Below are 114,144 nucleotides of genomic sequence, written 5' to 3'. Positions count from 1 at the left end.
GTCGACGGCCCATGGTTCGACGCCGTCGACGTCTCTGGTACCGGCCCACAGATCGACGACCTTGCGCCCGTCCCGGTAGACCGCGACGGCCGCACCGCGTTCGCCGCGCTGCTCGAAGTTACGGACGAAAGCATCCCGGACCGGTTCGAATCCGGCCGCCACCGTGCCCCGTACGTCCACGCCTGCTCCTGCGCTCCCGCTCATCCCCCCATGGTGCATCCCGCCGCAGGCCGGACGCGGGGCGGGTCACCCCATGTTCACCGTCACGGAACGCGGGTCGAAGCCGAAGGGCAGCTCCAGACGGTGGGTGCGCATCAGTTCCTCGTCGCAGAGCAGAGCCTGGGTACGGTCGTCGGCGGCGATGACGCCCTCGCTCAGGACGACCGCGCGCGGGCAGAGCTCCAGGGCGTACGGCAGGTCGTGCGTGACCATGAGCACGGTGACGTCCAGGGACCGCAGGATGTCGGCGAGTTCGCGCCGCGAGGCCGGGTCCAGGTTGGAGGACGGCTCGTCGAGCACCAGGATCTCCGGCCGCATGGCGAGGACGGTGGCGACGGCGACGCGGCGGCGCTGGCCGAAGGAAAGGTGGTGCGGCGGCCGGTTCGCGTACTCCTCCATGCCGACCTGCCGCAGGGCTTCGGTGACGCGTTCCTCCAGTTCGGCGCCGCGCAGCCCGGAGGCGGCGGGACCGAAGGCGACGTCCTCGCGGACGGTGGGCATGAAGAGCTGGTCGTCGGGGTCCTGGAAGACGATGCCGACGCGGCGGCGGATCTCGGCGAGGTTGCGCTTCTCGACCGGGAGACCGGCGACCCGGACGGTGCCCGCCCCGGCGTCGAGGATGCCGTTGAGGTGGAGGACGAGCGTGGTCTTGCCGGCTCCGTTCGGGCCGAGCAGGGCGACGCGTTCGCCTCGGGCTACCGTCAGGTTCACCCCGAAGAGCGCCTGGTGACCGTCGGGGTAGGCGTAGGCGAGGCCACTGACTTCCAGGGACTGCGCGGGGGCGGTGGGCATGCTCATACGGTCCATCCCAGCAGACAGATGATGAGGGCGAGTACGGGGAGTGCCGAGGCGTACGCCCACTGGGTCCTGGAGGCCGTCACCTCGTCGATGACCGGCATGGAACCGGCGTAGCCGCGGCTGACCATCGCGAGGTGGACGCGTTCGCCGCGCTCGTACGACCTGATGAAGAGCGCGCCCGCCGATTTGGCCAGGACACCCCACTGCCGTACCCCGCGGGCCTCGAAGCCGCGGGAGCGGCGGGCGATCGACATCCGGCGCATCTCGTCGGTGATCACATCGCCGTACCGGATCATGAAGGAGGCGATCTGGACGAGCAGCGGCGGCAGCCTGAGCCGTTGGAGGCCGAGCAGCAGCGAGCGCAGTTCGGTGGTGGAGGCGAGGAGCACGGACGCGGAGACGCCGAGGGTGCCCTTGGCGAGGACGTTCCAGGCGCCCCAGAGGCCGGGGACACTGACGGAGAGGCCGAGGACATGGGTCTGCTCGCCGGGCACCACGAACGGCATGAGCAGCGCGAACGCGACGAACGGCACCTCGATGAGCAACCGCCCCAGCAGGAAGCCTGCGGGAATGCGGGCCAGGGCGGTGACGGCGCCGATCAGTGCCGCGTACAGCGCGAACGCCCACACCGCCTCGCGCGGCGTCGAGACGACGACCACGACGAAGCAGAAGGCGGCGGCGAGCTTGCAGTGCGGCGGCAGGTCGTGGACGGGCGAGTGCCCGTGCCGATAGAGCCTGTGTGCATGTCCGGCGCCCATGTCAGACGGTCTCCTCGGTGCGCGGGGCACCGACGGGCGCGTCCGGTGTGCGACGGCGGCGGACCACGTAGAAGACTCCACTGCCGACCACGATCGTGGCACCGACGCCGATCACTCCGGCGAGGCCGCCCGAGATCCGGGCGTCGGAGACGTCCTTGACGCCGTAGTCGGCGAGCGGGGAGTCCTTGGCGGCGTGCTCCTCGGTCTTCTTGTCGATGCCCTGGTCGGCGGCGACCCTCTCCAGGCCGTCGGGGCTGGCGGAGGCGTAGAAGGAGACGAAGCCCGCCAGGACGAGGGCGGTGACCAGGCCGGCGGCCCGGATTCCCCGGGTGGAGCGGGCGGCGACGGGGGCGACGGACTGCCGGGCGGGGGCGTCGATGAGCTCGCCGTCGACCCGGAGCTTGAGCGGGGCGGTGAGTCCGCGGGCGCCGTGGACCAGATCGGGCCGTACGGCGACGACGGCGCCGACGGTCAGGGCGGTGATCACGGCTTCGCCGATCCCGATCAGTACGTGGACCCCGGCCATGGCGGTGAAGACCTTGCCGATCGGTATGTCGGTGGTGCCGCCGATCCAGTAGATCAGCGTGAAGACGCAGGCCGCGGCCGGCACGGAGACCAGGGCGGCGACGAAGGACGCGGCCGTCACGGAGCGACGGGTGCGCGGCAGCACGCCGACCAGCCCGCGGAAGAGGGCATACGCGACGACGGTGGTCGTGATGCCCATGTCGAGCACGTTCACGCCGAGCGCGGTGAGGCCGCCGTCGGCGAAGAGGATGCCCTGCATGAGCAGGACGACGGAGATGCAGAGCACCCCTGTGCAGGGCCCGACCAGGATCGCGGCGAGCGCACCGCCCAGCAGATGTCCGCTGGTGCCCGCCGCGACCGGGAAGTTCAGCATCTGTACGGCGAAGATGAACGCGGCGACCAGGCCGGCGAGCGGCGCGGTGCGTTCGTCGAGTTCACGGCGGGCGCCCCGCAGGCTGACGGCGACGGCACCCGCGGCGACGACGCCGGCGGCGGCGGAGACGGGTGCGTTGATGAATCCGTCGGGTACATGCATGGAGGAGGCTCCGCTTCCTGCGTTACTGCCTAGCTGCGCGGGGTCATGAACCTCTCAATGATAGGTCCTTGTTGCGAACCATTCGCAAGAGCGCATACAGCTGTGCGACCTCGGCCACCCCGGCGCCCTCACCGCGTCAACCGGCCAAAATGTGGGACATTAGAGGGCAAGAACGGGCAAACAGAAGGAGTCGGCCATGTCCCTCGTGATCGAAGAGCACACCGAGGCCCGGCTCATCACCGAGGCCACCGACACCTTCGCAGTCCCCGTCGACCTGCGGTACGACGCCACCTCCGACCCGCGAACCGTCCATGTCGCCTTCCCCGGGGGCACCGACTGGGCCTTCGGCCGCGACCTGCTGGAGGGCGGGATGCGCTCCCCCGCCGGGCGCGGCCCCATCCGGATATGGCCGTGCGGCCGGGCGCAGCTGGTCGTGGAGAAGCACTCGGCAGACGGCGTCGAGGTGGTGCAGTTCGACAATGCGTCGATGAACCGCTTCCTGCACCGCATCCACGACGAGACCAGGCCCGAGGCCGTGCGGACGGTGACCCCCCGGGCGTGACCGCATGGATGAGCCCCCGTGCCGCTCGCACGGGGGCTCATCGTCGCCCCGGCTCCCCGTCCCCACAGGCAACCGGCGCAGTCCGGGGCCGCGCTCCGCTCAGACGCGGGCCCCGGGGACCGTAAGGAATCAGACCTGGGCCAGCTCGCGCTCGCCCTGGGCGTCACCGCGGCCTTCGCCGTCGGACGGCGTCCCGCCGAGCTCCTTGCGCAGCCCCTCACCCTCCACGTCCACGTTCGGCAGGAGCCGGTCCAGCCAGCGCGGCAGCCACCAGGCGCGCTTGCCGAGCAGGGCGAGGACCGCGGGCACGATCGCCATCCGGACGACGAACGCGTCGAAGAAGACAGCGATGGCGAGCGAGAAGCCGATCATCTTGATCATCTGCTCGCTGGAGCCGATGAAGCCGGCGAAGACCGCCATCATGATCACGGCCGCGGCCGTGACGACCCGGGCGCCGTGCTTGAAGCCGGTGACGATCGCCTGGCCGGGCTTCTCGCCGTGGACGTACGCCTCCCGCATCCGGGTCACGAGGAAGACCTCGTAGTCCATGGCGAGGCCGAAGACCACACCCACCATGAAGATCGGCATCATGGACATGATCGGGCCGGTCTGTTCCACGCCGAAGAGCGAGCCGAGCCAGCCCCACTGGAAGACCGCGACGACTGCGCCCAGGGCCGCGACGACCGAGAGCAGGAAGCCGAGGGCCGCCTTCAGCGGCACCAGCACCGACCGGAAGACCAGCATCAGCAGCAGGAAGGCCAGGCCGACGACGAGCGCCAGGTACGGCAGCAGCGCGTCGTTCATCTTCTGCGAGAAGTCGATGTTCATCGCCGTGGAGCCGGTGACCAGGACCTCGGCGCCCGTGTCGGACTTGATGTCCTTGCCCGTGTCACGGATCGCATGGACCACGTTCTCGGTCTCGGTGGAACTCGGCCGGTCCTTCGGGACGACGGTGATCATCGCGGTGTCGCCGGCCTTGTTGAACTGGGCCGGGGTGACGGCGACGACGCCCGGGATGCCGGAGATCTCCTCGGAGACCTGCTTGGCGGCGGTCTTGCCGTCGGAGCTGTTCGCGGTGTCGACGACGACCATCAGCGGCCCGTTGAAGCCGGGGCCGAAGCCGTCGGAGAGCAGGTCGTAGGCGCGCCGCTGGGTGGTGCTGGTGGGCTGGGAGCCCTCGTCGGGCAGGCCCATCTCCAGGGACGCGGCCGGTACGGCGACCGCACCGAGGCCGATGACTCCGACCAGCAGCACCCACACCGGCTTGCGCAGTACGAACCGCGCCCAGCGGGTGCCCATGTTCGGCTTCGCCTCGGGCCGGTTCTCGGCCTCGGCGGCCTTGCGCGCCTTGCGTCCCATGACCCGCCTGCCCGCGAAGCCCATCATCGCCGGGACCAGGGTGAGCGCGATGAGGACGGCGATCGCGACCGTACCGGCCGCGGCGAAGCCCATCTTCGACAGCATCGGGATGTTGACGACGGCGAGGCCGACCAGGGCGATCACGACGGTGAGACCGGCGAAGACGACCGCGGATCCGGCCGTGCCGACGGCCCGTCCGGCGGCTTCCTCACGCTCCCGGCCATCGGCCAGCTCGGCGCGGTATCGGGAGACGATGAACAGCGCGTAGTCGATGCCGACCGCGAGGCCGATCATCATCGCGAGGGTGGAGGTGGTGGAGCCCAGGTCGAGTACGTTCGCCAGTGCCGTGATCGTCGAGACACCGATGCCGACCCCGATCAGGGCGGTGAGCAGCGGCAGCCCGGCGGCGATCAGCGAGCCGAAGGTGATGACCAGCACCACCGCGGCGATCGCGACACCGATGATCTCGGTGACCCCGGTCTCCGGCATCACCAGGAGCGCGTCACCGCCGATCTCCACGGTCATCCCGCTCTTCTGCGCCGCGTGGCCCGCGTCTTCCAGGGCGTCCCGGGTCGCGTCGGTCAGCTCCATCGAGTTGACCTTGTAGGACACGGAGACGTACGCCGTGGAGCCGTCCTTGCTGACTGCGTTGCCGGTGTACGGGTCGGTGACCGAGGCGATCTGGTCCGAGCCGGACTTCAGCTCGCCGGCGATCTTGTTCACCTCGGCCTTGTTCGCCGGGTCGGTCATCTTCTGGCCGTCGGGGGCCTTGAAGACGACACGTGCGGTCGCGCCGTCGGCGCCGGCGCCGGGGAAGCGCTGTTCCAGCAGGTCGAAGGCCTTCTGCGCCTCCGTACCCGGGATCGAGAAGGAGCTGGAGGTGGCGGTGGACGCGGAGGCCGCGCCGAATCCGGCGAGTGCCAGCAGTGCCACCCAGATCAGGGCGACATAGCGGCGGCGCCGGAAGGCGAGCCGTCCGAGCTTGTAGAGGAATGTGGCCACGGAGGCGTACTCCCGGTCAGGTCGTGTGAGTGGAAAAGGGCATGAAAAACCAGCCCGACGACGAGAGCGGCGTGTCAGGTAGGGCTTGGGGAGGGGCCGCGCGAAGGGGACGGGAGGGGTCAGACTCCGAGGGCGGGGAGGATCACGGAGTCGACGTAGTCGGTGAGGAACGCCTGGTCGACGGGGCGGTCCTCGACCAGCTGCCGAGCGGTGAAGGCGCCGATCAGCATGTGCGATACATATTTCAGCGCCGGATGGTCCGGACGCAGTTCTCCCCGGTCCACAGCTCGGCGCAGCAGTGTGTTGAGGCCGGTCATCTCCGGCTCGATCAGCAGATCGCGCAGGGCCTGGAGCAGATCGGGATTGTCATGGACGGCATGGCTCAGACCCCGCATCAGCGCGGAGTTCTTCTCCATCTGGCAGTCGTCGGTACGGCTCAGTGCGGCGTGCAAGTCGCCGCGCAGCGAACCGGTGTCGATCTCCGCGAGGGACACCGGCTTGTTGTGCCGCAGGGCCATGACGACCAGCTCGGGCTTGCTCCCCCACTGGCGGTAGAGGGTGGCCTTGCTGGAACGGGTGCGGGCGGCGATGGCGTCCATGGTCAGGGCGTCGTAGCCGACCTCGCGGAGCAGGTCGAGCACGGCGGAGTACAGCTCGCTCTCACGCTCGGGCGTGAGCCGGGTGCGCGCCATGTGCCGACCTCCTGTTCGCGCTTCTGTTCGTGACTCCCGTACAGCAGTCAATCGAACGAAACTGTTTCGTACACATCGACGATACTCCGCCCGCCCAGCGAAACGAAATCGTTTCGCTTGTGTTCCGCACCACAAGTTGCCGGGGCCCTCCAGCGCGGAAAGCATTGGAGGGTGAGTGACGACGTCGCGTATCTCCGTTTCCCGCACCTCCACGAGGATCTGCTCTGCTTCGCGGCCGAGGACGACCTCTGGGTCGCTCCCCTCGCCGCCGAGGGGCAGCGGCCCGGCCGCGCGTGGCGGGTGACCGTCGACCGGACCAGAATCGGCCACCCGCGGTTCTCCCCCGACGGGAGCCGTATCGCGTACACGACCTGGCGCAGCCTCGACCCCGAGATCCATCTCGCGCCGGTCGGGGGCGGCCCGGCGCGCCGGCTCACCTACTGGGGGTCGACGGACGCCCGGGTCTGCGGCTGGACCCCCGACCCGGGCGACGCCTCCCAGATCCTCGCCGTGTCCTCGCACAACCAGCCGTTCTCGCACGACTCCTGGGCCTACGGCCTCCCCACGGACGGAAGCCCCGGCGGCAAGCTGCCCTGGGGGCCGGTCTCCGACATCGCCGTCGCCGACATCGACGGCGAGCGGCGCACCCTGCTGCTGACCGGCAAACCGCCGCACGAACCGGCCTCCTGGAAGCGGTACCGGGGCGGCGCGATGGGGCGGCTGTGGCTGCACGGCGAGCGGCTGCTCCCGGACATCGGCGGCCACCTCGACTCCCCCATGTTCGTCGGCGGCCGGATCGCGTTCCTCTCCGACCACGAGGGCGTCGGCAATCTGTACTCCTGCCTGCCCGACGGCAGCGATCTGCGCCGCCACACGGATCACGACGCCTTCTACGCCCGGCACGCGTCCAGCGACGGCAGCCGGGTCGTCTACCAGTGCGCGGGCGATGTGTGGCTGGTGGACGACCTGGAGTCGCCGGACGCGATGCCGCGGAAGCTGGAGGTACGGCTCGGCGGGCCGCGTGCCGGACGGCGTACGTACCAGGTGCCGGCCGCCAGCAATGTCGACTCACTGTCCGTGGACGAGACGGGCCGGGCCAGCGCCGTCACCGTACGCGGCAGCCTGTACTGGCTCACCCACCGCGACGGCCCCGCCCGGACGATCGCCGACACCCCGGGGGTCCGGGTCCGGCTGCCCGAGATGCTCGGCAGCGGCGGCCAGGTCGCCTACGTCACGGACGCGGACGGCGAGGACGCGATCGAGATCGCCTACCTGCCGCGCGCCAGCGGCGACCGCGAGCCGCGCCGACTGGCCTCCGGACAGATCGGCAGGGTCCATGAGCTGATCTCCGACCCGGACGGCGAACGGCTGGCGATCGCCACGAACGACGGGCGGCTGCTGCTCCTGGACACGGACGAGGAGTCCACCGGCGAACCCACCGAACTGATCCGGTCCGTCAACGGACCGGTCCGGGACATGGCGTTCTCACCGGACGGCGCCTGGCTGACCTGGTCGCACCCCGGGATCGGCCGTTCGCTGCGGCAGATCAAGCTGGCGCGCATCCTGGGGACCGGCGCCCCCGTGATCGTCGATGTCACCAACGGCCGCTTCGAGGACGAGAATCCCGTCTTCACCGGCGACGGACGCTACCTCGCCTTCCTTTCCTGGCGTGGCTTCGACCCGGTGTACGACGTCCACACCGGGGACCTCTCCTTCCCGCTGGGCTGCCGCCCGTACCTGGTGCCGCTCTCCTCGGCCACGCCCTCCCCGTTCGCCCTGTCCCCGGAGGGGCGTCCGGCGGCGGGCGGTCTCGACCCTGCCGACGACGTCGTCGTCGAGGCCGGTACGGGCGAGGGGCCGTCCACGGTCACGGTCGAGTTCGAGGGCCTGGAGAACCGGGTGACACCGTTCCCGGTCTCCGCGTCGAAGTACTCGGCCCTTCGTCCCGTGAGCGGCGGCGGGCTCGTCTGGCTGCGCTGGCCGATCTCGGGCGCGCTCGGCGAGACGTTCGCCAACCCGGCGGACATGTCGGGCCGCCCCACGCTCGAACACTTCAACATCTCCAAAGCCAGGAAGACCGAACTCGTCGGACACCTGGACTGGTTCGCGGTCAGCGGCGACGCGACGCGGCTGGTCGTCATGGACGAGGGCGAACTGCGCGCCGTCCCCGCCACCGAGATCGGCGACAGCGACTCGACGGTCTATATCGACCTGCGCCGCATCCTGCACGAGGTCGACCCGGGGGCGGAGTGGCGGCAGGCGTACGGCGAGGGCGGCCGCATCATCCGCGCCTACTTCTGGGAACCGGACATGTGCGGCATCGACTGGGACGGCGTGCTCGACCAGTACCGTCCCCTGGTCGAACGGGTCGCCTCCCCCGACGAGTTCGCCGACCTGATGCGCGAGGTCCTGGGCGAACTGGGCACCTCGCACGCGTATGTGGCACCGGCCCGCCGCAACGAGGGCCCGCCGCACTACCAGCGGGCGATCGGGATGCTCGGCGCGAACCTGGTGTGCCGGGACGGCGACTGGACGATCCGGCGCATCCTGCCCGGTGACTCCTCCGACTCCAAGGCCCGTTCCCCGCTGGCCGGTACGGGCATCCGGGAGGGCTCGGTCCTCACCCATGTCGACGGCCGCCCGGTCGACCCGGTGACGGGCCCGTACCCCCTGCTCTCCGCAGCGGGCGGCACCACGGTCGAACTCACTTTCCGGCCACCCGCCAATGAGGGCCACTCCCGCCGGGTCGCGATCGTCCCGCTGGTCGACGAACGGCCGCTGCGCTACCAGGACTGGGTGGCCAAACGCCGTGGTGTCGTACGGGAGTTGAGCGGCGGCAAGTGCGGGTATCTGCACATCCCCGACATGGGCGGCTCGGGCTGGGCCCAGTTCAACCGGGACCTGCGCATGGAGGTCTCCCGCCCGGCCCTGATCATCGACGTACGCGGCAACGCGGGCGGCCACATCAGCGAGTTGGTGGTCGAGAAACTCACCCGCACGATCCTCGGCTGGGACCTGACCCGCAACGCCCAGCCGGTCAGTTACGCCTCCAACGCCCCCCGGGGCCCGGTGGTCGCCCTGGCCGACGAGGCGACGTCCTCCGACGGCGACATGATCACCGCCGTGTTCCGCCTGCTGAAACTGGGCCCGGTGGTGGGCCAGCGGACATGGGGCGGCGTGGTCGGCATGACCGGCCGGCACCGGTTGGGCGACGGCACGGTGATCACGGTGCCGATGAACGCGGCCTGGTTCGACACGTACGGCTGGTCGATCGAGAACCACGGCGTCGAACCGGACCTGGAGGCCCTGCGCACCCCGCTCGACTGGGCCGAGGGCCGGTACGCGGTGCTGGACGACGCGGTACAGGTGGCGCTGGACCTGCTGGCCGCTCACCCGGCGGCGACCCCTCCGACGTACGACTCGGTCCCGGACCGGCGGCGTCCGCCCTTGCCGCCACGGTAGAAGGCCCCCCGCGACGGCACCGCTCGACGCACACCGTTCAGCGCGTCGGCCCGGCTCCGGATCTGCCGAGGCCGAGGCCGACGCCCGTTTCGGGTCTGCCGGGACCGGTCGGCTCATACACCGGCGAGCCGCACGAGGCGGGCGCCCGCAGTTCGCACCAGACCGTCTTCCCGTACGGCCCCTGCTCGACGCCCCACCGCAGCGCCAACGCGTCCACGAGCGACACCCCCCGCCCCGACTCGTCGCCCCCGGCAGCGGTCCGCAGAACCGGCCACGCGGACGGCTCGGGGTCGCTCACCGTCCGCCACTCCAAGCGCCCCGAAGGCCCGGCGCTCATCATCACCGCGTGCGCCTGGACGCCGTTCGTCGAGGCGTCAAGGCGTCCTGGCCCACCGCAACGCCCCGAGGAACCTCCGGGCGGGCAGCCGTAGTTCGTGGGCGTAAGCGGAACGTGAGCAGGACGTCAGCGGTGAGCTGGAGAGTGGGAGCGCCGACAGGCCCGGCCGGTGTCACCGGCCGGGCCTGTCGGCTCACAAGTGTTGCGTTCGAGCGAACAAGGGGATTCAGGATGAAGAGGATCAAGGCTGCCGTCCTCACGGCCGCCGTCGTCGCGGGCATGGCCGTGGCAACCACCCCGGCGCAGGCGGTCAGCTACTGCAACGTGGGGGGCGGCACGATCATCTGCGAGTACGGCGTGAGCACCACGACGCTCCCCGACGGCACGAAGCAGGAATTCGCGATCGGTACCGACCGGGCCGTGTGGACGCGCTGGACGAACTCCTCCGGGGGTTGGACCTCGTGGACGTCCATGGGCGGAGAGTGGTACAGCTCGGTCGGCATCCGCACGCAGCAGGTGCACCCCTACCTCTTCGCCCTCGTCCTCAAGGGATCCGACGGCTGGTTGTGGGCCAACTGGCGTGACTACGGGGGCAACTGGACCGGATGGTCCCACCTCCCCGACCCGACCTGAGCCGAGCGAGCACCGGGCGGCAGATGCGTGGGACGCCGGCCCTTCCCTTTCCCGCCCTCGGCCGCCGCGGTCACACCGTGCGGAGGAAGTCTTCGAGGGCCGCGTTGAAGGCGTCCGGGCGTTCCACGTTGGGGAAGTGGGCGGTGCCCTCGATCGACATCGCGCGGCCGTCGGGGACGGTGCGGATGAGGCGTTCGGCCATACCGATGTGGTCGGGTGAGTCGAGGGCGCCGTTGATGGCCAACACGGGGACGTCGATCCCGGCGGCACGATCCCAGGTGTCAGCCATCGGGACGAGCCAGTTGGGCTCGTCGGGGGTGTGCTTGGACAGCGTGCCCCGCGTCATCCCGCGCAGGCGGCCGACGGCCTCGGGGGCGAGGTCGTCGAGAGTGCGGTGCGGGCCCGCCGCGAAGAGCGTGAACGCCTCGACCGAGGCGTCCAGGTCACCGGCGGCCATCGCGGCCTGCCACGCGGCCCAGGTGCCGGTGGTCCAGGGATCGGTGAAGTACGGCTCACTGGTCCCGGCGCCGCTGACGACCACGGCGCTGACCAGTTCCGGGTGCTCCAGCGCGGTGTCGACCGCGACGCCGGCGCCCATGGAGACGCCCGCCAGGACCGCCGGACCGGTGTCCAGGTGGCGCAGCAGCGCGGCGAGATCGTCGGCGTGCCGGAACGGGGCGGCGGCGTTGGCGGACCGCCCGTGGCCGCGGGCGTCCGGCGCGATGACGCGGTACCGCGGAGCGAAGAACGGAATCTGGTCGTCCCACATCGCGTGGTCCAGGAAGCCGCCGTGCAGCAGGACGAGGGGACGGCCGGTGCCGGTGTCGAGCCAGAACAGATCATTCATGACAACCAAGGTGCCATTGTCGCGACAGAATGGCAACCAAGGTGTCATCATGATGAGGTGAGCGAGACAGACCGGGGCCACGCGCCCGAAGAACAGATCGACCGGCTGACCGAGGTGTTCGACCTGGTGGGGCCGCTGTACCGGCGTACCCAGCGCAAGGTGGAGCAGGACGTGTCCGTCCAGGGGCTGTCGGTGGGGGTGCGGGCCGTGCTGAGCCTGCTCCGCGAGCACGGGCCCATGACTGTTCCCGAGATGGGCCGGGCCCAGGCGTTGAGCCGCCAGTTCGTGCAGCGCATGGTCAACGACGCGACCGCTCTGGGTTACGTCGAGTCCACACCCAATCCGGCCCACAAGCGGTCCTCCCTCAACCGGCTGACCGAACAGGGCCGACTCGTCATCACGGCCGTGACCGACCGCGAACGCGCGATTCTGAGCCAGGTGGGCGGCGACCTCACTGATACCGAGGTCGATGCCTGCCTCCGGGTCCTGACCCGCCTCCTCGATCTCATGGGCGACGACGACGTCGACTGACGAGCCGGGCCGCCCAGCGGTGACCGGGCCGCTTCCGTACGGCCTGCGGCACCCGCACCCGGCGGCCCGTGCGAAGCAGACCCCCGTCCTTCTTCGCACGAGTCGACCGACCCGGGGGGACGCGGCCCACGGTGACGGCCCGGCGGGACCGCTGGACCGGGACGGTGGGACGGCGGCCATGGTGTACTGGCCGGGTCCGGAGGCCCGAACCGTTCCGCCGGCCGGCCCGTCGCCCGGCCGCGATCCTCTCTCGGCAGGAGCTAACGACGTGCACCAGCTCACGTACGACGACATCAAGGCCGCCACCGACCGGATAGCCGGGCACGTCCGCCCGGTCGCCGTCACCCCCGTCGACCCGGGAACGATCCGCACAGCTCAGAGCGGCCCCCTCGACGCCCGGTCCGAGGAACCCTGCGAGGTCTGGTTCGCGCTGGAGTTCATGCAGCACACCGGATCCTTCAAGGCGCGCGGCGCGCAGAACTTCATCCAGGCCCACCGCGAAGCCGGCACCCTGCCGGACACGGGCGTGACCATCGCCTCCGGCGGCAACGCCGGGCTCGCCTGCGCGTGGGCGGCCCGGCAGCAGGGCGTGCGCGCCACGGTGTTCCTGCCGACCGTCGCGCCGGCGGTGAAGGTGGCCCGGCTCCGTGACCTCGGGGCGGACGTGCGGGTGGTCGGCGCGGAGTACGCCGAAGCCCTGGCTACGTGTGAGGAGTTCGCCGCCTCGTCCGGCGCGCTCGCCGCCCACGCCTACGACCACCCGCTGATCGCCGCCGGGGCCGGCACTCTGCTGGAGGAGATCCACGCCCGGATCCCCGGTCTGGACACCGTGGTGGTCTCGGTCGGCGGCGGCGGCCTGTTCGCCGGTGTCGCCACCGCCGCCCAGCACCACGGAATCCGCACGGTCGCCGTGGAGCCGGAGAACTGCCGGGCGCTGAACGCCGCCATCGAGGCCGGTCGCCCGGTCGACGTCCCCGTCGACTCGGTCGCCGTCGACGCCCTCGGCGCCCGCCGTGCCACCGCCTTGGCCCTGCACGCCGCCCGCCAGGACGACGTCCGCTCCGTCCTGGTACCGGACGGCGAAATCGTCCGCGCCCGCCAGGCGTTGTGGGACCACCGCCGCGTCGCCGTCGAGCACGCTGCCGCCACCGCACTGGCCGCGCTCACCGCTCCGGACCTTCCGAACGGGCCGACGTCGCCGAGCTGCGGCTACCGGCCGCGCGACGGCGAGCGAGTCGCCGTGGTGCTGTGCGGGGCGAACACCGACCCGAGCGACCTGGTGCACCCGGCCGAGAACTGATATCCGGTGGCCGGCCCGGCCATAACGACGGCCCCGCCGCAAGCCCCGGTCCGCGCCACGCGTGAAGGGCGTGCCCGGTCACCCGGGCAGGCCTCTCACCCCGAGGAGGCTCTTGCCGGTCATGGGCCCGGCGCAGCGCCGGCCAGGTCTTGCCGACGCCGCCGGTTCCGTAGATCGCCGCGATCAGTACGGTGTTGCCGTTCGGCTCCTCCTGTGGCGTCAATAACTTTCCCGGCTGGGCCAGTTCACTGCCTCGTCCGATGAACAGAGGTGGCGGGGAGGGCAGTTGCCCGAGGGCTGCCGCGACGGTGTGTGCCCGGTCCGGCTCGGCGTCGTCCCGGGCCGGTGGGGCGAGCTGGGGACAGATAGCCGTACAGCGTCCCGTTCGCCCACTGCGGAGCCCGTCCTGTCCGGCGGCCTGTGGGGCGGCAAGGTCCTCGCCGACTGACAAGAGGAAAGCGGCGTCTCGCGCCTGAGGCATGAGGGACCTCAGTAAGAACGAGGCCCTTCTCGGGCCGCAACAGGCCGACGGGGACCGGAAAGGGCGCGCCCGGTATCCGGGCGCGCCCTTGAGCAGACAACGCGCAGCGTCGCGAAACGCGTCAGCGGTCGAAGCGCTCGCGGGTGTCGTCCGCAGCGTCCCGGGCCCTGTCACGGCCCTGCTGGGCCCGGTCGCGGCCCTGCTGCGACGTCTTCGAGGGCCGCCCGGACGCGCCCTGCGTCCGCTCCCGGCCCTCGCGGCTTTCGCGGCCCTCGCCCTGCTTGCGCTTCGCCTGGTCGGCGAGCTCCTGCGCCTTGTCCTTGAACTGGTCTGCGATACCCATGCTGTTCACTCCTAGTGGGTGCGTGGGGGACGGCCTGTAACGGCCTCGACCAGAGTTACACGCCCCGACATTCATCGCATTTCGATCACTTACTCTGCGTACGCACCGTCCGCGCATCCTGGTCCGCCGCGCCCCCCGCGCCCACAAGTCCCTTGCTCACGCCCTCCAGCCGCGCCCCGAACCGCCGCATCTCGCGCTGTCCGACGACACCGATCACCGCGGGGAGGTAGCCCCGCACGGACTGCATCCCGCGCAGCCACCACTGCGCGTACACATGCGCCGCCCGCCGCTCGATACCGGCCACGATCCGGTCGACCGCCGGGCCCAGCGGATACGTACGGTTCGACGGCCAGGGCAGCCGCTGCCGCAGTTCCCGCATCACGTCGTCCTGGTCGGCGCCCCGCACCATGTCCGTATCGGTCCAGGACAGATAGCCGACCCCGACCTTCACCCCGCGGTAGCCGACCTCGGCGCGCAGGCTGTGCGCGAACGCCTCCACGCCCGACTTGGACGCGCAGTACGCGGTCATCATCGGCGCCGGGGTGATCGCCGCGAGCGAGGCGATCTGCAGGAAGTACCCGCGGCTCTCCATGAGCACCGGCAGGAAGGCCCGCCCCGTCACCGCGCCGCCGATCAGATTGACCTCGATGACCCGGCGCCACGCCTCCGGGTCCGAGTCGACGAACGGACCGCCCGACGCGACTCCGGCGTTGGCGACGACGACGTCGACCTTCCCGAACCGCTCCTTGACCTGCTCGGCGACGCGCGCCATCGCCTCGTGGTCGGTGACGTCCGCGAACCAGTGGTCGCTCTCCGAGTGCAGCCGCTCGGAGACCTTCTTCAACTCGTCCGGTTCCAGGCCGACCAGCGCGAGCTTGGCTCCGCGCGCCGAGAGCTTGCGCGCCAGCAGTTCGCCCACGCCACGCGCCGCGCCCGTGACGACGACGACCTGTCCTTCGAGACTCCGCCTGTCGCTCATGCGACATCCTCCTTCTCGGCCGTACCGTCCACACCGTCCGCGCCGCCCGCCGGGACGTACGCGGTGACGAGCTCCCGGATCTTCGCGGTGACCGCCTCCGGCGCCTCCACCGGTGTCATGTGGCCCATGCCCGCCAGCTCGGTGAGCCCCAGGCAGTCGGGCAGCGCCGCCGCGAGGGCACGGGCGTGCACGAGCGGCGTCAGCCGGTCCTCCGTACCCGCGATCACCGCCGTGGGCACCCGCAACTCCCGTACTCCCGCGTCGAGATCGAGCTCCGCGAGGACATTCCCCCAGGCAACCCTGGCCGCCCGCGGGCACGCGTGCACGATCCTGGCGCAGATCTCGACCCGTTCGGGTGCCGAACCCGCCCCCATCGTGCCGTACTTGAGTATCCGCCTGGAGACCGGCGTGACAGGCCCGAGCGGGGCACGCGCCCCGAGAATCGCGCGGGTCATCCGGGTACGGACGGCCCCGGCCCGCAACGGCACCACCAGCGACTCGGCGATCAGCCGCGAACTGCCGGTGCTGCACAGCAGTACGGCGGCCGCGTGCGCACGCAGCCCGGCCCGCCGCGAGGCGGCCATCATCGTCATCCCGCCCATGGAGTGCCCGGCGAGCACGGCCCTCTCGCCCGGTTCGAGGGCGGTGGCCAGCACCACTTCGAGGTCGTCGGCGAGGGCGTCCGTGCTGTACCCGTCGCGGCCGACCGCGGGCGAACGGCCGTGGCCCCGCTGGTCGTAGACGACGACCCGGTGGTCCACCGCGAGGTCCCTGATCTGCGCGGCCCAGAAATGGGTGTTGCAGGTCCAGCCGTGCGACAGGACCACCGCGGGGGCGCCTTCCTGCCCGTGCACCTCGACATGGATCCGGGCGCCGTCGGCGGAGGTCGCGGTCAGTTGGCGCGCGGGTACCGGCGGGGCGTCGTCGCGCCGCAGCAGCCGGCTCATCCCACGATCTCCTCGACGACGGACCGCTCGGGGGCAGCGGCCTGCTTCGGTACCCGGACGACCTCGTACTCCGCGAGATCGACCGACCGCGTCACCTTGCGGAATTCGGAGGTGGTGCCCGGCCAGACCGTCGTGTTGCGACCGTTGGCGTCCAGGTACCAGCTGTTGCAGCCACCGGTGTTCCACACGGTGCGCTTCATCCGCTCCTGCACCCGGCGGTTCCAGGCCCCGACCGCCGAGGCCCGCGCATCGAGTGCGACACGGCCGCCCAGCACGTTCAGCTGGCGCAGATAGTCGGCCATGTAGTTCAGCTGGGACTCGATCACGAGGATCATCGAGGAGTTCCCGAGCCCCGTGTTGGGACCGATGATCGTCATCCAGTTGGGGAAGCCGGACGTGCTCGCACCGCGTAGCGCCTGCATGCCGTCCTTCCAGGATTCTGCGAGCGTGATGCCTTCCGCGCCCACCACCCGGTCGGCGATCGGCATGTCGGTCACATGGAAGCCGGTGCCGAAGATGATCGCGTCGACCTCGGTCTCCGTACCGTCGGAGGCGACGACCGTGGAGCCGCGGACCTCGGCCAGACCGGAGGCGACCACCTCCACATTGGGCTGGGCGAGCGCCGGGTAGTAGGCGCTGGAGAGCAGGATGCGCTTGCAGCCGATGCGGTACGAGGGGGTCAGCTTGGCCCGCAGCGCCGGGTCCTTGATGGACCGCGCCATGTTGGACTTGGCTATCGTCTCGACCAGGCCCAGCTCGTTCGGGTGCTTGGTGAAGGCACCGACCTGCAACTCCCTTATGCCCCAGAGCAGTCCGCGGCGCGCGGTACCGGTGAAGGGGAGCGTGCGGTGCAGCCAGCGCTCGGCGCCGCTGATCCTGCGGTCCATGCGCGGCATGACCCACGGCGGGGTGCGCTGGAAGAGCGTCAGCTCGGCGGCCTTCGGCTGGATCGAGGGCACGATCTGGATGGCGGAGGCTCCGGTGCCGATCACCGCGACACGCTTGCCGGTCAGGTCGTAGTCGTGGTCCCAGCGGGCCGAGTGGAAGACCTTGCCGGGGAAGCCGTCGAGCCCGGGTATGTCCGGCATCTTCGGGTCGGAGAGCGGGCCGGTCGCGGAGACGACGACATCGGCGGTGAACGTGGCCCCGCCCGCGGTCTCGATGACCCAGTGGAGCTCGTCGCGCTCCCAACGCATCATCATCACTTCATGGCCCAGCCTGATGTGCGGGCGCAGCCCGAAGGTGTCCGCGACATGCTCCAGGTAGGCACGGATGTGTTTCTGCCCGGAAAAGGTGCGCGGCCACTCGGGGTTGGGTGCGAACGAGAACGAGTAGAGGTGGGACGGTACGTCGCAGGCGCAGCCCGGATAGCTGTTGTCGCGCCAGGTGCCGCCGACGGAGTCGGCCCGTTCCAGGACGACGAAGTCCGTGATGCCTTCGCGGCGCAGCCGGACCGCGGCCCCGAGGCCCCCGAATCCGGATCCGATCACCGCCACTCGTACGTGCTCGTGCTGGGCCATGCTGCCGCCTCCCGCGGTACGCCACACGACTCCGCCAGCAATCACTGGCATTGTTGGGAGAGTAGAGCAGCTCCGTACCGATGGGTAGGGGTGCGACGAGGGAAAGTTACCGGCGGTAGACCATAGGGTGCGGGTGTGGCTGAAGGACGCGAGCACCGTGAATACCGGATGGAGGAGCTGGCCAGGGAGGCCGGCATCCCCGTGCGGACCGTGCGCTTCTACCGGGAGCGCGGCCTGATCTCGCCGCCCCGCCGCGAGGGGCGCATCGCCTGGTACGACGACCACCACCTGGCCCGGCTGCGCACCATCGCGGGCCTGCTGGAGCGCGGCCACACCCTCACCGGCATCGCCGATCTCGCCCGCACCTTCGAGAGCGGCCGCGATGTCGCCGAGGTGCTGGGCCTGGGCGAACCGACCGAGGAAATCCCGGTCCGCCTCACCCCCGAACAGCTCGCGGACCACTTCGAGGGCGAGGTCACCCCGGAGAATCTGGCCGCCGCCCTCGACCTGGGATATCTGGCCACCGACGGCGACGAGATCGTCCACATCAGCCGACGCCTTCTGGAGGTGTCGGCCGAGCTGGTACGGGAAGGGGTGCCGCTCGCCACGGTGCTCTCGGCCGCACGCCGGGTCCGCGAGCACGCGGACGCGCTCGCCGAACTCTTCGTGAGCGCCCTCGAAGCCCACAGCGACGAAACGGAACCACCCCAACTGCGCCCGCTGGCCCGCGCGGTGGTGGACGCCGAGCTCTCCATGGCCCTGGACCGCCGCCTGCGCCGCGACAACACCGACCGCCCGCCACGGGGACCCGCCTCCTGACAGGACGGACCAAGGGCCCACCGAACACGCCTGGCGGAAGGCCCCACCCCCGCACGCCCTACAGGTCGAAGACCACCGTCACCGGCGCATGGTCGCTCCACCGCTCGCCGTGCGTCGCGGCCCGCTCGACCCAGCCCTTCACCGCTCGCCCGGCCAGCCCCGGCGTCGCCACCTGGTAGTCGATCCGCCAGCCCGTGTCGTTGTCGAAGGCCCGCCCGCGGTAGGACCACCACGAGTACGGCCCCTCCTCCTGCGGATGCAGCGCCCGTACGACATCGACGTACTCGGCCTCGTCGAAGACCCGGGTCAGCCACTCCCGCTCCTCGGGGAGGAAGCCGGAGTTCTTCTTGTTGCCCTTCCAGTTCTTCAGGTCGGCCTCCTGGTGGGCGATGTTCCAGTCACCGCACACCACGACCTCACGGCCGTCGGCCGCCGCCCGCTTCCTGAGGCCCTTCAGATACGGGAGGAACGCGGCCATGAACCGTTCCTTCTCGTCCTGCTTCTCCGTGCCGACCTCACCTGAGGGCAGATACAGGCTCGCGACCGTGACACCGGGCAGGTCGACCTCGATGTAGCGGCCGCTCGCATCGAACTCCTCGCTCCCGGCGACCCCGAAGCCGCCGAACCCGACCTGCACGCGCTCGGGCGCCCGCCGCGCGTAGAGGGAGACACCGGCCCGCCCCTTGGCGGCGGCCGGTGCGTGCACGGTGTGCCAGCCCTCGGGGTCACGCACCTCGTCGGGCAGTTGCTGCGGCTCGGCCCGCACCTCCTGCAGGCAGATCACATCGGCTTCGGTCCGGGCCAGCCACTCGACGAAGCCCTTCTTGGCGGCGGCGCGGAGCCCATTTACATTGACGCTGGTCACAGTGAGCATTACGGCACGATACCGACACCCGCGAACGCATACCTGTACCATGTCTCGCATGAATATCCACCCTCGGCCCTTCGATCACGGCGATGCCGTCAAACTCAACGACCAGGTGCAGCTCGAATACGCCGAGCGATACGGCGACGAGGGCGATGTCACACCGCTCGACGCGTCGATGTTCGAGCCGCCGAACGGTCTGTATCTCCTCGCCTACGATGCGCAGGACCGCCCAATCGCCACCGGCGGCTGGCGCTCCCAGGAGCAGAACGACGAGGGCTACTCCGACGGCGACGCCGAGCTCAAGCGGATGTTCGTGATCCCCGAGGGCCGCGGCAACGGGCTGGCGCGCCGCATCCTGGCCGTCCTGGAGGCCGACGCGCGGGCGGCGGGCCGTAGTCGCATGGTGCTGGAGACCGGGTACAAGCAGCCCGAGGCGATCGCGCTGTACACGTCGAGCGGTTACACCCCGTGCGAGAAGTTCGGCCACTACCGCACGTACGAGAACAGCATCTGTTTCGCGAAGCCGCTGCAGTAGCAGGTCTCACCGCCCCGGGCCTCAGGCCTCGGCCGCGTACCGCCAGAACTCCCGCATCACCGCGGGCGGGGTCGGTCCGGCCATTTCCAGCTGAGTGAGCAGGACGGTGACCGTGCCGGTGGACGGGGTGAGGTGCGCCGCCGTTCCGGTGCCGCCCACCCAGCCGTAGCGTCCCGGTACGTTCCAGGGGTCGATGGCCTCGACATCGACCGAACCGCCGAAGCCCCAGCCCTGCCCCTCCAGGAACAGCGTGCTGTCGTCACGCTGCGCCTGCGTCAGATGGTCGGTGGTCATCTGCCGCACCGACTCGGCCGACAGCAGCCGGCGCCCGTCGGCACCGCCCTCGGCGAGCAGCATCCGGGCGAAGGAGTACCAGTCGTCCACCGTCGAGACCAGCCCGCCGGCACCGGACGGAAACGCCGGCACGCTGCTCCACTGCCCGTCGGGCGCGTCGACCAGTTGGAGACCGCCGCCCTCCGGGTCGGTCCGGTAGTAGCTGGTGAACCGGTCGCGCTTGTCGGCCGGTACCGCGAATCCGGTGTCGGCCATGCCCAGCGGCGCGAACAGCCGCTCGGCCAGGAACTCGGGCAACGGCCGGCCCGAGACCCTGGCGATCAGCACCCCCAGGATGTCGGAGCAGGTGTTGTACAGCCAGGCCTCGCCCGGCTGGTGCAGCAGCGGAATGCGGGACAGGGTGGCCATCCACGCGTCCGGCGCCTCGATGAGCCGGGGCTGCGGCGGTCCTTGTTTCAGCTCGCTGAACAGCAGTCCGACCACCGGCAGCGAGAAGTCGGACGGGAATCCGCACCCGGCCCGGAAGGTGAGCAGATCGGCCACCGTGATCGCCCTGGCAGCCGGGACCACGTCGTCGACCGGGGAGGCCGGAGTGCGGACCACCTTCGGTGCCGCCAGTTCAGGCAGCCACTGCCCGACCGGGTCGTCCAGCGCGATCCGGCCGTCCTCGACCAGCATCATGACGGCCGCGGCGATGACGGGCTTGGTGATGGACGCGATGCGGAAGATCGAGTCCCTGGCCATCGGGGCCGTGCCGTCCGCATCGGCGGAGCCGACCGCCGTCACCTCGACCCGGTCACCACGGGCGACCAGGCCCACGGCTCCCGGCGCCGCCCCGCCGCCGACATGCTTCTCCAGGAGGTCGTGCAGATTGCTCACCGGTCCACCCTCTCGCCAGCGCGCTCAGAAGGAGGACTGCCGCACCGCCCCGGACTCATCGGTCCCGGACGTCACCCCCTCCGGCTCAGCGCACCCGCCCGACACCCACGTAGAAGCCGCTGCGTTCCCGCACCGGTGCGGGCTCCTCCTGGTACCACTCCGTGGCGAACACGAGGCCGGGCTCGACGAGGTCCAGGCCGTCGAAGAAGGGCTCGACCTCGCTTCGGGTACGCATCCGCAGCGGGATCGCCCCCTTCCTGTACGCGGTCTCGGTCTCCTGCTGGAGCTCGGGATGCTGGTCCGCCGTGCCGTGCGAGAGCACCAGGAAGCTGCCCGCGGGCAGGGCGTCGACCAGGGTGCGGGTGATGCCGTACGGGTCCTGGTCGTCGGGCAGGAAGTGCATCAGGGCGATCAGGGACAGCGCGATGGGCCTGCTGAAGTCCAGCCGCTCACGGGCGTGTTCGAGGATCGCCTTCGGCTGCCGTACATCCGCGTGGATGTAGTCGGTGGCACCCTGTGGGCTGCTGATCAGCAGCGCTTCCGCGTGGCGCAGGACTATCGGGTCGTTGTCCGCGTAGACGATCCGGGCGGTCGGTGTGATGGCCTGGACGACCTGGTGCAGATTGGGCGCGGTGGGGATGCCGGTGCCGATGTCGAGGAACTGGTCGATCCCGCCCAGCGCCAGCCAGGCGGAGGCCCGGTGCATGAAGGCCCGGTTCCGCGCCGCGTTGCCCCGCGCCTCCTCGGGCAGCGTCTCCCCCACCTTCTGGTCGACCGGATAATTGTCCTTGCCGCCGAGCAGCCAGTCGTAGATGCGCGCGGGGTGGGGCTTGCTGGTGTCGATCTGGGGCTTGGGCATTCCGGCCGTCACAGGACACTCCTCCGTACGGGGAAATCACGAGCAGCTGAGAACCCGGCCCGACATGGGAAAACCCCCGGCAGGACCCACGGAACGGGCGAGCAGTGCCAGCGTAGTTGGCCTCGCCCGCACCGTCCCGCCCCGGGCGCCGGGGAACTGCCGACGAACGCTCCGCGGCCTCGCACGGCGGCCCCCGCCCTCACACGTCGTCGACCAGTGGCGCGGCACCGCGGCCGTCATCGGGCAGCACCACCAGGCGAACGGCCATCTGGCGTGCGCCCGGCGGGTGTTCACCGGGCTCGCTCGCGTACTTGTGCAGCAGCGCCTGGTACTCCTCGGTGAACGCGGCGACCTGTTCCTTCGTCATCCGCAGCCCGGCGCGGTAGATCTGGTTCCAGCCCTCCGAGGCGTCGTACCCGGCGTACGCCCGCACGACCAGGCTCAGGTCATGAGTCATCTTGAGCGCGCCGATCTTCACGGCGGCCTCGCGTTCGTCCGCCGCCATCTCCAGGCCGGGCGGCGTGAAGATGTTCGTCATGAGCGACTTCCACCAGCGCTCCCGCCCGGTGGAACGCTCCTCGATCTCCGCGATCAGCTTGAGGTCGGCGAGCTTGCGCAGGTGATAGCTGGTGGTACCGGTGGACTCGCCGAGGGCTTTGGCGACGCTGGTGGAGTTCGCTTCGCCGTGTTCGCCGAGATAGCTCAGGATGTCGCGGCGCACCGGGTTGGACAGCGCCTTGTAGAAGGCCTTGAGGTCCGGGCCGGTGAGCACTCTCGTCTCGGGACGCTCAACCATGACCACCAGCATAGTGCAGAGGTTCTCTGCAATCATTGCAGAGAACGTTTGCAGAACATCTCTGTACTCGCTATTTTGGTCCGGGCGGCGCCACCGGGCGCCGGGAATCGCGGGGGCGCAGATGCACCGAGACCTGCCGGGAAGGCTGTCGCCGACAGCCGGGGCGACAGCTTTCCGGACGACAGCCGGCGCGACCCGGGCGGCCGCCCATGCCTGACTCACTGGACGCCCGGTTACGGGACGAGATCGACGACCAGGTCGCGGAGGCGTTCGATGCCTACCTGTCCGACCGGCTGACGGAACCAGGACCGCTGCGCGAGTCCCTGGCCGCGGGGCGCGGTGCCCGGGTGGTACTGGGCACGGTCGCACTCGGCGCCCTCGCAACGGCGCTCGCACCACCCGGCGTTGTCGCCATCTGCTGGATCTGGGGCGCGATCGCGGTGATCGATGTCACCTGGCTGTGGGCCGCTCGCCGTCGTTGACGGTCCGTGAGGACCCTTCCCCTCATGGGCCCGTCGCGGAAGGCCCGCACCGCCGGTCGATTGCGGCGGCGGCCTGATCGAACGAGCCGCAGACCGCTTCCAGGACCGCGAGGCGGGCCAGGCCGCGTGAATGCCGTCCGGCGGGCAGCGACAGCGCCGCGTCCGCCGGGTGCACGTTGGACACGCCCCGGCCGCGCCAGGCCAGGCGCGTCACCCACACCGGCCCGAACACGCAGGTCCCGGTACACATCCGGCAACACCGCCATGACCAGGCCCTCCCGCCACGGCGGCACCGTCATCACCCCGATGCCATGAGGCGCCGACGTCGTATCCGATTCCGGCGCATCCTCCGCCGCGACGCCCGACCCGGCCTCCGCTGCCGAAAGATCCGCCAGCACCTGAGCGGCCGTCCGTCGCGTGATCTCCAGCCGCGACAGTGCCTCCCGGGCCTCCTCCAACCGGACGGCCAACCCTGCCGCTTCGGCCTGGAGTTCCTCCACCCGCACCCGAGCTGCGGCCTCCCGGGCCTCAAGCTCCTCCGGCAACGACACCATGGCACCCCACCTCCACCCCGCCACGGCAGAAGCACGGCGGCGCCGACCGCACACCAACCAACGTCCTCCCAGCTCAGCCAGCCCCCCGAAAGGAAATACACCCACCCCCTTTCCCATCACTTGCCCCACCAGGTATCTTGCATCGCATGGAACCAGGTGATTCGACCAAGCAGGCCCGGGCAGCCGCCCAGCTGCGCAAGGGCGTTCTGGAGTACTGCGTACTCGCCCTGATGCGGGACCGCCCGCGCTACGGCGTGGAACTCCTCCACGCCCTGGAGGACTCCGGCGCCCTGGCCACCAGCCAGGGCACGGTCTACCCCCTGCTCTCCCGGCTCCGCCGCGACGACCTGGTCACCACCACCTGGCAGGAGTCCGCCTCCGGACCACCCCGCCGCTACTACGCGCTCACCGACAGCGGCCGGGCTGCACTCGACGAGTTCACCCGCGTCTGGCCCGGCTTCCGCAACGCCGTCGACGCCTTCCTGGCCACCCCGCACCCCTCCACCGGAGACCCCGCATGAAGACCTCTGCAGACCCCGTACGCGACTACCTCCACGCCGTCGAGCGCGAGGCCTCCGCACTCCCCGCCGACCGTCGCCAGGAACTCCTCGCCGACCTCGCCGAACACATCGAGGTGACGCGCGCCGAACGCCCCGACGCCGCGATCTGCGCGGTCCTGGCGGAGCTGGGGGACCCCCGCACGATCGCGGCGACGGCACTGGCGGAGGCGGGGAACGGGGCCGCCGGGGCCTCGGCCCGGGGCGGTGTCGGCGCACCCGCCCGGCGCGGCAAGGTGCACCCCCTGGTCCCGCTCCTGATGCTCACCCTCCCCTTCCTCGTCGCGGCGGTCTTCCCCGATGTCCCCGGCGCGCAGTTCTGCAGCACCCTGTTCCGCGTCATCGGCGCGGTACTTCTCTGCACCTCAGTGCACTGGACCTCTGTCCAGAAGACCACTGGCGTTCTGCTCACCGCCGTCCTGCCGACCGTCGCCATCAGCGTCTGGATGTGGTCCAGCGCCGCCCCGGCGGGCGACGCTCCGGCCCTCCTGGCCAACCTGGCGACGCTCGCCCTGCTGGCCAGTACGGCAGCATGGCTCTGGCGGGTCCGCCGCGCCTGAACGCGGCCGCCGACGGACGACCTCAACGGTGCCGACGCGCAAGCCTGGCTGGCCTACGCGTCCCAGGTTTTGGGAGTAACGCCACCAATGCCACCGGACCCTTCGGTCGACCAGCCGGGGCCAGCAAGGCGAGTCGCCTCAGCGAACCGCCTCGGCATCCGGCTCTTCGACCGGCGCGGAACCCGGGCCCGGGTCCTTGGTGTCGGTGTCGAACGGCGGCGCCTCCTCGGTCCACTTCATCGACGTGATCGTCGTGTAGCTCAGCAGCTCGCCCCTGCTCACACCGTCACCGCCCCGGGTGGCCACCGTCTCGGTGCCGAGCGGCATGCCCGTGGACTTGTCGAAGATCAGGCGGAGTTCGGGGGCGTGCTCGTAGGGGCCGGGGAGGGCGACGGCGTAGCCGGTGCGGCCGGTGTGGTCCTTGACGTCGCCGAGGGAGCGCACGCCGGGTTCGGCGGCGAGGAGGCGGTAGGCGGCGGCGCGCAGGGCCGGGGTGGACGGGAGGGTCGTGGCGAGTTGGACGGCTGTGTCGACGACGATCCGGTCGAGGATTTTCTCGGGGGCGTTGTAGTCCTTGTCGACCAGGGCGAACAGGCGCTTGCGGAGGGCCTTTTCATCGGTGGGGAGCGCGGCCAGGAGGCGGAGGGGGAGGTCGCCCATCGTGACGATGTCCGCGGTTCCGCCGGGGGCGTCGTGTTGGATCTCGCCCTTGCCGGCGTAGGTGACGGTCTCACCCGTCAGGTTCCACGACGTGGGGGAACCGTCCGCTTTCCATGCCGCCTGGTCGGCTTTCGTGGCCGGGCGGGCCCCCGGGTCCAGGAGCTGTGACCACTGCTTGTTCTTGGCGGCGGCCGTCCAGTTCCGCTGCTCGGTGCGGACGTCGACGGTGTAGTTCTTGCCGGGGACCTTGTGGAGGGAGCCGAGATGTTCCTCCACGTACCAGTAGGTGCCGGAGCCGGCCGGTTGCTGCTCAACGTGGGAGGCGGCAGCGAGAAGGACCTGGCTGCCGGAGCCCGACGTCGCGGAGGGCGCAGGTCCTGGCTTCTCCGGCGCGGTGTCAGTGATCACCACAGCCGCCACCGCCATCGCGGTGGCCAGGGCGAGACCCGAGACGAGAGGGCGGCCCGCCCTCCGCGGCTGGGCGGTGGCGCGAGCCGTGCGCGGCGCGCGCGGACGGGTCATGACCGTTGCGAGCTCCTCTTCCCGAACCGGCGACGGCGTGGGGCGGTCGGGGTCGAGGTGGGCGGGGCGGGCAGCTGTCAGGCGGTGCAGGATGTCGTTCTTCACCGGGCTTCCCTTCCTACGGCGATCCGGACTCGGGTGGACACGCGCCGCACGGCTGCGGCCTCCTCCATGAGCGGGGAGGCCGACGCGGCCTGGGTGAGACGTTTGCGTGCCCGGTGCAGACGGACTCGCAGGGTGATGGGCGAGCAGCCGACCACCGCGGCCGCCTGTGCCGGGGTCAGGCCCTGCCACCCGGAGAGGATCAGCAGTTCCCGATCGCTCTCCGGCAGCGTGGCCAGCGCCTTGAGCAGCGCGCTTCGCTCGGATACCTCCTCGGCGATGTCCGCCTCGGCGGGTTCCGCCCAGGAGCGCAGTTCGGCGGCGAACGACGCGCGCCTGGCCTCCGCCCGGATGCTGTCCCGCAGGATGTTGCGGGCGACTCCGAGCAGCCATGGCAGCGGCGGCTCGGGAACGTCGTCCAGCTTGCGCCAGGCCACGGTGAACGCTTCGTTCACCACCTCATCGGCGACCTGCCGTCCCGCACGGCTGACCACGTAGGCCCACACGCGTTGCCGACAGCCGTCGTAGATGGCGGTGAAACGATCTTCGTCGTAATCGGGCACTGCCCACCTCCTGTCCCTCCTGGTGTGCTCTGTCATTGGGTAGTGGGCCGAACGGGCTGATCGTTACAGCGGCATGCCAGGAAACACGCCCGAGAAACGAGGCGTACGTCACATCAGGGAGCTCGGGCGCACCGCCGCCGCAGGCGCCGGTGCCCTGGACGTACCCCGGAAGCCTCGGCGCCCTCGCCCCGGCGGCGGACGCTCGGCCTTGCTCAACTGAGGCGCGGCCCGGGCCGCAGCCCCAGCCGGGCAAAAGGGGCCGTCAGCGGGCTGACGGCCCCTCATGAATGATCGAGGCTGGATGTGCGACGTATTAAAACCGTATGTCTTTTCCTGAAATCGCAATTCATGGCCGCGTCGAGCCCGGGTGCATATGGTCGGAGAATCTCGTTCAGGTGATTCCCATCGGGATCTCCTGGCATGGACGGCTGGTTCCCTAAGATGCTCGTTCAATGCCGATGCGCTTGCGATGGCGAAGTGGCTTTCCGGTTCGGCATTTCGACTGAAGGGGAAACATATGATTTCAAGAACGATGAATGTTGCGCGCACCCTGGCAGCGGCGCTTGCCACAGCCGCCGCGTTCACCCTGGCCGGGCCGGCCGGAACGGCGTCCGCCATCGACCACGTCACCTGTGACCCCGACGCGAACTTCTTGAAGATCTGGTCGCACAACGGCAGCGGTCGTGACAGCGTGGACTGCTATGCGAACCGCGGGAAGACCGACTTCGGCGGGTGGTGGGTCGACCAGATCTCGACGGGGAACAACGATGTGAAGTACTACGACGCCAATGGTGATGTAGTGAAAATCCCCCGGTGGAGTAACATCAAGTACAACAACGTGCCGAAGGTCAAGGCCATCGAAATCCTGTAAGGACTTCTCCCGGGGACGTTCCGGAGTCCCGGTGGGTGATGAGTCCACAGGCCGTGGCAGGGCGAGAAGCCCGTGCCGGCCCGTCATGGACGCAACGAAGCTCCGGTCGAACGGGGCGACCCCCAAGTCGCCCCGAATCGCCGGAGCTTCGGCGTATCGCCGGTCTGCCGCTGTCGGTCCGTCGGCGGGCTGATGGCCCTTTTAGGAGATCTGGTGCCGGAAACACAACCTCCAGGCCCCGGCGAGAAGGCCGGGCGTGCCGCGTGTCAGACGTGGCCACCGCACCACCCGGAGGCTTCAACTCATTCCGGGAGTCCTGCGGTGGCCACCGCGACGCTGAAGGGAAGCTCAGAGGCTGTCCAGTTGGTTACAGCCCGACCGGGTTGAGGTAGGTGGCCGGGTGGGTGGCGCCGTCCTGCTTGAGGATCTGGCCGCCAAACGGCCACGTCAGGGTGAAGTGCTCCGTCTCGTTCGGCGGGGTGACCAGGAACTTCGCCGGAACGAACTTCTCCTTCTGCGGCGTGGACTTGGCCACCGGGAGCAGGTTGATGCTGAAGTCCACCGTGTCCCCCTGGTTCAGGATCACCTTTTCGGGCTTCTTGGAGGAGCGCGCCAGCGACCAGGTGCCGTCGGTCGCCTGAGCGCCGATCATGTCGACACCGGCGAAGCCGGACAGGGTGCAGGTGCGCTTGCTCTGGTTGGTGAACCAGATGTACGCCTGGGTCTGCTTCTCGGTCTGCTCCATCTCCGGCTTCGCATCATCCCCCATGGCGAAGCCGGCCTTCAGGTCGGCGGTGTGGCAGCGGGTCGGCTCGGCCTTGGCGGGGGCGGCCGAGGCCGGGATGGCGGTAGCGGCAGTACCGGCGACGACGACGGCCGCAAGGGCCACGGCGGTCAGCTTGCTCTTCATGAAGTTTCGGGTTCCCCTCGAATACGAATCGGCACGCGAAGTCAGTGCGCGCCTACGCACCTGAAGATGTGCAATGCCCGGGGGAGGTTCGGTGTGCCGGAGAACCTTTTTCCGACAGCCAGGCTCCCAACTGTGGCCGCGTACGAGAACTCATGCGGTGCGGGCCGTTGCAGCGTCGTGGGGAGGACACCGCAACGGCCCGCGACCTCGCTCAGCGTCCGGTCCAGCACAGCGGGACCGATGGCAGCGTGCGACGTCGGCCACGGACGTGGGCGCACAGAGGCAGCCCGTCGGGCGCACCGCCGCCACAGGCGCCGGGGCCCTGGATCAGACAGGCGGATCCTGCGGGCCCCGTCGGCGCCGCGCCAGGTCGTGGGCCGCCTCCGGCCACCTCGGGTATGCGAAGGTGAAGCCCGCCTCGAGCAGTCGGCCGGGGACGACACGTCGGCTCTTCAGCAGCAGTTCCGTGTCCGAGCGCAGCGCGAAGGCGCCCACTTCGGCCATCCATCGCATCGCGGGCAGGCCCACCGGTGCACGCCACGCGGTACGTAGGGCGCGCATGAACGCGCGGTGCGGAAGGGGCTCGGGGGCGGCCAGGTTCACCGGGCCGGCGAGATCGTCCCGGTCGACCAGGAACTCGACCGCGCGGGCGAAGTCGTGGTCGTGGATCCACGACACGTACTGTGTGCCGCCCGCGACCGGGCCGCCGAGACCGAGGCGGGCCAACCACGACAGGACGTCGAAGACGCCGCCCCGATCGGGGCTCATCACCATGGCGGAGCGCAGGGCCACCTTACGGGTGTGCGGAGTGCCGGCCTGTTCCTGTTCCCGCTCCCAGGCCCTGGCGATGTCCACGCTGTAGGACCAGTAGCCAGGCACGGCGGGTTCCGCTCCGCCGATCACGCCGGTGCCCTCGTCGTTGGGCGCCGGCGGGTTCCGCTCCGCCGATCACGCCGGTGCCCTCGTCGTTGGGCGCGTCGAAGCGGTGGGTGTAGATGGTGGCGGTGCTCATCTGGAGCCAGACCCGCGGAGGGTGTGCCGCGGCGCCGATCGCCTCGCCCACGACGCGGGTGGAGAGCACCCGCGAGTCCATCATGGCCTGGAGATTGGCGGGGGTATAGCGGCAACTCACACTGCGGCCCGCCAGGTTGACCACGACGTCGCTGCCATCGATCACCTCGGCCCACGACCCCGGGGTCCTGCCGTCCCAGTGGACCTCACCCGGCCTCACCGGCCGCCTGGTCAGCACGACGACCTCGTGCCCGGCCGCGGTCAGCGCGCGGTTCAGGACAGTACCCACCTGCCCGGTTCCCCCGGGAATCACGATCTTCATCCAGCCCTCCCACTCCACTCGAGGACGACCCTACCCCAAAATCGAACATGTTCAATTCCTGGGAGTGGTGGCCAGGTCGACCTGAATCGCCTTTCGGAACACCGCCTTTGAGGGTCCCGCGTCCCGCGTTACTGGCGTGCTCCTGTCGGTAGCGGGGGATAGGTTGGGGCGCGATTGCCGCCGCACCCAGGGCACGGGGCTCTGCTGGGAACAGCGGCATCGGAAGGGGCCAGCATGCCCAAACGGTCCGATGCAGCGGATGCGGCCTGCGCCTACCGGCGAACCGGAATCGCCCCGGTGGGCGCGACCGGACGACTCAAGGAGCTGACGGGTCGGGAGAAGGAAGTCCTTCTCCTGCTGGGCACAGGGTTGGGCAACCGGCAGCTGGCGAGCGAGCTCGGCATCGCGGAGCGGACGGTGAAGGCGCATATCGCTCGCATAGCGGAGAAACTGGGGCAGGAGACTCGGCTGCAGGTTGCAGTACTGTCCGCGCTCTCCCACAGCGCGCTCTGCGTCGATCCGCCCTGTCCGTGCCGACACTCCGCGCTGCCGCCCGGCACCCTGAAGGCGTCTGCCGCGTAAGCGCAGGCCGCGCCCGGCCCTCTGACCCGGGGCCGGGCGCGGCCTGTCGGACGGATGCCCCGTTGGGCACCGCCCGTCGGGCGGCCGTGACCGAGGCACGTGCGGGCATCGGGGAAGCCGACAGCAACGCACCTGCGCGTGAGCTTGATCTCGTAGGCGTTCCCTGTGAGGTGCGGATCCGGGACGACCAGAACTGCCATGATGAAAATGCAGGGATCTCATACCTGCGTGTCGGAGAGGCCGACATGCCGCAGCGAGGAGCACGACATGGCCACCGGATCCGAAGACAGCCCCGCGACTCTCTACGGGCCCGCCTCACTCGTCCTCGGTACCATTGCCCTGATCGCCGCAGTGTTCGCCGGCTTCACCGGGATCGCGATCCCGCTTCTGTTCGGCAGCCTCGCCGTCACCTTCGCGCTCCTCGGCCTGGCCCGCAAGCTCAACCGAGGCCAGTGCACCATCGGCCTCGCCACCGGATCCCTGAGCGTGCTCTACCCGATCTTCCTCACCGCTGCCTGAGCGCCTGACGAACTCCGTGCCTGCGGGCCCCCATTGCGGCCTGCCCGAGAGTGCCCTTCGGTCGCGCCTCCGCGGCACGGCCGATATCCCTTGACGCCGCGTACACGCAGGACACCCCGCACCGTTTCGGCGCTCTGCATTTCACACGGCGCAAATCCCCTCGGTTGTCATGGGCATGAAATTCATTGCCCCAGCAACTCAAGATGCTGCTCCTCAGTCGCCCCCTCCGGCAGTTTGATCACCGGCGCAGTCTGCTTGAAGACCTTTCCGCCCCAGTCCAGCACGAAGTGCTTGTGTGTGGCTACAAACGGAAAAGCAATACCAAGAGGAACTCACGGGGCGGCGATCCGCTCATCCCCCCGCGCCCCCGCAGGCCGCCTACCCCGGAGGCCACACTCAACGGTCCGGCCGGGTCGAACCGCAGCGCTCGCGGCGAGTGATGCGGTGGATGTCGCACTCGCGCATCAGCCGCTCGGCTCTTGGAGGATTGCCGCGCGGCTCTCCCCGCATGCGCGGAGCGGGCGCGGGTCCGGACGTCGGTCGGCTGGCCATTTTTGTTCGTTGCTCCCGGGAAGCGCGCCGTGACAGCATTCGACACGTGTTCGATAACGGGGATGACATAGCAGGGCCGCCTACTCGACGTTCAAAGATCGCTGACTTGGCCAACTGGCCTGCTGACGAGGCACCTTCGGCACTGCGTGAGGCACCGGACCCGGCCCGTGCCATGACGCCGGACGGTGATCTGGTGGCGGCGGCTCGACATGAGTTTGCCGTGTTGCTGGGTGAGTTCCGGCGTACGGCGGTGCTGGTGCCGTTGGATGAGGTCGGGGATCTGTGGTCGGCGGAGCAGAACGGGGTGCGCTGGATCTGTGCGTTCTCGGACGAAGAGGCGCTGGCCCGGTTCGCGCGGGCTCGGGGAGAAGCTGGGCGGGAGTGGACATATCAGGCGGTGTTGGGTGCACGGTTGCTGGATGTGATGGTGCCGACGTTGCCGGGGCCGGCAGGGGTGGCGCTGGATGCGGGCAGTGAGGACGGCATGTTGTTTCCGCCGGTGGCGGGCATCGTGCCGGACGCGGTCGCAGTGGATCTCGGGGGGATGCAGTGAGCGGGGAGAGTCCTGATCTTCAGGTGCCGCCGGAGGCTTTGGCCGCGATCGCGAAGGGGATCGATCTGGCGCATGCCGAGTTGAAGGATCTCGGCATGATCGGGCAGGCGTCGATGGGGCGGGGGTTCTCGGATCTTTCCTTGTCGGGGCTGGAGTTGGGGCACGGCGGGCTGACGTCGCAGTTCGAGACGTTCTGCAACCGCTGGGAGTGGGGTGTGCGGGCTCTGACGCAGAAGGGGAACGGTTTCGCGCTCGGGGTCGGGCTGTCGGCTGGTTCCTTCGCGGAGCAGGAGCAGTACGTCAAAGACTCGTTCAAGGTCGGCGTGAACTCCCTCAACGGGAACCCTCACCTGTCCGAGGACGAGGTGAAGGGCATGAGTTGGGACACGATCAGCAAGCAGTCCGCTTATGACGACCCGGACTGGAGCGGGGAGTCGATGCTGAAGGCGAGTGAAGAGGTGAAGCAGAACTGGAAGGACACCGCCTACGACGTGGAGGACGCCGGGCTCGACGCGATGGAACGGTCCGGGCTGGTGGACCCGGCGGTGCGGGCAGCGGCGGATGAACGGCTCAAGGAGCAGCTTGATCCGTCGCAGGAGACGATTCGTCAGGCCGAGCAGCCGCGGTGGGGGGAGAGTCGCTGATGGTGGACTGGGGGAAGCTCGGCGGGGACCTGTACGACGGTGCGGGCAAGCTGGTCGACAAGGGCAAGGAGATCGTCGGCGAGGGGATCGACAAGGGCACCGATGTGCTCGGCTCCGGTCTGGAGAAGGTCGGCGCCGACGACTGGGCGGACGCGGTCGAGGACTGGGGGGATGAGACCGCGTCCTCGCTGGGCGCGGAGGTCGGGGAGCAGCAGCTCGGGCAGACCGAGGAAGCGAACGAGCTGATCCACGGCAGGCCGGAGAAGATCAGTGCGGCGGTGAAGAACCTCCGGGACTTCCAGAAGGCGTTCGATCTCGTCGGCGGCGGGATGAAGAAGCTCGACTCGGGCCACTGGAAGGGTGAGGCCGCAGACGCCTTCCGGGCAAAGTTCGAGACCCTGCCCACGGACTGGCTGCGCGCGGCGGATGCGTTCGAGGACGCGGCCACGGCGTTGGAGACGCATGCCGGGACGGTCACGAGCGCGCAGGCCAAGGCCCGTGAGGCGATCGCTCTCCACAAGGAGGGCAAGCAGGACTACGAGACGGCTGCTGCCGCGTTCCGGGAGAAGGCGGCAGCGTACAACGCGGTCCGCAACACCGATCATCCGCTCCCGCACCCGGGAACGTTCTCCGATCCGAGCGTGGCCAAACGACAGCACGCTCAGGAGATGCTGGAACATGCCCGGCAGGCGCGCAACGAGGCCGCCGAAGCGGCCAAAGGCGCGATCACCGCGGCGATGGCACACGCCCCGAAGGAACCCACCGGGCTGAACCGTGCCAAGCAGGAGTTCATCGACTACGAGGTCGGCCAGGGCATCGAACTGGCCCACTTCGGCGGCGGAATCATCAAGGGCACCGCGGGACTGCTGAACTTCGTCCGCTCGGTCAACCCGACCGACCCGTACAACCTGACGCACCCGGCCGAGTACGCCAAGGGCGTCCACATGACGCTCGCCGGCCTCGTCTCCACCGCCGCCAACCCCGACCGCGCCCTCAAGAACGCCTGGGACGCCGCCAAGGGCGACCCGTCCGAATTCATCGGCCGACTCGTCCCCGAACTGGCCGGCACCAAGGGAGGCGGTCTGATCAAGGGCGGCCTGCGGGCCGGAATGAAGGACCTCCTCAAGAACCCGACGGGCAAGAACCGGCACGGACACGAGAAGAACCCCGACTCCAACGCCAAGAAGTGCAGCGAGGTCAAATGCGCCGGAGACCCCATCGACGTCGCCACCGGACGCATGCTGCTCCCGCAGACGGACATCGTGCTACCGGGATCGCTGCCCCTCGCCTTCGAGCGCGTCTTCGACTCCTCGTACCGAGCCGGCCGCTGGTTCGGCACCGGCTGGTCGAGCACGATCGACCAGCGCCTCGAAATCGACGCGGAAGGCGTGGTGTTCAACTGCGACGAAGGCAGCCTGCTCGCCTATCCGCATCCCGCACCCGGCGTCCCCGTCATGCCCACGCACGGCCGACGCTGGCCACTTGACCGGGTGGACGACGGCTACACCGTCACCGACCCGGAAACCGGCCGAGTCCGGCACTTCGTCGACCACCCCAACGGAGAGCTGGCGCTCCTGGCTCAGATCGACGACCGCAACGGCCGATGGATCACCTTCGAGTACGACGAGGCGGGCGCTCCGACGTCGATCGTGCACCACGGCGGCTACCACCTGAAGCTCACCACGAACGAAGGCAGGGTCACCGCCCTGCACCTGTCAGGCGCGGCACCGGACGGCACCGATCAGGAGATCCTCCGCTACAGCTACACCAACGGCCACCTCACCGAAGTCACCAACTCCTCCGGTCGCCCCCTGCGGTTCGGCTGCGACGAGCTGGGCCGCATCACGTCGTGGACGGACACCAACGGCAGCCGGTACGAGTACGTCTACGACGAGCACGACCGCTGCGTGTACCAGACCGGCACGAACGGCCACCGCGAAGCCCACTTCACCTGGGACGACACCGACCCCAACACCGGCTTGCGCATGACCTCCGTCACCGACGGTCTCGGTCACACGAAGCGCTTCGTGATCAACAAACGCTCCCAGGTCGTGGCGGAGATCGACGCGCTCGGCGCGGTCACCCGCTTCGAATACGACCGTTACCACCGCCTGTTGTCCCACACCGACCCACTCGGCCACATCACCCGCTTCACACATGACGAGCATGGGCGGCTGGCTGAGGTGGAGCGACCGGACGGACGCCGGTCATGCGCCGAGTACAACGAACTGGGACTCCCCGTACGCATCGTCGGCACCGACGGCAACGTCACCCGGCAGGCCTTCGACGAGCACGGCAACCGCACCTCGATCACGGAACCCACCGGCGCCACAATCGCGTTCTCGTACGACGAGGCGGGCCACCTCGTCTCCATGGCCGACGCCCTCGGGCACACTTCGATCCTCACGCCCGACAAGGCCGGGCTCCCGGTCGCAGTCACCGACCCTTTCGGCGCGACCACTCGCTACGAGCGGGATGCCTTCGGCCGCCCCGTCTCGATCAGCGACGCTCGGGGTGCCGCCACGCGTCTCGAATGGACTGTCGAAGGCAAACTCGCCTGTCGCATCGAGGCCGACGCAAGCCAGGAGTCGTGGACCTACGACGGTGAGGGAAACTGCCTCACCCATACCAATGCCGTCGGCGCGACCGTCAGCTTCGAGTACACCGACTTCGACCTGCTGCTGGCACGCACAGAGCCGGACGGCGCCCGGTACGAATTCACGCACGACAGCAACCTCCGGCTCACTCGGGTCACCAACCCTCAATGCCTGACCTGGGACTACGGATACGATCCAGCCGGACAGCTGATATCCGAGACGGACTTCGACAACCGGACGCTCCGCTATGAGCGGGATGCTGCAGGTCGGCTCGCCGCACGCACCAGCGCCGCAGGCCAAACAACCAGCTATGAACGGGACATGCTCGGCCGCGTCGTCCGCAAGAACGCCGCCGGAACCACCACGACCTTCGCGTACGACTTCGCCGACCACCTCGCGGAAGCAGTCAACGAGGACGCAACCGTCACGCTCCTTCGGGACAGGTACGGCCGCCTTGTCTCCGAGACGGTCAACGGCCGCACCATGTCGTACACCTACGACGCCCTCGGCCGCCGTACCGGCCGCACCACCCCCACCGGCGCGGTCAGCACCTGGACCGACGACGCCGCCGGCCGCCGCACCTCCCTCACCACCTCCGGCCGCACCATCGCCTTCGAACATGACGCCGTCGGCCAGGAAACCGCCCGCCACATCGGCGACACTGTCTCCTTCACCAACCAGTACGACCCGCTTGGCCACCTCACCAGCCAGCAGATCACCGGCACCACGGGCAGCAGCATCCAGCGCCGCGACTACACCTACAGCGCCGACGGCAACCTGACCAGCCTCACCGACCAGCTCAGCGGTACCCGCACCTTCGACCTCGACCCCGCCGGACGCGTCACCGCCGTCCACGCCGCAGGCTGGACAGAGCGCTACGCCTACGACGCAGCCGGCAACCAGACCCACGCCACCTGGCCGCAAGGCCACCCTGGGCAGGAAGCCACAGGCGCGCGTGAGTACAAGGGCACCCGCCTCACCCGGGCCGGTTCCCTCCGCTACTCCCATGATGCGGCCGGCCGGATCATCCAGCGCCGCAAGACCCACCTATCGGGCAAGGCGGAGGTGTGGCACTACACGTGGGACGCCGAGGACCGGCTCACCGCAGTGACGACGCCGGACGGAACGCGATGGCGGTACGAGTACGACGCGTCAGGCCGACGTATAGCCAAGCTGCGCCTGTCGGCGGACGGTACGACGGTCATCGAGCGCAGCGACTTCACCTGGGACGGGCCGACACTGTGCGAGCAGACCACGGTCTCGGACGAGTCGCCTCATTCGGTCACCCTCACTTGGGACCACGACGGCCTGCGGCCGGTGGCCCAGACGGAACGCATCATGGCGGTGGTGGCGCAGGAGGCGGGGGACGGTCAGCATGGCGCTCAGGCGCGCCCCTTGGGGAGCCTACACACCATGGTGCGAGCGGCCGGTGCGGTTGAAGCGCCTGCAGTAGTCGGTGTGCCGAACGGGGTGCACGCAGCCCAGCACGAGATCGATTCTCGCTTCTTCGCCATTGTCACCGACCTCGTCGGCGCGCCCTGCGAACTCGTCGACGAGCAAGGCGGTATCGCCTGGCGCAGCCGCCGGACCCTGTGGGGTACCACCACATGGGCATCTGACAGCACCGCGTACACGCCACTGCGCTTCCCCGGCCAGTACTACGACCCTGAGACAGGGCTGCACTACAACTACTTCCGGCATTACGATCCGGAGACGGCCCGATACCTCACCCCGGACCCGCTCGGCCTCGTCCCGGCGCCGAACCCGTCGACGTATGTCCCGAATCCGCACACCTGGACCGACCCGCTCGGCCTGTCACCGTGCCCTCCGCATCTGTTCCGCGGAACCACCACAGGTTTCGAGGGCAGCCCCGGTGTGCAGCGGCACGGCATCACACCAACCTCGTCCGACCCCGGCGTCGCCAGCGTGTTCGCGACGCAGGCCGAGCGGTTCGGCGACGCCATCGTCGAGGTCTATCCGCGCGGCGCGCTGGACGGGGTCCCGGTCCACCAGGGGTACATCGCGCGGGAGGCCGAATGGCCGGTCGAGCTGAGTCCGGCGGAACTGTCGTCCCGCGCATCCGTGCAGGTGCCATCGGCGGTAGCCCGGGAGATCCTCTCCGAGATGGGCATCCACGTGCCACGCAAGATCGGCAACGGGGACATCGATCCGCTTCTTGAATACGATGTTCCCAAGCTCACCCCCGAACAGATCGCGCACTTCGTCGAGGAGGCACACCGACGTGCTGGATAACGTGCCGGAGAAAGCAGCCCTGAGCATCGAATCCATCGAGTCCGTGACGCCGGGCGTTACCGACTCGGCGGACGACGTGGCCGTGTGCGTGGTCCGCTGCGTTGAGGGGACGGCACGGCTGGGCATGGTGTTCCAGCACCCGGGTTCCGTAGTCGGCCCGGGCGCGGCCACGCCAGGGTTCTTGCTGACCGCCATTGAGTGGTACGGCAAGCAGGTCGAGCAACTGGACACCGTTCACTCCGGCAAGGTCACGCTCACCGGAGCCGGAGCGGAGACGCTGGCTAAGCGCGATGTCCTGAACTCGGCACCGCGGCACTGAACGACCCCGTCGGCCCGGCCGCCGAAGACCTCACCCCTCCTGGGGGCCGGCGGGGCAGTCACCGGCCCGCTCACTGGGCTGCAATCACTGCTCATGCCAATCCAGACCGGGGCCGACCACTCCCCTCACCTCATCCGGGGCATGGTGCGGCACAGTCCCGTGTCGGCCTGGTCCGAGGGCAGGTTCGTCAGCAGCGCGTACCAGCGACTCGAAGGTTCTTCTGAACCTCAGCCGACCGTCGACCAGAAGCCGGCCGCCCTGGCCCGGCTCCGGGCAGTCGACGATGCCCTGCGGAACCAGCGCGAGGACCGGCACCGCGCCGACGCGCTGCTCGCGCTCATCGCCAACTTGGTCGAGGACTAAGGGAACTGGTGATGGTCGGCCGGAGAAGCTGAGGCGCACCTGGCGCTGTAGGTTGCTTTTGTTGGCGTCCGCCAGACAGCACTACCGCCAGGTGAAGTTCCCCCTTGATCCAGACAGCTTGATACTGGGACGAATGGGTCGTCCCGGAGGAAGCAGTCCAGGTTGAGCGGCAAGAGCAACATGAGCAAGCGGTACACGCCGGAGTTCAAGCGGGACGCGGTGGAGCTGGTCCGGCCGGCCGCTGCCGCGCGGCAGCGGACCGAGGACGAACTCGCCGAGAAGATAAGGGAGATCCACGCCGCCTCACGGGGCGCCTACGGTGTCCCGCTCGTGCATGCTGCGGCGCGACGCAAGGGCCATGGGATCAACCGAAAGAAGGTGGACCGGATCATGCGTGAGCGCGATATCCGTGGCATCACCCGCCGCAAGCGCCGCCACCTGACGAAGCAGGATGCCAAGGCAACCCCGGCCCCAGACCTGGTTGGCGGCGACTTCACCGCCGCCCGGCCCGGCATGAAGCTGGTGTAGCGCTTCAGGCCGTCCGGCACGCGCCACAAACGGCAAGCCTCCCTGCCAGGGCAGGCCAGGAAACCTGTCAGCCCGCCTGCTCCCACGTCCCCGACTTCAGCTCCTTGAGGAACAGCCCGTCGAGCACCACCAACCCGGCCGCCCTGTCCACCACGTCCACCGTGCGGCCGTCCAGGGCGGGCGAGGCCTCGGGGTCCTCCATGGGGACGAGGAGCCACAGGCCGTGCGGGGCGTCGGCGGGGCGCCCTGCGGCGTTCTGCAGCGCGACCAGCAACTCCCGTCCCCCCACCTCCCAGTAGCGGGCGACCAGCCCGGCCCGGTGAGCGAGAAGCACGGTGCGCGGGCCCGAAGCCGCCGCCAGCTCCGCGACACGGGCCACGACCCGCTCCAACGCCAGCCGTGCGTAGGAGGCGAGGCCCGCGCCGATGCTTCCCGAGGCGGCGAACGCGGCATCCGCCTTCAGCAGCGCCTGCCAGGGCGCCCGCTGCTCCTGAGCCAGCTCCCGCAGCGTCGTGAGGAGGAGCTCGTCCAGGGCGAGCGGCGTCAAAGCGCTCCGCCAACCGCTCCGCCACACCGGGGAGTTCGGGCCCCTTGACCGTGAGAGCGACGAATCCGCCCCGCCGCCGGGCCGCCTGGAGGCGGGCGGCCCGGACCCGTCGGGGATCGCGGCCGAGCGCCAGTTCGCTCTGCGCGTCCTCGATCAGCGTCCGAGTACTGGCCAGCGCGGAAACCGTCTGCTCGGTGTGCCAGGCGACGGCTTCCCGGGCGCGTGGCAGGAAACGCTTGCGCTGCTGGTCGTAGGCGAGCGGGAAGCCGGCCCGGTCCAGGGCCTCTTCCAACTCCACGTACGTGGTGTCGGCGAGCACCGCCAGCGCGGGGAAACGGGCACGGACCCGGGCCAGCAGGTCGTCGGTGCCGATCCCGGTGTCGGGCTGCACCTCTGCGGCGGCCTGCGAGATGCGCAGCGCCTGAAACAGATCCAGGCCCAGCGGGTAGAGCTCCAGTCGCGGTGAGACACCGACGCCCCGTGCCATGGCAGCAGCCAGGTCGACGAGCCGGGTGTCGGCCAGCGGGATCATGCCCTCGGGTGCACCGACCGCGCGGAGTTCCCGCAGCACCGTCACCCGGCCGGGCAGCGGATCGCGGACAGCGACGTCGGCCGCCACGACGCCCAGTGCCGCGGCGTAGTCGGCGAGTTCGGCGGGCGTCGGCTCGTCCGCGCCGGGCTGGTCCTCCAGCGCCAGCAGCACGCGACCGTCACGCCGCAGCATGGCCAGTCGGGCCGGAGGCTCGGAGCCGGCGTCCTCGTCCCGCTTGCGGGCCTCCGTGTCCACCGCCGCGCGGACCACGGCCAGCGACCGGGCCGGCGTATCGGCCGCATCGCCGTCACCGGCCCCGTGCCGGACGCGCAGCTCGTCCGCCAGCTCCACGGCGGTCATCACTCTGCCCTGCTCGGACAGTATCGCCGCCAGTTCGTCCCGGACCCGGTCCATCCACGGCAGGCCCGCCCATCGCTCGACCGCGGCGAGCTGGTGCTGGGAGACCGTGTTCTGGCTGATGTCGAGGGCCTTGGCGATGGCGGTCTGCGCCGGCCAGTCCCCCAGGTCGGCGCCGCCCGGCAGTTGGAGGGTGGCGCGTACGACATCGGGGCGCGGCTTCGTACGGCGCCCCTGGCTCTCCGCGGGCATCAGCCGCGCGGCCAGCGTCTCCACCGACTCCAGCGCCTCCTCGGGGGCGTCCATCGCAATCGCCGCCGGTTCGCGGGGCTCGGGACGCTTGCGCAGGTCGTGCGACCACTGGCGGTGGCGGCGGTTGAGCTCCTTACGGATCGCATTCCCGGCGCCACGCGCACGGGAGATCGTGTGCGGAGGGACATCGAGCAGCGCCCCGACCGTCGACGCACCGAGGGACGCGGCGACGGACACGGCACGCGGCGACAGCCCAGCGGCCTCCAGCGGCGTCTTCAGACCGGCGACCGCCGCAGCCTGCTCACGGGCGTCCTCGATGTCCTCGGTGGTCATCCCGACCGTGGCAGGCGTGGTCGCCGGACGCGCCGAGTCGGCCGTACGGAACAGACTCACCTGCTGGCACGGCCCCTGTCACACGATTGCCGCGACTGCCCTGTTCATGCCCCCGACCGCATCCTGGTGGCTACCCACCCGCCGACTCGGCTGCTTGCACAGGGTCGGCCGCACCCTGCCTTCCGTCCGACGGTCGGTGCTCCGACATCGGCAAAGCGGGGAACGCGGCGCACAGCGACCATCAAGTTCTCGAACATGCCTTCGGCGACACGTTTTCGGCGAACGGCCCAAGTACCGCACGAGTCGGGAAACCACACGTATCCGCCCCACGGCGTGCGCATCTCCACCGCCGGTCCCGGCCCAACACCCCACGAGCACCGCCCCAGTGAGTGGTGAGCGGACTTGCGTACCAACCGCGCCTGAAACGAAAAAATCCCGGTCCGACGATGATCGTCGGACCGGGATCCTTCGTGTGCGGTGGACCTGTGGGGATTTGAACCCCAGACCCCCTCGATGCGAACGAGGTGCGCTACCAGACTGCGCCACAGGCCCTTGCAACGAGTGAAACTTTAGCACCCCCACAGGGGTGCTCGGAAATCCGGTCCGTGCTGGTCAGCCGAGTCGGTGCCGCAGCGGGGCCCGAAGGGGCTCACTCGTTGGCGGCACGCGGGCGTTCCCCGTCCTCGTACTGGTCGAAGAGCGGGGTCCGGCCGCGGTCGCGGGTGCGGCGGGACTGGCTGGTGCGCTGGCGCGGCGCCGGGTCGACGGGGGGAGCCACGGGGTGCGAGGTACCCGTCTGGGTGGGCTCGGCGGTGCTGGAGCGGGCCGCGCTCCAGGTCTCCGGGTTGCCGACCTCGACGCCGCCCGTGGCGCGCGGGGCGACCGGCGCGGTGACGTACGTCGGCAGGGGGACCGGGACCGGCTCCCAACTGTCGCCCTGGACCCGGCCGCGTTCGCGCTGCTGGTCGACCCATTCCGCATGGTCCGTCTGCTCGACCAGGGCGCGGCGGCCGGCCTCCTGCGGGGAGACCGCCGGTGCGGGCTCGGGCTCGGGGCGGCGCCCTTCGGGCTCCTCGTCGGCCTCGGCGGGGGCCGCCGCGGCCGGCTGGTGCCTGCGGGGACGGCTCTCGCGCAGATGCTGCGCCGCCACTTCGGCCCGGCGCCGGTCCATGGTGAAGGCGAACCGGCGTCGCTCCTGGGCGCGCAGATGCACGATGTACGTGCTCAGCAGCACCGCCGGAACCGCGGGTGCCCAGAGGAAGCCGAGGCCGCCGACCGCCGCGACGACCGCGCCGAGGGTGAAGGCGAGGAAGAGGACGACGGTGGTACGCCGACGGCGCGCGAGGACCTGGAGTCGCTGGGCGCGCCGGACGCGCTCGGCGTCCGTCCCGCCGGTGCGCGGGCGCGCGCGCCGCGCGGCACCGGGTTCGGGGCGTTCCCGGTCCGGGCGCGCCGGGTCGTACACCCGGGCTTCGGTATGCGCCGGGGGCGCGGCGAAGGCCCGGACGTCCACGGAGTCCATTCGGTCCGTGACGGCGTCCGGGTCGGCGTCGGGCCCCGCCTCCTCGGTGGTGCGCTCCCGCAGCTCCTTGGCATACCGGCGCTCCATGGCCGCCCGTCCGGACAGCAGCCGGATGGCGGTGCTGAAGCGTTCCGTCGGACGGGCTTCATTGAGCTCGTCCTGCCTGCGGAGCCACATCGGCACCAAGTAGGCGGCCCAGGCCCCGACGATGACTGCATAGATGAGGCCGCTGCTGCTCACGTCTCACACCGTAGAGGGGTTTGCGCGGGGGCATCCGCCAATTGGCACGGTGTGTCGCACGATCCGGCTGATATCAAGGACTTTTTTTGTGATTGTTCAGATCACCAGTGGGTGTTTGCGCGTTCGTTTGCCGTCACATGCCGATCAATATCGAACACTTATTTTATTTCCCGTGGCGTTCCGGGTCGTGCCTGGTGCCAGCGCCGGAGCAGCCCGTCGGGTACTTCCTCCGCGGTGAGCGCGTAGATCAGATGGTCGCGCCAGGCGCCGTCGATGTGGAGATAGCGCGGACGCAGACCTTCCTCACGGAATCCCAGTTTCTCGACGACCCTTCTGCTGGGCCCGTTCTCCGGCCGAATGCACACCTCGATGCGGTGCAGTCCGACCCTGCGGAAGCAGTGGTCGACGGCGAGGGCGACCGCGGTCGGCATCACACCGCGGCCCGCCACGTCCTGGTCGACCCAGTAGCCGATGTGACCCGAGCACATCGAGCCCCAGGTGATCCCGGCGACCGTCAGCTGACCGACCAGACGGCCCTCGTACTCGATGGCGAAGGGCAGCATCCGGCCGGCGGCGGCCTCGGAGCGCAGATGACGGACCATCTGACGGTAGGTGGGGCGCTGAGCCACCGGGCCGCCCGGGGCGGGCGGCGGCACGGTCGCCTCCCAGGGGCGCAGCCACTCACGGTTGCGCCGGTTGACCTCGCGCCACATGCGCTGGTCGCGCATCTTCACCGGACGGAGGGTGATCTCGCCGTCGTTGAGGACCACCGGCCAGGTCGGGACGTTCAGCTCGGGCTCCCGGGTCGGGGGTGATCGCCGCCGCGAAGCTGGTCGACGGCGTGCACCAGGAGACGTGCGAGGACGGCGAGGCCGTCGCGCACCCCGCCGGTGGAGCCCGGCAGGTTCACGATGAGTGTGCGGCCGGCGACGCCCGCGAGGCCACGGGAGAGCGCGGCGGTGGGCACCTTGTCGCGGCCTTCGGCGCGGATCGCCTCGGGGATGCCGGGGATCTCGTGGTCGAGGACGCGGCGGGTGGCGTCGGGGGTGCGGTCGGTGGGCGAGATGCCCGTACCGCCAGTCGTGACGATGACGTCGTACCCGGCGGCCACCCCGTCGCGCAGCGCCTGTTCGACCGGGTCGCCGTCGGGCACGACCCGGGGGCCGTCGACGGCGAACCCGAGCTGCGTGAGCGCCTCGGAGATCAGGGGGCCGCCCTTGTCCGCGTAGACCCCGGCGGAGGCCCGGTTGGATGCGGTGACGACGAGAGCGGCGTACGGGGCGGTCAGTGCGCCGCCGAGCGGAGGCTCGGCCTGCCGGTCGTCACCGGACTGCCCGGGTCCGGACGCCGCGTTCTCTTCCGGCCCGCCGGGGGGCACCGCGTCGGGCGTGGTCATGCGTCCGCTCCGTCCGGTGCGGTGCGCCGGTACTCGCCGGACTTGCCGCCCGACTTCGACTCGACCCGTACGTCCGTGATGACTGCCGCCTTGTCGACCGCCTTGATCATGTCGATCACGGTGAGCGCGGCGACCGAGACGGCGGTCAGGGCCTCCATCTCGACGCCGGTGCGGTCCGTGGTCTTCACCGTGGCGGTGATCTCCACCGCGTCGTCGGCGACGCTCAGGCCGACCTCGACGCCGGAGACGGCGAGCGGGTGGCAGAGCGGGATCAGGTCGGGGGTGTGTTTGGCGCCCATGATCCCGGCGATGCGGGCGGTGGCGAGGGCGTCGCCCTTGGGGACTCCTTCGCCGCGGAGCAGCTCGACGACGCGCGGCGAGACGAGGACCCGGCCGCTCGCGCGGGCCACCCGCGCGGTGACGTCCTTCTCCGAGACGTCGACCATACGGGCCGCGCCCGCCTCGTCGATGTGCGTCAGCCTGTTCTGCGTACTCAACTAACTCCGCCTCGCGGTAGGGCGCCGGTTGCCCGCTCGGCCCGCACCGGGGTGCGGGCCCGGGGCCCGGGGGGTGTCCCCGGGAAGGCACAGCGGCAGATACCGTACCGCCACCGCCCGGGGATCAGCGGAGCAGGATCACCTCGGTGTCCGCGCCGGGCTCGGCGGAGGTGACGTCCTCGGGCAGCACGATCAGCGCATCCGCCTGGGCGAGAGCGGCGATCAGATGCGATCCGGAGCCGCCGACGGGGGTGACGGTGCCGGCCTCCGCGTCATACGTACCGCGCAGGAACTGGCGCCTGCCGGACGGCGAGGTGAGTGCCTTGTCGGTGTTCAGCTTGGCCCGGACGGTGGGGCGGTTCACGTCCTGAAGCCCCATCAGGGCGCGGATCGCGGGGCGTACGAACAGTTCGAAGGAGACGTACGACGAGACGGGGTTGCCCGGGAGCGCCAGCAGCGGCGTGTGTTCGGGGCCGATCGAGCCGAAGCCCTGCGGCTTGCCGGGCTGCATGGCGAGCTTGCGGAAGTCGATGCCGCTGCCGGGCTCGTCCTCGCCGCCCACCGACGACAGGGCTTCCTTGACGACGTCGTACGCACCGACGCTGACGCCTCCGGTGGTGACCACGATGTCGGCACGGATCAGCTGGTCCTCGATCGTGGCGCGGAGCGTGTCGGCGTCGTCGGTGACGGCGCCGACCCGGTAAGCGATCGCTCCGGCGTCCCGGGCGGCGGCCGTGAGCGCGAAGCTGTTCGAGTCGTAGATCCGGCCGCCGGTCAGCTCCTCGCCGGGCTGCACCAGTTCGCTGCCGGTCGAGATGACGACGACGCGCGGCCGGGGCCGTACCTTCACCGTCGAGCGGCCGATCGCGGCGAGCAGCCCGATCTGCGGCGGGCCGATCACCGATCCGGCGCGCAGGGCCAGATCGCCCGGCATGACGTCGCTGCCGCGCGCCCTGACATGGGCGCGGGCCTCGACGGGGCGGTGCACGCGGACCTCGCCGCCCGCGCCCTCGGGGGCGGCGCGGTGGGCGCGCATGGTGTCGGCGGGGCCGCCGCCCGTCCCGCCGTCGGTCCACTCGACCGGGATCACGGCCTCGGCGCCGGCCGGCAGCGGGGCGCCGGTCATGATGCGGGCGGCCTCGCCCGGGCCGACGCTCCGGTCGCCGGGCAGCCCGTCGCTGCCCGCCGCGACGTCACCGATGACGGTGAGCACCGCGGGGAACTCCTCGTCGGCTCCCTCGACATCGGCCACACGGACCGCGTACCCGTCCATCGAGCTGTTGTCGAAGGGCGGCAGGGCGATCTGCACGATGACGTCCTCGACGAGGACGCAGCCCTGTGCGTCGTGCAGTTGCAGCTCGATGGGTTCGAGCGGTCGCACTGCGCCGAGAATGTCTTCCAGGTGCTCGTCCACCGACCAGATCGTGCTGCTCAAAGTGCTACATCTCCTCGGTGACGTAACTGCGGAGCCAGGTCCGGAAGTCCGGGCCCAGGTCTTCACGTTCGCACGCGAGTCTGACAATGGCACGGAGGTAATCGCCCCGGTCACCGGTGTCATAGCGGCGCCCCTTGAAGACGACGCCATGCACGGGGCCGCCGATCTTCTCGTCCTCGGCGAGGAGTTGAAGGGCGTCGGTGAGCTGGATCTCGCCGCCGCGGCCCGGCTCGGTCTTACGCAGTATGTCGAAGACGGCCGGGTCCAGTACATAGCGGCCGATGACGGCGAGGTTACTGGGCGCCTCGGCCGTGTCGGGCTTCTCGACCAGACCGGTGACGCGCACCACATCGCCCTGGGCGGTGGGCTCGACGGCCGCGCATCCATACATGTGGATCTGCTCCGGCGCGACCTCCATCAGCGCGATGACACTGCCGCCCTCGCGCTCCTGGATGTCGACCATGCGGGCCAGCAGCGGGTCGCGCGGGTCGATCAGGTCATCGCCGAGAAGGACCGCGAACGGCTGGTCGCCGACGTGCGGTGCGGCGCACAGCACGGCGTGGCCGAGGCCGCGCGGGTCGCCCTGCCGGACGTAGTGCATGGTGGCCAGGTCGCTCGACTCCTGCACCTTCTGGAGCCGTTCGGCATCTCCCTTGCGGGTGAGCGCGGACTCCAGTTCGTAATTGCGGTCGAAGTGGTCCTCGAGGGGACGCTTGTTGCGGCCGGTGATCATCAGGACGTCGGAGAGGCCGGCGGTCACCGCTTCCTCGACGACGTACTGGATCGCAGGCTTGTCGACGACAGGCAGCATCTCCTTGGGAGTGGCTTTGGTGGCCGGCAGGAAGCGGGTACCGAGGCCTGCGGCCGGGATGACAGCCTTGCTGATCCTGGGGTGCGACTGAGTCATGCGCAGAACCATATCCGGCGCGTATGGGCGGAAGATGAGACTCCGGTTAACTTTGTACGCCTATATGTGCATACAAGAGATTCAAAGGTGCCCGTTGAACACCGACATGTCCCAAAAGACGCTTCTCAGGCGTGAACTGCTGGCCGCGCGGCGCCTTCTGACCAGGGAAGACGCGGAGAACGCCGCGACGGTTCTGTCCCGGGGCGCATTGAGTCTTCCGGAGCTCTCCGGGGCGCGCACCGTCGCCGCCTACGTCTCGGTGGGGAGCGAGCCGGGCACCCGCGCCCTGCTGGACGCGCTCCGCGCGCGGGGCGTACGGGTGCTGCTGCCGGTGCTCCTCGCGGACAACGATCTGGACTGGGCGCCGTACGAAGGAGCCGATCGCCTGGTCCGGGCCGGCCGCGGGCTGCTGGAGCCGGACAGGGAGCGCCTCGGTCCCGACGCGGTCCTGGACGCCGACGCGGTCCTGCTGCCGGGCCTCGCGGTGGACGCGCGCGGCATGCGGCTCGGCCGTGGCGGCGGCAGTTACGACCGGGTGCTGGCCCGGCTCGCCGCGGCGGGGGCGCATCCGGCGCTGGTCGTCCTGCTGTACGACAACGAGGTGGTCGCGCAGGTCCCTGAGGAACCGCACGACCACCCCGTCGACGTGGTGGTGACGCCTGCCATGATCCGCCGGATGGGCCCTACGGTTTGAGGGTCAGGGTGTCGTTCGTCGACTTGGCGACGGCGTTCGTCCCGAAGGACCAGTCGAGCAGTTCACCGTTGACCCATTTGTCGGTCTGATCGGTGTAGTGCGCGCTGAACGCGTGCCCGGAAGCACCGGTGAGGTTGATCCAGCGGGACTTGTCCCAGTCCCCCACGTTGACGACCATCCGCATCGACGGAACCCAGACGACGTCGTAGCCGCCCGCCGCGTTCCAGCCGGTGGCGTTCACCGCGGCCTCGCCGCCGCCGATGTCCCACGGGCCGCGGTTGAGGACCCGCTGGAGCAGACCGGGGCCCTCGGTGCCGAGGGTCTGGTTCTTCAGGGTCAGCTGGTGCAGCCGGCCCCAGCTCCAGGTGCTGATGTCCTTGCCGAGCTTCGCGGTCAGCTCCCAGCGGGCATCCTCCATGGCACGGGCGAAAAGTTCGTCCCGGTTCTCGGTCGCCTCGTCCCGGCCGCTCGCCGGCGACTTCCACCAGTCGCTGTTCTGGTCGTCCATCAGGTCGGCGACGACCTGGTACCAGCGGTCACCGCCGTCCGGCTGTGCCGTGTCCGCGTCGCGCCGGCCGCACTCGCGCACCAGTTTGTGCTGCTCGTCGACCGGTCCGGAGGTGTCGGCCCGGGGCACATTGAGGCACTCGCCCTTGACCCGCAGCTCCTTGGGCAGCTTGTCGCCGAAGGCCAGCTTGAGGATGTTGCGCCAGACCGCGTTGAAGTACGCGGCCGCGGCCGAGTCGGGCTCCTGGTTGTAGTCCCAGCCCTCAAGGAGCTTCTGTGCCTCGCGGACGTTCTTGTCCGAGACATTGATCTCCAGCAGCTCGGGCACCAGCTTCGTCGCGATCTCGCTGGTGTTGTCCATCTGCATCTTCTGCATGTCTTCGGTCGAGATCTTCCCGCCATCCTCGATCTTCAACTCGATGAGGTCGTTGATCCGCTGGCTGCGGGCGCCGTAGCCCCAGTCCTTGGTGAGCAGGTGGGGGTACTTCTCGTCGATGACGGGCTGGTTGGCGGTGACGATGTAGCCGCGCTTCGGGTCGTACTCGTAGGGCAGCTCGTCGAACGGGACCGGCTTGTCCTTCCAGCCGTACGCCGAGGACCAGCCGGGGCTGGGCATCGTGCCGTTGCCCTGGAGGCGGACCGGGATCTTTCCAGGTGCCTGGTAGCCGATGTGACCCTTGGTGTCGGCGTAGATCAGGTTCTGCGAGGGAACCTCGAAGTGCTCGGCCGCCTTGCGGAAGGACGGGAAGTCCTTGGCCCGGTTGAGCTCGAAGACCGCGTCCATGGACTTGCCGGGTTCCAGCGCGGTCCACTTCAGGGCGACCGCGTAACCGTCGGCCCGGTCCGGGGCCGAGTTGCCGACGGGGGCCTTCTGGCCGACCTTCTCCATTTCGCTGCTGCGGTCGGAGACCAGCGGACCGTTGTTGGTCTCGCGGACGGTGATGTGCCGGCTCTTGCCGCCCGCGACCTTGATGGTCTCCTCGCGGACGGTGAAGGGCTTGACCTTGCCGTCGTACACGTAACCGTCGCCGGAGACCTTCTCCAGGAAGAGGTCGGTGACGTCCGCGCCGAGGTTGGTGAAGCCCCAGGCGATGTCCTGGTTGTGGCCGATTATCACGCCGGGCATGCCGGAGAAGGTGTAGCCGGCGGTGTCGTACTGGCACTGCGCCGTGATCTCGCGGCAGTGCAGCCCCATCTGGTACCAGAGCGAGGGCAGCTGCGGCGCCAGGTGCGGGTCGTTGGCGAGCAGCGGCTTGCCGGTCGTCGTGTAGTCGCCGGAGACCACCCAGGAGTTGGACCCGATGCCGCTGCCGTTCGGGCCGAGCAGCGCCGGGATCTGGTCGAGCGTGTCGGAGAGCGAGGAGAGCTGGGTGTTCACGCCCTCGGTGGCGCTCGCCACGGTGTCCGAGCCGACGCTGCCGGACGGGGTCGCCTCCGGGTCGAACTTCCCGGTGACCGGGGAGATCGCGCCCTTGCCGACGATCGGATCGTGCTTGTCGTACGGGTACTCCGGGTAGAGGTCCTCGATCTGCTTCGCGTCGAGCCTGCTGGTCATCAGCGAGCGGTCGATCTCCTCCTGCATGTTGCCGCGCAGGTCCCAGGCCATCGCCTTGAGCCAGGCGACCGAGTCGACCGGGGTCCACTCGGCCGGCTTGTAGTCGTTGGTGAGGCCGAGGGCGGCGTACTCGACGGAGATGTCCTTGCCGTCGCGCCCCTTGAGGTAGGCGTTCACGCCGTCCGCGTACGCCTGGAGGTTCTTCTTGGTGTCCGCGGACAGGACGTTGTCGTACTCCTTCTGTGCGACCTTGCGCCAGCCGAGCGTGCGCAGGAAGGAGTCCGTCTCGACCTGTCCGGAGCCGAACATCTCGGAGAGCCTGCCCGCCGTCATGTGGCGGCGGACGTCCATCTCCCAGAAGCGGTCCTGCGCCTGTACGAAGCCCTGGGCGCGGAAGAGGTCGGCATCGGAGTCCGCGTACAGCTGCGGGATTCCGTAGCTGTCGCGCTTGACGTCGACGTTGCCGTCGAGGCCGTCGAGCTTGATGGAACCGGTCGTCTGCGGGTACGAGGCCCGCACGGTCGATACGGACCAGAACGCGCCGTAACCGATACCCGCGACAAGCGCCAGCACCAGAACGATCACGATCAGGCGGGCACGTCGCCCCTTCTTCCTGCCGGTCTTCCCACCGGCGGAACCGGTGGTGCCGGAAGGGGCGGTTGTGTTGGCGGGCATCGCTGTCCTTCGAGGGGCAGGTGGTCCTGGGAGTGCAGGAGCAACCATAGGCGCAGCGCCTGCACGGCTCTGACGCGGCATCGGCATGGTTCGAATTGCGCAGCGATCGTACGAGTGATCGAGCGCGTCAAGAAAACGTTAAAGATTAGGTAAGGTAACGAAGTACCGGCCGCCAACGGCCGATGCCGAGGGTCGAATTCGGCAGGCGTACGCAGGGAAGGAACGGCCACTGACTGTCCACACGCTCAACGAACTCCTGCTCGTCTGCTCACTCGTCCTGCTCGTCGCCGTGGCGGCGGTACGCATCTCGTCCCGCAGCGGGCTCCCCAGCCTGCTCCTGTACCTCGGCATCGGGATCGCCATAGGGCAGGACGGCATCTTCGACGTCAAGTTCAACAATGCGGAACTGACTCAGGTGATCGGCTATGCCGCACTTGTCGTGATCCTCGCCGAGGGTGGCCTGGGCACGAAGTGGAAAGAGATCAGACCCGCACTGCCGGCTGCCGCGATGCTCTCGATCGTCGGCGTCGCGGTGAGCGTCGGCGTCACCGCGGCCGGGGCGCACTACCTGGTCGGCCTGGACTGGCGGCAGTCGCTGATCATCGGCGCGGTCGTCTCGTCGACGGACGCCGCCGCGGTCTTCTCCGTGCTGCGCAAGGTGCCGCTGCCCGCCCGGGTCACCGGGGTACTGGAGGCCGAGTCCGGCTTCAACGATGCGCCCGTCGTGATCCTCGTGGTGGCCTTCTCGACCAGGGGACCGGTGGAGAGCTGGTACGTACTGGTCGGCGAGATAGCGCTGGAGCTCGCGATCGGTGCGGCAGTCGGTCTCGCCGTCGGCTGGCTCGGCTCGTTCGGACTGCGTCATGTGGCACTGCCCGCGTCCGGTCTGTATCCGATCGCCGTGATGGCGATCGCGGTGTCCGCGTACGCGGCGGGCGCCCTGGCCCACGGCAGTGGCTTCCTCGCCGTCTATCTGGCCGCGATGATCCTCGGCAACGCCAAACTGCCGCACTGGCCCGCCACCCGCGGCTTCGCCGACGGGCTCGGCTGGCTGGCCCAGATCGGCATGTTCGTGCTGCTCGGACTCCTGGTCACCCCGCACGATCTGTACGACGACTTCTGGCCCGCGGTCATCGTGGGACTCGTACTGACCGTGGTGGCACGTCCGCTGGAGGTCTTCATCTCGCTGGCGCCGTTCCGGCTGCCCTGGCAGGAGAAGGTGTTCATGTCCTGGGCGGGGCTGCGCGGCGCCGTACCCATCATCCTGGCGACCATCCCGATGGTGTCCGGAGTCGAGGGCTCCACCCGGATCTTCAACATCGTCTTCGTGCTCGTCGTCGTGTACACCCTCATCCAGGGACCGACCCTGCCCTGGATGGCGAAGGCCCTGAAGATCGCCGACGATCCGGCCGAGGCCGCCGACCTGGGCATCGAGTCGGCGCCGCTGGAGCGGCTGCGCGGCCATCTGCTGTCGGTGGCGATCCCCGGGAAGTCGAAGATGCACGGCGTGGAGGTCGGAGAGCTGCGGCTGCCCGCCGGGGCCGCGGTCACCCTGGTCGTACGGGACGAGAAGAGCTTCGTACCGGCGCCGTCGACCGTGCTGCGGCGCGGCGACGAACTGCTGGTGGTCACCACCGACCCGGTGCGCGACGCGGCGGAGGAGCGGCTGCACGCGGTCGGCGAGGGCGGCAAGCTCGCGGGCTGGCTGGGGACGAGCGGCAGCGGTGGCAAGAGCCTCGCAGGGCCTCATGTGGCACATGACGTTGCGCACGCACTGAAGGCCGCGAAGAAGCTGGGGAAGGCCGACGGGCCGAGAGCGCACCGCTGAGAGGGCCGCGGGGGCTGCGCGCTGTCGATCCGAGGCGGGGGTGGGCGCCTTGCGCACAATCAGAGGTGTGCAAGGGTGTCCGCCTGTATCATGAAGGAAACCTGATCGGCCTCCGTAGTGGGGTCGGCCAACCCGATCGACCAACCCGAACGACCAACTCTGCCTGATGCAGAGCTGGCGCGACCGTATGGCGGTCGTGGCGTCCTCCGCCTCTGCTGAGCGCCCGGCATCTACCGCAGTTCCGCGCGAAGAGGACAGCTCTCGGCAGCACCCGCACGAGCCCGCACCACCTGTGCAGGCCCGGACCTGCGGGAGCTCGGCCACCAGGCGGCAGAAAGGCATGGACCGTGGCGTCCACGGTCTCCGACCGCCCCGGATACGGGCAGTTGCTGCGCACCCCCGGTGCGTGGACGTTTCTCCTGCCGGGCTTCGCCGCACGGCAGCCCTTCGCGATGCTGACGATCGGCATCGTGCTACTGGTTCAGCACACCACCGGCTCTTACGGCAGCGCGGGCTCCGTCGCCGCCGCGACCGGTGTCTCCATGGCCTTGTTCGCACCGCAGACCGGCAAGCTCGCCGACCGTTTCGGCCAGCGCGCCGTGCTGCTGCCCGGTGTCCTGGTGCACGCGGCGTCCGTATCGGCGCTGACGGCGCTGGCGCTGGCGGACGCACCCCTGTGGGCCCTGTTCGCGGCAGCCGTGCCGACCGGTGCCTCCGTTCCGCAGATCGGCCCGATGGTACGAGCCCGCTGGGCGGCCGTACTGGGCGCGGCACCGGGCCGCAAGGCCTCACCGCTGATGTCCACCGCGGCCGCCTTCGAATCGGTGACGGACGAGTTCACCTTCGTCATCGGCCCGGTGCTCGCCACCGCACTGTGCACAGGAGTGCACCCGGCGGCCGGTCTGATCACGGAGGCCGGGCTGACCCTGGTGGGCGGACTGCTCTTCGCCGCGCAGCGCCGCACGCAGCCCGCGGTGCGCAGCACCGAGTCCGGCACCCCCCAGCGGCATGCGTCCGCCCTGTCCGTACCGGGTGTGCGGGTGCTCGCGGTGGCCTTCCTGGGCATCGGCGCGGTCTTCGGCGGCATGCAGGTCTCGCTGACCGCCTTCGCCGAGGAGATCGGCCGGCCCGGGGCGAACGGTCTGCTGTACGGGGTCTTCGCGGCCGGCAACATGCTCGCCGGGATCGCCTGCGGCGCCATCGCCTGGAAGAGCGGGCCGCGGCGGCGTCTGATCGTCGGGTACGCGGCGCTGACCCTGACCGCGTCCGGACTGTGGGCCGTGCACTCCGTGCCCCTGCTGGCCGGGCTCGGACTGCTGGTCGGACTCTCCATCGCCCCGGCCCTGATCAGCGGCTACACGCTCGTCGAGGCGCTGGTGCCGGGGTCCGCCCGGACCGAGGCGTTCACCTGGCTGACGGGCTCGGTCGCCCTCGGCCAGGCGGCAGCGGTGACGGTCGCCGGGCGGCTCGCCGACGCCCACGGCGCGAGCACCGGTTTTGTGGTGCCGCTGGTGGGGACCGTACTGGCGCTGGTCACCCTGGTGGCACTGCGTTCGAGGCTCGCACCCGCCGCTTCGGGACGGACCGTGGCACGTGGTGTCGGTCACCGGGAGCCGGTCACGGTGGACTGATCCGGGGGAATACGTCAGTATGGAGCGTCGTTAGCACTCACTGAGTGAGAGTGCCAGGAGGAGCAAGTGCCGACCTATCAGTACCAGTGCACCGAATGCGGCGAGGGCCTTGAGGCGGTGCAGAAGTTCACCGATGATGCCCTGACCGTGTGCCCGAGCTGCGAAGGACGCCTGAAGAAGGTGTTCTCGGCGGTCGGCATTGTCTTCAAGGGTTCCGGTTTCTACCGGAACGACAGCCGTGGCTCCTCGTCGAGCAGCACGTCGGCGTCGGCCTCGGCGAAGGCGTCCGGTTCCGCTTCGTCCGATTCATCGTCGACGGGGTCGGGGTCGGGTTCGGACACGAAGTCGTCCGCTTCCTCCTCGTCCGCCGCGTCTTCTTCGTCCGCTGCGTCTTCTTCGTCCTCCTCGACGAGCGGCACGTCGGCCGCCTGAGCCGAACCGCGCTTCCCCGAGGACCCCGCCGATCCGTTCGGCGGGGTCCTCGGCGTTTTCCCGCGCCGCTAGTGTGATCGCATGGCGAACGCAGAGATCGGTGTCATCGGCGGCTCGGGCTTGTACTCCTTCCTGGAGGACGTCACGGAGGTGCGTGTGGACACCCCGTACGGGCGGCCGAGCGACTCCCTGTTCCTCGGCGAGGTCGGCGGCCGCCGGGTCGCCTTCCTGCCCCGCCACGGACGCGGCCACCATCTGCCGCCGCACCGCATCAACTACCGGGCCAACCTGTGGGCGCTGCGCTCCGTCGGCGTACGTCAGGTGCTCGGCCCGTGCGCGGTGGGCGGCCTGCGTCCGGAGTACGGGCCGGGCACCCTTCTCGTGCCCGACCAGTTGGTGGACCGCACCAAGGCCCGGACGCAGACGTACTACGACGGGGAGATCCGGGCCGATGGCGCGGAGTCGAACGTCCTGCATCTGGGCTTCGCCGATCCGTACTGCCCCGATGGGCGCAGGGCCGCGCTGGCGGCGGCTCGCGCGAAGAGCTGGGAGCCGGTGGACGGCGGGACGCTGGTGGTGGTCGAGGGGCCGCGCTTCTCGACCCGGGCCGAGTCGCGCTGGCATGCGGCGATGGGCTGGTCGGTGGTCGGGATGACCGGGCACCCGGAGGCGGTCCTCGCCCGTGAACTGGGCCTCTGCTACACGACGATGACGCTGGTGACGGACCTCGACGCGGGTGCTGAGGCCGGGGAGGGCGTCTCGCACGGGGAGGTGCTGAAGGTGTTCGCGGCCAACGTCGACCGGCTGCGCGCGGTGCTCTTCGACGTGGTGGCCGCGCTGCCTGCGGGGGCGGACCGCGACTGCCCGTGCTCGCATGCGCTGGACGGGCTCGAGACGGGGATCGAGCTTCCTTAGCGGGGTGGGTGACGGTTGCGGCGTGGGTGGGTGACGGGGTTGTCCACAACGCCGGGGCCGTCCACAGGCCTCGGCGGGAAACTCGTGGCCGGTGGATCGTGAGGGGTGTTCGTCCGAACTCCTCACGGCAGGTGGTGTTGGCCATGTTCCAGTCGTTCCCGTCGTCCCAGTCGTTCCCGCGTGTGCCCTCTGAGCGATCCGCTCCGGCCATGGCTCCGAGGCCTCCGGCGTCGGCTCCCCCGCCCTGTGGTGTGCCCGCGTTCGAGCCGTTGCGGGTGCGCGGAGGTGGTGGGCACCGGCTGCGGCGGGCTCTGTGGCGGCAGCGTCGCGCGCTGGCCGCCGGGCTGGCTCTGACGGCTGCTGCGCTGGCCGCGACGGGGCTGGGCGGGAGCGGCGCGGGCGGCGATGCGGCGCATGGGGCAGGGGCGGGGGGTACGGCCGGGTCGGCGCCGGAGCGGGCGCGGCGGCCGGTCCCCTTGGTGTCCGCGCCGGTCCGAATCGCGGATGCGGGGACGGTGCGGCTGTTACGGCCGGGGGACCGCGTCGACGTGATCGCCGCCGAGGGGGCCGGAGCCGATGCCCGAGTGCTGGCGAAGGGCGCACGGGTGGCAGATGTACCGCAGACCTCGGCCGAGGGTCCCGCGGAGGACGGTGCGCTGATCGTGCTGTCAGTCCCCCGGGGCACGGCCGCATCGCTGGCCGGTGCGGGTATCTCGGCCAGGCTGGCGGTGACCCTGTGCTGATTCGTACTGATGAGCGGTGCGTTCGGTACCAAGAACCTGGAGAGCTACAGCTCCTGCCACAAGGGGCCCTGCGTCGCGGACCCGAAGACGGGCGAGGCGACCGAGGGCATCCGGATCCTGTGGGGCTCGGTGCTCAGCGCCACTCTCAGCTTTGTGATCACGGCGGCCGTCGTCTACTCCTGATGGTGCTGCCCATGTCCTGCTGGTGCTGCCCGGGCCAAGTACCTTGCCAGGCGGGCGGCCATGCAGGCCGCGAAGGAGGGCGTGCAGGAGACGCTGGAGGTCAGCGAGCTGGAGGTGCTGAAGGAGATCCGCGACGCCCTCGTCTCGCAGCGCGGCGGCCCGGGGGGCGGGGCCCTCGGGCAGGACTCCGGCCGAGGTCACGACGAGTAGCGGGACGCGCGGCAGGAAGACCGGCAGCAGCGTCATCGGACCACCACGGAGCGGGGGCTCAGATGTGGTGGGGCGGCTTCTCGTCGAGAAAGCGCGCCAGATCGGCGGCGCTGCCGCCGGCCGGGGCCCGCTCGCCCCACCCTCGGTCCGTATCGTCCGCGGACTGCTGGTCCAGCGGATCGTCGAAGATCAGAGCCGGCTTGGGTTTCGTCTGTTCCGGCTGGGTCGGCTTCGAATCGCGCGGGCCGGGGGCGGGGGCGGTGCTCATATGTCAAGGGTACGGCCGTGGTCAGCGATCCTTCGGGTCGAGCGCCCACAGCCCGAGGACGACGAGGAACGACAGACAGAGAAAGCCGGCACCCCACCAGGCCGTGCCGGTGTTGCCCCCATCCACGTGTTTTACGGCTCGGCGGGGTGAGCCCGTTCGTCCGACCGGCTCGAAGCCCGTCGGACGGCGCGCAGTGTGTCAGACGGCCCGCAGTCCGTGGGACGTGAAGATCTCGCGGGCCGAGGCGGTCTGCTCGGGGGTGGGTGACGGGGTGTCGTGCAAGGTGAAGGGCTTGCCCAGCGCCTGCCACTTCGCCTCGCCGAGCTTGTGGAAGGGGAGGACATCGACACGGGAGACATTGCCGAGGGAGGCGGCGAAGGAGGCGACACCGTCGACGTTGGCCGGATCGTCGGTCAGTCCCGGCACCAGTACGAAGCGGACGTGCACCTCTTTGCCGAGGTCGGCGAGGCGGCGGGCGAAGTCCAGGGTCGGCTCCAGCGGTCGGCCGGTGACCTTGCGGTACGTCGCTCGGTCCCAGGACTTGATGTCGAGCAGGACCAGATCGACGTCGCGCAGCAGGGCGTCGGTGGCGCGGGCGCCAAGGAAGCCGGAGGTGTCCAGGGCGGTGTGCAGCCCCAGCCCGTGCTTGAAGCGGTGGAAGAGTTCACCGGCGAAGACCGGCTGCAGCAGTGGTTCGCCGCCGCTGATGGTGGCGCCGCCGCCCGCGGCCCGGATGAACGTCGTGTACTTGCCCGCTTCGGCGACGAGGCCGCCCGCCGACATCCGGGTGCCGCTGCGCATCCGCAGGGTGTCGACGTTATGGCAGTAGAGGCAAGTCAGTGGACAGCCGGCCAGGAAGGTGACGAAGCGGGTGCCGGGGCCGTCGACGCCCGTCGACAGGTCCCAGGAGTGGACCGCTCCGGAGACCGGCCGACGGGTGGCCGCACCCGCCGGAGTGACGGAGGTGCCGACGTTGTCGATGTCGCCGGCGTTGTCGATGCTGTCGATGTTGTCGAGGAGTGTGGCCATGGCAGGGCCTCCTGTGCGGGCGGGGGGCGTTCGGTGGCCGGGCGCGACGGGTGCGGAGCGCGCGGCGCCGGGGCCCTACGGGGGATGGGCTCCCGACGCCGCGCGGTTCAGAGGGCTCGGAACGATCGGGGAGGATCAGAGCGAGCCGTGGAAGGTGCGGTTGACGACATCGAGCTGCTGCTCGCGGGTCAGCCGCACGAAGTTGACCGCGTATCCGGAGACCCGGATGGTCAGCTGCGGGTAGTGCTCCGGGTGCTCCATGGCGTCTTCCAGAGTCGCCTTGTCGAGCACGTTGACGTTCATGTGGAAGCCGTCGCTCGCCATGAATCCGTCCAGCACGCCGGCGAGGTTCTGGATCCGCTCCTCGGGGGTGCGGCCGAGTGCGTCCGGCGTGATGGTGTTGGTCAGCGAGATGCCGTCCTCGGCGTCGTCGTACGGCAGCTTGGCGACCGACAGGGCGGAGGCGATGTAGCCGTGCTCGTCGCGCCCGTTCATCGGGTTGGCACCCGGGGCGAACGGGGCGCCGGAGCGGCGGCCGTCCGGGGTGTTGCCGGTCTTCTTGCCGTAGACGACGTTGGAGGTGATGGTCAGCACCGACTGGGTGTGCACCGCGCCCCGGTAGGTCGGGTGCTTGCGGACCTTCTCCATGAAGTCGTGGACGATGCCGCGGGCGATGGCGTCGGCACGGTCGTCGTTGTTGCCGTACGCAGGGTAGTCGCCCTCGATCTCGTAGTCCGTCGCGAGACCCGTCTCGTCCCGGATCACCCTGACCCGGGCGTGCTTGATGGCGGAGAGCGAGTCGGCGGCGACCGACAGACCTGCGATGCCGCAGGCCATGGTGCGCAGGATCTCCTGGTCGTGGAGGGCCATCTCCAGGCGCTCGTACGCGTACTTGTCATGCATGTAGTGGATGACATTGAGCGCGTGCACATACGTCCTGGCCAGCCAGCCGAGCATCGCGTCGTACCGCTCGGCGACGGTCGCGTGGTCGAGGTACTCGTCGGTGACCGGCTCGAAGCCGCTCACCACGAGCTTGCCCGTCCTCTCGTCACGGCCGCCGTTGATCGCGTACAGCAGCGCCTTGGCGACGTTCACACGGGCGCCGAAGAACTGCATCTGCTTGCCCACCGCCATCGCGGAGACGCAGCAGGCAATCGCCGTGTCGTCGCCGTACTTCGGGCGCATCAGCTCGTCCGACTCGAACTGGAGCGCAGAGGTGTCGATGGCGACCTTCGAGGCGAACTCCTTGAATCCGGCGGGGAGTCGCTGCGACCAGAAGACCGTGAGGTTCGGCTCGGGGGCCGGGCCCAGGTTGTAGAGGGTCTGCAGGGCCCGGAAGGTCGTACGGGAGACGAGCGGACGGCCGTCCTCACCGATGCCGGCCATCGACCAGGTGACCCAGGTCGGGTCGCCGGAGTACAGCTCGTTGTACTCCGGGGTGCGCAGGAAGCGGACGATACGGAGCTTGATGACGAAGTCGTCGATGAACTCCTGTGCCCGCTCCTCCGTGATGAGTCCGCGCTCGATGTCGCGCTGGAGGTAGATGTCGAGGAAGTTGTCGATGCGGCCGATCGACATGGCCGCGCCGTTCTGCTCCTTCACGGCACCGAGGTAGCCGAAGTACAGCCACTGCACGGCCTCACGACCGGTACGGGCGGGCCCGGAGATGTCGTGGCCGTACGACATCGCCATCGCCTTGAGCTCGTTCAGGGCCTTGATCTGCTCGGCGATCTCCTCGCGGTCCCTGATGACGTGCTCGGTCGGCCACTGCTCGCCGAGGGCGGCCCTGTCGGCCTCCTTGGCTGCGATCAGCCGGTCGACGCCGTAGAGGGCGACGCGGCGGTAGTCGCCGATGATGCGGCCGCGGCCGTAGGCGTCCGGCAGTCCGGTGATGATGCCGGAGGAGCGGCAGGCCCGGATTTCGGGTGTGTACGCGTCGAAGACGCCCTCGTTGTGGGTCTTGCGGAGACGGGTGTAGATCTCCCTGGCCTCGGGGCCGGCCTCGTAGCCGTACGCGTTCAGAGCACCCTCGACCATCCGCCAGCCCCCGTTCGGCATGATGGCTCGTTTGAGTGGGGCATCGGTCTGGAGCCCGACGATCAGATCGCGGTCGGCGTCGATGTAACCCGGCTCGAAGGCATCGATCCGGGACGGGGTCTTCACGTCCACGTCGTGGATGCCGCGGGCGATCTCGTCCGGGAACATCGAAAGGAGCTTCTCCCAGACCACGGCGGTCCGGGCAGTGGGGCCGGTGAGGAAGGAACTGTCGCCCTCGTACGGGGTGTAGTTCTGCCGGACGAAGTCACGGACGTCGATCGCGTCACGCCACAGCCCGCCCCTGAAACCGTCCCAGGCCCCGCTGTCCGTCGTCGCCTCTGCCGCAGTCGCCGTCATGGCCCGCACCTTCCGAGATCGTCCGTGCGCCTCATTGCCGCTGCGTCCATTGCACTCCCGATTTCCGCAGTCCCGGGCCCGCAATGGTCCCTGTCGAAGGGCCCAAGGTCCCGTCAGATACCGGACCTGGTCCGGCATCGCAGCGCTGACCTGTGGTTTCTCCGAGGACTTTGGACCCTCGTTCGCTTGTGAATTCCTTCACAAGAATTCCGACCCGCGCCCGCAGCCGCGCCCGGGGCGCGCCCCCCTGTGCGCCGCCGATCCGCGTCTGGTCTGCTGGTCCCCATGCCCGGAATGACTGCCCGCAGCCGCGCCGAGAGACATCGCGCGTCGACCCCGCTGGAACTCTTCTTCGACCTCTGCTTCGTCGTCGCCGTGGCGCAGGCCGGCGGGCGGCTGCTGCACGCCGTCGCCGAGGGCCACACCGTCACCGGAATCGTCAGCTACGCGGCTGTCTTCTTCGCGATCTGGTGGGCCTGGGTCAACTTCACCTGGTTCGCCTCGGCCTACGACACGGACGACCCGCTGTACCGCGTGGTCACGTTCGTGCAGATCACCGGTGTGCTCATCTTCGCCGCCGGGGTGCCGCGTGCCTTCGACGCGGGCGACTGGACAATCGGCGTCGTCGGCTACGTCGTGATGCGGCTCGCCCTCACCAGCCAGTGGCTGCGCGCCGCGTACTGCAGCCGGGGCGCCGAGCGGCGCGTCGCGCTGCGGTACGCCGTCGGGATCACCGTGGTGCAGCTGGGCTGGATCGGCATGCTCCTGCTGACCGACGACACGGGCTGGGCGCGTGCCGCCGTCTTCGTCGTGCTCGCGCTCGCTGAGATGTCCGTTCCGGCGATCGCCGAGCGCGACCGCGCGACGAGCTGGCATCCGCGCCATATCGGTGAGCGGTACGGCCTGTTCACGATCATCGTGCTGGGCGAGACGATCGCGGCGGCCACGGTCGCGGTCCAGGAGGCGGTGGACGAACACCAAGCGCTCGGTGAGCTGCTGCCGATCGCCGCGGGCGGGCTTCTGATCGTCTTCTCCGCCTGGTGGATCTATTTCGCCGTGCCGATCCATGACTACCTCCGCGGCAGCAGGGAAGCGTTCGTCTGGGGATACGGGCACTACCTGATCTTCGGCTCCGCGGCCGCGATCGGCGCGGGCATCGAGGTCGCGGTGGAGGAGGCCGTGGGCAAGGCCCATGTCTCGGACACGGTGGCCGCCGCCGCGGTGACCGTGCCCTCCGCACTCTTCCTGCTGACGGTGTGGGCGCTGCACACCCGCCACTTCAAACGCGATCTCGCGGAGCAACTGTCGCTCCCTGTGGCCGCGCTGGCCATCCTGGCCTGTACGTTCGCCGGGGGGTGGGCAGTGCTCGCGGCCGGCCTGGTGGCGGCGGCGACCGTGACCGTGGGGGTGGTGTTGTCCCGACGGCCCGCTGTGACGGGATGAGCGCACGGGGCGGTGAGCGATGAGTCGCGAGTGGCAAGTCGCGAGTGGTGAATCCAGTGAGGAGCACGCAATGACGGAAGAACCACGGAAGCCGGCAGACCTCTCCGTCGCGCAGCGCACATCGCCCGCATCGTCCGGGCCGCTCGACGCACTGGCCGATGTCACCGGGCCGCTCGACGCGCTGACCGATGTCACCGGGCTGCGCGTCGGCCATGCGCAGGTGACGGGCGCGGGCGCACTGAGCGGCACCACCGTGGTCCTCGCCCCCGAGGGCGGAGCGATCGCGGCCGTCGACGTACGCGGCGGCGGCCCCGGCACCCGGGAGACGGACGCGCTCGATCCGCGCAATCTGGTGCAGCGCGTGGATGCCGTCGTCCTGACGGGCGGCAGCGCGTACGGCCTGGATGCGGCGTCCGGCGTGATGACCTGGCTGGAGGAACAGGGGCGCGGGGTGCGGGTCGGCCCCGATCCGGCGCAAGTGGTGCCGGTGGTCCCCGCTGCATGCATCTTCGACCTGGGGCGGGGCGGTGACTGGCGGGCCCGCCCGGACGCCTCGACCGGCCGCGCGGCGGTGGAGGACGCGGCGGGTACGGAGCCGGGGGCGCCGGTCGTCGAGGGAGGTGTCGGCGCCGGTACGGGCGCGGTCGCCGGGCAGCTCAAGGGCGGGGTGGGCACGGCGAGCGTGCGGCTGGCGTCCGGGATCACGGTGGGCGCCCTCGTCGTGGTGAACGCGGCAGGTTCGGTCGTCGATCCGCGCACCGGAGTGCTGTACGGGGAGTACGGCGCCGCGGAACCGCCGGTGTACCCCGCGCCCGAGATCCACCTGGCCGCGCAGCAGCGCCTGGCCGAGGCACGGGAGGCAAACGCGCGGCCCCCGCTCAACACCACCCTCGCCGTCGTCGCCACGGACGCCGATCTCACCCGGGCCCAGGCGCAGAAGCTCGCGGGTACGGCGCACGACGGACTGGCGCGCGCCGTCCGCCCCGTACATCTGCTGACCGACGGGGACACCGTTTTCGCGCTGGCCACCGGCGCCCGGCCGCTGGATCCGCAGAACCCGATCGCACTCAACGACCTGCTGGCGGCCGGTGCGGACACCCTGGCCCGTGCCATCGTGAAGGCCGTCCGGGCAGCTCAGAGCGTCAACGGCCGCCCCGGCGGCGGCAGCTATCCCGCGTACAGCGATCTCTACGGCGCTCGCGGGAACCCCTCACGGCCGTCGCCGCACAGCCACCCGGACCCCGACTCGCCTCCCGGGTGAGGAAGTTCGGACGAACCACCAGGAACCATCTGTGTGTGTCATACGTTTTCCTGAACCCCGGTCACGATGTCGGACCCAGGGACTACGTTAAGCACGCACCAAGTAACACGCGGCGACGGCCTGGAGACAGCACCTTGAGCGATCCGTACGAGACAACCGAGCAGCACCTCGAGCGACTCCTGCGACGGGCACTCAACTCTTTCGACCTGCCCGACAGTACGGTCGAGAGACTCGGTACCGCACTCGCCCACAGCAGTTCCCTGCACTCCTCGCACCACAGTTCCGTACTTCACCGCGAGACCTACCGGCATACGTATCTGCTGTCCGACGGCACCCCCTTCACCCTGTGGGAGCTGGTGCACAGCGGTCCGCGGAGCACGAGGGACTCGCGGCCGGGTGCGGAGCCCGACCTCCGGCACCACGAGCTGTACGACGACGAGGCCGATGTCCATGTCGCCGCTGCCCGGCTGACCGGCGGCTTCGGTGAGGTCCCGGTGTTCGGGGACGACGGGTCGCATGCCGACCTGGAGATACTCACGGTTCTGATGGCGGCTCCCCCGGCCCCGCTGCCCCGGATGTACGCCCCGGACAATTCCGCCGACCACGCCCGCCGCGTCCTGCGCCGCGCGGAGAACAGCGACGGCCCCGGCGAGGAGACCGCCCGGCTGCTGCGCGCCGCCTTCGCCCACCACATCACCCAGGTCTTCGGCCGGCAGTGCCAGGTGGACGGGCGGGACGCCGGATTCACGCTCTACGAGCACGCCTTCCTGCTCCTCGACGGCAGCGAGACGAGCCTGTGGGAGGTCGAGCACACGGCCACGCCGGACGGCCGCCACATGTGCGAGGTGTACGGGGACGAGGACGCCGCACGCGGAGCCATGGAGAGCCGCACACGCATCTGCTGACCGTGGAGGCGCAGGGCGGGGGTCCACGCTCGCGCCCGCACACGCAGGTGCCCGCACCCCCGAGGGGTGCGGGCACCGTCGCGCTTCAGGGCATCACGGCGTCAGCGCGGGCTCCTTGCCGAGCTCGGCCTCGGGCTCGGGCTTGGGCTCGGCAACGGTGTCCATGCCCTCGTCGCCGCCCTCCACGTGCTGCCGCGGCCGCGCGGGCAGCGCGAACATCACCAGGAAGATCACTGCGAGCACCCCTGCCACCCACCAGAGCGAGTGCTGGAACGCCTCCGCGAACGCCGGGCCCACCTCCTGCGGCGCCAGCCGGTCGCTGATCGAGCCGAAGAAGACGACGGAGACCAGTCCGAGCCCGAGCGCATTGCCCATCTGCTGCACGGTGTTGATCAGCCCGGAGGCCGAACCCGAGTGCTCCTTCGGCACCTCGGACAGCACCGCGTCCGTCAGCGGGGCCACGATCAGGCCCATGCCGGTACCCATGACCACCAGCGGCAGGGCCATCTGCCAGGACGTGATGCCCATGCCGTACCGGTCGGACTCCCAGATGTAGAGCATCAGGCCGGCGACCATCAGCAGTGCGCCCGCCTGGAGGACCTTGCGGCCGAAGCGGGGCACCAGCTTCTGTACGGAGATCCCGGCGGCGAACGAGACGGCGACCGAGAACGGGATACCGGTCGTGCCGGCCCGCAGCTCGCTCCAGCCGAGACCCATCTGCATGTAGAGCGTCCAGACCAGGAAGAAGATGCCGAGGCCGATGCCGAAGGTCAACTGCACGGCGATGCCCGCCGCGAAGCTCTTGACCCGGAACAGCGACAGCTCGACCAGCGGCGAACCGTCCTTGCGCGCCTTCTTCCGCTCGAACACCACCAGGAGCAGGAACACCAGGAGGCTGCCGCCCATCGAGACATGGCCCCAGACCGGCCAGCCCAGCTCGCGCCCGCGGGTGAGCGGGTAGATCAGCATCAGCAGCCCCAGCGTCACCAGGGCGACACCGATCAGGTCGAGCCGGAGCGCCTTGGGGGCCTTGGACTCGGTGATGAACTTCCGTCCCAGGATCAGGCCCGCGATGCCGACCGGCAGGTTGATCAGGAAGATCGGACGCCACTCGAGACCGGCGATGTTCCACTCGGTGAGCAGCGCGCCCAGCAACGGTCCCGAGACGGCGCCGAGACCGACTATCGCGCCGAAGAGGCCGAAGACCTTGCCGCGCTCGTGCGCCGGGAAGGTGGCGTGCACGATCGACAGCACCTGCGGAACCATCAGCGCGGCGGTGCCGCCCTGGAGGACGCGGGAGGCGACCAGCATCTCCGGGTTCGCGGCGAAGCCGCAGAGCGCGGAGGCGAGCGTGAAGCCGCCGATACCGATGAGGAAGAGCCGCTTGCGGCCGTAGATGTCGCCGAGTCGGCCGCCGGTGATCAGACCCGCCGCGAAGGCCAGGGCGTATCCGGCGGTGATCCACTGGATCGAGCTGAACGAGGCACCGGTGTCGCGCGTGATGCTCGGTATGGCGATGTTGACGATCGTGACGTCGACCAGGTCCATGAAGGCCGCGGTCATCACGATGGCGAGCGCGAACCAGCGTCGCCGGTCCGACGGGTCCGAGGACACCGTGGGCCCGGATGCCGTGGACGGCAGAGATGCGGAAGAAGTCATATGAGGAAGCTAAAGGGCCATTAGGTCAGATCATGACCCAATGGATGGGCATCCTGATGAGATGACCCACACCCCGGCACGAGGCTGAGCCCATGACCGACACCCCGGCACGACTGCTGAATCTGCTGTCGCTCCTCCAGACGCCCCGCGAGTGGCCGGGCAGCGAGCTCGCCGAGCGGCTCGACGTCAGCCCGCGCACCATCCGCCGCGACATCGACCGGCTCCGCGAGCTCGGCTATCCGGTCGAGGCCTCGCGCGGATCGGTCGGCGGCTACCGCCTCGTCGCGGGCACCGCCATGCCGCCGCTGCTCCTCGACGACGAGGAGGCGGTGGCCATCGCGGTGGGCCTGCGGGCAGGTGCCGGCCATGCCATCGAGGGGGTCGACGAGGCGTCCGTACGGGCTCTGGCGAAGCTGGAGCAGGTGCTGCCGTCGCGGTTGCGGCACCGGGTCTCGACCCTGCAGAACGCGACGATGCCGCTGACCCGCGGCGACGGCGCGACGATCGATCCGCACACGCTGACGGTGATGGCGGCGGCGGTCACCGGGCGGGAGCGGCTGCGGTTCGCCTACCGTGCGGGCGACGGCGCCGAGACGAAGCGGCAGGCCGAGCCGTACCGGCTGGTGAGCACGGGGTGGCGCTGGTATCTCGTCGCGTACGACCTGGGGCGCGAGGACTGGCGTACGTTCCGGGTCGACCGGGTCAGCGAGCCGTTCGCGACCGGGGCCCGGTTCACACCGCGCGAGCTGCCGACGGGTGATGCGGCGAAGTTCCTCAGCAGCTCCATCGCCAGGCGGCAGCCGGAGCTGGCGGTCGATGTGAGCTTCGCGGCCCCGGCGGACTTCGTGTCCGCGCGGCTGCCGGCCTCGATCGGCCCGTTGGAGCGGACCGGCGAGAACGGCTGCCGGCTGCGGGCGGTCCTGTCGGACTCGCTGGAGTGGGTGGCGCTCCGACTGGCGCTGGTGGACTGTGAGTTCACCGCGCACGAGCCACCAGAGCTGGTGGAGTACCTGAGTCATCTGGGCGCCCGGCTGACCCGCGCGACAGCGCACTGAACACGTCGCCGCCCGAACGACGACCGACCCGGCCGTCACCGAACGCGCAGAAGGCCGGCCTCGACCGAACGCGCAAAAAGAATGAGCCCCGGCGCCAGGGGGGGGTGGGCGCCGGGACTCAGTTCAGGGGGTCACACGAAGCGACCTATTTCGGAGGTTACTGGACGAGGGCTCACGCCGCAGCGTCAAAACCCGTGTCGTGGGCCATTCGCTTCAGTTCGAGCAGCGCGTGCTTCTCGATCTGGCGGATCCGCTCACGGGTCAGTCCGTGCTGCTTGCCCACCTCGGTGAGGGTCCGCTCACGGCCGTCCTCGATGCCGTACCGCATACGGATGATCGATGCGGTGCGGTTGTCGAGCTTGCCGATCAGGTCCTCCAGCTCCTCGCTGCGCAGCAGCGTCATCACCGACTGCTCGGGCGACACCGCGGAGGTGTCCTCCAGCAGGTCACCGAACTGCGTCTCACCCTCGTCGTCCACGGACATGTTGAGGCTGACCGGGTCACGGGCCCAGTCCAGGACGTCACCCACACGCTCCGGCGTGGAGTCCAGCTCGGCGGCTATCTCCGTGTGCTCCGGCTCGCGCCCGTGCTCACGATTGAACTCGCGCTGCACCCGTCGGATCCGGCCGAGCTCCTCCACCAGGTGGACGGGGAGCCGGATCGTACGGGACTGGTCGGCTATGGAACGGGTGATGGCCTGACGGATCCACCACGTCGCATACGTGGAGAACTTGAAGCCCTTGGCGTAGTCGAACTTCTCGACCGCGCGCACCAGGCCCGCGTTGCCCTCCTGGATCAGGTCGAGCAGGGGCAGCCCCGCCCGCGGATAACGGCGGGCGACGGCAACGACGAGCCGGAGGTTGGAACGGATGAATATGTCCTTGGCGCGCTCGCCCTCGGCGACCAGCGCCTCCAGCTCCTCGCGCGTGGCTCCACCGGCTTCGCTCTTCACCGCACCGTCGAGAATCTGCCGTGCGTAAACACCCGCCTCGACGGTTTGCGACAGCTCGACCTCCTTCGCGGCATCGAGCAACGGCGTACGCGCGATCTCGTCCAGGTACATGCCGACCAGGTCGCGATCGGCGATCTCCCCGCTCGAGGCGCGAACACTGCTTGCCCGGCTGGTCCCGCCGGTGGCGGACGAACGACGGGCGACGGCACGGGTTGCCATGCGTGCTCCCTTGCTGAGTAGGTCGCGACACCCTCTCGGGTGCCCTGCATCCGATGGAAACAACGACTGGAATCCGGACAGAATTCCCATGCCTGGCATTCACTTTCGCGATCATGCAGTACCCTGTGCCGCCGCGAGGGGAGTACGCATGCCGAGCATCCAGACAGAAGTGCAGGTCAGGCCGGGCGCCGAAGGCCATTTGGTGGCGCTCACGGACATCTACAACCATTACGTACGTGAGACCGCGCTCACATTCGATACGGCCCCCTTTACACCCGAACAGCGGCTGCCGTGGCTTCGTTCCCATCCTGAAGACGGCCCGCACCGTCTTCTGGTTGCTCAGGATGTCCGCATTGTCGGCCCCGCCTCGGTCCTGGGGTACGCCACCAGCAGCGCTTTCCGTCCCAAGGCCGCGTACGCGACCTCGGTCGAGGTGAGCGTGTACTGCGCCCCGTGGGCCACCGGCCGCGGCATCGGCACGCTCCTCTACTCATCCCTGTTCGAGGCGCTCGCCGGCGAGGACGTGCATCGCGCGTACGCGGGCATCGCCCAGCCCAACGACGCCTCGGCCCGGCTGCACGAGCGCTTCGGTTTCCGCCATGTCGGTACGTACGCCGAGGTGGGCCGGAAGTTCGGCACGTACTGGGACGTGGCCTGGTACGAGAAGCGGCTGGGGCCACAGCCCTAGGGCCGGCCCGGTCGCGGCCTAGGTCCACGGCCCGTTACGCACCGCGGGCGCCGCGCCTAGCGTGCTGCCGTATGGACGACGCAACGAGCAGGGACGGCACACCCGACACGACCACCGGCGCCACCGACGACACCACGGGCACGCTCGACGAGGCGCTGGAACGTCTCCACACCGCGGGCCCCGAACGGAACGGCTGGCTGAGCAATCACGGCCCGATGGCCGTCGAGGCGCTGGTCCGGCACGGTCAGGCACCGGCCGTCCACCGGTGGCTCGACCACTACAGCCACAAGCTGGAGGACATGCCGGACACCGCGTCCCGGGTGACCGCGGAGAACTGGCGCGAGGCCCTGGGCGACCCGCGCCGGATCGCGGACTGGACTGAGTACTTCGAGCGGGAGACGGCCGAGCGCCCCTGGCGGGATGTCCTGACGGAGTGGTGGCCGCGACTGCTGCCCGGCATCGCGGCGGGCGCCACCCACCCCGTGATCCGGGTCGGCCACTCCGTACGCACTCTGCTCACCGGCGAGGCGAGCGAGCCCCGGATCACCGAGCTCGCCCACGGCCTCGGCTACTGGGCCGCCCGCCACCAGCCGCTTCCCGCGCTGACACCGCTGGCGCCCGCACCGAGCGCCGCGGCCGCGCTGGACGCCGTACCGCCGGTGCCGGAGCAGAGCGGCGGCATCCGGGACCGGCTGGCGCAGCTCACCGCGTTCCCGGTGTGGCCGCAGCGCTTCACCGACGACCCGGACGAGGCGCGGGCCCGGCTGGAGGAACTGGTGCGGGCCGCGACCCACCGCTATGCCACGCACGGGCATGGCGAACCGATCATGCTGGTGCATGCCGCGACCGCATCCAATGCCGTGCTGCGCACGCTGCCCGCGCTCCCCCGCGCGCTGTGGGTGCCGGGCCTGGAGGCCGCCTGGGCGGCGAGCGCCGCGGTCACCGCCGCGTACGGCCCGGCCGAGCCGGCCCCGTACACACCGGCGCCGGCGTCGGCCGAGGAACTCTTCGCACGGGCGGCGGCGCACGGCGACGATCACACCATCAAGTTCACGGACACCGCACTGGACATCGGCGATGCGACGGCCCTCGCCGCCGCACTCCGCTCGATCGAGCTGAACCCGCCGGCCCTGTGACAGGACCTTGGACAGAGCTCAGCCGAACTGCACCGACCGCTTCGCGAGTCCCATCCAGAATCCGTCGATGACGCTGCGGCCCCGGTCCAGCTCGCCCTCCGAGGCGCCGAGCGTCACGAAGAGCGGCGCGAAGTGCTCGGTGCGCGGGTGGGCCAGCCGGCCGGCCGGGGACTTGCGCTCGAAGTCCAGCAGCGCGTCGATGTCCTGCGCCTGGAGCGCCCGGTTCCCCCAGTCGTCGAACTCCGCCGACCAGCCGGGGGTGCCGCCGCCCGCATGCCGCAGGGCGGCCAGGTTGTGGGTGAAGAAGCCGCTGCCGACGATCAGGACGCCCTCGTCGCGCAGCGGTGCGAGCCTGCGCCCGATGTCCATCAGCTTCTGCGGGTCCAGCGTCGGCATGGAGATCTGGAGTACGGGGACGTCGGCACCGGGGAACATCTCGACCAGCGGGACGTACGCCCCGTGGTCGAGCCCGCGGTCCGGGATGTCCTGGACCGGCGTACCGGCTCCGCGCAGCAGTTTGCGTACGTTCTCCGCCAGCGCCGGGGCGCCCGGGGCGGCGTACTGCACCTGGTAGTAGTGCTCGGGGAAGCCCCAGAAGTCGTAGACGAGCGGGACGGCCTCCGTCGCGCCGAGGGCGAGCGGGGCCTCCTCCCAGTGCGCGGAGACCATCAGGATCGCGCGGGGGCGGGGCAACTGCGCGGACCAGGCGGCCAGTTCGCCGGGCCAGACCGGGTCGTCGGCCAGCGGCGGTGCGCCGTGGGAGAGATAGAGGGCGGGCATGCGCTCCGCGGTGACAGTCATAGCACTCCCCATCCGCTGCTGATCGAGGTAAGTCTTTTACTGGGTCTCTTTGAAAAGGAAGGGTTCTTTAATCTTCAAGCTCCTACCTCCCGAGACCTTAGCTCTATTTAGTTAAACTTTCAAGAAAAGGTCGTACAGTGGAGTACATGACCACGGCATCCCCCGGCGAGCCCCGCTGGCTCTCCGACGAAGAGCAGAGCGTCTGGCGTGCATATCTCCACGCCACCACGCTCATGGAGGACCACCTCGACCGCCAGCTGCAGCGCGATGCCGGCATGCCGCACATCTATTACGGACTGCTCGTCCAGCTCTCCCAGGCGCCCCGCCGCCGGAAGCGGATGACCGAGCTCGCCAAGGACGCCAAGATCACCCGCTCCCGGCTCTCGCATGCCGTCGCGCGGCTGGAGAAGAACGGCTGGGTGCGCCGCGAGGACTGCCCGTCCGACAAGCGCGGCCAGAACGCGGTCCTCACCGACGAGGGCTACGAGATGCTCCGCCGGTCCGCGCCGGGCCATGTCAGCGCCGTACGCCAGGCGATGTTCGACCGGCTCACACCCGAGCAGATGCGTTCGCTCGGCGAGATCATGCAGGTCGTCGCCACCGGGCTGCAGCCGGAAGGCACGGACGCGGACCTGCCCTGGCTGCGCTGAGCAGTCGTCGAACGCGGCTCTGCCCCGATTCCGTCGAGCGGAACCGGGGCAGAGCCGCGCTCACATCACTTCACGTCACGCACTGCGCGACCAGCGTCAGTGTTTCAGTCCTCAGTGGGCGACGACCGGGACCTTGAACTCGTCCTCGACACCGTCGGCGTCGCCCGAACCGGAGGTTCCGGTCGCCACGTTCGCCGAGGGACGCCCGGCGTTGATGAAGGTCACCGCGATCGCGGAGGCCACCACCAGGATGCCGACGGCCCACCAGATGGCACCGGTGAAGCCGTGCACCATCGACTGGAGCTTCAGCAGCTCCGGGTCGGTGGCGCCGAGTGCGGCGTGCGAGGTGGCGTACGCCGTCGCGGCCGACGCGGCAATGGTGTTCAGCAGCGCCGTACCGATCGCGCCGCCCACCTGCTGCGAGGTGTTGACCATCGCGGAGGCGACACCCGAGTCCCTCGGCTCGACACCGTGCGTGGCCAGCGACATGGCCGGCATGAAAGCCGTACCCATGCCGAGCCCCAGCAGGAGCTGTGCGGGCAGGATGAGCGTGGTGTAGGAGGAGCCGATCTCCAGCTGCGTCAGCAGCAGCATGCCGACGGCAGCGGTCAGGAAGCCGGGGCCCATGAGCTTGCGCGCCGGAACCCGGATCATCAGCCGGGCACCGATCTGCGTCGAGCCGGTGATCATGCCCGCGATCATCGGGAGGAAGGCGAAGCCCGTCCTGATCGGCGAGTAACCCTTCACGACCTGCAGGTAGTACGTCAGAAAGAGGAACAGCCCGAACATCGCGATGATGGCCAGACCCAGCGAGAGATAGACGCCACCGCGGTTGCGGTCCAGCAGGACGCGCAGCGGCAGCAGCGGCGACTTGACCCGGGCCTCGGTCAGGACGAATGCCAGGAGCAGCACGCCGGACGCGACGAACATGCCGATGGTCAGCGCATCCGACCAGCCGGCGGACTCGGCGCGGGTGAATCCGTACACCAGAGAGACCAGACCCAGCGCGGACAGGACGACACCCGGGATGTCGAGCGACGAGCGGTTACGGCTGCCGGCCGGCTCACGGATCACGAAGTACGCGCCAGCCGCCGCAACGACCGCGAACGGGATGTTGACGAAGAACGTCCAGCGCCAGTTCAGCGCCTGAGTGAGGAAGCCGCCGAGAATCAGGCCGACGGCGCCACCGCCACCGGCGATCGCACCGTAGATGCCGAACGCCTTGGCGCGCTCCTTGGCATCGGTGAACATCACGGCGAGCAGCGACAGGGCCGCAGGGGCGAGCAGCGCGCCGAAGACACCCTGGAGCGCGCGCGAACCGAAGAGCATGCCCTGGTTCTGAGCCGCACCACCGAGCGCGGAGGCCAGTGCGAAGCCGATCAGGCCGACGACAAAGGTCCGCTTACGGCCCCAGAGGTCGGCGATCCGGCCCCCGAAGAGCAGCAGGCCGCCGAAGGCGAGGGCATAGGCCGTGATGACCCACTGCTTGTTGGCGTCGGAAATGCCCAGGGCCGTCTGGGCGTGCGGCAGCGCGATGTTCACGATCGTGGCATCGAGCACGACCATCAGTTGCGCAAGGGCGATGAACGCCAGCGCTTTCCAGCGGCTGGGGTCCGGGAGTCGGATATCAGCTGTTTTTGACATGGAGGTATCCACCTAAGGACGCGCGTGGGCGCGCGAAGTCGTGAACCGAGAGGTCGGTGAACGGGCAGTCGGTCGAGGACGGTCGGCGAGACGACCGTCGGCAAAAGGGGGCGCGGTGAAAGGGAAGGGATGGTCAAGGCGTGGCGGGCGCGCCACCGGGCACCCGGCTCAGGGGCCCGGTGCGGGCGTCATGGCCGGCGCCGCAGATCCTCCAAGGTCGCAGCCGTTCCGGGCAGTCGGGACCGGGCCGGGGCCTCCAGCCCGTCCAGGAACAGCTGTAGATGACGGTGGGTGAACCGGTCGATGTCCAGGCATCCGGTGCCGGGCAGTGGCCGGGTGAGCTGGGAGAGGGCAACCAGCACGTCACCGACGGCGATGTCGGTACGCAGGCGCCCCGCGGACATGGCGCGCGCCACGAGCCCTTCGACGGCCTCTTCGAGGCGCCGACGCTCGGCGAGCAATTCGGGATGGTCCTTGTCGAAGCCGCCGGACAGCATCGGACACAGCGCCCCGATCCGTTCGTCGGCCGCCGCGTGCACAAAGCGGCTGAGCGCGGCGAAGGGATCGGCCTCTTCGGCCGTCGCCTCCTCCGCACGGTCGGTGGTGCGGGAGGTGACCGCGAGCACGACCTCGTGCGTCAGCGCGGCCCGGTCGGGGAAGTTCCGGTAGAGCGTGGCGTTGCCGACGCCGGCGCGGCGGGCGACCTCGTCGAGCGGCACATCCGGCCCGAACTCGACGAACATCTCGCGCGCGGCCGTCACGATCCGCTCCCGGTTGCGCAGCGCGTCGGCCCGCGGACGGGTCGTCCTGGGCTGCACTGCTCCCGTGGCGGTGCGGGTGACGGTATCCACGACGGCTGCCCCTGTCTTCCGGCTCTTCCGGCCCTCATTGCGACGCCGTTGGTCCTTGCGACGCTCTTCGTTCTTCATGGCGCCCCCTTCCCGTAACCGGGGACCGCCTCCCCGTTTTCACGGGGACACGGATTCAAACGGGGAAAGGATCCCCGGTTATTTCCCACCACAATGTGACCTGACCCACACCCGCAGAACGGGAAAACCAACCGATCGGCGCACCCAGCGAGCGGTGCCGCACCACCCGTCACAGGCTGATCCGCAGAGGGCAGTCGGGGTCGGCCGGCTGCCGCGGACCCCGAGGCGCCTATATGCAGAAGACCCGCCACCGGATACGCAGGCACCGTCACCCGATCGCTCTCGGCTCGGCAACAGCCCTGGTCATTGCCGCAACGACCACGGCCAGCAGCCATCTCCCGACACCCGGCCGGGCCTCGGCCGGCCCGGTGGTCACGGCCCCTTCGGCGGGGATCACCCCGTGCCGGATACCGGTGACCATGGGCGTACAGATGTCGGAAGGCATACCGACTCCGGCGGGCTACGCCCGCTCCACGGGCAGGATCCACGCCCTCAACCTGATGATCGACTTCCCGGACGCGCCGGGCCCGGAGCCGGCGATGGACCGGTACGCCGAATTCTTCCCGCAGACCACCAAGTGGTTCCGGACCGGTTCTTACGGGCGACTCACCTACATCCCCGACGCCCCCGTGAAGTCCTGGCTGCGGATGCCACTGCCGTTCTCGGAGTACGGCATAGACCGCGGATCACCGTACGAGCCGGGCTACCACCGCCTCGCCGAGGACATAGTCGCCACAGCCGACCCGAAGGTCGACTTCAGTACGTACGACCTCGTCAACATCCTGGTCACCCCGAACGCCGGCCCCTCCGCCCTGGACACCGTCCTGTCCGTGACGTTCTCCGGCAATGACGACGCCCCGCACGCGGACGGTGTCCCGCTCACCAACGCGTCCTTCATCTACAGCCGCCAGGACGACGGCTCCGGGTCGTACGAACAGACCGGATACCGCGTCCTGCCGCACGAGAACGGCCATATCTTCGGCCTTCCCGACCTCTACACCCTGGAGGGCGGCGGCTCGGTAGGGCACTGGGACATCATGTCCGAGGACTGGGGGGTCAACAACGATCTGCTGGGCTGGCACAAGTGGAAGCTCGGCTGGCTGGACAACAAGCAGATCAGCTGCGCCTCCAGGCCCGGCACCAGCGACCACGTCCTGGAACCGCTGGCCACCAAGGGCGGCACGAAGCTGGCGTTCATACCGCTGAGCAGTGAGTCCGGCTACGCGATGGAGGTACGGACCCGGGCGGGCAACGACCAGGCGGTCTGCCGGCCCGGCGTGCTGATCTACAAGGTGAGCTCGGACGTCGACACCGGTCAGGGACCGGTGTCCGTGGCGGACAGCACCAAGGACAGCAGCGGCTGCACCCGGCAGCCCAATGTGCACGCCGAGCTCTCCGACGCCCCCTACGAGCCGGGCGAGACCTTCACCGACCGGGCCAGCGGGATACGCATATCCGTGATCGACAAAGACGACAAGGGGGACTACCGCGTCCGGATCACCCGCCCCTGACCACCCTGATCACTTGCCCCGACCGCCCGTGATCACGCTCTCCCGCCCAACGGCGTCCACTCATCCGACCGCCCGCGATCACTCGCCCGACCGCCCGTGATCACTCATCCCCGACCGCCCGCCGCAGCTCCGCCTCGACAGGCCCGCGCAACTCCCGCTTGAGGATCTTCCCGGTCGCATTCCGGGGCAGCTGTTCATCGCGTACGAGCACATGGGCCGGGACCTTGAACGCGGCCAGGCTCCGCCCGACGTGCGCCCGCAGCTCCTCGACCGTGACCGTGGCACCGGCCCGCAGCCGGACGACGGCGGCGACCTCCTCACCCAGGACCGGGTGCGCCACCCCCAGCACCGCCGCGTCCTCGACGTCCGGGTGGTCGTGCAGCGCCGCCTCGACCTCCACGCAGTACACGTTCTCCCCGCCGCGGATCACCATGTCCTTGATCCGGTCGACGACACTGACCCGTCCCTCGTGCACCACCGCGAGATCACCGGTCCGGAACCAGCCGTCGGTGAACGCCTGCGCGGTCGCCTCCTCGTCCCGCCAGTAGCCGCGGACCAGGGACTGGCCACGCAGCCACAGCTCACCGACCTCGTCCTCGGGCAGCGCCTCGCCCGCAGGACCGGCGATCCGCACCTCGGTGACGGGCGTCGGACGGCCGACACCGGCGGGGTGGAGCCGGTATTCGGCACCGAAGTTCGCCAGGACACCACCGCTGGTCTCGGTCAGGCCGTAGCCGTTGCGGGGCTCGATCCGGTCGCCGTGGCGGGCGGTCAGCTGCGCGACGAGGTCGGGCGGGGCGGCTGCCCCGCCGGTGTTCAGCATCTGGAGGCTCTCCAGGCCGTCGCCCGCGTGCTCGGCCGCGGCGAGCAACTGGAGCGCGGTCGCCGGGACGCCCGCGTAGTGCGTGACGCGGTGCTCACGGATCAGCCGCAGCGCCTCCTCGGCATCCCACTTCCGCATCAGGACGAGCGTGCCGCCCGCCGCCATCGCCGCGTAGAAACCGGTGAACGCGGCGACATGGAAGAACGGGAACGTCAGCAGCGACACCGGGGCGGGCCCCTGCCCCGGGATGATCCCGCGCCCGAGCATGGAGGCGGCCGCGTGGTAGCGCGGGTTGAGTGCGGCCCCCGCCTGGGCGAGATGCGTGGCGACCGCGCCCTTGGGCCGGCCGGTGGTGCCGGAGGTGTAGATGATCGTCGCGTCGTCCTCGGGCCGGATCTCCACCTCGGGGGGCGCGGCGAGCGGATCGGGCGCGGGCAGGTCCTCGTACCGCTCGACGCCGTCCGGAACCGCCCCCTCCTCGTGGAAGACGACCACGCGCGCCCCGTTCTTCGCCGCCCACCCGGCGACCCTGGGCAGACGCTCGCCGTCCACCAGGAGCACCCTCGGCTCGGAGTCGTCCAGCGCGTACGTGAACTCGTCCTCGGTCCACCAGGCATTGAGCGGTACGGCGACCAGACCGGCCAGCTGCGCGGCCCAGAAGGCGATCTGCCACTCCGGGTGGTTACGCATCGCGACGACGGCCCGGTCACCCCGGCGGAGCCCGTACGCCCCGGTCATCCGGCACGCCAGCGCGGACGCGGCGGCGAAGAACTCGGCGTACGAGTAGCTGCGCTCCCCCGCGATCAGGAACGGCCGGTCCCCGAAGGCCCAGGTGGCCTCCACGAACTCACGGAGCGTCCTGGGCCCGTCCGCGTACACGAGCGAACCCGCATGGACCCCGTCCTCCACCCGCACCACGGCAAACGGGGCTCCCGGACCGGTGAGCGCGGCTTCGATACGGGCGGCGGCCTCCGAGGCGACGGCCTCCGCGGCAGCGGCCGATGCCTGGGAGTCCGGGTCGGGGGTGGCGGGGGTCGGGTCGGTGTGCGGCACGAACGACCTCTCTAAGCGCTTGCTCAGTACATTCGCGACGGTATGCCCGCCCCCGCCCCTCGTCAAGACAACCGTCCGCCCCCCGTCTCCCCCTGACCGAGAACCCGCCCGACAAGTTTCAAACGGAATCATCCGGACGAGGCGCGAGGGCACCATGAGACGGCACCCGGACGACATGGGCGAAGTCCTCGGGCACTCCGGTCCGCTCAATCCCGTCGCCGTCGCGGTAGCGCCATTCGAACGGCAGGCCGTGCGCGGTCATGACATCGGGACCGTCCATGAGCTGGAAGTGCAGGTGCGGCTCGGAGGAGTTTCCGGAGTTTCCGCACTCGGCGATCTCCTGACCGCCCGTCACCCGGTCACCCACAGCCACCCGGAGGGAGCCACGCCGCAGATGGGCACAGCCCGCGTACACACCGTTCCCCAGGTCCAGCAGGATGTAGTTCCCCAAGAGGTGGCAGGGCCACCCCAGGCTGCGAACGAATCCCTCCACGAAGAGGTAGGCGAAGCCGGGCAGGGACGTCCGGGACAGATGGTCGCGCTGCCTGCTCGCGGTCGCCACGACGACCCCATCGCCCGGTGCCAGCACCGGCATGCCGAAGGCGGGATAGAGCCGGGGACGCCGCCCGAACGGCCAGAGCCGGCGGAACGGCGGCGCCGGTGAGTCCGCTTCGCCCTGGGACGGGTCGTACTTCAGGTCGACGGCGTATGTCTGCGCGTGGCTGTGCACATGGCTGGGGACCTTCGTGCCGGGACCATTGAGCACCATCCAGCGACCGGCTACGGGCACCTGTACCGGCACCGGCACCTGCCCCCGGGGCGGACGCCGGCTGCGCACCAGGGTCCAGCGCATGAGCCCACCGACGACGAGCAGCGCGACGCCGGTGCACCAGAGAGGGCCCAGGCCCTGGTTGTTCACCAGGATGCACAGCGCCCCGGCACCGAAGATCAGGCCGTGCCGCTTCCACAGTTCCAACAGCAATGCGCACCCCACCCGTAAGCCGCTTGCGGCACCTCAGTTGACGATGCGTCCGGCCACGAAGGTGCGCGCTGGACTCACGGCGATTTCACCGAGAACGTCGCCCCCTGCTGCTGGCACACCCCTACCAACTTTACCCTTCATTGACTATTTCCTTACCGTCACCGGACATACTTCGCGAGAGGAAGAGACCCCCCGAAAGGCCAGGAGTCGAATCCCCACCCCCCGGTACGGGCCGCACCCACCCGCTACACTGTTCGCGGCGGCCCGGCCCTCACCGGCTGGACCATCACAACCCTGTCGGCAGTCCATCTGAAGTCCACCGCCCACCCGGGCCGGGTTCCAGACACGTTTTCCGACAGATCCCCGCCTTCGTGGGGCTTGTAGAAAACTCCGTCGCCGCAGGTCAGCGGGCGGGCAGGAGATCGCTCCGGAACGGACGCCCGTCGATTCGGAAACGTTCAGCTGATCGCTGCAGGTCAGGGCGCGTTCTTGGATCAAGCCGGATGGCCTTCTGAAAGTGACGCGTAGAGACACGAAGCCGTGCACGTTCTTGTCGGCCAACGGCTTCCCCACACACTCAACGCTTCGCCCGTATGACAGTGACGTACGAGGGCCCAAAGTGGCAGTCAGGCCACGGCGCCTTCCGTGAACGCACGGGATCGCTCGAAGCCAGCTACCTGCTCTGGGTGGCGTGTCTACGCCGACACCCCACACCGCGCCAAAGTCAAAAGGCATCGCAGCCGAGACCGGCTTCTACACCATCACGGACGACAACGGCACGCCGCGCAACGACGGCAGGGAACTTCTCTGCTTGTACCTCGCAGTGCAAATGGCGAGAACGCCGAGGAAGTGCACCGCTTCCTCGGGCGGCTGCGAAGTTGATCAGAAGCTGGTCGCCGGGCATCTCGCGGAGAAGAATCTTGGACACGCACCAAGGGCAGCAGAGACAGAAGGCGCCAGTCGGCACTCTGGCTCCCTCGCCAGTGACAGCAGCTGTTGCTACTGGCACGCTGTCCCCGAAGCCGGGCTCTTATTCCACTTCCCGCATGGCACCAGCTTCACTGGCCAGTACTAGTTGGGTGATGGTGTGGCCGTCAATAGTGCGGACGGTGACACGGTACAGGCCTGGAACACTCAGGGTGGGCCTGGCCCTGATATGTCCGTCGCCCCAGCCCAATTTGAGGACCTGCGCGTTCTGGCCCTTAACGTCGGCTATTTCGCACCGGAGACCAGCCAAGGAATCCACGCCGCTGAGCGTGATGTTCCAAGCGGTTCCGACTTCTACCAGATCGGGGACGTCCAGTCCGCAGCCGGGGGCGCCCTGAGGCGGGCCCAAGTGTTCGTCGTCCCGCAGTATTTCCGCTACGGCCTTGAGCGCGACGGGATCGGAGGCAACGGCTCCATGCTGTAGCGGAAGTGGTGTGACAGCGGGGCCGACGGCTGCGGAGTCCTTGTAGACGGTGCCGTCACCCTTGACGTCATAGAGCCTCAGGCCGCCGCGCGAGTCGCGGATGAAATCGCCACTGGTGTGCTGACGGGCTCCGTGGTGATGCGGGTGGACCACGCCGTCGCGGATAGTGAGACTCTGCATGGTGGCCTGGTTGGTGCCGGCCACCGCCCAGTGTCCGGGCAGCATGACGTTGGCTTGCTTTTCCTGAAACTCGGTTGCCATCTCTGCGAGTTCGGCGTTACCGCCGATGCCTGCCACCTCTCGGGGGGTGAGGCGACGGACGTCGTTCCCGTCGATGAGGCAGGCGTACTGCGGAAGAAGGTCATGAAGGCCTGGCATGGTGGCTGAGATGGATTGCAATTGCCGGTGCGGCAGCGGGACTGGGGCACCGCGCCCGGTGTTGAGGATTGCGGTTGCCTTCACCGCACCGTAGAAGGGCGTACCAAGGGTGAGTACGGCGCGGGTGTCATCGGCCAGGGAGCCGTCGTGCGTGGCATCAAGGGCGGCCCGGGTGACGAGGCCTCCCATGGAATGGGCGACGAAGACGAGGCGTGCGGGACGCTCGTCGACACGGTTGCGCCGAGCGGCGTCGTGAGCAGGATGCAGTCGCCATGCGGTCAGGTGGCGGCGGGCGGCCTCGGCCAGCAGGCGGCCGTTGACGGCGACAGGCAGGCGCCAGTCGTAGGCGAACTCCAGGACAGCGGCCGAATCGGCGACGCAGCCTTGGACAGCGTTGATCAGGTTGGTGTAGGGCTCGAACCCCTGGAGGTAGGGAGTCCAGGATGAGTGGCGCATCAGTTGAGTGGGCTTGATCCGGGTGGTCTTGCCTTCCAGCTCCTCCGGAGTCAGGCGTAGCGGCTCGAGGCCCTTGGGTCGTGTCCACGCCTTCAAGAGCCATGACACGCCGGATAAGCCCCAGACCGTCTTCTGGGTGACGGTGTCGTAGAGCTCACTGCCCATGATGCCCGGGACGATGACAACGGCGTCCTGGGTGATGTCGGCAGTCACAGCCGATGCGGCGGAGGAGTTCGCAGGTTCTGGCCCGTGGAGATTCATGGCTGTGAACAATAGAGAACATGCAGGAGGAGCACCGGGAGATTGGCTTAGTCGGGCAGGCCAATCCGACAAACGATGAAGAGGGCGCAGGGCCGGCCGCGGGCTCACTGGTCATCGTGACGGTGGAGGACGGAGAACCCGAGTTCGCCAAGGCGATCGAGGAACAACTGTCGTTCGTGACTGCGTGGTGGAAGACAGGACCGGCACCGGGCGAAGGGTTTGTACAGACCATTCTGCGTGCGCCGGAAGAACGTCACGATGTGGAGCGTTTCTTGCACAGCTCCGGCATCCGGGAGGCGGCAGAGGACGAGGCGCTGGTTCTCTACGTCACGTCACACGGCGCTGTCGGCACATCCACCAGACACTTTCTGCTCCTGCCCGGCACTGACACCGATCGGCTGCTGGCGACGGGCATGCCGACGAACGAGGTTGTCATCGCGGCTCTCGACTCGCAGGCCCGCCATGTACTCGTAATCGTCAACGCCTGTGAGGCGGAAGGCATCGATGTAGAGCTCAGGGCACTAGCCCGCGACCTTGTCCGTCCGGGGACCCCGGAGAGGACGCTGAACGTCGTGGCGACAACCGGGGCCCGTTCCTCGGTGCTGGGCCGCGAGTTCGCCATCGTCCTGCGCATGGCCTTCGAGTGGTTTCAGGACGCGGCCGGAATCGCCCGTCCGTACCTCTCGATCTCCGAGTTCATGCAGGCCCTCGAGCAGGCCACCGAGCGACTCAACGAAGAACGATATCTCTCACTCGCGGGTCCCCGAACGGTCCTCCAGGGCAAGCTCGGCGCCCCGACCCCTACCCTGCCCAACCCTGGCTACCGGCCCAAACCGCAGGTGGTCACAGAAGCCCGAGAGGAAGTCGCGGCCACGCCCGAGGAACTGGAGTACTGGCTGGACCGCGCCAGCGGCCGCGCCAGCCCGGACGATCCCGGCTGGTACTTCTCCGGCCGCCAGGAACTCAACCGCCGGCTGACGGCCTTCGTCAGAGGTCCCGCAGGCGTCCTCATCGTGACCGGCACCGCCGCCAGCGGGAAATCCGCGGTACTGGCCCGGGCAGTCACGCTCAGCGATTCCACCTTCCGAGCGTCATCTCGCTACGCAGAGGCAGTGAGCAAGGCGCCCGCAGACACCGTCCCGGACGAAGGATCGATCCACGTGGCGGTGTCGGCCCGCAACCGCGGGCCGCTGAGCCTGATCGAAGCCATCGGTTCCCGACTGGGCGGTGAGCGGGACCGCACGCAACCTGCGGCAGATGCTCTGCGGCAATGGCAGGAAGGGCTGCGCACCTTCTTCACGACCCGTCAGAAGGGCTCAGTCACGGTGGTCGTCGACGGCCTCGACGAATCACCGGAGGCCGGTGCCTGCGTCCGAGATGTTCTCGTGCCTCTCGTCGGCTATGCCGGCGGGCCTGGTATTGCGGACAGAATCTCCATCCCCGCGCAGGCTGCCGACTCCGCTTCGGCCGAACCACCCTCTGGCCACGGCTGCCTGCGTCTCCTCATCGGGGTCCGCAGCACCAGCCCAGGCACCCCGGTGGCAGCCGTCGCCACCGGCCTGCGAGGGCTGTTGCAGGAACTCCGGCTTGTCTTCCCGGCAGCGCAGGTGGTCCGCACGGATGGCGAGGGGGTACAGGCGGATATCGCTGCCTACGTAGCTGCTCTGCTGGCCGGGGCGCCGTGGGGCACCGACCCGAAGGCGATCGCCTCGGCAGCGGAGCGAGTGGCACGTCATGCAGGTCGGTCTTTCCTGGACGCCCGCTTGGCCGCCGAACAGTTGCGTCGCAGCGACGGAATCACACTGCTCCGCAACCAGCTGTGGCTCTCACGGCTCGACCGAGGCACCGTGGGCCTGTTTGAGCAAGATCTCAACCAGGTCGGCGATGACGGCCTGAACAGGGAGGAGGCGCTCGCGCTGCTGCGTGCCACCGCCTTCGGGCTGGGGCGCGGGATGCCGTGGGCCCAGGTGTGGCCGGCCGTAGCTTCAGCGCTGCTGCAGGCCCGTATCGATCACGCCGACGAGAAGATCCGACGGCTCCTCGAAGGTCGACTTGCCGGATACCTCACGCATGACATCGAGGATGACCACGTTGTGTACCGACCCGCCCACGAACAACTCGGGGTGATGCTGCGCCAGTGGCCCCAGCCGCCGCACGAGATGAGGAGGGCCTTGGATGAATCCGGATGAGCAGCAGAGGAATGCCCACACCGGCGAGCAGCAGGCCCATGCACGCATCGCGGCGACACTGGCACGTTTGATCAAGCCTGATGCAGTGACCGTGCCGCACCCCTATCTGATCCGGCATCTGGCTCACCATGCCGCGCTCGGCGAGGTACTGGATGACAGCCATGTGCCTCCTGGTCTGCTGCCGTGGGTCTCCGGCGACGGGGTCCGAGGACTTCTCGGTCTCTCGCACGCCCACCAAACGGACCGGGCATGGCTCACCGCATGGGCTGCCATCGAGCCCTATGTCCAGGACGCGGATCTCCCCTCTCGCTGCTCAAGTCTGCATCTGGCCTACACGTCCTTGCGGTTTCCCGGTGTTCCTCGTCAAAGCCTGCCTCAGGAGGCCGCAGAATTCGCGGGCTCCCGTCTGTGCGTTCTCTGGTCACAATGGGCACCGCCCTCCAACGTGCTCGCGACACTCAGCCGTCGTAGTCTGTCGCTGGCCACGGCCGAAGGGCCCGGTGGTGCTGAACTACTGGCTGTGGGCAACGTTTCGGGCGGCATCGAGCTCATTGACGCGGCTACCGGTACACCTGTCGGCGATCGGATTCCGGCGCACGACGGCGACGTGCGGTGCCTGTTCTTCGTGGCGCACTCCACCGGCGGTGGAGCGCTTGTCTCTGGCAGCACCGACGGCACGGTACGCGTCTGGGACACGATCCGAGGAACGCTGCTTGACCGTATGACGTTCAGGGGGCAGACCTGGACCGCTGCTGTCACCGGATACCGCAACGACGCAGGGACGTTGACTGTTGCAGCGATCAACGGTGACGGGGCGGTGAAACTCTGGCGCGAGCACTCAGAAGAACTCCACCTGGCCGACATGAGCGCTCACCCGTTGGAACTGGCCGCCTTCGCACTGGCCCTCGCCGTGGGCCCCGGCGGTCGGCAGTTGCTGCTAGGTGCCGGCCGCACGCTGAGAGTCTGGGACACCGCAGATCACCGATTACTGCATGAGTACCCTGTCGGCGCTCCGGTCAGGTGCCTGACTGACACGACCTCGCCGGGCTGGGTCGCAACCGGCCACAGCGACGGCTCCATCATCCTGTGGGATACGGCCTCAGGTCCGCAAGTCACCTTCCGAGGGGAAGGAGAGCCCGTCACCGCCCTGGCGGCACTGCGCATCGACGGCTCGGACCTGCTCGCCGCAGCCGGCGCAGGATCAACAATCGACCTGTGGGACATAGCCACCAGGCACAGGACCGGTCAGCTCACCGGACACACGGACACCGTGACCGCCCTGCGCACGATCCCGGCCGACGACTGTGACCGACTCGCCTCCACCGCTCGGGACAACACCGTCCGGCTCTGGGACACGCATGCCATCCGCCACGCGATCCGAGGCACTGCCGCAGCGCCCGCCGCTGTAGCTGCGGCAATCGCTCCGGAGTCCGTAGCCACACCGCACCTGGCCGTCAATTACAGCACCGCACAGACCCAGGTCTGGGACACCCTCAGTGGGACGGTCACCGGCTCGTTCGGCAGAGACTCGAAGCATGCCTCGTCTGCACTCAGCTGGGCACCAGACAACCAGGGTCGGCGCATACTCCTCTGGGCGGCATCTGACCACAGCATCCGGTCCTGGGACCCTGTACGCGGTGCTGCTGCCGGCATCCTTCTCAAGGGGCACTCCCAGCCCATACGCGCCCTCGCCTCGACTGCGGCCTGGGATGGACGGCGGTTGGCCATCAGCGGCGACGATTTCACAGTCCGGCTCTGGGACCTGGACAGAGAACGACCGCTACAGCTATGGCGACATCCCTACACGGTCCGAACCGTAGCGGCGGCATCCGACGGAGTCAGCGCGGACTGGTTCGCTTCTGGCAGTACTGACGGGACGGTGCGCCTGTGGGACGCCACAGACCATGCGCCCAAGCACGTTTTCTACTGTCGGCAGGGAATCATCAATGCCGTGGCCATCAACTCAGGCACCTCCCCGTTGCCGCCCTTCCTCGCCAGCGGTGGAGATGACGGCACAGTGCGCCTATGGGACTTGTGTGCCCTCGCACCCATCGGCGAGCGGCTTCGAGGGCACACAGATGCCGTCGAAGCCATCGCTACCTGGACAACGTCTGCTGATGTCCCTCGCTCCTACGTCGCCAGTTCCTCTCGGGACGGCACGATCCGGGTCTGGGATGCGACAACGTCTCGGTGTGTCCTGCAGTTGGCCACGGGAACTCCTGTGCACACGCTGTCCGTACGCCCCTCCGGCGAATCCGTCAACAAGGTCGTCCTCGCCATGGCTGGAGCGGCTGGGGTCGCCGTTCTCGAGTTGGACCTGGAGGCCCCGTCGCCTACGAAATAGGCCGTGCGCCCCCTCAAATCCTTCGTGCGCCCCTCATGGGATCGGCAGGACCAGTCGCTGTTGTCTGCCCAGCAGCAGAAAATGATCGTTCGGCTGCGTTCAGACACCCGAACATCCGGCAGTGCGTGCCGACACCCGTCCCTGCCGCGCACACGGCAAGCAACGAATCAGACCCAAGTAACGACACGTGCAACTTCATACCTGAGCGAGGAGCGGCCCATGAGCGAGGGCACACCGTTAGAGGCAAGTCTCATACCGGCACCGGAACGCGGGGTGTGGCGCCTGGGGAAGGCGAAGAACCCACGCAAGTACAACAAGATCAGCCGGGAAGACGACAGCCGCTCAGGGGGCAACCGGTGGAGCCTGGTCAGCTACGGCACCTTGTACTGCGCCTCCGATCTCGACGGGTGCTTCGCTGAGGCGCTGGCTCCTTTCCGTGTGGATCCCGAACTGCGTCAATTCATCGGCGACGACTGGAACGAGCCCTACTTCATGAATCCCGGCAACCTTCCCCAGGACTGGCGCACCCGGCACACGCTGGTGCGCTTACAGCCGGCCAAGGAGGCGCGATTCTTAGATGTCGACAACGAGCAGACGCTGCGCACGTTGTCGAGAGAGCTCAAGGAAGAATTGGTGCAGTTCGACATCGCCGACCTGACCGCCGAACACGTCCAAGGCACGAACCGCAGGGTGACGCGCCAGATCGCCGCCTGGGCGATCGCACAGCGCGACCCGCAACAGGGTCGGCTGATCCACGGAATCGCCTACCGCTCCCGTTTCGGGATGCGACAGTGCTGGGCCATCTTCAGCGATGTCGATCTGGAAGAGGTGGAGAGGCAGCCGATCTGGCCGGAGACTGAGGGGCTGCGGAGAGTCGCCGACGAGTACGGACTCACCATCCGCTGACGCCGCGACACCACACTCGCCATACCCCGCTCGCACCCACCTTGAAACCTCCACCAATCTCGTAGCCCGAACGAATGAAACGTCAGCAACCACCTGACGTCATCAGACAACAGGATGAAGCGAAGCCGCACGTCAGCACCCCAAACTCGCTTCGGCGGACTGTCTTGACTTGCCATCAGGCGGCAGCAGTTAGCGTAAAAACGGTGGAGTTAGAGGTGGATTCTGGGTAGCCTTAACTCAGAAACTATTGGGGAGGGGCCATGAACACAGTCAGCCACCAGTTACAAGCAGCCGCCATCGCCACACCTGCGATCGCGCTGATACCTCCTGACGGCGCTCCGCAGGCCAGCCAGCCGAGCAACTGGCGTCGCAATAAGCTCCTGCACAGCCTGCACCCCCTCAGTCAGCCCAGCACCGGATCTGCCTCCGAGACCGGCATGCAGCGATGCTGACCACAGGCGTCTAGCGCCGTCATAGTCCGCAGAGGTCACGCTTCCCCGCGGATCCACCTATCAGAAGCGTCACATCAGTCAGCGGCGCCGAGCCCGCATCTGCACTCCATTGGACGTGCTGCAGGCCGAATTGTCCGCAATCAAGTCCTGCACCCGTTGCCTGACATGCGACCAGTCGGCCACCGGCCAGGCGGGCAGTCAGAACACGAGGGAGGAAGTGTCATGGCCACCACAGCCGACAATCCTGCAACCGCCAAGAGTGCAGCAAGCGCCGAGCGAGCCCACGCCACCACTGTACGCATGTCCATCGCGGACATCGCCCGTTTCTTGCAGGACAACCTCGGCCAGCGCCTGACCGCTCGAATCACCAACATCAACGATCCCCGACAGGTCGGCAAGTGGGCTTCGGGTGATTCAGCACCACGCCAGGACGCCGAAGACCGTCTCCGCGCGGCCCTGCAGGTGTTCCAACTCATCCAGGACGCTGAGAGCCTCTACACAGCACGTGCCTGGATGATCGGGATGAACCCCCAACTCGAGGACGAAGCCCCTCTTACGGTGATCGCTGACGGGCGCTTCAAGGACGTTATGGTCGCCGCACGTGCTTACGTCGACGGCGGCTGACTCACTGCAGTTGGACACACATCGCAGCGCAGACTTCTGTGCCGCTCCGCAGACAAGGCGGCGGGGCGGCACAGCTTCGCGCTGCGGGGAAAGCACAGCTCCTCGGCGCCTGGCCGCTCATCGGCTCCCTGGTGGCTTTGGCCAAGGTGCTCCTGCGGCGGCCGCGTCCTGAGATCACCGAGGCGCAGCCAGGCGGTCGGCCCGGAGTAGGTGGCCGGGCAGTTCACGAACCGGTCCCACGCATCCTGATCGACGCTCAGGGCCTCGCGTACCACGGAAACCACCGCCGGATGTGCGCTTGCGTAGCCGGAGCTACCCCGAACGCCAACAGGTCGTTCACGCAGATGCCACCGTCGCCTGCCCACCCTCCTCACAGAGGCACCGCGAGACCGTGAACCAAGTGACCGGAGAGACCAGGTCGCACCGCGTCGACCCTGACGCCAGCAATACCGTCGAAGGCGGTGGCAACCTCGTCTACGGCAACAAGTTCCTCTCCGCGGCCGTGCGCCTCAGCAACATTCCACACAGCCGAGTCATCCTGGGCATCGAGTCCGTCCGCAGTGAAGACGCTCCTCGTGCCGAGTATCGACGCGCTGGAGGAAGAGTTCCGGCGATACGCAGCCCACCAGGCCCTGGCGCATGGCCTGTTCCCCGCCTCGGCACCCAAGACATGGAGCCGTCCGGAACGCCGGCAGCTGCTCGTGGGTGACGCCACCGTGCCCAAAGCACCGTCGAAGGCACGCAAGCAGGAAACGGTCGACCCCGTCACGGGTGAACTGCGCACCCACCGGGTCGACCCCGCCGCCCGCGACTACTACGAGAACGGCGAGAAGGCCAAACGGCAGGTACGTGGCACGAAATGGTTCTTCGCCTCCGGACGCAGCGACGGCTACTGGACCCGCGTCATCCTGACGTTCGCGCACGTGGCGGGCGGCGAGTACGAGGACGAGGCCGCCATCGCGGTCCGCCAGTTCTCCCAGCTCAAGACGGCACTGCCCGACTGCATGGGCGTCATCTACGACGGGGCGCTGCGCGGTGTTCACCGTGACGCCCTGGCCCGCCGCGGGCTCCTCGTGATCAACAAGGAGCACGGCTCCGTCAGCCCCGTCTTCTACGAACGCATCAAGCCGTGCCGCAGCGGCCACGACCTGTGGTGCGACCAAGGCCGCATCACCGAGAGCGTCCGCATCGACGACGGCACCCGCGTGCTCCAGCCCGTCCCGATCACCAGGCTGGAGCCCCGCATCGGCGTAGCCAAGAGCCGCTGGTACCACGTGCTGAGGATCCCCTGCTGGCACGGGGACCACCAGTACCGCGTCCCCGTCGGCATCACCACCACAGCCGAGGACCGCGCCCTCCGGGACGCCACGACCGGCCGACGGATCCCCAGCGACCAAGAGCGCGGCTTTCACCGCGCCGAGTACCTCCAACAGATCCCCCAGGAGACGCTCTCCCACCAACTGGTCTACCCGTACCGCAGCGACTCCGAGTCGGTGCACAGCCAGTTCGACCTCAGCCTGTGGAACCGCCGGATGATCGCGTACGGCGTCGAACGCCAGAAGGTCTTCGTCCTCGGCTTCGCCCTCTCCCAGAACGCCACCAGCCGCCAGGTCTTCCTCGAAGGCCATGCCAATGCCGTCATGAGGCGCCAGAACAGCGCGTGATCGCTCCCGGGCAGACAGGGGACCGAGCCCTGCCCAACCGCAGTAGAGGGGTGGTACCGGCCTGACGGCCGGTACCACCCCTCTACTGGTCTCACTTTCATGAAGGAACGCAGACTTGCTGAGGGAAGGCACCCGGCCGCCGTTGGTACAGCGGTGAGCGGCCGAGCCTGGAGCGCCGTCACCACCAGGCCACCGGCACGCTCCTCCACAGCCGGCGGTCGAGATTACGAGTGGCTTCCGACCCGGGCAGCCACGAACTCCCAGGCGTCCCGGTGGCAGGCCAACGTCACCGACGCACCCCTGCCGACCCTCATGACCGCCAGAGCCGACCCGCCAAGCTTGAACGGGTGCGGCTCCTTCGCCAGTCGGCTCCCCTCGGCCACCGGAGCAACACCTCATCCCACGACCGCTCGGCAGACTCCGCGCCCGCCAAGGCCTCGGCCTCAGCGGAAGCGTCGGATCCTGCCGGTACCGCCCCCTCCGTCGGCACCTGCCTGCCGCTGCCCGAACGGCAGCTCCGCCCCGTCCCCAGGCCCTCTCCCACTTCCGCGTCCGCGTAGCGGCATCCTGGCGCGCCCCCACCTGGTCAGGTGATGCAGCTACGCGGGGCAACAACGGGAGCTATGCACCAGAACGGACATGCCGCCTCACCCCCACACTGCCGACACCTGACCACATCGAGTCCCATCCACAGACATCCCGCCGGAAACTCGCAGGTCAGAAGGCATGCAAGGACGCGCACCAGCGCACAGTGGCAACGGAGGCGACCTCGGTAACCCCTATCCGCTAGGCTGTCAGCGGTCAGTCCACCTTCAGGGCACCTGCCCGGGAAAGCGTCCTTCCGGACCCCACCCGACAGCACTCCGAGGAGAGCCTGACCAGGGCGTTTGCCTCAACCGCCCCGGCATTCCCCACTGGGGTTTCCGGCACAGTTTTCGGCAAGCCCCCGCCTTCGTAGCTCAGGGGATAGAGCACCGCTCTCCTAAAGCGGGTGTCGCAGGTTCGAATCCTGCCGGGGGCACCAGTTCAGAAGGGGGCCACCTCCGGATTTTTCGGAGGTGGCCCCCTTCTGACATCTAGATCTGACATCAACGGCGGCAGTCACTGACGACCGGGGCGCCTCCTGAGCAGCCGGTCCATGTGGCTCATGGCCTCGCGCTGCGTGTCCTGCACGACGTGCGTGTACACGTCCATGGTGATGCTGATCTGGCTGTGCCCGAGGATCTCCATCACGACGCGGGGCGCGACTCCGGCCGCCGTGAGGAGCGTGGCCGTGCCGTGTCGGGCGTCGTGCAACCGGATCACGCGGAGGCCGGCGGACTCGGCGACGCGGGTGAAGGAGCGGTAGACGTTCCGCGGCTCGACCTGGCGGCCGGTGCGGGTGGTGAAGACGTAGCCGGACTCCTGCCACCGCTCCCCCGCCTTGGCACGAGCAGCTGCCTGCCGCATCCGGTGCCAGCGCAGGGGCGCGATGCAGAGGGCGGGCAGCGGGACGACACGGCGACGGCGGCTCTTGGGATCGTCGTCGTACAGGACACCCCGACGACGCTGGGTCTGCTGGCGGACGTAGAGGACGCGGTTGTCCAGGTCGAGGTCTGACCACCGCAGTCCGACGATCTCTCCCCGGCGGAGCCCCATGGCGATAGCGAGCACAAACGCCGCGTACAACGGGTCCTTACGGGAGGCCACGAGGAAGTCCAGCGTTTCATCGAGAGTCCAGGGCTTCAGTTCGCGGTTGTCGGTCCGGGGCGGTTCGACGAGCTTGGCAACGTTGCGCGTGATCAGTTCCTCACGGCAGGCGGAGGACAGCGCCGACCGCAGGACGCGGTGAGACTCCTTGGCGGTCGCCGCAGTGGTCTCCCTCTCCAGGCGGACGAGGAAGCGGCGTACGTCGGCGACGCCGAGGGATTCGAGCCTCTTGGCGCCGATCAACGGCACCAGGTACAGCCGGACATGCGCCTCGTACTTGTCGTACGTACTGAGCTTCCGCCGAGGCTTGATGACGTTGTCCAGCCAGTACGGCAGCCACTCGGAGAGCTTGGCCGACCGGGTGGGCACGGGCACGCCCTGGTCGACCTTGTCGAGCAGTTCCCGGCGCTTGGCGTCGCACTCCGCCCAGGTCTTGCCGTAGGCGAACTTGCGGGCGCGGGTGCCGTCCGGCTGAAGGACGTAGACCGCGCACTGGTAACGGCCGTCCTTGCGCTTGGTGATGGTGCCGGCGCCGTTGGGATTGCGCTTGCGCTGACCGGCCATCAGGCAGCCTCCTCGATCTGGCCGAGGACAAAGTCACGAACGGCGACATCGGGGATACGACGAGCCCCATCGATCTTGATCGAGACGAGACGGCGCGAGCGGATCAGGTCGTAGACCTTCGAGCGTCCGACCTTGAGGCGCGCCATGACTTCCGGCACGGTCAGCAGTTCGGCAGTGACGACGGTGTTCATGCTGCGGCTCCTTCCATGGCGAGTTGGTCTTGCAGTGCTTCGCGCGCCGTCTCGCGGTTGAGCTGGAGATCCCGGGCGATTGAGGTGGCAAGGGCGGATTCACCGGGGGTATGGCCGTGGCCGGCGTACTGCCAGTCAGTGAGGACGAGGACGGTGTCCGGTTCGCGGGCGTCCAAGCCCAGGGCGGCCGCCTCTTGGGCGGCGCGGTAGTCGGCGCGGGCCTGGCGGAGGGCGCCAAGGGTGGTGGAGTAACGGCGGGACTTGGAGGAGAAGTGACCGCGGAAGCCGAGCATGTGCGCCCAGGCCCAGAGACGCCGGTCCGGGTAGAGGCCGTCCAGGTCGCGGCATGCAGTGATCAGGCGGCGGGTGTGGTCCGGGACCTGGTGGCGGTTGAGCTCGGCGAGTTCCCCGATGCGGCGGTCAAGGGTGCCGGTGTTCTCGGCTGCCTTGGTGGAGTACTTGGCGACGTAGGAGGCAACGGCCTGTTCGGTGATGTCGGAGCCGTCGCCGAATGCCTTTACCGGGCGGACGTCGAGCTGTGTTCCCCAGCGGAAGGACCGGGCCGGTTGGTCCCCGGCGGACGGGACAGAGACGGACGTGTAGGAGTGCGCCGCGGCTGCGTGGATCGCATCGGCAAGTAGGTCGACCGTTGCCCAGGCAGGTGGCGGCGTTCCGGGCCCCTCTGGGCCGTCGAGCCGGATCACGGCGTGGAAGTGCAGGGCTCCACGCTTCTGGAATTCGGCGACCTTGCCGTAGGAGACGCGGAGGCGGTCGGCGAGTTCGCGGCGGGTAAGGCTGGCGCGGGCGGCGAGTTCGCGGCGCAGGCGTGTGGTGAAGCGCTGCCAGAGCTGTCCGGCGTGGTTGTTGAACAGGACGGCGCCCGCGTAGTCGTACGTGGCGGGGTCGAGGGCGGTGCCCAGTTCCGATGCGTCCGGGGCGTGTTGGACGCCGCAGCGGCAGACGCCGCGGTCGGGCCGGTTGTGGACCGGGCCGAAGGAGGGGGCGGTGAGGGTGGCGAAGACGCGGGGGTGGTCCCTGACGGTGGTGGGGACGTCGCGGCAGTCGTCACCGGCCAGGCCCGCGCGGATGAGGTGGTAGGTGTCGCCCGCGTAGGTCCAGGCGCAGGAGGGGCAGCGAGAGGCTCGGCGGTTGCCGCAGGCGAGGCGGAGGCGTCCGCCGGGTTCGTTGGCGGTGGTGTAGTGGTGCAGGGTCTCGCCGGTGGTCCTGTCCTTGTGGAGGGTCCAGCCAGTCAGGTGGATGGGGTCGGAGCAGCCGCCGGTACGGCGGATCTGGTCCTCCCAGCGCGTGTAGTCGGGGGCCGAGGCCACCCGCAGGAGGTCACCGAGGGTGCTCGGGTCGAGCAGCGGGGCAGGCACGGGCGAGGCGCGATGCGCCATGCTGGGTTCTTCCTTCCGGTTGTGAGATCGGACAGGGATGGCGCCCGGGCGGCGGATGCTTGGCGGTATCGAGGCCGCCCGGGGGCCGGTCAGCGTCGCTTGGCGTCGGCGTTGACGAGGGAGCGGATCACCAGGGCGCAGACGGTGACCGAGGCGCCGGTGATGGCGACCGCGAGGAGCATGGAGACCAGGACGGCGCCGACGACCAGGACCACGGCCGTACCGCCGCCGACGAGGGCGAGGGCGGTACCGGGGGTGAGCTGCAACGCGGGCCGGGACTGCATCGCAGCGACCGGAGCAGGAGACGGAACCTGCGCACTCGGCACGACGCTGGTCGGCTCCACCGACACGGGCGGCATGAGGTGACCGGTGGGCGTGGGATTGGTCGGGATCTTCGGGCGGAGCATCAGTGTTCTCCCTTCGGTTCGTGTTACTTGACGAAGCCGTTGACGACGGGGGCAAGCACGCTGTCGGCGAGGAGGAAGCCGCCGAGGAGGAGCACGGCGATGAGCCACCAGGGCGGGCGGATGAGCTTGACGCCGAGGTAGGCGACGGCGAGCAGCGCGAGCCAGAGCGGAACGTTCATCGGGTCGGCCTCCTAGCTGACGCGGCAGCGGTGGGTGCGGGCGGCGAGCTGTGCGGCGGACTGGCTGGAGTAGTCGGCGGACCAGCCGCACCGGTCGTTGGTGCACACGGCGGCGTGTTTGGTCCGGCCTCGGCGGTCGCGATGGGTGCCGATCTGTACGGGGCCGATCCGCATCACGGAGTGGAAGAAGTCGCGGGCAGGCATGTCAGTCGGTTTCCTCTCGGGTTGTGGTCGGGTCGGGGGAAGGTGGCGCGGATGCCGGCGGCGGTGGCCGGGTCGGTGGTGCGCTGGGCGGTTTCCTCGGCGAGCAGGTGGGCGAGGTAGGGCCGGTTGGCGGCGGTCATCTCGCGGGCGCCGTCGAGGTAGTCGGCGGTGGTCAGGTCGGCCGGGTCACGGGTCACGGCTTGTTCCCTTCCGGGTCAGGTGAGTTGGGCGGCGATGGCGTCGGCGAGATGGGGCGGGACACCGAGGCGGGCGCGGAGGGTGTCGGTGTCGATCCGGACGCCGGTGCGGGCGCGGTGGTCGTCGGCGACCTTGCGGGCGTGGGCGACCAGCGCGGCCGGGACCGGCATGGCTGTGGGCAGGGCCGGGGTTTCCTCGGGCTCCGGGGCGGCGACGGGTTCGGGTACCCGGCTCGACTCAGCGGCGACGGGGTCGTGATCCGTCTCGGGCGCGGGGTCCGGAGCCGGAGCGGAAGGTGCCGGCGGAGCCGGGGAGGGGTCCGCGGGTGAGTGGGCGAGGAGGGTGCCGCCCATGAAGGCCAGGGCGGGCCAGGCGGCGACGAGGATGCGCAGCCAGGCCGGGACGTCGTTCAGGTCGAGCAGTCCGGCGGTGGCGACGTTGGCGCCGAGGGAGGCGACCAGGGCGATGAGGAACCAGCACCAGGCCAGCCGGGACGGCCCATCGGCGCGCAACCGACGCCAGGCGGCGACCAGGAGCAGGTCCACGGAGACCGGGTAGGCCCAGGCCTTCCAGCCGGTCTGTCCGGCAGCGGCGGCAAGGTCGTGCAGGTGGGCGAAGGACAGTGCCCCGGCGATGACGGCCTGAACGAGCACGGCGTCGATGCGGAGAGCGGGGCGGGCCATCACGGCTCCTTCCTGTGATCAGGCATGGCGGGGGTAGGGAACCGGCGCGAAGGACGGTCGCGCCGACCGTGGGAGGGGTGGGTCAGGCGGTGGCGGGGGCTGTCTTGGACAGCGGCACGCGGGCCGAGTGCAGCGGGGCGACCGCGGGCCGGAAGGGCGCGAGGGCGGGCACCTCGGGGGTGCGGTCGGCGTGCTTGTTGCAGACGTTCACGGCTTGGCGCAGCGAGGTGTGCGGGGCGCGGATGCGGTGCCATCCGCCGGTGGAGTCCCCGGCGATGGCGATGCCGCGCGTCTCGGCAGGGATCTGGATGGCAGCGAGTACGGCATCCGGCGCGATGTCACCGAAGGCCATGTTCGCGGACGTCTCGTCGTTGACGCGGTGCGCGGTGCGGCCGGTGAGCTGGGCGCGGAGCATCGTGATGCCCTTGCCGAGTTCGGAGCCGAAACGCTGCCCACAGATCTCCAAGTAGACGCCGGCCGCGCGGCCGAGTTGGGCGAGACGGACCAGGGCGGTGATGATCCGGTCCCGCCGCTTCTCTTCCTCCTTGTTGGCGAAGAGGGCGAGTTCGGCGACCTCATCAACCAGGACGACGACCGGCACCGGCCGTAGATCCTCGGGCAGGTCCCAGATGTCGGCGGCGATCTCCGCGTCCGGCACAGCGACGCTGACCCGCTGCTCGGCGCGGATGAGCTGATACACGTCCTGCATGTGGGACACCAGCGCCTCCAGCAACTCCAATGCAGTGTCGGGGTTGTCGGCGAGCGCGGAGAACCGGCGTGCCAGCGGGAACAGCTCGACCCCTTGCTTGCAGTCGATGCCGACCAACGCGACATGGTGTGGGGCGAGCCCGGCGACAAGGTTGCGCTGATAGACGGACTTGCCGGACTCCGTGGCGCCGAGGGTCAGACCGTGCGGGACGGCGCGATAGTCCCGGTAATGAACCGATCCGTCCTCCCGCAGTGCGACCGGGATACGCATCGGTCGGGTGTCGGTCCTGGCCGGCATCTGCACCCGCTTGAGCACGTCGTAGCCGGTTATCCGGATCTCGACCACACCCGAGCGCAACTCACGGGAGGTCACGCCGTACATCCCGAAGGAGTGGCGCAGCCGGTCCGAGGCGGCGGCGACATCGAAGGCATCCTGTCCCGGGCGGAGTTTGAGCCTGAGGACCAGGCCGGTGTGGGTGGGCCGCAACCGCAGGATGCGCGGCGCGCGGGATTCTGGCACCGGGCGGTTGGCTATCCGGGCCAGCATCAGCCGCCAGCGCGAGGGGGGGACCGTCAGCCCGCAGGCCTCCATGACCGAGCCGTAGCGGACCAGGACCCGCACGGCAGCGAGGGTGACCCCGAAGGTCAGCCAGTACCAGGCGGGACGCCGCCACCGCAGGAGACCCGCAGCGGCGACGACCACCAGCAGTAAGACCGTCGGCCACGTCATGGCTCAGGCCGCCTTCGAGCCCGTGCCCGTGCCCGTGGTGGCCAGCGAGGTGACGGCCACCGCGCGGAAGGCAATGCCGTGCCGCTTCTGGCCGTTGAACTCGTTCTCCCACGGCCGGGCGATCAGCCCCGTGAGGGCGGCCGGGGTGCCCATGGTCAGGTCACCGGAGATGCCGGTCTCCGGGACGGTGACGGAAAGGATCTCCACCTCGTCGTTGGCCGCGAACATCACGTCCACGGTCATCAGCTGCGCGCCGGTCTCGGCGTCGGTGGCGATCTCGCCGGTACGGCGGTCCTTCACCTTCGGCTGCGGGGTCTTGGCGACCATCACGGTCGCGGCAGAGGTGTCGACGGGGATCTGACGCACAACGGATCACTCCTCTATAGACGCTGAACCCCTCCACTCATGTATATGAGTGACATGAAGAAGAGTGCATCACTCCTGTACATGAGTCAACCCGCCGCGACATCAAAGTCACGACGGGTTGCAGGGAGTTGAGCGAGCGTCAGTCGTCGGCAGGGATCCGGTACTCGAAAACGAACTGGTCAGCAGCCATGAGCGTGTCGCAGACCTCAACCACGAGGCCGGTCGCCGTACGGGCCTCCCGGATGAGGTGAACCACCGGCGCACCCGGACTGAGCGCCAGCTCGGTGGCTTCCGCCTTGGAGGCCGGCCGGGCTTGCAGCGTCTCGACGAACTCGGCGAACTCATGCCCGTGGTCTTCGAGTCGGGCATAGATGCCACCGCCACCGGGGTTCTCGGCGAACAGCTCCGGGATCTCCTTCACGACATCCCACGGGAGATACGAGGAGGCGGTCTCGACCGGGGTGCCGTTGCGGAAGTAGAGACGCCGACGGGCGAGCACCTGAGTGCCGGCAGCGACGCCGAGTCGCTGGGCAGCGTCCGCGGGGGCCTCCATGGGCCCGATATAGAGGACGCTCACCTTGGCCGTAGCGCCGGACTGCGCGGATTCCGCGAGGTACGCGGCCTTGCCGCCCTGGCGGAGCGAGCGCCGGAAGCGGTCGGAGGAACGGTGCCGTACCGGCGGCCGGTCCTTCACGATCGAGCCCTTGCCGTGCCGGGTCTCAACGAGCCCGCTCGCCCGCACCTCGACCATGGCCTTACGGATCGTGCCGCCGGACACGCCATAGCGCTCCACCAGCTCAGACTCACTCGGCACCATGTCGCCAGGCTTGAGCACACCAGCCCTGATCTGCTGCACGATCTCGTCCGCGATCTGCACATACCGAGGCCCGGACCTGCCCCCCTCTACCGCAGTTCCCATAGTCCTTCCATGCCTCCTATGCTCCTGTACATGAGTCAACCACAGGAAGCAACGTCGCCGCCGCTGCACTCCGTATCCGTAGCCGGGGTAGTGGTGCGCGAGGACGGACGCCTCCTGGCGATCCGCCGAGCCGACAACGGCACATGGGAACTCCCCGGCGGCGTACTCGAACTCAACGAGACCCCAGAAGCCGGCGTAGCCCGCGAAGTCTGGGAAGAAACAGGCATCCACGTCGAGGTCGACGAACTCACCGGCGTCTACAAGAACACCACCCGAGGCATCGTCGCCCTGGTCTTCCGCTGCAAGCCCTCCGGCGGCACCGAGCGCACATCCAGCGAGTCGACAGCCGTTTCTTGGCTCACACCCGACGAGGTCAGCGAGCGCATGTCCGAGGTCTACGCGATCAGGCTCCTGGACGCCTTGGACGGCAACGGCCCCCACGTACGAAGCCACGACGGCAAGCACCTCATCCCAGCGGGATAAGACTTTCTCTACTTCATCAAGGCCCGCGCACGGCGCGGGCGCGCGCCGCCTCAGCGGCGCGGCCTGCCTCTGTCTTCGCCCCGGCTGGCCGCGCCCGGCGGCGCGCTACGTGCTGCGGGAAGAAGGTGGGGAACCCCGCTGTGGCTGGGGCGGTCGGCTCCACGGCTTTAGCCACCTCCCCGGTTCGGGTCCCGCGTCGAGCAAGACCAGGGGACCACTCGTTCAAATTCCGGGCAGGATCACAGCCTGCCCGAGTTGCCGGCCAGCGTACGGCCCCCTGATCATGCTCGACCCCAAACCGGGCAGGACACCGGCCAAACCCGCTCCGCCGACCTTTCGTTAGCTGACCCTCTCTACGCTTTCGCCAGGGTGCGGAACACCCGGCACCACAGGAGCATCGTATGTGAAATGCAGCTCCGAATATTCAAGTGGAAGGTCCCCGGGAATACTATTGTCGGCAACAATAACTTGAAACGCGTCGCCATGTTCAGCTTGCAGACGCAGGAAAGTCAGATAGGTTTGGCGACCGACTGCGATGTCTTCTTCGGTCTGACCTACATTTTTCCGTGGGCTATCCACAATAAGTAGAGTAGGATATGCGACCTCGTCATGCAGAATTGAATACTGAAGATTAGCGAGGTGGTAGGCCAGATTTACGATAGTTTTACGTGCCCCTCCAACAGAAAGATCCTCGAAGTGTTCACCATTCACTACCGGCATATAGTTTTCGGGATCGATGCCAGCACTTCGATACCACGGAAGTCGCAGGTCTCTGACCGTAGCATTGAATACGCGCGACAGGTCAGAGACTCGGGTCCGGTTCTCCGTTAGCGTCGCCTGCAAATCTGCTTCCGCTTCTCCCACCAAAGCGGCCTCACTTGCCGCAGCCCCAGCTTCCTCCAGGGTGGAACTGTAGTTACTCCACCTTGCACTTGAGGCCTCCAATTGCTCCAGTTTCGCTTCGAGGCGAGCGATGCGCATAGAGAGTGATTGGACTTCTTCGAGTTGGGGACTGATCAATTCCGATGAGCTACGTTCCAACTCTATTGTCAGCTCGGCCAGTTGCCGTTCGACGCGGCGAATTTCTGCCGTCCAGGAATTCAAAGCATTCGTGTCCTGAAACAGCAGGGCCTGGGTTTCGATAATCTGGCCCGAAAGACGCTTTAGCTCTCCGGTTCCGCTGCGCTCCGTTACGCTCTCTGGTTGCATGCAAAGCAGGCAATGGTCATCAGGTACGCTCCGGTGCGCTACTTCCTGCAAGCAGCGAGGACACGCCGAGAATTCGAGGCCACTAAGCGCGGTATGTGCCACCTCTACCCGTTGCATAGCCTGTTGCTCAAGGCGCAGCTGAGCCAGAAGTGACTCGCTTTTATGTACGTCGCCGGCAGTGATATCACGAAAGGCGGAAAGTTCACTTAGCCTCGACCGCAGCGAACCAACACGGTTCCGAATTTCACGCTGAGAACTGAGTAGCGCCTCACTCTCGGTTCGAACCGCTTGGAGCATTTCGTGGGCGGATTCCAGATCCCCCTGGGCCTCAACTTCCTGCGCCCTAAGTTGATCCGGGGAGGGCTCATTCGCCTGATTGAGGAAGTCCTTGACGGCTTCAGCGCTGGCGGTCAGGTGCTTTTCGCGGTCTAGCCATTTCCCCCTCTGGACCGCCAGATCAATAAGTTCAGGTGAGTTCAAGCCATACAGTAGCTCGAAGACTGCACGGCGCTTATTGTCCAAATTCCTGTCTGTGTGCCCCACGACACTGGTGTCAATCCCATTTTGCCCAAGGTAGATATACTTATACAGATCGAAGAAACTGATGCCGACAGTGTCGCTTGTTGGCTTGACTCTTCGCTTGGGGATACGCAGGTCGGCGGGTAGCCCAAGCAACCCCAGCAGTTCCTGACTGGCCTTGCTCATATACTTTCGATTAGTCACTGACCAAGGACCAATAATTTCGCCAGTTTCTGTGTCGACTACATCGAGGGTGGTCTCGCCCATCTCGCGGATGAAGCGGTAATTGTGACCTTGGAATGAAGCCTCAACCTCGACAAATCTCACGTTGTTTCGAATGGCTGGCATGAGATTTGCCGTGCCGCCGAGCCCGTATTTTAGGAGCTCTAGCAGGCTGCTCTTGCCAACCCCGATACTGCCTGTGATGAAGGTGACTGGCTGTTCGAAAGAGTATGCGGCTTGCTCATTTTCAGTCTTGACCGTGACCAGGTTGATCCGGATTGAAGACCCCACTAGATCCCTCCTAGGGACGAGGTTTCGGTAGCCTCAGGGAGAGATTCGTAAATCATCTTCCGTAATCGAGTGCCCTGCAGGTTGAACTTGCTGCTCAACATTTCGGAGCGGCCGGCCGTAACTTGCCATTCTTCGCTCCGTGCAAGCTGATCGGCCAAGGCGGCACCTTTTGAGGTAAGCCGGATCGCTACGGTTTCGCGCCCCTTGACGGTCTCCGCCAACCCGTATCCTACGAGCCTACCGAGAAGAGGGTAATATCGATTGTCCCAGGGGCCGTACTTGTACCTAATCGACTGGCTTTCTACGGCTTCGAGCTCATCATCTGTCGGTTCACATCCAAGGGGCCAGCTGGCATTTCTCAAGGAGAGCAGTCGGTCGGTGAAGCTGGGATAGCGCAACAGGAAATCGAGCTTGGCTAACTTGGTTAGCCCATCAAGACCTTTCGAGCCAGGTGCACCGAAGCTAGAAAGTAGAATCAGGAGACGCGCAAGGTGGTATTCCATACTTTCATCGGCACGCACTAGACTCCCACCTCGCCGTCACTGTCAACATCGAACTCCGGGGACCACCAAACCTGACATTCGTCAGTCAATTGATACGCGAGCCCCATAAGGTGCAGACGGTCAAGGGGGATCCCAGGAGCAGCACCAATTCCGTCTGGCGTCAATTTATTATGAAGAATCGCCAGCATATTACGTCCGTATGGAGCGCTCTCCGTGAAGCTCTCGGCTTCGGCCATAGCCGCTTCGTGCAGCACCCGAGTCTTCAAGTCATCGACCAGGTCACCATCGTGCGGGATGGGGCTGCTGTACTGCGCCTCGAAAGTAGCCCAAGAACGTCGTGTTCTGCGCGCCGATTGGATCCCAGTCTCGCCGATGCCACCATGCCTGAGTTTTTTGGAAAGGCGACTCTCGGCTGTCATTTCCGAGTCGTTGTCGATTTGAAGGAGGGCGGGGCCGGAGCGAGGAACCAGTTCGATACTAGCGGCGACACGCGCGGCATTGATCGTGCGTTTTTTTACATTCTCCTCTAGGAGAATGTTTGAGTCCAGCGAGTCAAATCGTGATATTGTCCACGCCCGCGGCCGCTTATTATCCACCGCTCTAGCTGCCTGCCGAACGACGTCTACGACGGCGTCATAAACGTTTGAGCTCTCAAGACGCCTATCCTTAGAGCGCGCCAGCAGCGGCCTTGCGTAGGCCTCGATGTTTTCCGCCCGAATATACTTACGTGGCGGCAACTCGGACTCAATCCGCAGAGATAGCAGAAATTGCAAGGCTTCGTCAGCACTTTGGCACCCCAATTTGACGAAGAAATCTCGCGCGAACTCTCGAAGAGCTGGAAGCTCTGATCGCGCGCAGGCCTGGGAAAGCCGCTTTGCGTCACGATCTAGGGCGCCATTAGTAGCTAGGCGCGTTTGGTACGGTGTTCGGCACTCGCGCCACCTAGCGCACAGCGTCTTTAGTCCGCCGTCGTCGCACAGGCGGTTGATAGTCCAGAGACCTTGATTGAGTTCCCTGTGCTTAACGCTTACGAGGACGTAGCGGTTGCCGCTCAGGGAGAGGATATAGTCTGTGTGCCACTCGCAAATTACCCATTGCAGTTCACCACGATCGAACTCGAAGCAGTGCCGAGCCGCCACCTGGTACTGGTACTCATACCTGTCAGCTGTATCGCTACCGCTGTCTTCCTCGGGCTCGTGCAAAAGTTCCCACGGTACGTCCAAGGCCCCCCCTTGCGTGTCTCGCTCCCCTGAAGTTATGTGATCACTCTAAGCAAGTGCTAGGGGTCTGTGCAGGGAAAGTCAGTTATGCCGGAGGCTGGAGGCGATCCGGCCAGCCTGGCGCGAAGGTGTAGTCCTCTCCCTGTTTCGAACCGATGAGGTCTGCCCACTGCTCAGGTCCGCAGCGCCTAGCCGGACCGACAGAGCGCAACGGGGAGGGGAAGCCCGGCTCTGCGGTCGGGTTCCCCTCCCCACACAGCAGGAGGCTGTCGTCGGCTGGCGTCATCGCGCCACCGCTTCTCAGATTGAGTGAGATTCGCTCGCCGCCAGAAGATGACCACGGCTGACCGCGACCCGGAGCACGTCCCTCAGAGCACCCGTAAGGTCGTGGCCCAGGCGGCGCAGGTTATCCCGGTCTGCTTCCTCGTTGTCGAGGGCTCCCGAGGCCTCTTCCAACAGTTCCGCAGCCGTGGCGAGTTGGACCGCTTCGATGTTGTCTGCCAGGCGGGACATGTAGCCACCCGGGTCGTCCGTGCTCAGGTAGCAGGGTTTGTCCTCAGGGCCCGACCACGGGAGAAGCCGCAGTTCGTTCGGTGCTGTCATCCTTGGGTCTGCCTCTCGTCGAGCACGTGGTGGGCGTTGAAAACGGCGTCGACGCGGTCTCCTGGGAAAGCCAGAAGTGCGGCTTCGATAACGCGGCCGGTGGAGTCAGTGGCGATACGGGTGATCGCGAGGACTGCCGCGGTAGATCCGATCCGGAGGGCCGAGGCTTCATCCGGGGTGGGGGATCGGGCGCAGACCGTCTCACGGACGATGGCCGGCGACGGGCCGAGGACAGCGAATCTCGTGACCGCCTCCCGGGACACGGAGTCGTCGTCGAGCCCGGCCGGGGCCAGGTCGCGCGGGATGTAGATGCGGGCCAGGCCGTGCGGCACCCCTTGTTCGAGGCTGAGGCAGGAGTACTCCGCGAGGGGGCTGCCCGTTGGCACCCTCAGCAACGTCGTCAGATGCACGGAGGCCGGAACCGTGGTGCTGCGAACCGTGACGCGCAACGTTGGCTGTGCCGCGGTCCAGGGGTCCAGCGTGCCCCAGCCGCCGACGTACATGATCTTGCGGCGAGGGCGACGGACGTAGTTCCCCTTGCCGTGGATCTTCTCGACAAGCCCTTCGCCCTGGAGTACGGCGAGGGCACGTCGCAGGGTCACTGTGCTGACCTTGTACCGGTCCGCCAGGCCGACTTCGGACGGCAGGCGCTCGCCGGGCTTGATGCGGCCGGTCGTGATCTGGTGGCGAAGGTCGTCGGCGATGTCGTGGTGACGAGAGGGCACGGCGCCGGTCACCGCCTTCTCAGCAGTCGCAGGGCGACGAGCCGGGTACGCGTGTGTATGGCCAGCAGCTCCCCCGACTCGAAGACCAGTTGCTTGGCCCCCTGGGGGAGCTGGAGAAGGTCTCTCACCCGGCAAGCTCGGCCTCCGAGTTGGATGATGTCGCCGCGCTGCACCGTGGCCGCGGTGACCTCGACGGGGGAAACCAGCGCACCTCCGAGGGCTCGGTCCCTCACGCCGTCACCTCCATGGGCACAGACGGGTCGGGGGTCGGGTGGCACGGGCAGTCGCACACCTCGTAGATCACCGGTACGGCGGTCGGCGCCAAACCCGGGGACGACTCAATGCAGGAGTGGTGCGTGCCGATCCAGCACGCGATCGAGCGGTAGGAGACGGAAGCGGCGTCCGTAGAGTGCGGCTGTCGACGAGGAGGCATCAGCAGGCCCCCACGAGGGCCGACCAGGCATCGGCCGGCAGATGAGGGACGATGACCACCGCGCGCGTCCGTACACGCTCTTCCCACGCCAGCAGGTACGGCCGGACAAGCGCGACGTCCTCACCTCTCAGCGGGTGACGGTGCACCGCACCGGCGGAAGCCTGGCCCAGGACGACGGCCGACGCGTCAGCGGACACGGCTGAGGCGGCAGGGGCCAGCGGCCGGGAGGGCGTTAGGGGGCGACGATGCCGACCCTTGGGGAAGCACCGCTCTCTGGCAAGCGAGGCGGCACGGCGGATACGGTTGAGCACGCTGTTCAGCTCCTATCGCTGATAGCCCGGTCCCCCGACATCGCCCGTCGTGGGGACCGTTTTGCGTACGACCGCCCATAAGGTGCGGCCGTTCAAGCTGGTGGCCAGGAGCCCAAATCGATCGGCCTCGGCCACCACGTCCAGAACCTCCCGCCATGACTCGGCGGAGAGCGTTTCCGGCACTTCCGCCTCGACCGTCGTGAACCGGGTGTGCTCCTCCACACGCGCGAGGAGCCCAGCGGCGGACAAACGGGCAGCGAGGGCCGCCGCGGTCACTCCCGAAGCGGGCACAGGGCAGCCTCCGTCACCAGCTGTCACTTTCAGTGAAGTTAGTTAACTAGGTTAGAGCTAGTGGACTAGATTTTCCATATGTCTGAGCAACCGCCGTATCTCCGCATCGCCGACGAACTCCGGCGGCGCATCGCGGAGCACGTCTGGGGACCGGGAGACCGCCTCCCCTCCCGCGCCCAGATCGGCCAGGAGTGCGGCGTGGGCGAGAACGTGGTGCGCCGGGCACAGGAGTTGCTGATCTCCCAGGGAGTGCTGGAAGGCAGGGCCGGATCGGGCACGTATGTCGCCGAGTCCCGGCAGCGCGTGCGGGTCGTCCGGTCATCGGCGCGCGAGCAGCCCGGCGGATCCCCGTTCCGCGAGGACATGAAGGCCCTTGGCAGGCAGGGCGATTGGGAGAGCCGGACCGACGCGAAGGTGCTGGCCCCGGCGGAGATCGCCGCTCGGCTCGGGACTGCCGAGGGCGAGCTGTGCGTGCGGACGACGTACGAGTTCCTGGCGGACGGCAGGCCGGTGCAGCTGTCGACAAGCTGGGAACCCTACGACCTCACCGGCGGCACACTCGTCGTCCTCCCCGAGGGAGGGCCGCACGCCGGGGCGGGTGTCGTAAACCGCATGGCCGTGATCGGAGTGACCGTCAGCCATGCGGTGGAGCAGCCGGAGCCGAGGCAGGCGACCGCCGAGGAGGCGTCGCTACTCGGGATCCAGAAGGCTGCACTCGTGACGCACATCCGGCGGACGTACTACAGCGATCAGGGCCGACCCGTGGAGACGGCGGACATCGTCGTGCCCGCAGCGCACTGCGAGATCGTCTACGAGATCCCGATCAGCCGTTAGCGGGCGGACAGCTCGCAGCCTGTTGAATCTCCTGAAGCCGTGCCCAGGCGTGCCCCTTCCGTGCCCGATAGAGCGGGAAACCAGGGGGAAGAACGGTGCCCGGCGGGGAGCGGACACGGAAGCGGCCCCCGACCAGGTTGCCTGGTCAGGGGCCTTCCATCTGCGGTGGGTGTGGGATTTGAACCCACGGTGACGTCGCCGCCACGACGGTTTTCAAGACCGTTCCCCTAGGCCGCTCGGGCAACCCACTCCCGCCCCGCCTCACCTGCTGCGGAGGGGGCACCAACCTACCGGCCGCGACCACCCGCCGGGGCGCTGGCCCGTCAGCTCCGGAAACGGGCCGATGGAAGGGACTGCGACCAGGGTCCCACGGAGACAGGTCGGTGTTGACCCGCACCACCGCGATCCGTTCCTGAGCGCCTGCAGATCAGATGAATACGGCCGCAAAGGCGGCTGTTAGAGCGGCCGCGAGTGTGACCACCGCCGCGAACGCGCCGGCTGCCTGCTTGACGGCGGTGGGGTAGCTTGCTCCGTCCAGGCGGGCAAGCTTGCCCGCACCGGCAGCGGCGATCAGCGCGAAGACGACCGCAAGTGCGGCAGTGAGCAGAACGACGGCGACGGACATGCCAGCCTCCTTGTAGGCGATGGACCGTTGACGCCATCGAAGGTCGCGGAAACGACGTACGCCGGGGTGCGCAGCGGACGAAGATGCACACCGGCGAACACTCAAAGGTGTGGGGGCACAGGTGCACGACAAGCAGCGCAAGCCGGATGTGGCTCTCACCGAGCTACGCCGGCGCCTGAGCGACTGGCTGGCCACTTCCGGGCTGGACAAGACACAGCTCGCCCGCCGTACGGGCATGGGGCGGACGACCGTGTCGGAGGCGTTTCAGCCTGATGGGCCGGTGCCGTCGGCCAGGACACTGGCCGCACTTGCTATGGCTCTGGGTCGGCCGGCGGAGGAGTTACTGAAACTTCGGCGGACTGCCGTGATTGAAGAGGCTGAACCGACCAACGAGAAGGAACCGGGACCTGGTCGGCCTATTGACCAGTGGGAGCCTCATGACCTGGAGGTTCATCCTGCCGGCACGGCTGCGTGCGAGGCCGACTTGCCCAGGCAGCAGCAACTGCCAAGCTACGTACCGCGGGAGCATGACCGAACTCTGGCCGAAGCGGTGCGGCAGGTTCAAGCGGGCCGGAGCTGCATGGTGGTCCTGTCCGGAACCTCATCAACCGGCAAGACCCGGGCTTGCTGGGAAGCCATCAGGCCGCTGGCCCGTGCCGGGTGGAAGCTGTGGCATCCTTTCGACCCCACGCGCGCGGAAGCTGCGCTCAAGGAACTCTCGTTCGTCTGGCCACGGACCGTGATTTGGCTCAACGAGGCCCAGCACTATCTCGGCGATGCGCATGTGGGTGAGCAGATCGCTGCCGCACTGCACGCGCTGCTCACCGATGAAGCGCGGACGCCTGTCCTGGTGTTGGGCACCCTTTGGCCCGAGTACGCCCGTGAGTACACCGCCCTGCCCGCAACCGGCCGGCCGGACCCGTACAGCCGGGCACGAGAACTCCTGGCCGGACGCACCGTAAGCGTTCCAGAGGGTTTCGATGCAGAGTCGCTGGCCGCCGCAACTCGACTTGCACAGGGCGGCGACCAGCTGCTGGCGGACGCTCTTACACGAGCCGATACCCATGGGCGCATAACTCAGGATCTGGCAGGTGCCCCCGAGCTGCTGCGTCGCTATGAAAACGGCTCCCCTGCGGCTCGGGCATTGCTACAAGCAGCGATGGATGCACGCAGGCTCCGTGTCGGCCTGCATCTGCCTCAGGCCTTCCTCATCGACGCCGCAACCGGCTACCTCACCGACACCGATTACGACAACCTGACCGATGGCTGGGCGCAAGCCGCGTTCGCCGAACTGGCCGAACAAGTCCATGGCAAACAGGCCCCCTTGCGCCGCGTCACCGTCCGCCCGTCGGACACGCTGCACTCAGTGGTGCTACCCGGCTCTCATCCGGGTCCGGTGTTCCGGTTGGCCGACTACCTCGAACAGCACGGGCGTGAGACCCGACGCCTGGCGTGCCCACCCGCCTCGTTCTGGCAGGCGGCACACGCTCACCTCACGAACCCAGATGACCTGGACAACGTCGCCCGTGCAGCCCATGCCCGATACCGCCTGCAGTGGGCGCACCACCTCACGCGCCGGGCCGTCGACGTCGGCCATCCGAACGCCCATCAAACCCTGGTCACGTGGCTGAAGGAGGCCGGAAAACACCAGGAAGCCGAGTCTCTGATGCGGCAGGTCACCGATGCAGACGACCCGCGGGCTCTTGCCTCCCTGGCCATATGGCTAGCGAATGCCGGAAACCGCCAGGAAGCCGAAGTCCTGCTACGGCAGGCTTTCGACGCAGGCAACCCACATGTCCTCAGCCTCCTGGCCGACTGGCGCAGGGAAGCGGGAGACCATGAAGGGGCCGAAACCCTGGTCCAGCAAGCCGCCGACGCAGACCATCCGTCGGCCTGGAGAATTCTGGCCGACTGGCGCAGGGAAGCCGGCGACCATGAAGGGGCCGAAACCCTGGTCCAGCAAGCCGCCGACGCAGGCGAGCCACAGGCTCTGTTACTGCTGGCCAACTGGCACAGGAAAGCCGGAGATCATGAGGAGGCCGAAACCCTGGCCCGGCAAGCCGCCGAGGCAGGCGACACAGAAGGCCTGAGGCTCCTGGTCGGCTGGTGCGAGGAAGCGGGAGACCATGAAGGGGCCGAGGTCCTGGCCCGGCAAGCCGCCGACGCAGGAGATCCACGAGCTCTTTTGCTCCTGGCTCGTCGGCATGAGGAAGCCGGATACCCGGAGAACGCCGAGGCACTGGCCCGGCAAGCCGCCGAACGTGATTCGACATTTCTGGAAGCGCTGGTCTTCCGGCGAGAGGAAGCAGGAGACCGTGAGCGGGCGGAAGCCCTGGCTCGGCAAGCCGCTGACGCCGGTAACTGGAACGCCCTGACACTCCTGGCTGCCCAGCGAGACGCAGCAGGAGACCACGAGGGGGCCGAGACCCTAGCTCGGGAAGCCTCCGCCGGCAATCCGAACGCACTGACGTGGCTGGGTTTCCAGGCCATGCAAGGGCAAAGGGACACGGACCAGGAGAGAGCCGCAGCATTGATCCAGCAAGGCGCCGACGCTGGCGATGTGTACGCCCTGGACGTCCTGGCTGTCTGGCGGGAGGAAGCGGGAGACCGCAACGCGGCTGAAGCCCTGGCCTGGCAATCCGCCGACGCTGGTGTTCCGAATCCTCTAGCACGCCTGGTTTCCTTCCGCGAAAGGGCCGGAGACCTTATGGAGGCACAAGCCCTGGCCCGCCAAGCCGCCGATGCCGGCCATGCACACGCCCTAGGTGAGCATCTACTAACAGCGCGCTGGCCTTTCGGACTTGATCCCGATGGCACGCCAACATCCCGATGGCAGTGACTCGCTCAGTGACAGCCAGACGCTCTCTTCACTCAGATCAACGCCGCCCACGCTCGCCACTCTGTGCGGGCGAGGCACCTCAGTGCTCTGTGCCGCTGAACGGCACCGCCGACAGCCCGCACCACGTGTTCGCGGCGCGTGGCGTGGGGTACGTCGGGGCGCTTCCGAGCGTGACGAAGGGCATCGCTCTGCGTGGGTACCGCTCGGCCGGATGGGAGCGGCGGTACAGCAGCGGCGTACCGCAACCACATCACCCACCCCCGTCCGCTACCGTCTCTCCGGGGCCTCGTAGCGGCCGGTATGGCCGTTGCTGACCGATCCGTCTAGAGCTACGGATCAGAAGGCTTCTGACATCCACGGCTGACATCAACGACGCCGGACGGGGGCGTACGCCAGCGCCCCTCTCCGGCCGTCGCACCAGTCGACGGCAGAAGCCGGAACGGCCTCGGATCGAACTCCTAAAGCGGGTGTCGCAGGTTCGAATCCTGCCGGGGGCACCAGGGGAAAGGCCCGGACCGATCATGGTCCGGGCCTTTTTGACGGCACCATTTGACGGCAGTCGTGCCTCAGGCGCCCGGCAGGCGGCGCTTGAGCAGGCGGTCCATGTGGCTGATCGCCTCCCGCTGGGTGTCGTGGACGACGTGGGTGTAGACGTCCATCGTGATGCTGATCTGGCTGTGTCCGAGAATCTCCATGATGACCCTCGGCGCGACGCCGGCCGCCGTCAGCAGCGTGGCGCAGCCGTGCCGGGCATCGTGCAGCCGGACCACCCGCAGACCGGCACCGGCAGCGACCCGCGTGAACGAGCGGTAGACGTTCCGCGGCTCCACCGGCCGACCGTTCCTCATCGCGAAGATGTAGCCGCCCTCGGACCAGACGACGCCCGTATCGGCGAACGTCTCCCGCTGCCTCAGCCGGTGCCAGCGCAGCGGTGCGACGCACAGGGCGGGCATCGGGACGACCCTGCGGCGACGGCTCTTGGGGTCGTCGTCGTAGAGCGTTCCCCGGCGGCGCTGGGTCTGGTGGCGGACGTGCAGCACCCGGTTGTCCAGGTCCACGTCGGACCAGCGCAGGCCCACCAGTTCGCCGCGCCGGAGACCCATGCAGATGGCCAGCATGAACGCGGCGTACAGCGGGTCTCGGCGCGCGGCCTCAAGGAAGGACAGGGTCTCTTTCAGGGACCACGGGTTGATCTCGCGCTGTTTCACGCGCGGCGGCTCGACCAGTGATGCGACGTTCCGGGCGATCAGCTCCTCTCGGACCGCAGCCGTGAGCGCGGTCCGCAGCACCCGGTGCGCTTCCTTCGCCGTCGCGGCCGTCTGGGCGGTCTGTACCCGGGTGATGAACCGGCGCACGTCGGCGACGCTCAGCGACTCCAGCCGTTTGGTGCCCAGCATGGGGAGCAAGTAGAGCCGCACGTGTGCCTCGTACTTGTCGTAGGTGCTGAGCTTGCGACGCGGCTCGATGTAGTGCTCCAGCCAGTACGGCAGCCATTCCGAGAGCTTGGCGGACCGGGTCGGCGTCGGGATGCCCTGACGGTCACGGCGCACAAGCTCCTGACGCTTGGTGTCGCACTCATCCCAGGTGGACCCGTAGACGGTTTTGCGCTTACGGGTGCCGTCGGGCTGAGGAACGTACACCCTTCCTTCATACCGGCCATCCTTGCGCTGCCAGATGCTGCCAGCGCCATTCGGATTCCTCTTGCGTGCCATCAGGCAGCGTCCTCCAACTGGTGATCGATAAAGGATCGGAGAGCGTCAGCGGGCACCCTGCGGCATCGACCGATCTTGATGCTCTTGAGCTGACGTGAGCGGATGAGGTCGTAGACCTTGAAGCGGCTGAGGGCGAGCGCGTCCATAACTTCCGGGACGGTGAGTGCTCGGTGAGTGGTGGGCAGGGCAGAACTCACTGCGGCCTCCAAGGGCGGAACATCGGGAGCGGGCGCGTGTCTGTCCAAGGTGCGGATTTCTGCGTCACGGCGTCACCAGCGTCACGCATGACCCCTGAGCTGGGGTTTTGTGGTGACGCAGGGGCGTGGAGGTGCGTCATCTGTGACGCAGGCGTACGTCACCGGTGACGCACCCGGTGACGCAGGTGACGCAGGATGACGCAGCCGAAAGCGCTCTGCGTCACGCCTGTTACAGCAGCTCAGGGGGTGTTTCGGGCCGTCTGGTGACGCTGTGACGCAGCGCTTCCTTTCTTAGGAAAAAGAAAGGGGCGGTTTCTGTTGTGGTGCGGCGCGTCTGAAGGCATGAATGCGGAGCCGCGGAGCGGCACGTCCTTTGGGCGGCAAGCCGCCGAACAGCAAGAGGAGCACGTCCCCCCGCGTGGCCGGAGGCGTGCTCCTCTTGCTTGTCGGGCCGGGCCGGTCAGAGCAGCGGGGGCTGCTCGTGCGGCGACGGGACTGGACGGCGGGTCATTTCGACGTAGCGCCCCTCCCTGGTGCGCCCCCAGTCGATGAGGACCCCTCGCGCGGCAAGGGTGGGCTGAAGGCGCTTGAGACGGTCCGAGAGGACTTTGCCGGTGGTGGGCCACCCTTTAGGCAGGGGGCGGCAGTCGTCGCCGCTGTAGAGGCCGGTGAGGCTGTGCAGCCACTCCGAGGAGGTCATGCGCTGCTCTGCGCCCGGGTCGAGGGTGGCGGCGTGCTTGAGGACGGTCTGCGCGAGCAGGTCGCCTTCGATGACGTCGTCGTTGAGGTCGTCCAGGCTGGTCCGGTAGGCGTTGAGCGTCTGGAAACTCATCGCGGCGTCGAGCTGCGCGCACAGGTGCGCGAAGTCCGCCATCCTCAGGTCCGTGGGGGTCTCCGCCTCGGCCGCGCGGACCTTGACCGTGAGGTCGAGCAGTGACCCGAGGATGACGGGCAGAGCCTCCTCGAACTCCGCCCACAGCTCGGCCTCGGTCCGCCGCACCGTGGGGCGTTCCAGGCGCAGGGGCAGGAGTCGTTCTGCGAGGTCGGGGCGGATGACGCCGACGTCGATGCCGGTCAGCAGCAGCGGGCGGCGGTAGCGGGAGCGCACGACGTCGCCGTCGCTGAACAGCGCGCGCTTGATGCTCTCGGCCCCGGTGACGATGCAGCACATCAGGTCGGACAGGTCCGGGGCGAGATGGGACAGGTTGTCCAGGGCGGTGACCCACCCGGCCGCGACGGCCGTGATCAGGTTCTCCTCATCACGCGGGGCGCGGCGCAGGTCGCCGGTCATGCCCTCGATGATCCGTACCAGCATCCGGCCCGCCGTGGACTTGCCGGCGCCCTGGGGGCCGGTGAGGAAGGGGGCGGGGACGGGCACGGACGGGCCGAGGCAGCCGACGAGCCAGGCGAGGGCCAGGCACTCGGTCTCGGCGGTGGCGAAGTTCGTCAGCCGCAACAGGAGATCGATGCCCTTGCCGTCGGTGTCGCGGGCGGGCAGGGGCAGTTCCCCGGTGAGCTGGGTGCGCCGCCAGCACACCTCGCGCGGGTCGGGGATGCGAATGTCCCAGCCGGTGGGGTGGATGCGGACGGACTGCCCGTCGTCGCGGCCCAGGTCCAGCCACGTCGCCCCGTCGAACCCGGGGGCGACGCGGATGTGGGTGGGCTGCACGTCCTTGCTCAGCGCCAGTGCTTCGATCAAGTCCAACGCCTCCTTGAGCGAGGTCCCGTTGAAGACGCCGACCCCGTCGTTGAAGAGGTCGACCATGAGTTCCTGCCGGTGGCTGCCGTCGTGCCTTGGGAGCGGATCGGGCGGGCCACGGGGTGGCCGATCCGCTGGGCGTAGACGGTTCCCTCGGTGGTGCGGAAGTACCGGAAATGAGCCTGCGCGTACTCGGTTATGACCTCACGGGCCGGGGTCTTCTCGTCCTCGGACATGGCTCACATCCCCAGTGCGGTGCGGGCGTTGGTCCACGCGTCGGTGCAGTGCCGGGGCGATTCGCCCTTGGCCTGCGCGGCGGTGAACAGCCGCTCAACGTGGGTGTCGGTCAGGCAGCCGCACCGGCCGTGAGCGGACAGCACGGCGAGGAACGTCCGGTAGACGGTCGTGTGAACCGCGCTGCGGGCCTCGGTGATGCGCTGCTCGGCCATGGCGATGCCGCGCTCCAGATAGGCGGGCATGCGATGACGACACTCCCCGCCCCCGGTAGGTGCGGGCGCCGTGACGGCGAGCGGTGCGGGCCGGGCCGTGGACGGCTCCTTCACGGCCAGCGCGCGCACGACGTCCGGCAGAGCGGTCATGGTGCCGGTGCCGGGCCCGAGCCACCGGGCTTAGGCCATGAGCGACTTGAGGTCGACGCCGGGCCGTACAGCGTTCGCGGACTGCATCGCACCCAGGTAGCTCGGCATCGCTCGGTACGACAAGGCCAAATGGCGTGACGGTGATGAGGTCGCCTTCATCGCTGACCGCGTGGCGTCGGGCCGCGCGCACAAGCGTGGCGAGCAGACGCAGAACGTCAGCCGTGTGCCGGCCACGCCGCTGGTAGCGGCGGCGCATGGTCTGCCGGAAGGCTCCGAGGTGTATGCGCGCGTCCGCCTCGTGAAGGAGGGGGACCAGCCGACGCACACCCTGACCAGTTACTACCGCCCCGAGCACGTCGAAGGAACGCGGCTTGTCGACCCGACGCCGGGTCCGGCTGGCAAGGGCGGCGGGTACCGCGTGCTCTACGACGCAGGGTACGAGATCGACCACATGCGAGAAGAGCTGTTCGCGCGCCCTGCGGCATCGGAGGAAGCGGCGCTACTCCAGCTGACGCCCGGCGAGTGGGTCGTAGAGCTCCACCGCACCACCTACACGGCTGACGGGACCGTGGTGGAGTTCGCCATCGGCATTCACGCGGCGAGCCGCTTCGCCTGGGCATACGACTTCAAGGTTCCCGATTCAGCGCAAGGGGCGGCCCAGTGATCTCAGTGCAGACATGGTCTGACGCTCAACAGCTCTGGGACTTTCAGCAGATGCACCACGAACCGCGGCCTTGTTCGGTCGCCGTCGGTCTCGGCAGCCATGACTTGGGCGTGGCGGATGCGACCGTGGATCTGTATCAACGCGGCATGTTCCCGTTGATCGTCTTCACGGGCGCGACCAGCCGGACGACACGCGACCGGATGCCCCGAGGGGAAGCCGAGCACTATCGGGAACGGGCGCTGGCACTGGGTGTTCCCGCATCGGCGATCCTTGTTGAGCCCAACGCGCGCAACACCGGTCAGAACATCAACTTCTCCCGCGAACTGCTTACAGAGCGCGGCATCGACGTGTCGTCTGTCCTGCTCGTGAGCAAGCCGTACGAGGAGCGGCGAGCCTACGCGACAGCCCGCAGGCTCTGGCCGGAAGTCGAGATCGTCAGCGCGTCAGCACCCATGACGCTTTCGGAGTACATCGACTCCATCAAGGACCCACGTCTCGTGCTGGACATGCTTGTGGGGGCACAGCAGCGGCTGCTGATCTATCCGGAGCAAGGATTCATGATCAGGCAGGAGGTGCCGGACTCCGTAACCGCGGCCTACGAGCGCCTGTGTTCTGAGGGGTTCACGAGTCGCCTCGTGCCGACGCATTAAGGGCGCCATGGGCCATGTGTGGGCCAGGCGCCGTCGTACAGGCCCGCCTTGAAGCGTATTCGCAGGTCAGAGGCGGTGAATTCGCTTCATCCGCAGCGCTCTTGAAAACCGTCGTGGCAGCGATGTCACCGTGGGTTCAAATCCCACACCCACCGCCCAGGTCAGCGTAGGTGCTGGTCAGAAGGGGTGTCTCTCACTGAGAGACACCCCTTCTGTGTTCACCCTGTCTCACCCCGGATCGGGTGTGTACCGGGTCTGACCAGCGCGTGTGGCCAACCTGCGGCCAACCCTCTTGGGCTGGCCTACTGGCCTGGCTCCGCCAGTGCGTCATCGATCAGTCGGTTCGACGCCTGCTGGTGATCGCGCAGGATCTTGGCGTAGAACTTCCAGAGGACGGCCGGCGTGTGCCCCGCGCGGCGGGCAACTTCCACGGGATCAACGCCTGCCTTGATCCACAGGGACACTCCAGCGTGCCGGAACGAGTAGGGAACATCGGCCAGCGGCGTTTCGACTTCGTCGGCCGACAGCGCCACCTGTCGGGCGGCCTGCCAGACCTCGGTGTACTCGTTCGAGCCGATCCGCCCGCCGCGCACTGCGCGGAACAATCGCCCGTCATCGCTGACGCCGTACTGGTTGAGGTGGAGCCGCAGCAGAGCCACGAGAACCGGGGGAATGGGCACGGAACGGGTGCTGCGTCGGGCTCGCCGCTTGAGCCCCCGTTCCTCGTACGACTTGCCGTCGTCCGTCCAGCCGGACCCGACTTCCACCGGCGGCCCGCCCCCTCCGTCTCAGTTTCCATCTCAGTTCACCTCCGGACGTCGGCGTTCATCGCCGTTCACCGCATCATGCAGATTCACCGCGGCGACTGCGCCATGGCGGTGGCGTGGACCAAGCCCAT

The 114,144-nt window shown here is 68.7% G+C and carries 104 protein-coding genes, 3 tRNA genes and 8 pseudogenes (1 of these 115 only partly in view); 49 read left to right on the top strand and 66 right to left on the bottom strand.

Annotation, left to right across the window (positions count from 1 at the left end):
• From NRF20_RS26980 to NRF20_RS26965, 4 genes are all read right to left on the bottom strand, one after another.
• A protein-coding gene (locus NRF20_RS26980; protein ID WP_398631064.1) for a serine hydrolase domain-containing protein crosses the window boundary here: on the bottom strand, positions 1-180 show its start. Its footprint begins 984 nt before the window's first position; the window shows 180 of its 1,164 coding nt (coding positions 1-180); the start codon lies at positions 178-180; its stop codon lies off the left edge, out of view.
• Positions 181-246: 66 nt separating this feature from the next.
• Entirely contained in the window at positions 247-1,017 is a 771-nt protein-coding gene (locus NRF20_RS26975; protein ID WP_413753435.1) for an energy-coupling factor ABC transporter ATP-binding protein, read from the bottom strand.
• Positions 1,014-1,775: a cobalt ECF transporter T component CbiQ gene (cbiQ, locus tag NRF20_RS26970; RefSeq protein ID WP_398631026.1), complete on the bottom strand. Its 762-nt coding sequence runs from the start codon at positions 1,773-1,775 to the stop codon at positions 1,014-1,016. The genes NRF20_RS26975 and cbiQ overlap by 4 nt, the downstream gene beginning before the upstream one ends.
• A gap of 1 nt (position 1,776) precedes the next feature.
• The gene (locus NRF20_RS26965) at positions 1,777-2,835 is read right to left on the bottom strand and encodes an energy-coupling factor ABC transporter permease (RefSeq protein ID WP_398631027.1); all 1,059 of its coding nucleotides are present in this window, start codon (positions 2,833-2,835) and stop codon (positions 1,777-1,779) included.
• A 196-nt stretch (positions 2,836-3,031) separates the two neighbouring features.
• Between NRF20_RS26965 and NRF20_RS26960 the strand changes: the two genes are divergently transcribed.
• The gene (locus tag NRF20_RS26960) at positions 3,032-3,397 is read left to right on the top strand and encodes an SsgA family sporulation/cell division regulator (RefSeq protein WP_398631028.1); all 366 of its coding nucleotides are present in this window, start codon (positions 3,032-3,034) and stop codon (positions 3,395-3,397) included.
• A gap of 129 nt (positions 3,398-3,526) precedes the next feature.
• On the opposite strand, the gene NRF20_RS26955 is transcribed toward NRF20_RS26960, so the two are convergent.
• Both NRF20_RS26955 and NRF20_RS26950 read right to left on the bottom strand, forming a co-directional pair.
• Complete coding sequence (locus NRF20_RS26955) at positions 3,527-5,758, bottom strand: MMPL family transporter (protein WP_413753434.1); 2,232 nt, start codon at positions 5,756-5,758, stop codon at positions 3,527-3,529.
• Between the two features lie 119 nt (positions 5,759-5,877).
• Complete coding sequence (locus NRF20_RS26950; protein WP_266360923.1) at positions 5,878-6,450, bottom strand: TetR/AcrR family transcriptional regulator; 573 nt, start codon at positions 6,448-6,450, stop codon at positions 5,878-5,880.
• Positions 6,451-6,621: 171 nt separating this feature from the next.
• Here NRF20_RS26950 and NRF20_RS26945 point away from each other — a divergent pair, with 171 nt between their 5' ends.
• Positions 6,622-9,912 carry a S41 family peptidase gene (locus NRF20_RS26945; protein ID WP_398631030.1) on the top strand — a complete coding sequence of 1,097 codons (3,291 nt, stop codon included), beginning with the start codon at positions 6,622-6,624 and terminating at the stop codon, positions 9,910-9,912.
• Positions 9,913-9,949: 37 nt separating this feature from the next.
• On the opposite strand, the gene NRF20_RS26940 is transcribed toward NRF20_RS26945, so the two are convergent.
• On the bottom strand, positions 9,950-10,210 hold the full coding sequence (locus NRF20_RS26940) for an ATP-binding protein (protein ID WP_398631031.1): 261 nt from the start codon (positions 10,208-10,210) through the stop codon (positions 9,950-9,952).
• A gap of 22 nt (positions 10,211-10,232) precedes the next feature.
• Here NRF20_RS26940 and NRF20_RS26935 point away from each other — a divergent pair.
• Positions 10,233-10,343: pseudogene (locus NRF20_RS26935) on the top strand (hypothetical protein); the annotation flags it as partial.
• 137 nt (positions 10,344-10,480) lie between these two features.
• Positions 10,481-10,882, top strand: a complete 402-nt coding sequence (locus NRF20_RS26930) for a hypothetical protein (protein ID WP_398631032.1) — start codon at positions 10,481-10,483, stop codon at positions 10,880-10,882.
• Between the two features lie 70 nt (positions 10,883-10,952).
• Here the strand turns inward: NRF20_RS26930 and NRF20_RS26925 are convergent, their stop codons facing one another.
• Positions 10,953-11,729, bottom strand: a complete 777-nt coding sequence (locus NRF20_RS26925) for an alpha/beta fold hydrolase (protein ID WP_398631033.1) — start codon at positions 11,727-11,729, stop codon at positions 10,953-10,955.
• A gap of 57 nt (positions 11,730-11,786) precedes the next feature.
• On the opposite strand from NRF20_RS26925, the gene NRF20_RS26920 reads away from it, so the two are divergent.
• The 3 genes from NRF20_RS26920 to NRF20_RS26910 all read left to right on the top strand — a co-directional run bounded on the left by NRF20_RS26920 (position 11,787) and on the right by NRF20_RS26910 (position 14,008).
• Positions 11,787-12,260, top strand: coding sequence for a MarR family winged helix-turn-helix transcriptional regulator (locus tag NRF20_RS26920; RefSeq protein WP_398631034.1), 474 nt, complete (start codon positions 11,787-11,789; stop codon positions 12,258-12,260).
• A 268-nt stretch (positions 12,261-12,528) separates the two neighbouring features.
• Positions 12,529-13,560, top strand: coding sequence for a threonine/serine dehydratase (locus tag NRF20_RS26915; protein WP_413753433.1), 1,032 nt, complete (start codon positions 12,529-12,531; stop codon positions 13,558-13,560).
• Positions 13,561-13,846: 286 nt separating this feature from the next.
• A complete protein-coding gene (locus tag NRF20_RS26910; RefSeq protein ID WP_398631036.1) occupies positions 13,847-14,008 on the top strand; it encodes a hypothetical protein in 162 nt (53 codons plus the stop codon).
• A gap of 154 nt (positions 14,009-14,162) precedes the next feature.
• Here the strand turns inward: NRF20_RS26910 and NRF20_RS26905 are convergent, their stop codons facing one another.
• The 4 genes from NRF20_RS26905 to NRF20_RS26890 form a co-directional block, all read right to left on the bottom strand.
• On the bottom strand, positions 14,163-14,384 hold the full coding sequence (locus NRF20_RS26905) for a hypothetical protein (protein ID WP_398631037.1): 222 nt from the start codon (positions 14,382-14,384) through the stop codon (positions 14,163-14,165).
• Between the two features lie 85 nt (positions 14,385-14,469).
• Positions 14,470-15,363 carry an SDR family oxidoreductase gene (locus NRF20_RS26900; RefSeq protein ID WP_398631038.1) on the bottom strand — a complete coding sequence of 298 codons (894 nt, stop codon included), beginning with the start codon at positions 15,361-15,363 and terminating at the stop codon, positions 14,470-14,472.
• A complete protein-coding gene (locus NRF20_RS26895) occupies positions 15,360-16,310 on the bottom strand; it encodes an alpha/beta fold hydrolase (protein ID WP_413753432.1) in 951 nt (316 codons plus the stop codon). Before NRF20_RS26895 ends, NRF20_RS26900 begins: the two co-directional genes overlap by 4 nt.
• Positions 16,307-17,830, bottom strand: a complete 1,524-nt coding sequence (locus NRF20_RS26890) for a flavin-containing monooxygenase (RefSeq protein WP_413754609.1) — start codon at positions 17,828-17,830, stop codon at positions 16,307-16,309. Before NRF20_RS26890 ends, NRF20_RS26895 begins: the two co-directional genes overlap by 4 nt.
• A 168-nt stretch (positions 17,831-17,998) precedes the next feature.
• On the opposite strand from NRF20_RS26890, the gene NRF20_RS26885 reads away from it, so the two are divergent.
• Positions 17,999-18,649 carry a MerR family transcriptional regulator gene (locus NRF20_RS26885; RefSeq protein WP_398631065.1) on the top strand — a complete coding sequence of 217 codons (651 nt, stop codon included), beginning with the start codon at positions 17,999-18,001 and terminating at the stop codon, positions 18,647-18,649.
• Between the two features lie 58 nt (positions 18,650-18,707).
• Here NRF20_RS26885 and NRF20_RS26880 read toward each other — a convergent pair whose 3' ends face one another.
• A complete protein-coding gene (locus NRF20_RS26880) occupies positions 18,708-19,523 on the bottom strand; it encodes an exodeoxyribonuclease III (protein WP_398631041.1) in 816 nt (271 codons plus the stop codon).
• Between the two features lie 49 nt (positions 19,524-19,572).
• Between NRF20_RS26880 and NRF20_RS26875 the strand changes: the two genes are divergently transcribed.
• Entirely contained in the window at positions 19,573-20,052 is a 480-nt protein-coding gene (locus NRF20_RS26875) for a GNAT family N-acetyltransferase (protein ID WP_413753431.1), read from the top strand.
• Between the two features lie 21 nt (positions 20,053-20,073).
• Here the strand turns inward: NRF20_RS26875 and NRF20_RS26870 are convergent, their stop codons facing one another.
• The 3 genes from NRF20_RS26870 to NRF20_RS26860 form a co-directional block, all read right to left on the bottom strand.
• Positions 20,074-21,225, bottom strand: coding sequence for a serine hydrolase domain-containing protein (locus NRF20_RS26870; protein WP_413753430.1), 1,152 nt, complete (start codon positions 21,223-21,225; stop codon positions 20,074-20,076).
• Positions 21,226-21,310: 85 nt separating this feature from the next.
• Positions 21,311-22,096 (bottom strand): SAM-dependent methyltransferase, encoded by a 786-nt coding sequence (locus NRF20_RS26865; RefSeq protein ID WP_398631044.1) that lies wholly within the window; start codon positions 22,094-22,096, stop codon positions 21,311-21,313.
• 187 nt (positions 22,097-22,283) lie between these two features.
• Positions 22,284-22,880: a helix-turn-helix domain-containing protein gene (locus NRF20_RS26860; RefSeq protein WP_398631045.1), complete on the bottom strand. Its 597-nt coding sequence runs from the start codon at positions 22,878-22,880 to the stop codon at positions 22,284-22,286.
• Between the two features lie 209 nt (positions 22,881-23,089).
• On the opposite strand from NRF20_RS26860, the gene NRF20_RS26855 reads away from it, so the two are divergent.
• A complete protein-coding gene (locus tag NRF20_RS26855) occupies positions 23,090-23,362 on the top strand; it encodes a hypothetical protein (RefSeq protein ID WP_413753429.1) in 273 nt (90 codons plus the stop codon).
• 43 nt (positions 23,363-23,405) lie between these two features.
• On the opposite strand, the pseudogene NRF20_RS26850 reads toward NRF20_RS26855, so the two are convergent.
• A pseudogene (locus NRF20_RS26850) lies at positions 23,406-23,600 on the bottom strand (ISKra4 family transposase); the annotation flags it as partial.
• A gap of 462 nt (positions 23,601-24,062) precedes the next feature.
• On the opposite strand from NRF20_RS26850, the gene NRF20_RS26845 reads away from it, so the two are divergent.
• Both NRF20_RS26845 and NRF20_RS26840 read left to right on the top strand, forming a co-directional pair.
• Positions 24,063-24,437, top strand: a complete 375-nt coding sequence (locus tag NRF20_RS26845) for a PadR family transcriptional regulator (protein WP_413753428.1) — start codon at positions 24,063-24,065, stop codon at positions 24,435-24,437.
• The gene (locus tag NRF20_RS26840) at positions 24,434-25,033 is read left to right on the top strand and encodes an HAAS signaling domain-containing protein (protein WP_413753427.1); all 600 of its coding nucleotides are present in this window, start codon (positions 24,434-24,436) and stop codon (positions 25,031-25,033) included. The genes NRF20_RS26845 and NRF20_RS26840 overlap by 4 nt, the downstream gene beginning before the upstream one ends.
• Positions 25,034-25,171: 138 nt before the next feature.
• Here the strand turns inward: NRF20_RS26840 and NRF20_RS26835 are convergent, their stop codons facing one another.
• A complete protein-coding gene (locus NRF20_RS26835) occupies positions 25,172-26,320 on the bottom strand; it encodes a CU044_5270 family protein (protein WP_413753426.1) in 1,149 nt (382 codons plus the stop codon).
• Complete coding sequence (locus NRF20_RS26830; protein ID WP_398632655.1) at positions 26,317-26,880, bottom strand: RNA polymerase sigma factor; 564 nt, start codon at positions 26,878-26,880, stop codon at positions 26,317-26,319. Before NRF20_RS26830 ends, NRF20_RS26835 begins: the two co-directional genes overlap by 4 nt.
• Before the next feature lie 517 nt (positions 26,881-27,397).
• Here NRF20_RS26830 and NRF20_RS26825 point away from each other — a divergent pair.
• Positions 27,398-27,751, top strand: a complete 354-nt coding sequence (locus NRF20_RS26825; RefSeq protein ID WP_398632654.1) for a beta/gamma crystallin domain-containing protein — start codon at positions 27,398-27,400, stop codon at positions 27,749-27,751.
• Between the two features lie 367 nt (positions 27,752-28,118).
• On the opposite strand, the gene NRF20_RS26820 is transcribed toward NRF20_RS26825, so the two are convergent.
• Both NRF20_RS26820 and NRF20_RS26815 read right to left on the bottom strand, forming a co-directional pair.
• Complete coding sequence (locus NRF20_RS26820) at positions 28,119-28,661, bottom strand: DUF4232 domain-containing protein (RefSeq protein WP_413753425.1); 543 nt, start codon at positions 28,659-28,661, stop codon at positions 28,119-28,121.
• Between the two features lie 327 nt (positions 28,662-28,988).
• Positions 28,989-29,994: pseudogene (locus tag NRF20_RS26815) on the bottom strand (epimerase).
• A 234-nt stretch (positions 29,995-30,228) separates the two neighbouring features.
• On the opposite strand from NRF20_RS26815, the gene NRF20_RS26810 reads away from it, so the two are divergent.
• From NRF20_RS26810 to NRF20_RS26775, 8 genes are all read left to right on the top strand, one after another.
• On the top strand, positions 30,229-30,576 hold the full coding sequence (locus tag NRF20_RS26810) for a LuxR C-terminal-related transcriptional regulator (protein WP_398632651.1): 348 nt from the start codon (positions 30,229-30,231) through the stop codon (positions 30,574-30,576).
• A 267-nt stretch (positions 30,577-30,843) separates the two neighbouring features.
• Entirely contained in the window at positions 30,844-31,095 is a 252-nt protein-coding gene (locus tag NRF20_RS26805; protein ID WP_413753424.1) for a hypothetical protein, read from the top strand.
• Positions 31,096-31,819: 724 nt separating this feature from the next.
• Positions 31,820-32,200, top strand: a complete 381-nt coding sequence (locus NRF20_RS26800) for an SseB family protein (protein WP_413754608.1) — start codon at positions 31,820-31,822, stop codon at positions 32,198-32,200.
• On the top strand, positions 32,197-32,844 hold the full coding sequence (locus tag NRF20_RS26795) for a hypothetical protein (RefSeq protein ID WP_413753423.1): 648 nt from the start codon (positions 32,197-32,199) through the stop codon (positions 32,842-32,844). The genes NRF20_RS26800 and NRF20_RS26795 overlap by 4 nt, the downstream gene beginning before the upstream one ends.
• Positions 32,844-37,694: a putative T7SS-secreted protein gene (locus tag NRF20_RS26790; RefSeq protein ID WP_413753422.1), complete on the top strand. Its 4,851-nt coding sequence runs from the start codon at positions 32,844-32,846 to the stop codon at positions 37,692-37,694. The genes NRF20_RS26795 and NRF20_RS26790 overlap by 1 nt, the downstream gene beginning before the upstream one ends.
• Positions 37,684-38,013: a hypothetical protein gene (locus NRF20_RS26785; RefSeq protein WP_398255585.1), complete on the top strand. Its 330-nt coding sequence runs from the start codon at positions 37,684-37,686 to the stop codon at positions 38,011-38,013. Before NRF20_RS26790 ends, NRF20_RS26785 begins: the two co-directional genes overlap by 11 nt.
• A gap of 93 nt (positions 38,014-38,106) precedes the next feature.
• The gene (locus NRF20_RS26780; RefSeq protein WP_413753421.1) at positions 38,107-38,376 is read left to right on the top strand and encodes a hypothetical protein; all 270 of its coding nucleotides are present in this window, start codon (positions 38,107-38,109) and stop codon (positions 38,374-38,376) included.
• 162 nt (positions 38,377-38,538) lie between these two features.
• The gene (locus tag NRF20_RS26775; protein ID WP_413753420.1) at positions 38,539-38,904 is read left to right on the top strand and encodes an IS3 family transposase; all 366 of its coding nucleotides are present in this window, start codon (positions 38,539-38,541) and stop codon (positions 38,902-38,904) included.
• Positions 38,905-38,971: 67 nt separating this feature from the next.
• Here the strand turns inward: NRF20_RS26775 and NRF20_RS26770 are convergent, their stop codons facing one another.
• Positions 38,972-39,451, bottom strand: coding sequence for a hypothetical protein (locus NRF20_RS26770; RefSeq protein ID WP_413753419.1), 480 nt, complete (start codon positions 39,449-39,451; stop codon positions 38,972-38,974).
• Between NRF20_RS26770 and NRF20_RS26765 the strand changes: the two genes are divergently transcribed.
• Positions 39,417-39,917 carry a hypothetical protein gene (locus NRF20_RS26765; protein WP_413753418.1) on the top strand — a complete coding sequence of 167 codons (501 nt, stop codon included), beginning with the start codon at positions 39,417-39,419 and terminating at the stop codon, positions 39,915-39,917. The genes NRF20_RS26770 and NRF20_RS26765 overlap by 35 nt on opposite strands.
• A gap of 1,486 nt (positions 39,918-41,403) precedes the next feature.
• Here NRF20_RS26765 and NRF20_RS26760 read toward each other — a convergent pair.
• The 7 genes from NRF20_RS26760 to galU all read right to left on the bottom strand — a co-directional run bounded on the left by NRF20_RS26760 (position 41,404) and on the right by galU (position 46,922).
• Positions 41,404-41,477 (bottom strand) — tRNA-Ala (locus NRF20_RS26760).
• 97 nt (positions 41,478-41,574) lie between these two features.
• Positions 41,575-42,687 carry a gephyrin-like molybdotransferase receptor GlpR gene (gene glpR / locus NRF20_RS26755; RefSeq protein ID WP_398632641.1) on the bottom strand — a complete coding sequence of 371 codons (1,113 nt, stop codon included), beginning with the start codon at positions 42,685-42,687 and terminating at the stop codon, positions 41,575-41,577.
• A gap of 158 nt (positions 42,688-42,845) precedes the next feature.
• The gene (locus NRF20_RS26750; RefSeq protein WP_114245014.1) at positions 42,846-43,457 is read right to left on the bottom strand and encodes a GNAT family N-acetyltransferase; all 612 of its coding nucleotides are present in this window, start codon (positions 43,455-43,457) and stop codon (positions 42,846-42,848) included.
• Positions 43,458-43,474: 17 nt separating this feature from the next.
• Complete coding sequence (locus NRF20_RS26745; protein WP_398632640.1) at positions 43,475-44,083, bottom strand: molybdenum cofactor biosynthesis protein B; 609 nt, start codon at positions 44,081-44,083, stop codon at positions 43,475-43,477.
• On the bottom strand, positions 44,080-44,580 hold the full coding sequence (moaC, locus tag NRF20_RS26740; RefSeq protein WP_266360873.1) for a cyclic pyranopterin monophosphate synthase MoaC: 501 nt from the start codon (positions 44,578-44,580) through the stop codon (positions 44,080-44,082). Before moaC ends, NRF20_RS26745 begins: the two co-directional genes overlap by 4 nt.
• Positions 44,581-44,704: 124 nt before the next feature.
• Positions 44,705-46,015: a gephyrin-like molybdotransferase Glp gene (gene glp / locus NRF20_RS26735; protein WP_398632639.1), complete on the bottom strand. Its 1,311-nt coding sequence runs from the start codon at positions 46,013-46,015 to the stop codon at positions 44,705-44,707.
• A gap of 4 nt (positions 46,016-46,019) precedes the next feature.
• Positions 46,020-46,922, bottom strand: coding sequence for a UTP--glucose-1-phosphate uridylyltransferase GalU (gene galU, locus NRF20_RS26730; RefSeq protein ID WP_398632638.1), 903 nt, complete (start codon positions 46,920-46,922; stop codon positions 46,020-46,022).
• Positions 46,923-47,028: 106 nt separating this feature from the next.
• On the opposite strand from galU, the gene NRF20_RS26725 reads away from it, so the two are divergent.
• Positions 47,029-47,616 carry a 5-formyltetrahydrofolate cyclo-ligase gene (locus NRF20_RS26725; RefSeq protein WP_413753417.1) on the top strand — a complete coding sequence of 196 codons (588 nt, stop codon included), beginning with the start codon at positions 47,029-47,031 and terminating at the stop codon, positions 47,614-47,616.
• Here NRF20_RS26725 and NRF20_RS26720 read toward each other — a convergent pair.
• The gene (locus NRF20_RS26720) at positions 47,606-50,353 is read right to left on the bottom strand and encodes a penicillin acylase family protein (RefSeq protein ID WP_398632636.1); all 2,748 of its coding nucleotides are present in this window, start codon (positions 50,351-50,353) and stop codon (positions 47,606-47,608) included. The genes NRF20_RS26725 and NRF20_RS26720 overlap by 11 nt on opposite strands.
• Before the next feature lie 289 nt (positions 50,354-50,642).
• On the opposite strand from NRF20_RS26720, the gene NRF20_RS26715 reads away from it, so the two are divergent.
• From NRF20_RS26715 to NRF20_RS26690, 6 genes and pseudogenes are all read left to right on the top strand, one after another.
• Complete coding sequence (locus NRF20_RS26715) at positions 50,643-52,181, top strand: potassium/proton antiporter (protein WP_398632635.1); 1,539 nt, start codon at positions 50,643-50,645, stop codon at positions 52,179-52,181.
• A gap of 347 nt (positions 52,182-52,528) precedes the next feature.
• Entirely contained in the window at positions 52,529-53,812 is a 1,284-nt protein-coding gene (locus NRF20_RS26710) for an MFS transporter (RefSeq protein WP_413753416.1), read from the top strand.
• Between the two features lie 66 nt (positions 53,813-53,878).
• Complete coding sequence (locus tag NRF20_RS26705) at positions 53,879-54,244, top strand: FmdB family zinc ribbon protein (RefSeq protein WP_398632633.1); 366 nt, start codon at positions 53,879-53,881, stop codon at positions 54,242-54,244.
• Between the two features lie 81 nt (positions 54,245-54,325).
• Positions 54,326-55,159, top strand: a complete 834-nt coding sequence (locus NRF20_RS26700) for an S-methyl-5'-thioadenosine phosphorylase (protein WP_398632632.1) — start codon at positions 54,326-54,328, stop codon at positions 55,157-55,159.
• A gap of 143 nt (positions 55,160-55,302) precedes the next feature.
• Positions 55,303-55,902 (top strand): hypothetical protein, encoded by a 600-nt coding sequence (locus NRF20_RS26695; RefSeq protein WP_413753415.1) that lies wholly within the window; start codon positions 55,303-55,305, stop codon positions 55,900-55,902.
• 15 nt (positions 55,903-55,917) lie between these two features.
• Positions 55,918-56,295 (top strand): annotated as a pseudogene (locus NRF20_RS26690) (MscL family protein); the annotation flags it as partial.
• A gap of 58 nt (positions 56,296-56,353) precedes the next feature.
• Here the strand turns inward: NRF20_RS26690 and NRF20_RS26685 are convergent.
• The 3 genes from NRF20_RS26685 to pflB all read right to left on the bottom strand — a co-directional run bounded on the left by NRF20_RS26685 (position 56,354) and on the right by pflB (position 59,986).
• Entirely contained in the window at positions 56,354-56,563 is a 210-nt protein-coding gene (locus tag NRF20_RS26685; RefSeq protein ID WP_266360861.1) for a hypothetical protein, read from the bottom strand.
• A gap of 198 nt (positions 56,564-56,761) precedes the next feature.
• Positions 56,762-57,592, bottom strand: coding sequence for a pyruvate formate-lyase-activating protein (pflA, locus tag NRF20_RS26680; protein WP_398632630.1), 831 nt, complete (start codon positions 57,590-57,592; stop codon positions 56,762-56,764).
• A 135-nt stretch (positions 57,593-57,727) separates the two neighbouring features.
• A complete protein-coding gene (gene pflB / locus NRF20_RS26675) occupies positions 57,728-59,986 on the bottom strand; it encodes a formate C-acetyltransferase (RefSeq protein WP_398632629.1) in 2,259 nt (752 codons plus the stop codon).
• 285 nt (positions 59,987-60,271) lie between these two features.
• Between pflB and NRF20_RS26670 the strand changes: the two genes are divergently transcribed.
• From NRF20_RS26670 to NRF20_RS26660, 3 genes are all read left to right on the top strand, one after another.
• On the top strand, positions 60,272-61,429 hold the full coding sequence (locus NRF20_RS26670; protein WP_398632628.1) for a low temperature requirement protein A: 1,158 nt from the start codon (positions 60,272-60,274) through the stop codon (positions 61,427-61,429).
• Between the two features lie 70 nt (positions 61,430-61,499).
• A complete protein-coding gene (locus NRF20_RS26665) occupies positions 61,500-62,690 on the top strand; it encodes a P1 family peptidase (protein WP_413753414.1) in 1,191 nt (396 codons plus the stop codon).
• A 134-nt stretch (positions 62,691-62,824) separates the two neighbouring features.
• Positions 62,825-63,595, top strand: coding sequence for a DUF6227 family protein (locus NRF20_RS26660; protein WP_398632626.1), 771 nt, complete (start codon positions 62,825-62,827; stop codon positions 63,593-63,595).
• Positions 63,596-63,688: 93 nt separating this feature from the next.
• Here NRF20_RS26660 and NRF20_RS26655 read toward each other — a convergent pair whose 3' ends face one another.
• Complete coding sequence (locus tag NRF20_RS26655; RefSeq protein ID WP_398632625.1) at positions 63,689-65,254, bottom strand: MFS transporter; 1,566 nt, start codon at positions 65,252-65,254, stop codon at positions 63,689-63,691.
• Positions 65,255-65,346: 92 nt separating this feature from the next.
• On the opposite strand from NRF20_RS26655, the gene NRF20_RS26650 reads away from it, so the two are divergent.
• The gene (locus NRF20_RS26650) at positions 65,347-66,309 is read left to right on the top strand and encodes a helix-turn-helix transcriptional regulator (protein WP_413753413.1); all 963 of its coding nucleotides are present in this window, start codon (positions 65,347-65,349) and stop codon (positions 66,307-66,309) included.
• 172 nt (positions 66,310-66,481) lie between these two features.
• On the opposite strand, the gene NRF20_RS26645 is transcribed toward NRF20_RS26650, so the two are convergent.
• Positions 66,482-67,480, bottom strand: a complete 999-nt coding sequence (locus tag NRF20_RS26645) for an RNA polymerase sigma factor RpoD/SigA (RefSeq protein WP_398632623.1) — start codon at positions 67,478-67,480, stop codon at positions 66,482-66,484.
• A gap of 148 nt (positions 67,481-67,628) precedes the next feature.
• Between NRF20_RS26645 and NRF20_RS26640 the strand changes: the two genes are divergently transcribed.
• Both NRF20_RS26640 and NRF20_RS26635 read left to right on the top strand, forming a co-directional pair.
• Positions 67,629-68,168: an N-acetyltransferase family protein gene (locus NRF20_RS26640; protein WP_413753412.1), complete on the top strand. Its 540-nt coding sequence runs from the start codon at positions 67,629-67,631 to the stop codon at positions 68,166-68,168.
• Between the two features lie 71 nt (positions 68,169-68,239).
• On the top strand, positions 68,240-69,304 hold the full coding sequence (locus NRF20_RS26635) for a questin oxidase family protein (protein ID WP_413753411.1): 1,065 nt from the start codon (positions 68,240-68,242) through the stop codon (positions 69,302-69,304).
• A gap of 18 nt (positions 69,305-69,322) precedes the next feature.
• Here the strand turns inward: NRF20_RS26635 and NRF20_RS26630 are convergent, their stop codons facing one another.
• Positions 69,323-70,105, bottom strand: coding sequence for a dioxygenase (locus tag NRF20_RS26630; RefSeq protein ID WP_413753410.1), 783 nt, complete (start codon positions 70,103-70,105; stop codon positions 69,323-69,325).
• 137 nt (positions 70,106-70,242) lie between these two features.
• Between NRF20_RS26630 and NRF20_RS26625 the strand changes: the two genes are divergently transcribed.
• On the top strand, positions 70,243-70,755 hold the full coding sequence (locus NRF20_RS26625) for a MarR family winged helix-turn-helix transcriptional regulator (RefSeq protein WP_398632619.1): 513 nt from the start codon (positions 70,243-70,245) through the stop codon (positions 70,753-70,755).
• A gap of 111 nt (positions 70,756-70,866) precedes the next feature.
• Here the strand turns inward: NRF20_RS26625 and NRF20_RS26620 are convergent, their stop codons facing one another.
• Both NRF20_RS26620 and NRF20_RS26615 read right to left on the bottom strand, forming a co-directional pair.
• Positions 70,867-72,399 carry an MFS transporter gene (locus tag NRF20_RS26620; RefSeq protein ID WP_398632618.1) on the bottom strand — a complete coding sequence of 511 codons (1,533 nt, stop codon included), beginning with the start codon at positions 72,397-72,399 and terminating at the stop codon, positions 70,867-70,869.
• A 188-nt stretch (positions 72,400-72,587) separates the two neighbouring features.
• A complete protein-coding gene (locus tag NRF20_RS26615) occupies positions 72,588-73,250 on the bottom strand; it encodes a TetR/AcrR family transcriptional regulator (protein ID WP_398632659.1) in 663 nt (220 codons plus the stop codon).
• Positions 73,251-73,561: 311 nt separating this feature from the next.
• Here NRF20_RS26615 and NRF20_RS26610 point away from each other — a divergent pair, with 311 nt between their 5' ends.
• Positions 73,562-74,839 carry a M6 family metalloprotease domain-containing protein gene (locus tag NRF20_RS26610; protein WP_398632617.1) on the top strand — a complete coding sequence of 426 codons (1,278 nt, stop codon included), beginning with the start codon at positions 73,562-73,564 and terminating at the stop codon, positions 74,837-74,839.
• 100 nt (positions 74,840-74,939) lie between these two features.
• Here NRF20_RS26610 and NRF20_RS26605 read toward each other — a convergent pair whose 3' ends face one another.
• The 3 genes from NRF20_RS26605 to NRF20_RS26595 all read right to left on the bottom strand — a co-directional run bounded on the left by NRF20_RS26605 (position 74,940) and on the right by NRF20_RS26595 (position 80,155).
• On the bottom strand, positions 74,940-76,715 hold the full coding sequence (locus NRF20_RS26605; protein WP_398632616.1) for a class I adenylate-forming enzyme family protein: 1,776 nt from the start codon (positions 76,713-76,715) through the stop codon (positions 74,940-74,942).
• 118 nt (positions 76,716-76,833) lie between these two features.
• Complete coding sequence (locus NRF20_RS26600) at positions 76,834-77,691, bottom strand: M23 family metallopeptidase (protein ID WP_413753409.1); 858 nt, start codon at positions 77,689-77,691, stop codon at positions 76,834-76,836.
• A gap of 1,036 nt (positions 77,692-78,727) precedes the next feature.
• Positions 78,728-80,155: a lipase/acyltransferase domain-containing protein gene (locus tag NRF20_RS26595; protein WP_413753408.1), complete on the bottom strand. Its 1,428-nt coding sequence runs from the start codon at positions 80,153-80,155 to the stop codon at positions 78,728-78,730.
• 68 nt (positions 80,156-80,223) lie between these two features.
• Here NRF20_RS26595 and NRF20_RS26590 point away from each other — a divergent pair, with 68 nt between their 5' ends.
• The 6 genes from NRF20_RS26590 to NRF20_RS26565 all read left to right on the top strand — a co-directional run bounded on the left by NRF20_RS26590 (position 80,224) and on the right by NRF20_RS26565 (position 89,406).
• The gene (locus tag NRF20_RS26590; RefSeq protein ID WP_398632613.1) at positions 80,224-82,392 is read left to right on the top strand and encodes a hypothetical protein; all 2,169 of its coding nucleotides are present in this window, start codon (positions 80,224-80,226) and stop codon (positions 82,390-82,392) included.
• Entirely contained in the window at positions 82,379-84,736 is a 2,358-nt protein-coding gene (locus NRF20_RS26585) for a hypothetical protein (protein WP_398632612.1), read from the top strand. Before NRF20_RS26590 ends, NRF20_RS26585 begins: the two co-directional genes overlap by 14 nt.
• Before the next feature lie 219 nt (positions 84,737-84,955).
• Entirely contained in the window at positions 84,956-85,642 is a 687-nt protein-coding gene (locus NRF20_RS26580; protein ID WP_398632611.1) for an RES family NAD+ phosphorylase, read from the top strand.
• A 674-nt stretch (positions 85,643-86,316) separates the two neighbouring features.
• Positions 86,317-86,718, top strand: a complete 402-nt coding sequence (locus tag NRF20_RS26575) for an XRE family transcriptional regulator (RefSeq protein WP_398632610.1) — start codon at positions 86,317-86,319, stop codon at positions 86,716-86,718.
• 560 nt (positions 86,719-87,278) lie between these two features.
• Complete coding sequence (locus NRF20_RS26570; RefSeq protein ID WP_398632609.1) at positions 87,279-88,382, top strand: hypothetical protein; 1,104 nt, start codon at positions 87,279-87,281, stop codon at positions 88,380-88,382.
• Between the two features lie 948 nt (positions 88,383-89,330).
• Positions 89,331-89,406, top strand: a tRNA-Arg gene (locus NRF20_RS26565).
• A 77-nt stretch (positions 89,407-89,483) separates the two neighbouring features.
• On the opposite strand, the gene NRF20_RS26560 is transcribed toward NRF20_RS26565, so the two are convergent.
• The 11 genes and pseudogenes from NRF20_RS26560 to NRF20_RS26510 all read right to left on the bottom strand — a co-directional run bounded on the left by NRF20_RS26560 (position 89,484) and on the right by NRF20_RS26510 (position 96,617).
• Positions 89,484-90,635 carry a tyrosine-type recombinase/integrase gene (locus NRF20_RS26560; RefSeq protein ID WP_266690368.1) on the bottom strand — a complete coding sequence of 384 codons (1,152 nt, stop codon included), beginning with the start codon at positions 90,633-90,635 and terminating at the stop codon, positions 89,484-89,486.
• On the bottom strand, positions 90,635-90,826 hold the full coding sequence (locus NRF20_RS26555; RefSeq protein ID WP_266690367.1) for a helix-turn-helix domain-containing protein: 192 nt from the start codon (positions 90,824-90,826) through the stop codon (positions 90,635-90,637). The genes NRF20_RS26560 and NRF20_RS26555 overlap by 1 nt, the downstream gene beginning before the upstream one ends.
• Complete coding sequence (gene repSA / locus NRF20_RS26550; RefSeq protein ID WP_266693796.1) at positions 90,823-92,202, bottom strand: replication initiator protein RepSA; 1,380 nt, start codon at positions 92,200-92,202, stop codon at positions 90,823-90,825. Before repSA ends, NRF20_RS26555 begins: the two co-directional genes overlap by 4 nt.
• 110 nt (positions 92,203-92,312) lie before the next feature.
• Positions 92,313-92,630 (bottom strand): SpdD-like protein, encoded by a 318-nt coding sequence (locus tag NRF20_RS26545; protein WP_413753407.1) that lies wholly within the window; start codon positions 92,628-92,630, stop codon positions 92,313-92,315.
• A gap of 23 nt (positions 92,631-92,653) precedes the next feature.
• The gene (locus NRF20_RS26540) at positions 92,654-92,809 is read right to left on the bottom strand and encodes a hypothetical protein (RefSeq protein WP_413753406.1); all 156 of its coding nucleotides are present in this window, start codon (positions 92,807-92,809) and stop codon (positions 92,654-92,656) included.
• A gap of 12 nt (positions 92,810-92,821) precedes the next feature.
• Positions 92,822-93,013, bottom strand: a complete 192-nt coding sequence (locus tag NRF20_RS26535; RefSeq protein WP_043432985.1) for a mobile element transfer protein — start codon at positions 93,011-93,013, stop codon at positions 92,822-92,824.
• Position 93,014: 1 nt separating this feature from the next.
• A pseudogene (locus tag NRF20_RS26530) lies at positions 93,015-93,210 on the bottom strand (hypothetical protein).
• Between the two features lie 18 nt (positions 93,211-93,228).
• The gene (locus tag NRF20_RS26525) at positions 93,229-93,894 is read right to left on the bottom strand and encodes a DUF2637 domain-containing protein (protein WP_413753405.1); all 666 of its coding nucleotides are present in this window, start codon (positions 93,892-93,894) and stop codon (positions 93,229-93,231) included.
• Between the two features lie 82 nt (positions 93,895-93,976).
• On the bottom strand, positions 93,977-95,332 hold the full coding sequence (locus NRF20_RS26520; protein ID WP_413753404.1) for an FtsK/SpoIIIE domain-containing protein: 1,356 nt from the start codon (positions 95,330-95,332) through the stop codon (positions 93,977-93,979).
• Between the two features lie 3 nt (positions 95,333-95,335).
• On the bottom strand, positions 95,336-95,698 hold the full coding sequence (locus NRF20_RS26515) for a hypothetical protein (RefSeq protein WP_413753403.1): 363 nt from the start codon (positions 95,696-95,698) through the stop codon (positions 95,336-95,338).
• Positions 95,699-95,837: 139 nt separating this feature from the next.
• On the bottom strand, positions 95,838-96,617 hold the full coding sequence (locus NRF20_RS26510) for a GntR family transcriptional regulator (protein WP_413753402.1): 780 nt from the start codon (positions 96,615-96,617) through the stop codon (positions 95,838-95,840).
• Positions 96,618-96,635: 18 nt separating this feature from the next.
• Here NRF20_RS26510 and NRF20_RS26505 point away from each other — a divergent pair, with 18 nt between their 5' ends.
• Positions 96,636-97,100, top strand: a complete 465-nt coding sequence (locus NRF20_RS26505; protein WP_413754607.1) for an NUDIX hydrolase — start codon at positions 96,636-96,638, stop codon at positions 97,098-97,100.
• A gap of 339 nt (positions 97,101-97,439) precedes the next feature.
• On the opposite strand, the gene NRF20_RS26500 is transcribed toward NRF20_RS26505, so the two are convergent.
• The 6 genes from NRF20_RS26500 to NRF20_RS26475 form a co-directional block, all read right to left on the bottom strand.
• Entirely contained in the window at positions 97,440-99,341 is a 1,902-nt protein-coding gene (locus NRF20_RS26500) for an AAA family ATPase (protein WP_413753401.1), read from the bottom strand.
• On the bottom strand, positions 99,341-99,862 hold the full coding sequence (locus NRF20_RS26495; RefSeq protein ID WP_413753400.1) for a hypothetical protein: 522 nt from the start codon (positions 99,860-99,862) through the stop codon (positions 99,341-99,343). Before NRF20_RS26495 ends, NRF20_RS26500 begins: the two co-directional genes overlap by 1 nt.
• Positions 99,862-101,067, bottom strand: coding sequence for a dsDNA nuclease domain-containing protein (locus NRF20_RS26490; protein ID WP_413753399.1), 1,206 nt, complete (start codon positions 101,065-101,067; stop codon positions 99,862-99,864). Before NRF20_RS26490 ends, NRF20_RS26495 begins: the two co-directional genes overlap by 1 nt.
• Before the next feature lie 297 nt (positions 101,068-101,364).
• Positions 101,365-101,667 (bottom strand): hypothetical protein, encoded by a 303-nt coding sequence (locus tag NRF20_RS26485; protein WP_413753398.1) that lies wholly within the window; start codon positions 101,665-101,667, stop codon positions 101,365-101,367.
• Positions 101,664-102,404: a GntR family transcriptional regulator gene (locus tag NRF20_RS26480; RefSeq protein ID WP_413753397.1), complete on the bottom strand. Its 741-nt coding sequence runs from the start codon at positions 102,402-102,404 to the stop codon at positions 101,664-101,666. The genes NRF20_RS26485 and NRF20_RS26480 overlap by 4 nt, the downstream gene beginning before the upstream one ends.
• Entirely contained in the window at positions 102,401-102,625 is a 225-nt protein-coding gene (locus tag NRF20_RS26475; protein WP_413753396.1) for a hypothetical protein, read from the bottom strand. The genes NRF20_RS26480 and NRF20_RS26475 overlap by 4 nt, the downstream gene beginning before the upstream one ends.
• A 241-nt stretch (positions 102,626-102,866) precedes the next feature.
• Here NRF20_RS26475 and NRF20_RS26470 point away from each other — a divergent pair, with 241 nt between their 5' ends.
• Complete coding sequence (locus NRF20_RS26470) at positions 102,867-103,028, top strand: hypothetical protein (protein ID WP_413753395.1); 162 nt, start codon at positions 102,867-102,869, stop codon at positions 103,026-103,028.
• A 120-nt stretch (positions 103,029-103,148) separates the two neighbouring features.
• Here NRF20_RS26470 and NRF20_RS26465 read toward each other — a convergent pair whose 3' ends face one another.
• Positions 103,149-103,427: a hypothetical protein gene (locus tag NRF20_RS26465; protein ID WP_413753394.1), complete on the bottom strand. Its 279-nt coding sequence runs from the start codon at positions 103,425-103,427 to the stop codon at positions 103,149-103,151.
• Positions 103,428-103,505: 78 nt separating this feature from the next.
• On the opposite strand from NRF20_RS26465, the gene NRF20_RS26460 reads away from it, so the two are divergent.
• Positions 103,506-104,261: a GntR family transcriptional regulator gene (locus tag NRF20_RS26460; RefSeq protein WP_413753393.1), complete on the top strand. Its 756-nt coding sequence runs from the start codon at positions 103,506-103,508 to the stop codon at positions 104,259-104,261.
• Positions 104,262-104,424: 163 nt separating this feature from the next.
• On the opposite strand, the gene NRF20_RS26455 is transcribed toward NRF20_RS26460, so the two are convergent.
• Both NRF20_RS26455 and NRF20_RS26450 read right to left on the bottom strand, forming a co-directional pair.
• Positions 104,425-104,510, bottom strand: a tRNA-Ser gene (locus NRF20_RS26455).
• A gap of 178 nt (positions 104,511-104,688) precedes the next feature.
• The gene (locus tag NRF20_RS26450; protein WP_413753392.1) at positions 104,689-104,886 is read right to left on the bottom strand and encodes a hypothetical protein; all 198 of its coding nucleotides are present in this window, start codon (positions 104,884-104,886) and stop codon (positions 104,689-104,691) included.
• A 121-nt stretch (positions 104,887-105,007) separates the two neighbouring features.
• On the opposite strand from NRF20_RS26450, the gene NRF20_RS26445 reads away from it, so the two are divergent.
• Complete coding sequence (locus NRF20_RS26445) at positions 105,008-107,725, top strand: hypothetical protein (RefSeq protein WP_413753391.1); 2,718 nt, start codon at positions 105,008-105,010, stop codon at positions 107,723-107,725.
• Positions 107,726-108,291: 566 nt separating this feature from the next.
• On the opposite strand, the gene NRF20_RS26440 is transcribed toward NRF20_RS26445, so the two are convergent.
• The 4 genes and pseudogenes from NRF20_RS26440 to NRF20_RS26425 form a co-directional block, all read right to left on the bottom strand.
• Positions 108,292-109,437, bottom strand: a complete 1,146-nt coding sequence (locus tag NRF20_RS26440) for a tyrosine-type recombinase/integrase (RefSeq protein WP_398632608.1) — start codon at positions 109,435-109,437, stop codon at positions 108,292-108,294.
• The gene (locus NRF20_RS26435) at positions 109,437-109,634 is read right to left on the bottom strand and encodes a helix-turn-helix domain-containing protein (protein WP_382952693.1); all 198 of its coding nucleotides are present in this window, start codon (positions 109,632-109,634) and stop codon (positions 109,437-109,439) included. The genes NRF20_RS26440 and NRF20_RS26435 overlap by 1 nt, the downstream gene beginning before the upstream one ends.
• A gap of 460 nt (positions 109,635-110,094) precedes the next feature.
• Positions 110,095-111,569 (bottom strand): annotated as a pseudogene (locus NRF20_RS26430) (ATP-binding protein).
• A 3-nt stretch (positions 111,570-111,572) separates the two neighbouring features.
• A pseudogene (locus tag NRF20_RS26425) lies at positions 111,573-112,031 on the bottom strand (DNA primase); the annotation flags it as partial.
• Position 112,032: 1 nt separating this feature from the next.
• Here NRF20_RS26425 and NRF20_RS26420 point away from each other — a divergent pair.
• Positions 112,033-112,596: pseudogene (locus NRF20_RS26420) on the top strand (UTRA domain-containing protein); the annotation flags it as partial.
• Entirely contained in the window at positions 112,593-113,246 is a 654-nt protein-coding gene (locus NRF20_RS26415; RefSeq protein WP_398632607.1) for a YdcF family protein, read from the top strand. The pseudogene NRF20_RS26420 and the gene NRF20_RS26415, both read left to right, overlap by 4 nt.
• A 302-nt stretch (positions 113,247-113,548) precedes the next feature.
• On the opposite strand, the gene NRF20_RS26410 is transcribed toward NRF20_RS26415, so the two are convergent.
• A complete protein-coding gene (locus NRF20_RS26410; protein WP_413753390.1) occupies positions 113,549-113,926 on the bottom strand; it encodes a hypothetical protein in 378 nt (125 codons plus the stop codon).
• Positions 113,927-114,144: the final 218 nt, after the last annotated feature.

The sequence above is a fragment of the Streptomyces sp. R-74717 genome (genome assembly GCF_047305335.1).
GTDB lineage: Bacteria > Actinomycetota > Actinomycetes > Streptomycetales > Streptomycetaceae > Streptomyces > Streptomyces atratus.
Note: the sequence above shows the minus strand (reverse complement) of the source record. Positions and strands in the feature narration are given on the sequence as shown.

Bases quoted from the DNA above. Each gene is read 5' to 3' on its own strand.
- NRF20_RS26685 (WP_266360861.1), bottom strand. From the start codon at position 56,563: ATGAGCACCGCCCCCGCCCCCGGCCCGCGCGATTCGAAGCCGACCCAG.
- NRF20_RS26610 (WP_398632617.1), top strand. From the start codon at position 73,562: ATGCAGAAGACCCGCCACCGGATACGCAGGCACCGTCACCCGATCGCT.
- NRF20_RS26720 (WP_398632636.1), bottom strand. From the start codon at position 50,353: ATGCCCGCCAACACAACCGCCCCTTCCGGCACCACCGGTTCCGCCGGT.
- NRF20_RS26545 (WP_413753407.1), bottom strand. From the start codon at position 92,630: ATGCTCCGCCCGAAGATCCCGACCAATCCCACGCCCACCGGTCACCTC.
- NRF20_RS26800 (WP_413754608.1), top strand. From the start codon at position 31,820: ATGACGCCGGACGGTGATCTGGTGGCGGCGGCTCGACATGAGTTTGCC.
- NRF20_RS26575 (WP_398632610.1), top strand. From the start codon at position 86,317: ATGGCCACCACAGCCGACAATCCTGCAACCGCCAAGAGTGCAGCAAGC.
- NRF20_RS26590 (WP_398632613.1), top strand. From the start codon at position 80,224: ATGCAGGAGGAGCACCGGGAGATTGGCTTAGTCGGGCAGGCCAATCCG.
- NRF20_RS26585 (WP_398632612.1), top strand. From the start codon at position 82,379: ATGAATCCGGATGAGCAGCAGAGGAATGCCCACACCGGCGAGCAGCAG.
- NRF20_RS26665 (WP_413753414.1), top strand. From the start codon at position 61,500: ATGACGGAAGAACCACGGAAGCCGGCAGACCTCTCCGTCGCGCAGCGC.
- NRF20_RS26650 (WP_413753413.1), top strand. From the start codon at position 65,347: ATGACCGACACCCCGGCACGACTGCTGAATCTGCTGTCGCTCCTCCAG.
- NRF20_RS26960 (WP_398631028.1), top strand. From the start codon at position 3,032: ATGTCCCTCGTGATCGAAGAGCACACCGAGGCCCGGCTCATCACCGAG.
- NRF20_RS26700 (WP_398632632.1), top strand. From the start codon at position 54,326: ATGGCGAACGCAGAGATCGGTGTCATCGGCGGCTCGGGCTTGTACTCC.
- NRF20_RS26645 (WP_398632623.1), bottom strand. From the start codon at position 67,480: ATGGCAACCCGTGCCGTCGCCCGTCGTTCGTCCGCCACCGGCGGGACC.
- NRF20_RS26525 (WP_413753405.1), bottom strand. From the start codon at position 93,894: ATGGCCCGCCCCGCTCTCCGCATCGACGCCGTGCTCGTTCAGGCCGTC.
- pflB (WP_398632629.1), bottom strand. From the start codon at position 59,986: ATGACGGCGACTGCGGCAGAGGCGACGACGGACAGCGGGGCCTGGGAC.
- NRF20_RS26810 (WP_398632651.1), top strand. From the start codon at position 30,229: ATGCCCAAACGGTCCGATGCAGCGGATGCGGCCTGCGCCTACCGGCGA.
- NRF20_RS26825 (WP_398632654.1), top strand. From the start codon at position 27,398: ATGATTTCAAGAACGATGAATGTTGCGCGCACCCTGGCAGCGGCGCTT.
- NRF20_RS26890 (WP_413754609.1), bottom strand. From the start codon at position 17,830: ATGGCCCAGCACGAGCACGTACGAGTGGCGGTGATCGGATCCGGATTC.
- NRF20_RS26655 (WP_398632625.1), bottom strand. From the start codon at position 65,254: ATGACTTCTTCCGCATCTCTGCCGTCCACGGCATCCGGGCCCACGGTG.
- NRF20_RS26780 (WP_413753421.1), top strand. From the start codon at position 38,107: ATGCCAATCCAGACCGGGGCCGACCACTCCCCTCACCTCATCCGGGGC.
- cbiQ (WP_398631026.1), bottom strand. From the start codon at position 1,775: ATGGGCGCCGGACATGCACACAGGCTCTATCGGCACGGGCACTCGCCC.
- NRF20_RS26745 (WP_398632640.1), bottom strand. From the start codon at position 44,083: ATGACCACGCCCGACGCGGTGCCCCCCGGCGGGCCGGAAGAGAACGCG.
- NRF20_RS26790 (WP_413753422.1), top strand. From the start codon at position 32,844: ATGGTGGACTGGGGGAAGCTCGGCGGGGACCTGTACGACGGTGCGGGC.
- NRF20_RS26950 (WP_266360923.1), bottom strand. From the start codon at position 6,450: ATGGCGCGCACCCGGCTCACGCCCGAGCGTGAGAGCGAGCTGTACTCC.
- NRF20_RS26540 (WP_413753406.1), bottom strand. From the start codon at position 92,809: ATGAACGTTCCGCTCTGGCTCGCGCTGCTCGCCGTCGCCTACCTCGGC.
- NRF20_RS26885 (WP_398631065.1), top strand. From the start codon at position 17,999: ATGGAGGAGCTGGCCAGGGAGGCCGGCATCCCCGTGCGGACCGTGCGC.
- NRF20_RS26620 (WP_398632618.1), bottom strand. From the start codon at position 72,399: ATGTCAAAAACAGCTGATATCCGACTCCCGGACCCCAGCCGCTGGAAA.
- NRF20_RS26905 (WP_398631037.1), bottom strand. From the start codon at position 14,384: ATGGGTATCGCAGACCAGTTCAAGGACAAGGCGCAGGAGCTCGCCGAC.
- NRF20_RS26510 (WP_413753402.1), bottom strand. From the start codon at position 96,617: ATGGGAACTGCGGTAGAGGGGGGCAGGTCCGGGCCTCGGTATGTGCAG.
- NRF20_RS26855 (WP_413753429.1), top strand. From the start codon at position 23,090: ATGCCTGACTCACTGGACGCCCGGTTACGGGACGAGATCGACGACCAG.
- NRF20_RS26450 (WP_413753392.1), bottom strand. From the start codon at position 104,886: ATGTCCGTCGCCGTCGTTCTGCTCACTGCCGCACTTGCGGTCGTCTTC.
- NRF20_RS26460 (WP_413753393.1), top strand. From the start codon at position 103,506: ATGTCTGAGCAACCGCCGTATCTCCGCATCGCCGACGAACTCCGGCGG.
- NRF20_RS26880 (WP_398631041.1), bottom strand. From the start codon at position 19,523: ATGCTCACTGTGACCAGCGTCAATGTAAATGGGCTCCGCGCCGCCGCC.
- NRF20_RS26555 (WP_266690367.1), bottom strand. From the start codon at position 90,826: ATGAACACCGTCGTCACTGCCGAACTGCTGACCGTGCCGGAAGTCATG.
- NRF20_RS26975 (WP_413753435.1), bottom strand. From the start codon at position 1,017: ATGAGCATGCCCACCGCCCCCGCGCAGTCCCTGGAAGTCAGTGGCCTC.
- NRF20_RS26560 (WP_266690368.1), bottom strand. From the start codon at position 90,635: ATGGCCGGTCAGCGCAAGCGCAATCCCAACGGCGCCGGCACCATCACC.
- NRF20_RS26805 (WP_413753424.1), top strand. From the start codon at position 30,844: ATGGCCACCGGATCCGAAGACAGCCCCGCGACTCTCTACGGGCCCGCC.
- NRF20_RS26930 (WP_398631032.1), top strand. From the start codon at position 10,481: ATGAAGAGGATCAAGGCTGCCGTCCTCACGGCCGCCGTCGTCGCGGGC.
- NRF20_RS26900 (WP_398631038.1), bottom strand. From the start codon at position 15,363: ATGAGCGACAGGCGGAGTCTCGAAGGACAGGTCGTCGTCGTCACGGGC.
- NRF20_RS26630 (WP_413753410.1), bottom strand. From the start codon at position 70,105: ATGACTGTCACCGCGGAGCGCATGCCCGCCCTCTATCTCTCCCACGGC.
- NRF20_RS26965 (WP_398631027.1), bottom strand. From the start codon at position 2,835: ATGCATGTACCCGACGGATTCATCAACGCACCCGTCTCCGCCGCCGCC.
- NRF20_RS26580 (WP_398632611.1), top strand. From the start codon at position 84,956: ATGAGCGAGGGCACACCGTTAGAGGCAAGTCTCATACCGGCACCGGAA.
- NRF20_RS26860 (WP_398631045.1), bottom strand. From the start codon at position 22,880: ATGGTTGAGCGTCCCGAGACGAGAGTGCTCACCGGCCCGGACCTCAAG.
- NRF20_RS26470 (WP_413753395.1), top strand. From the start codon at position 102,867: ATGAGGGACGATGACCACCGCGCGCGTCCGTACACGCTCTTCCCACGC.
- galU (WP_398632638.1), bottom strand. From the start codon at position 46,922: ATGACTCAGTCGCACCCCAGGATCAGCAAGGCTGTCATCCCGGCCGCA.
- NRF20_RS26820 (WP_413753425.1), bottom strand. From the start codon at position 28,661: ATGAAGAGCAAGCTGACCGCCGTGGCCCTTGCGGCCGTCGTCGTCGCC.
- NRF20_RS26845 (WP_413753428.1), top strand. From the start codon at position 24,063: ATGGAACCAGGTGATTCGACCAAGCAGGCCCGGGCAGCCGCCCAGCTG.
- NRF20_RS26840 (WP_413753427.1), top strand. From the start codon at position 24,434: ATGAAGACCTCTGCAGACCCCGTACGCGACTACCTCCACGCCGTCGAG.
- NRF20_RS26895 (WP_413753432.1), bottom strand. From the start codon at position 16,310: ATGAGCCGGCTGCTGCGGCGCGACGACGCCCCGCCGGTACCCGCGCGC.
- NRF20_RS26875 (WP_413753431.1), top strand. From the start codon at position 19,573: ATGAATATCCACCCTCGGCCCTTCGATCACGGCGATGCCGTCAAACTC.
- NRF20_RS26695 (WP_413753415.1), top strand. From the start codon at position 55,303: ATGTTCCAGTCGTTCCCGTCGTCCCAGTCGTTCCCGCGTGTGCCCTCT.
- NRF20_RS26440 (WP_398632608.1), bottom strand. From the start codon at position 109,437: ATGGCACGCAAGAGGAATCCGAATGGCGCTGGCAGCATCTGGCAGCGC.
- NRF20_RS26485 (WP_413753398.1), bottom strand. From the start codon at position 101,667: ATGACAGCACCGAACGAACTGCGGCTTCTCCCGTGGTCGGGCCCTGAG.
- NRF20_RS26925 (WP_398631033.1), bottom strand. From the start codon at position 11,729: ATGAATGATCTGTTCTGGCTCGACACCGGCACCGGCCGTCCCCTCGTC.
- NRF20_RS26670 (WP_398632628.1), top strand. From the start codon at position 60,272: ATGCCCGGAATGACTGCCCGCAGCCGCGCCGAGAGACATCGCGCGTCG.
- NRF20_RS26535 (WP_043432985.1), bottom strand. From the start codon at position 93,013: ATGCCTGCCCGCGACTTCTTCCACTCCGTGATGCGGATCGGCCCCGTA.
- NRF20_RS26635 (WP_413753411.1), top strand. From the start codon at position 68,240: ATGGACGACGCAACGAGCAGGGACGGCACACCCGACACGACCACCGGC.
- pflA (WP_398632630.1), bottom strand. From the start codon at position 57,592: ATGGCCACACTCCTCGACAACATCGACAGCATCGACAACGCCGGCGAC.
- NRF20_RS26725 (WP_413753417.1), top strand. From the start codon at position 47,029: ATGTCCCAAAAGACGCTTCTCAGGCGTGAACTGCTGGCCGCGCGGCGC.
- NRF20_RS26640 (WP_413753412.1), top strand. From the start codon at position 67,629: ATGCCGAGCATCCAGACAGAAGTGCAGGTCAGGCCGGGCGCCGAAGGC.
- NRF20_RS26505 (WP_413754607.1), top strand. From the start codon at position 96,636: ATGCTCCTGTACATGAGTCAACCACAGGAAGCAACGTCGCCGCCGCTG.
- NRF20_RS26520 (WP_413753404.1), bottom strand. From the start codon at position 95,332: ATGACGTGGCCGACGGTCTTACTGCTGGTGGTCGTCGCCGCTGCGGGT.